The sequence below is a fragment of the Helcococcus sp. SA-HE-C1 genome (assembly GCF_985670335.1).
This window is the reverse complement of record NZ_OZ484652.1, coordinates 633,016-748,358: the sequence shown is the minus strand read 5'-3', so window position 1 is coordinate 748,358 and position 115,343 is coordinate 633,016. Positions and strand designations below refer to the sequence as shown.

The following is a 115,343-nucleotide window of genomic DNA, read 5'->3' as shown; positions in this document are numbered from 1 at the left end:
CTAGACAAGGAGTACTTTTACTAAATAATGTATTAACCGTTAAAGAATCGTGTCCAAACTCATTTTCAAAAACGATATGGAGTAGTTTTACTGACAAAATCATCCACGAAGTTTCTAAAAAAGGTGACATAATTTTCCTACTTTGGGGAAACAATAGTCAATCCAAAATCCCAATTATTGAAAAAGGAAATTATATTCTAAAAACAACACATCCGTCACCATTGTCTGCTTATAGAGGATTTAATGGATGTGGACACTTTTCAGAAGTAAATAAAATTTTATCTAGTTTAGGAAAAAAAGAGATAGATTGGAGTACATTATGAAAGTATATGTTGAAGAAAGTAATGACTTAAGACTTGACCAATATTTATCTGAATACTTTGAAGATATTTCTAGATCAAAATTAACAAAATTAATTAAAAATAATGATGTTACAGTTAATGGTAAAATTGAAAAACCTAGCTATATAGTTAAAGAAAATGATCTATTAAATATAAATTTAGACGCCTTAAAGTTAAAACCAATTAAAGCAGAGAATTTAGATATAGAAATAGTATATCAAGATGATGATATTGCAATAATAAATAAGCCGTGTGGGATTATTTCTCATCCTACCAACACAATTAGAACAAATACTGTGGTAAATTTTTTACTTTCAAAATTTAAGGATTTTTCGTATCTAAATGGTGATGAAAGACCGGGAATTGTTCACAGACTAGACAAAGATACAAGTGGTCTAATGATTATTGCTCTAAGTGATAACGCAATGATAAAATTAAAAGAAATATTTAAGCAAAGATTGGTATCTAAAAAATATAGAACTGTAGTTTTTCATAGATTTAATAACATTCAAGGAACAATTAATGAACCTATAGGAAGATCTATAAAGAATAGAAAACTAATGGAGGTAAACAATACAGGTAAAGAGGCAAAAACCACATACAGAGTGATTGAACAAAATAAAGAATTTTCATATTTAGATGTTGAGCTTCACACTGGACGTACTCATCAGATTAGGGTTCATATGTCATATATAAATCATCCTATTTTAGGTGATGCAGACTATTGCAATATATCAAGTAAATTTAATTTGAACTGTCAACTATTACAAGCATATTCTCTAGAATTTAATCATCCCATATCAAATAAAAAAATTAAAATTGAAATTCCTATGTACCCTGAATTTGAAAAATACCATAATATCATTTTTAGGGAGGATAAATGACTACAAAAGTAAAAACTTTAAATTATGCAAATTTAGAAACTAATATAATTGAAGTTGAAAGTAAAATAACTAGGGGTATTAATAAATTTAATATCTCTGGTTATACAAATAGAAGCATAAAAGAATCAAAAGATAAAATTCTTCTTTCTCTTAAATCTAATAATATCAAAATACCATATGGTAGAATCACTACCAATCTACTACCAGCAAGTCAAAAAAAGTATGGGGATCACTTTGATCTACCAATTGCGATATCAATCATTTCAAATATCTTTGAATTTCAAAATATTGATGAATATTTAATTTGTGGTGAAATTGGAATCGATGGAAAATTAATACCAATTAAAAATCCACTTCGTGTAATTAAATGTGCCATAGACAACAATCTTAAAAAAATAATTATGCCATATGGAAATTATGATTACTTAGAAATTTTTGATAAAATTAGCATCTTTCCTGCAAGAAATATATCAGAAGTTGTATCACATTTAAGAAACATTAACATAATATCAAATAAATTCAAATATAAAAAAATAAATACTGAATATGAATTTGATCTAAATGATGTGATTTCATTAGAATCGGTAATAAGAGCTTTAATTATTGCTATAACAGGAAAACATAATATTATAATAAAAGGTCCTATTGGTACTGGTAAAACAATTTCAATAAAGGCTATAAATTCGATACTAAACACATTGCACCCATATAAACAAATTCTTTTATCAGATATTTATACTAGATTTTATGATAAAAACAAATTTATAGAAAAATCTCAAATAATTTATCCAGCAACAAATGTAAATTCTAAAAGCTTATTTGGATCAAAAAATCAATTAGGAGAAATTTCTTTAGCAAACTTTGGATATATATGTTTAGACGAAATTAATCTTTTTTCAAAGTTGATACTTGATAAATTTAAGATTATGATGGACAATGACGTAGCTTTTAGAAATAATAGATGTAAATATTATCAATATCCCGTTGACTATTCTATAATAGCTACAATGAATCCTTGTCCATGTGGGAATTTTGGAACAAATAAAAAATGTACCTGCAGTATTTCAGAGATAAATAAATTTAATAAAAAAATTGATAAATCATTTTTAGATAGATTTGCTATTAAAATTACAATAAATGAATTTAATTTTAATTCTAGAAAACAATATAATATTGATGAAATTAAAGAAAACATAAATAATGCTATTGATATACAACAAAAAAGATATAAAAATATTGAAATGAGTAATGGACTATTAAATTCAAAAGAAATAAAAAAATATATTTATATAGATTATACGTTAAAACCATCTATCGAAAAAGCTATAAAAAAATATAATCTTTCAAAGAGGAGCTTTGATAATATAATAAAAGTTGCTAGAACAATTGCTGATTTAGAAAATAGGGAAAATATAATAGATATTGATATTATGGAAGCTTTAAGATATCAGACTTAAATAAATCGACAATATATATATTTTATAAATATTATGATTAAATTGATAAAAAGTGGTTATATATAAATGTATCATTGCAATGATATATTATAAACCAAACTATAGTAAAAAAACTATAGTAAAAAAGGAGAAAAAATGAATAATAAATTTAATTTTATTGGATTAATTTCAAGACTATTAGTATCTATGATAGTAGTTGGATTAACAAACATATTAGTACCAGGAATGTCAAATAAAGGTGGATTTGGAAACCTAATTCTAATTTCAATAGCAATAGCAGTAATAGAGCACTTATTAGCTACATTTGTAGGTCTTTCAAAGTCAGCAAGAGGAGCATCCGGATTTTTAGTAATGGCATTGATTTTATATCTATCAGGTCAAATTATTGATGGTTATAAAGTTACTGTATTAGGTGCTTTAATTGGTGGTGTTGTATATGGACTTGTTGAATCATTTATTCCAGGTGAAAAATTAAACTCATAAACTAATTATTAATAGAGTTTAAATTTTCTATAAATAACTAAAAAAATATTTTATAAACTAAAGAAATAAAGAAAATAGTCCCCTTAAAGTTTGCATCTAGAGCAACTTTAAGGGGACTATTAAATTTATATATAATTTTTTATCTTATACATAAATAAAAATTTTTAATTTAACTTTATTGAACTAAAATTTTATTTAAGAAATCTTTATTATTGAATATAATCTTCTATGTTATATAATTATATTGATAACAAATATTATAATTTGCGAAAACTATTTTTCCTATAAATAAATGTAATCAATTAATTAAAAATACTTAGATTGTTAGAGATTTATTTGTATGTTAAAATTAATATAAGAGGTGACAAATGAATAATAAAATTTTTATAACAGGACATAAAAATCCTGATACAGATTCTATAGCATCGTCTATAGTCTATGCTGATTTAAAAAGTAAAATTGATAAAAAAAACGAATATATACCTGTTAGATTAGGTGAATTAAATTTAGAATCAAAATGGGTTTTGGATAGATGGAAACAAAAAGAACCAAGACTTGTAAGTACATTAAAACTTAAAGTCGAAGACTTAAATTTACCTAAGCCACAGAGTATTAACAAAGAGATATCCATTTATCAAGCAGCTAATTATTTACAGCCGAAAAATGTATCTTTTCTGACAGTTGTTGATCAAAATAATAAGATTGAAGGCATTGTAACCTTATCAAATTTAACAAAATCTTATATGGATGTTTGGGATGATATTATACTTGGTAAATCTAATACAAGTATCGAAAATATAGTTGAGACAATTGCAGGTGAGATTGTTTATCTTCCAGAAAACCCAAATAAATGGGACGGAAGAATGTTGGTTTATGCTTCAGATGTAGATGAAAAAGGTCATGTATCTAAAGGAGATATATTAATTGTTGGGAATAGATATGATGCTCAATTAGAAGCTGTAAAAAGAAAAGCAGGAGCGCTTATCGTTTCTTCAGGACATACTCCAGAAGACGAAATAGTTGAACTTGCAAAAAAAAATAATGTAACGGTGCTAACCACAAAATATAATTCTTTTATGACTGCTAGACTTATACCACAAGCAGTTCCAGTAGATTTTGTTATGACAAAAAATGATCTAATCACTTTTACACAAGATGATTTTCTTGATGAAGTATCTCAAAAGGTTAGAAATACTAGAATACGTAATTTCCCTATTGTTAACCATTTAAATGAAGTTGTTGGTCAATTAAATCGAAATGATTTAATTTCTGACAAAAAGAAGAAATTAATTTTAGTGGATCATAATGAAGCGAATCAATCTATTGATGATAGAGATAGTGTTGAAATTATGGAAATTATAGATTATCATAGAGTTGCAAATATAAATACAAGTGGCCAATCTATTTTAGAAATGAACCGGTTGGGTGTACTTCAACTATATTGGCAATGATGTATAAAGAACATGATATTATGCCATCTAAAGAAATGGCAGGATTAATGGCATCAGCTATAATTTCAGATACACTTTTATTTAGATCTCCAACTACAACAGATGTAGATAAAAAAATATTGAAAGAACTCGCTGATATCATAGATATAGATTTACAAGAATATGCTTCTGAAATGTTTGCAGCAGGAACATCTCTAGAAGGAGTTAGTGCAAAAACATTAATTTTAACGGATTCAAAAAATTTTATAATATCTGATTATAAAGTAAGAGTTTCACAAGCTTTTACTACAAATTTACCATATCTAGAAAATATGAAATCAGACTTAATAAGTACAATGCTATCAATTAAAGAAAGTGAAGGTACAGACTTTTTAGCACTATTTATAACAGATATATTTAATGAAAAATCATTAGTATTTACTATTGGAGAATTTAATAAACAACTCGCTAAAGAATTTGGTAAAGTATATGACGATAATGGATATATTGTTGAAGGATTATTATCAAGAAAAAAACAATTCATACCAGCTTTAACGAGAAGTATTAAAAATATTGAGAGGGGATAATATGCAAGAAATTAAATATAGGGAAGATTTATCAGAATCTATACATTTGTTTAATGAAGGTAAAAACTATGAATCTTATGAATTTATGGGCGTACAAAAGATTGAAATAAATGATGAAACCTATATGAGTTTTACTGTATGGGCACCTCATGCAAGAGAAGTTTTTTTAGTTGGAGATTTTAACTATTGGGATAAGTTTAATTTACGATTAAGTAATATTCATAATTCTGGAATTTGGAATATATGTATAAAAAATTTTAATGAGTATGATAATTATAAATATAGAATTATTTCTCATAATCATCAAGAAATTTATAAATCTGATCCGTATGCTTTTTTTTCAGAATATAGACCAAATACCGCTAGTAAAATTTTTGATATAAAAGGGTATGAGTGGAATGATGAAAAGTATCTTAGTGAAAGATTTACAAAAGATCATTTACATGAGCCACTTTCAATATATGAATTACATCTAGGTTCATGGATGCGACATCCAGATAATAGATATTATACATATCTTGAGTTGGCAGAAGTTTTACCAAGATATATTAAAGATATGGGATATACACATGTAGAAATAATGCCATTAACAGAATATCCATATGATGGATTATGGGGATATCAAGTAACAGGATATTTTTCAATAACTTCAAGATTTGGTACTCCAAAAGAATTTATGAAATTAGTAGATGAATTACACAAAAATGATATTGGTGTGATACTAGATTGGGTGCCTGTTCACTTTACGAGAGATGCACATGGATTAAGTAAATTTGATGGTACAGCTATATTTGAAAAAGATGATGAATATAGAGCTAGTGTAGAAGGTTGGGGAACATTATATTTTGACTTTGGAAAGCAACAAGTTAAAAACTTTCTAATATCATCAGCACTATTTTTATTAAAATATTTTCATATAGACGGATTAAGAGTAGATGCAGTTTCTGCTATGCTTTACTTAAACTACGGTGATAAAAATTTAGTAAATGATGATGGTAGTTATGAAAATTACGAAGCAATAAGCTTTATAAAAGAATTAAATTCAGTAGTGCATTTATTCCATTCAGACATCTTAATGATTGCTGAAGAATCAACAGCCTTTCCAAAAATAACTCATAAAATTGAACATGGAGGATTAGGTTTTGACTTTAAATGGAATATGGGATGGATGCATGATACTTTAGATTATTTTGAATTAAATCCTTATAATAGAAAAGATTATCATAATCTCTTAACATTTTCCATAATGTATTGTTTCAACGAAAACTATATACTTCCATTTTCTCATGATGAAGTTGTACATTTAAAGAAGCCTATGATTAGAAAAATGGTTGGAGATTATGATACACAATTTAAGGCTTTAAGAGCTTTGTATGCATATCAGTATGCACAACCTGGTAAAAAACTTAACTTCATGGGTAATGAAATTGGAACATTTGAAGAATGGAATGAAAATCAAGAATTATCCTGGTCAGTCTTAAATTATGACAATCATGTATATTTAAAAAATTTCGTTAAAAAATTAAATCATTTATATAAGACTGAAAAATCACTTCATCAGATTGATGATTCATATGATGGTTTTGAATGGATACAACATGAAAATAATAATGAGAACATACTAGCATTTGAAAGAATAGATAGAGATGGAAATTCTGTTTTATGTTTATTCAATTTTGCTCCTGTATATAGACATAAATATAGATTCGGCGTTAGAAATAAAGGAATGTATAAAGTTTTAATAAATTCAGCACATAAGAGATTTGGAGGACAGGTTTCTAGAAATACACCTCTCTACTCTAAGGATATAGCAGCTGACGGAAAAGAATACTCAATAACAGTAAATTTAGAACCTTATCAAGCAATTTTTGTAAAATTAAATAAATAGAATAGAGGGGGAATATGTCAGCTAAAAATGAAATGGTAGCAATGCTTTTAGCAGGTGGACAAGGAAGTAGATTAAAAGCATTAACAAGCCAAACAGCAAAACCTGCTGTACCTTTTGGAGGGAAATACAAGATTATAGATTTTGCAATTTCAAATGCAGCAAATTCAGGAATAAATCATATCGGGATATTAACTCAATACAAACATTTTTATTTAAATGAACATCTAGGATTGGGACAAGCGTGGGATTATGATAGATTAAAAGGTGGATTAAAACTTTTATCACCCTATTATACTGAAGAAGGTGGTAGATGGTATAAAGGAACAGCTAATGCAATTTATGAAAATATAGATTACTTAGATATTATTAATCCCGAGTATGTTTTAATATTATCAGGCGATCATATTTATAAAATGAATTATGACAAAATGTTAAATGTTCATAAAAAAAATAAAGCAGACGTTACTATTGCTGTTATGGAAGTTCCATGGGAAGAAGCCTCTAGATTCGGTATTATGAATACAGATGAAACTAATAATATTATAGAATTTGAAGAAAAACCTGATAATCCAAAAAGCAATCTTGCATCAATGGGAATTTATATTTTTGATTGGAAAGTTTTAAGAAAATCTTTAATTGAAGACTATGATAGAGAAGGTTCAACATATGATTTTGGAAAGGATATAATACCTGCACTATTAAATGAAAATAAAAAAATGGTAGTATATAGATTCGAAGGATATTGGAAAGATGTAGGAACAGTAAGATCTTACTGGGAAGCTAATTTAGATTTAATCAAAGACGACAATGAATTAAACGTCTATGATACAAGTTGGAGAATTAATACTACATCTAAAAATTTACCTCCTCAATATATTGGAGAAAGTGCAAAAGTTGTAAATACATTGGTAAATGAAGCGTGTCAAGTACATGGATATGTAGAAAACTCTGTGTTATTTGATAAAGTTACAATTGAAAAAGGGGCAAAAGTATTTAATTCAGTACTTTTACCAGGGGCTACTGTAAGAAAAAATGCAGAAATATATAATTGTGTATTTACTGAAGAGATGGAAGTTGAAGAAGGATTTAAATTAGGTAATGAAACCGATGATATTGTGTATTTAGTATCACAAGAAGGAATTATAGAAGGGTAGGAATATATGAACAATTTGATGGGAATGATTAAATCAGCATTCGACACTAGCCCATATGGTGCGTTACTTAATAACCGACCTGATTACATGTTACCTTTTGGTGCTAGATATAGGGTAATAGATATTGTATTATCCAACTTTTGTGCTCATAATATTTCAAAGGTACTATTACATGGGGGGCAAAATATTAGATCTACATTAAATCATGTTGGTAATGGAAGACATTGGGAAATGGACAAAAGAACAGATGGATTAGTAATTACGGCACCTTCAAAAGATGAACTAACAAGCAGAAATAGAAGAATTTCATCTTATTATAATTCACTAACTTTTTTTGAACAAACATCAAAAACAGATATTTATATTGTAAATCCTATGGTTTTATCCCAGGTAAATATTAGTGAGGCATATGAACAGTTTAAGAAAAATAATTACGATGTAATGTTTCTATATAAGAAACAGGAAGATCCAAGTGGAAGATACTTAAATGCTAGAAAAATAAATTTCGATGAAAATGGAGAAGTTTTAAACATAGGATTAAATTTAGGTACAGAAGAAGTATTTAATTTATTTATGGATTATATTATTATAAAAAAAGATGTATTTAAGAAAATAATTACTGACTCGTATGAAAAAGATAATGCATCAACATTATCTGAATCAGCATTAAATCATAAAAATGAATTAAAGATTGGAACATATAAGGTCGTGTCACATTTGGAATATATTAAAGATTTAAATTCATTTTATAATGCAAACCTTAATTTATTAAATGAGAGAATATATAGCGATTTATTTTTATTGAAATCAGGAATTTTAACTAAAAACAAAGATGAACCTTCTACACTTTATGCAAGAGGCAGTGAAGTGAGTAATTGTGTAGTAGCCAACGGATGTATAATAGAAGGGCAAATAAAGGATTCGGTTATATTTAGAGGTGTTAAAGTAGGGAAAAATGCCATAGTTAAGAATTCAGTTATTTTTCAAGGAACTGTTATAGAAGATGGAGCTATTGTTGTAAATTCTGTAGTAGATAAATATGCAATAATTAAAGAGGGAGTTTTTGTACAAGGTACAAAAAATAATCCATACGTAGTAAAGAAAAATCAAGTATTGGAGAAATAGATGAATATTTTATATGTAACTAGCGAAGCTACACCTTTTATTAAGACCGGTGGATTAGCTGATGTTGCTGGTTCTCTTCCAAAAGCATTAAAACAAAAGGGAGAAGATATTAGAGTTGTTTTGCCTTTATATTCTCAAATATCAGATGAGTATAAAAGTAAAATGGAATACATTGGATATTACTATGTAGATATAGCATGGATGCATAGATACTGCGGTATATTTAAATGTGAGCATGACGGTGTAATATTTTATTTTCTAGATAATGAACAATATTTTAATAGAAATAGTTTATATGGAGAATATGATGATGCTGAAAGGTTTATATTTTATTCGAAAGCTGTAGTTATATTACCAAAATTTTTAGATTTTAAGTGTGATGTAATACACGCAAATGATTGGCATTCAGGATTAGTACCTATTTATGTAAATGATTTTAGAATTGGTGATGATTTTTATAAAGATACTCGTACACTATTTACAATCCATAATATAAAGTATCAAGGAATATTTGATGGAAATGTATTTCACATGACTGGTCTACCATCTGGATACATGAATTATAATGATTTAGAGTTTAATAATGCAATTTCATTTATGAAAGCTGGTATAGTTCACGCAAACAAATTTAATACAGTTTCTGAAACATATTCGCAAGAAATAAAAAATAGTTTTTTTGGAGAAGGTTTAGAAGATGTTATTAAATTTCATGAATATAAACTTTCAGGTATAGTAAATGGAATAGATTACGATGTATGGAATCCTAAAACTGATAAAAATATTATTAAAAGTTATGACTCAAATTCATTCAAAAATAAAAAAGAAAGTAAGAAACTTATACAAGAAAAATACGGTTTAGAAGTACGTGAAGATGTATGTTTGATAGGTATGGTTACAAGACTTACATCAATGAAGGGAATAGATTTACTTAGATATATTTTTGAAGAATTATTGCAAGAAGATGTTCAGTTTGTTTTATTAGGTACTGGAGAATATGAATATGAAGAAATGTTTAAGTATTTTGAATATAAATATCCAGATAAAGTAGCTTCAAGAATCTATTTTAATGCGAAAGAAGCTAATATGATATACGCCGCTTCAGATTTATATATGATGCCTTCAATTGCAGAACCATGTGGGATATCGCAGCTTATTGCAATGAAATATGGTTCATTGCCAATTGTTAGAGAAACAGGTGGATTAAAAGATACTGTAGTACCTTTTAATCGATTTACAGATGAGGGTACAGGATTTACATTTGCAAATGTAAATGCACATGAATTGCTATACAAAACAAAAGAAGCAATTCAGTTATTTTATAATGAGAGAGATAAGTTTAATAAATTAATCAAAAATGCTATGAATACCAATTATGATTGGGAAAATTCATCAAAAGAATATATTGAACTTTATAGGAGATTATAGTGACAGATAAAGAATTAGAGTTAGAAAAATCAATTGAGAATAATTTATACTCACTATTTGCTAAAGACTTTGACCATGCAAGAGATATGGAAATTTTTATATCTCTTGCATATAGTATAAGAGAAAAAATTGGAAAAAAATGGTTTAACACTCTAAAAGAAAATTCAGATGAAAAAAGATTATATATATTATCATTTGAGTATACTTTTGGAGATCAGTTGATTACAAATTTAATGAAATTAGATTTATTAGAAGAAACGAAGAATATATTAAAAAAACATAATATTAAATTTGCAGATATTAAAAATCAAGATATTGAATTTCCATTAAGTTTTAGCGATTTAGGTGAAGTTTCCTCAGAATTGCTAGATCTTTTTTCTTCACTAAATAAGAATGTATATTCTTACGGGTTAAGATATAGAAAAGGTATGTTGAGACAAGAAATAGTAAATGGAGAACAAGTAGAAAAACCAGATGATTGGAAGGTTAATAAAAATCCATGGGAACATGAGAAGGGATTTTCACATATTGTCAATTTAAATGTACTTGACGTAAAAGCGATTCCATATGATTTACCAATAGTTTCAAAAGATGGTAATCATGTTAACACATTAAGATTATGGAAAAGTTTTTCGGTGAAAAATATAGATTTTGATAGCTTTTCAAAAGGAGATATTTTAAAATCATATACAGATCTTAATAGAGCAAATTCTATCGTTGAATTTTTATACCCAAATGAAAATAATATTCAAGGTAGAAAATTAAGATTTATTCAGGAATACTTTTTTGCTAGTGCTTGTATACAAGATATTTTAAAAAAATATAAAAAATATACAGATAATGATATAAAAAAATTCTATAAAAAAGTACAAATTCAAATAAATGATGTACATCCTATATTTTCTATAATAATATTTATAAAATTATTGATGGATAAATATAGAGTTAGTTTTGAATTTGCACTGGAAGTTGCAAAAAAAACATTTATATTTTTACATTTATCATTACTACCAGAATCTTTCGAAAAATGGGAATTATCTTTGATTAATGAGGTGGCACCTGAATTAGTAGATGTAATTAAGAATCTAGATTCTAATATTAAGGATATGTTAACTGACAAGGATGAAAAATATACCGAATCACTTCAAGTTATTAGAAATGGTAGTGTAGACACTGTAAATGTAGCATATTTTGTATCTAAAAATATTCTGACATTAACTAAGGATTATTCTTATTTAATTAAAAATAAATTTATGATAAATCAATATGATTACTATCATGACAAAATTAGAACGATTAATTTACAATTTGACATAGAAAAATATATAAAAGAAATTAATATTGAAGAATGTAGAACTTATGAAATTGATAAAGTAAACACAATTGAAACTGTGTTAAAAAGTAAAATAAAAAATAAATTGGCATTGCTTGATTATTTACAAATAGATAAAAAAACCATAAATGAGAGAGCGCCATTTATTATGCACCTAGGAGTTTTTCATGAATATAAACGACAAATACTTTCTATATTAGGTGTTGCATATCAGTATTATAAATTAAAAGTAAATCCAAATTTAGACATACCTGAGAGAGTATACTTTTATGCTGGAAAATCATACCCTAATTATTATGTAGCAAAGGAATGTATAAAATTTATAAATGCACTAGCAAAACAAATAAATAACGACTTATTTATTAAAGACAAGATAAAAATTATTTTTATTGAAAATTTTGATACTAGAAAATCAAATATGATATTACCGGCATGTGATATAAATCAAAAATTATACTTAACTTCTATGCAGGAAAATGAAATATTTTTATTAAAGTCTTTATTATGTTGCTCAAATGTTGTATCTACAAAAAGTTCATATAATAGCTTAGATATACCTAAGGAAGATATTGATTTTTATCTTTTCGGAAGTGATAGAGAGACTATTATGAAAGATAAAGATGATTATAAAATGCATGATTTTTTACAAAAAAATCAAGAAATAAAAAAGATGTTTAATTTTTATAGGGATTTACCAAAGAAAAGTTTTCCATATGACATAAATAATATCTATAACGCACTTTATTATTTCAATGATGAATATAAGATATTTAAGGATTTATTTGAATATATTAAAACTATGGAAAAAGCAATTAAAGATTATACGAATGAAATTAAATGGGGTAAAATAACAATAAAAAACATTGAAACAATTTTAAGTAAAAAAAAATATCAAAGTCTACATGACTATACGAATAATTTAGGAGGTTCAGATGAGTAATTTAGCAGCTGAAAACGAACAGTTAGGATTAATTTACAGTAAAGAGAAAAGTGTATTTAGAGTTTGGTCACCATCAAATAACAAAATAACTTTATGCATATACAATGATTCAAAAGTACAATTTAGAGATGAATTTGAAATGAAAAAAAATTCTAAAGATATTTTTGAATACACAATAGATGGTAACTTGGATGGTAAATTTTATACATATTTAGTAGGAGATAGTGAAATAACAAATCCTTATTCACTTTCAACGTCTGCTAATAGTAAAAGAACTGCAATTATTGATTTAGATAAAACAAATCCTGAAGGGTTTTTGGAACATGAGATTCCTTTTAATGATAAAGATAAAGCAATAATTTGTGAAACACATGTAGCAGATATAAGTATTGATAAGTCTTCAAATGCTGAGCATAGAGGTCTTTTTTTAGGAGCTTGTGAAAACGGTTTACTATATAATAATGTCAAGACGGGAATTGACCATTTTGAAGAATTAGGTATTACTCATATTCACTTGTTGCCAGTTACTGACTACCTTACAGTAGATGAAAATAAGCCATTAAAAGATTATCCTGAAAACTATAACTGGGGATACAATCAAGAATTATATAATAATATGGAAGGATCATTTTCTACACAACCAGATAATCCATATTCTAGAATTAAAGAGTTTAAGTCATTAGTTAAGGCTTATCATGAAAAGGGGATTTCTGTTGTTTTAGATGTAGTATATAATCATACATTTAGAACATTTGATTCTAATTTTAATATACTGGAACCAAATTATTATTACAGACAAAATGCCGATGGAACTTTTTCTAATGGTTCAGGATGTGGTAATGAATTAGCGTCAGAGAAACCTATGGTTAGAAAATTTATTATTGAATCTCTTTGTTATTTAGCTAAAGAATACAAAATTGATGGATACAGATTTGATCTAATGGCTTTAATAGACATTGATACAATTAAAATAGCTATGAAGAAACTTAAAGAAATCAACTCCAACTTCTTTATATATGGAGAACCATGGATGGCATTACCATCTCCTCTTGCATATGATAAACAAATTTTAATTGGTTCTCAAAAAAATCATGGATTTGCAATATTTAATCCATTTTTTAGAGATTCAATTAGAGGTGATAATGACGGAAGTCTTAAAGGATATCTTCAGGGGGAGTATCATATGAAGCCTTCTATTGAAGAAGGAATATCTGGCTCGGTAGGTATTTTTAACACAGATACAGCTTTTGCATCTCCTTTAGAAACTATAAACTATTTTAATGCACACGATAATTTGATTTTTCAAGATAAATTAATAAAATCCAATGTTAGTGAAGAAAACATGGGCGATCTGACATATATGGCATTTTCAATTTTAATGACAAGTCAAGGACTTCCATTTTTCCATTCTGGAAATTCATTTATGAGAACAAAAAAATTGGATCATAATTCCTACAGCTCTTCAAGCGATATAAATGGAATTGATTGGTCACTAAAAGAAAAGAATTATGATGTATTCTTAAAGATAAAAAACATTATTGAGTTAAGAAAAAGTCTTGGTATTTTTAATATGAAAGATAGTGACGAAGTTAAAAAGAATCTTAAATTTTATGGAGGATTGAAAAATTATATTATCTCATATACTATAAAGAGAGAAAATGAAAAATATCTTATTATACATAATGTTTCTGATAATACTGAAAATTTAGATAAAAAGATTTTTGATATTGATAATGAACTAAAAATAATTTGGAAAAATGATTTTGTTAACGAAATTGTAAATGAGATAAAAATAGAAAGATATTCTACTAACATATATAAAATATAGGAGGAAATATGGGATACAAAGATAGATATATTGATTGGTTAGAAAATGATTTTTTTGATAAGGAAACTAAGGATGAACTTTTATTATTGAAAGATAACGAGGAAGAAATTCAAGATAGATTTTATCAGGATTTAAAATTTGGTACAGCAGGATTAAGAGGTAAAATTGGTGCCGGTACAAATAGAATGAATAGATATACTGTGGCTCAGGCAACTCAAGGTCTTGCAATGACAATTATAGATCATGGGAAAGAAGCAATGGAAAGAGGTGTTGCTATTTCTCATGACGTAAGACATAAATCAAGAGAGTTTGCTGAAATCACTGCATCTGTACTTGCTGCTAATGGTATTAAAGTTTATATTTATAATGATATCACACCTACTCCTATATTATCCTACACAATTAGAAAATTAGGTACAATCTCAGGTGTTATGATTACTGCATCGCATAATCCAAGAGACTACAATGGATACAAAACATATTGGGAAGAAGGCTCACAAATATTGGATAATATTGCTAATCAAATATTAAATCACATTGATGAAATAGAAAATTTTAGTAGTATAAAAAATATGAAATTTGAAGATGCGGTAAAAGAAGGTTTGATAACAATTTTAGACGATAGAATTATTGATGAATATATTAATGATGTATTAGCATTAAGCATTGAAGATGATGCTGTTGATAAAGATATTAATATTGTATATTCTCCATTAAATGGTACTGGTAATAAGCCAATACAAAGGATACTTAAAGAAAGAGGGTTTGATAATGTTCATATAGTTGAGGAACAAAAAGACCCAAATCCAGATTTCACTACTGTTGGATATCCAAATCCTGAAGATCCGAAAGCATTTAAATATGCAGAAGAATTAGGAGAAAAAGTTGGAGCTGAATTGCTTTTAGCAACAAATCCAGATGCAGATAGAACAGCATTAGAAGTAAGAGATAAAGATGGAAAATATATATTTTTAACAGGTAATGAAATTGGTTCACTTTTAGCTTATTATATTCTATCGAGATTAGACGCTAAAGGAAAATTACCAAAAGATGGAGCTATCGTAAAATCAATAGTATCTTCAGATTTACCAGATAGAATAGCTGAAAAATATGAAATTGAAAGTTTAAGTGTATTGACTGGATTTAAGAATATTTATGCACCGGCAAATGTTTGGGATAAAACCAAAGAAAAAACATTCATATTTGGTTATGAGGAAAGTATTGGTTATTCTTATGGTGATAATGTTAGAGATAAGGATGCTGTTTCATCAGCTATGATGATAGTAGAAATGGCTGGATACTATAAATCTAAAGGAAAGAGCTTGCTTGATGTCTTAGATGACTTATATAAAGAATTTGGACATCATGGTTCTAAATTAATATCTATAGTCCTTGAAGGTTTAGATGGACAAAAATTAATCGGCAGAATAATGGAAGATTTTAGAACAAATCCAATAAATGAAATAGCAGGACAAAATTTAGTTGAAATAATAGACTACGAAAATAATGAAACCGGATTACCAAAATCTAATGTTTTAAAATATAAGTTTAGTGACGGTTCATGGTACGTAGTAAGACCATCAGGTACAGAGCCTAAGATAAAACTTTATATTTACTCAAAAGCTGAAAATAAAGAAAAATCAGACAAAATGGTAGAAGAAATGTTTGAACAAGTTCACTCAAAAATCAAATCTGTAAAATAAGTTTTTATATTATAAGGAAAATATATTATTGTTCACCTCTTTTATTATGTTATAATGTTTGTAATATAAAAGAGGTGAATTATGGAAAAATTATTGAATAGTTTAAGGGATGTATTTTTTACTAAGATAGTTGGAGACATAACTTTATATACAATTATTTCAGTTATGTTCAAATTTGTTCTTGTGTTTATAGCTTTGTACTATATACATATGATTGTAAAGATTATTATTTTAGATATAAAGTCTATTGATTATAGTAAAAAGAGAAAAATATATTATATAATTTATGGAAGAGAAAATGAAATAAAAAAAAGATATAATCTTGAGTCATTAAATAAATTTGGAAGAAGCATAACCAATGATGTAATACTAAATAGTAAATTAGTCTCTAAAGAACACGCATTAATAATTGAGACAAAGGGTATTTTTTATTTAAGTGATAATGATTCTTCAAATGGAACATATTTGAATGGAGTATTGATTGATGAAAATATAGAATTATTAGTTGGTGATGTAATAAAAATTGGTGATTTTATTATCGAATTTAGAGATGAATTAATTTATGATAAAAAGGATGATAGTGATGGATATCAACTATAAAAAATTAGAAAAATCATACAACACAGCATTAATTTTCTCTTTATTTTTAATACAAATACTAGGTATAACAATAGCTATTTTATCAAATAAATCATTGCAACCATCAACTTTATATTATACTTATGGATTTATACTTATTAGTTTAATATTTAATTTATCCATACCCAAAATTACTAAAGGTGATAAAACATTTTTATTTTTGGTAAACTTATTATATACAATTGGTTTAATTATGATGATTAGATTAAGTAATTCAATTGTAAAAAATCATGTTATTTGGTATGTATTAGGTCTAGGCGTATATCTATTTGTATATGTCTTTTTTAAGTATTTTGATAAATTTTTAAAAGATAAATTTATTCTCTTTTTCGTATTAATAATATTTACTTTTTTAGCGACCTTTGTACTTGGATATACGAGTGGGGGAGCTAAAAACTGGATTAGAATAGGTAGTTCATTTACTATACAACTTTCCGAATTTGCAAAAATACTGTTTATATTACTTATAGCTTCATACTACGGAGGAAATAATAAGTTCTCAGATAAAGTATATGGAAAATATATTTTAATAGGATGTACATATATATTTTCACTATTATTTTTTTATCAGGGAGAATTAGGAACTGCAATTATTTTTGTTGCATTAGTTTTATCTTCGATATTTATTTTTGAAGAAAGATATTTATTTATAATATTAAATATAATATTAGCTTTAATAGCTGTATATGCAGCGTCTTTAGTGTTGTCACATATAAAAGTTAGATTTAATATTTGGCTTGATCCATGGTCTGATTTTAGAAATAAAGGATATCAAATTATACAAGGTTTATTTTCAATTGCAAATGGAGGCTTTTTTGGTACAGGCATTGGTCTCGGAAATCCAAACTTAGTCCCAGTTGTAGAAACAGATTTTATTCTAGCTGCAGTAATAGAAGAAATGGGAATTTTAATGGCCGTGGTCATAATTTTGATTTATATAATTATATTTTATAAATCAATTAAAGTTTCGTTGCAATTTAAATCTCTATTTTATAGCTCTATAGCTATGTCAATTGGTCTTTTATATTCATTACAAGCTTTAATAATGTTTGGTGGAATATTGAAACTTATACCTCTTACTGGTATAACAACACCATTTTTAAGTTATGGTGGCTCATCCACTATTTCAAACTTTATATTGTTAGGTATTTTACAGTATATAACATCTAAATTAGGAGAAAATTATGAAAAATATTAAAAATAAAAAATTAATATTTTTATTAGGAACAATAACGATATTGTTTTTATTAATTATCCTTTATTTAGTATATTTTGAAATATTTAAATCAGATAAATTAAATAAACACGTACTTAATCCTAGAAATAGTGTAGATGAAACAAAAAACAAACGTGGATCGATTTTTGATTCTAATGGAGTAGAATTAGCTAGTTCAGTATTAAAAGATGAAAAGTATACAAGAAAATATAAATATGACTATTTATATTCAAATATTATTGGATATAATTCACAAAAATATGGTAAAAGTGGATTAGAATTATTTTATAATAATGAACTATTAAACATATCTAGAAATTTAGATATATTCGATAAAGTTGAAAATATTTATAAAAAAGATGAACCCTCAAATCTTCATTTAACTATTGATGATAAAATTCAATCCTATGCCTATGATGTGCTTGGAAAAAGTAAAGGTGTAGTACTAGTAGCTAATCCCAAAACGGGAGAGATTTTATCAATGGTTTCCAAACCTAGTTTTAATATTAATAAAATAGAATCAAATTGGGAAAATATTATAAAGTCAGAAGATGCAATTTTGTTAAATAGAGCTACTCAAGGTCTTTATGAACCTGGATCAGTATTTAAGGTATTAACTTCAATAGCTATATTAAGAAGTGGTATTGATCAAAATTATAACGATACTGGAAGTGCAACAATAGCTGGAAATACGGTAAGAAACGTGAATAAAAATGTGTATGGAAAGATGGATTTAGAAAAAGCCTTAAATGTATCAGCTAATACATATTTTTTTGAAAAATCACAAAAAATCTCAAATGATATTTTTTCTAGTGTAGTTAAAGATTTTGGAATTAATAAAAAATTTGATTTTCCATTACTAAGAAATAATTCAAAAATTCCATTTAAAAGTGGTTTGTCTAATATTGAGAAGGCATATGCATCTTTTGGACAAGGTAAAACATATATTAATCCTTTAGATATGCTTTTAATTGGAATGGGGATAGCAAATGATGGCGTGGTTATGAAACCGAAAATTGTCAACAAAATAGAAAATGGAAAATATAAAAAAGAAATTCCAAATGAAATACTTTCAAATTCAATAAAATCTGATGATGCAAATACAATAAAATCTTATCTTGAAAGCACTGCAAAATCAAATGGTGTAAGATTAAAAAATGGAATAAGTATTGCGGGGAAAACTGGTTCCGCTGAAACATCTGGAAATAAAAATCATTTATGGTATTTATCAATGGCACCTTCGGATAATCCAGAGTACGTAGTTTTAGTTTTGCTTGAAAATTCTGATGGACTTGCAAGTAAATTGGCAGTACCTAAATCGGTTAGCATTCTAAACTATATTTTTAGTAAATAAAATAATAAGTAGATAGAATTTTCTATCTACTTTATTATTTTTAATTAAATAAATTTATCTTTGATATTTTTCCAAAACCAATTTTTATCAAAAACTATCTTATTTATTTTTTCATCAGCTAATCTGATATCAATAAAATTAATATTATCAAATTCTTGACTAATTCCATCAATACCAAGTGCAAAATCTGTTTCTTCTCTTCTCCTAGTGATTAGTTTAATTTTAGTGTTCTTAGGTACTAACACACTTTTATCTAGAGATTTATGCAAGGCTGTTCTTATTGGTGCCAGTGGTGTAATTTGAAATGCATCAATATTTTGATAAATTATAGAACCACCTGCAGATAAGCTGTATGCTGTTGAACCTGATGGGGTAGAAAATATAACACCATCACCGGCAAAAGATTCAAGAAGCATGTCATCGACATATAAATTAAAATGTAAGACATCTGTATATTTTGTTTTTAGTACAATTTCATTTAAGCTCTTGAAAGCGTATGAAGTTTCGTCAGTATTTATTACACAATCAATTACACGTAAACTATTTGTTATGTAATCACCATTTTTAATTTTTTGAATAGTTTCAACAACATCGCTATAATCAACATCATTATAAAATCCAAGATGACCTGTATTTATACCTATAAATGGTATTTGAGAAAAATTAGAATCGTGTACAGCTTTTATAAAAGTACCATCACCGCCAATAACAATATTATAGTCAGCATTAGCATCAAATTCTTCCATTATAATAAAACCATTACTTTGAAGTTCTTTTTCTAAGACTTCTCTTATTTCTAATGTTATCGCATATAAATTAGAAAATATATTAACTTTTTTAGACATGTCGCCTCCTTTATGTTTGAAATTTTAAAAATTGAGTATATATAACTTATAAATAAAAAATGAAAATTTATTACTCTTTACATTATATCAAACATTTGCTATAATGTAACATATCCACAAAGAGTTTTATAATTAACCTACACTTATTATAAGGGCATCCGGGGTTCGTTATTTAATGCAATGCCTTAGATGGACTGCAGAGAGTATCGACAGGTAGCCCACCTTCATGAACGAAGGTGTAATTGTGGCTCTTTGTGGATTTTATTACAATCTGTAGGAGGATTTTATGTCAATTAAGGACTATTTTGTTCAAAAGCAAAGAGAATATGAAAGAAAGAAAAGACTAGAAACAGCTGAAAAAGTTGGTTTAGGACTTGTAATTGGTTCTTTAGTGGGTTCAGTAGCAGGAGTTTTATTTGCACCTAAATCTGGTAAAGAAACTAGAGAAGATATCAAAAAATTTGCTGAAGATTCAGCAGAACAAGTTAAAAATCAAGCTGATAAGCTAGGACAAGAAGTATCAAAAACCGTTGAAAGAATTAGCGATTTTGGTGAAGAAAAATTAGTTCAACTAAAAAACGTTGGCGAAGACGTTAAGGATTCAGCTAAAGATTTAAAAGACAAGGCTGAAGATAAAGCTAAAGAAGCTAAAGAAAACGTAAAAGATAAAGCTGAAGAAGTAAAAAAAGAAGGTGCTAAAAAAGTAGCAGAAACAGCTGAAAAAGTAGAAGACACAGCTGGAAAAGTAAAAAAAGAAGCTGAAAAGAAAAGTAAATAGGGGGAATAAATGTTAGCAACAAATAGCTTAACATTAAATCTAGAAGGATTATGGTTCTTCTTATCAACTTTAGCATCACTACTTGTAGTAGTGGCAGCAATAGTTGCACTTGTATTTCTAGCTAAATTATTATCATCTATAACAAAGTTAACTGATAGTTTAGGTAGAGTGGTTAATGAGAATAGAGGAAGTATCGACTCCACGATAGCCGAAGTTCCTAAGGTTACTAGAAATGTAAATGTAATATTAACAAGTGTAGATGGTTTAGTTCATGACGCAAAAAGACCTATCGTTTCTACATTAAATGACGTAAATAACGTAACAAGCCAGATAAGCAACGTAGCTACAAACTTTTCAGATACAGTAGAAGTTGTTGGATTAGCTGCAGCAGATACTGCAAATAGATTTACAAAATCAGTTACAAGCGCGACAGATTATGTTGGTTTAGCAAAAGGAATCCTATCACTTGTATTCAAAAGAAAAAGATAAAGACTTAAAAAAAGAGATTGTTTTTTAACAATCTCTTTTTTACTTGTTTTAATAATTTTTTTATGATATACTTTTTAAGGCAAATAAACACATTATTCGTTTGCATTTGTGTGCCGAAAGGTTAAATGTTTATAGGATAATGGATGCACAATAAAACACAAGGAGAAAAGATATGTCAGTTATATCAATGAAAGCCTTACTAGAGGCTGGTGTACACTTTGGACACCAAACAAGAAGATGGAACCCTAAAATGAAAAAATTCATTTTTACAGAAAGAAATGGTATTTACATTATAGATTTACAACAAACTGTAAAAAGAGTAGATGATGCATACAATGCAATTAGAGAAATTGCTAGCGAAGGTGGAAACATCCTATTCGTTGGTACAAAAAAACAAGCACAAGATGCTGTTGAATATGAAGCAAAAAGATGTGACCAATACTTTGTTTCACAAAGATGGTTAGGTGGTATGTTAACTAACTACAATACTATTAAAAAATCAATAAATAGATTAGAAGAAATTGAAGTAATGGCTGAAGATGGAACATTTGATTTATTGCCAAAAAAAGAAGTTATTAAATTAAATAGAGAATTAGAAAAATTAAACAAATACTTAGGTGGTATTAAAGATATGCCTGGTTTACCAGATGCATTATTTGTAATAAATCCAAAAAATGAAAACATCGCTATTAAAGAAGCGAGAAGAATAGGTATCCCTGTAATAGGAATTTGTGATACAAATGCAAATCCTGACGATTTAGATTTTCCGATTCCTGGTAACGATGATGCTATTAGAGCAGTGAAATTGATTACAGCAGCTATGGCAGATGCAGTAATTGAAGGAAGACAAGGTGAATCTTTAGATTCAGAAGATTTTGAATCACAAGAAGAAGTTTCTGAAGTAGAAACCGAATCTGAAACTGAAACAGAACAAGTTGATGTAAATGTAGAAGAATTAAAAGAAGATTTACAATCTGAATCTGAAGAAGAAGCAGAATAATAAAATAACAAAATTAATAGGAAGTAGTTCGCTACTTCCTTTAATAATATATGATATAATTAATATAGAATAATATTAGGAGGAAAAATGGCAATTAGTGCAACACAAGTTAAAGAATTAAGAGAATTAACCGGTGCAGGAATGATGGACTGTAAAAAAGCTTTAGAAGAAACAAATGGTGATGTAGATAAAGCTGTTGATATTTTAAGAGAAAAAGGCGCTGCAAAAGCTGTAAAAAAAGCTGGTAAAGTTGCTGCAGAAGGTATTATTAAATTAGTAATCAATGATGATAACACAAAAGCATCATTATTAGAAATTAATACACAGACAGATTTCGTTGCTAAAAATGAAAAATTTGTTGAATTATCAGAAAAAATTGCAAAACACGTATTTGATAATGATATTAAAACAGTTGAAGAATTAAATGAATCAACATTTGAAGGTGAAAATTTCCAAGAATTTATGTCAAGTCAAATTGCAAGTATTGGAGAAAATATTGTAGTAAGAAGATTGGCAACATATGATGCAAAAGAAAATGAATATATTGCTGGATACAAACACTTCAACAATACAAATGGTGTTATCTTAAAAGCGAAATTTGATAGTGATGAAACTAAAGAAGGTGCAAAGGATTTATTACAAAATATAACTATGCACATATCAGCTATGGGACCACAATATATATCACATACTGAATTAGATCCTACATTTGTTGAAAAAGAAACAGCTGCTTTAATCGGATCATTACAAGTTGAAAATGAAGAAAATGAAAGATTAGGAAAACCTTTAAAAGCAATTCCTAAATATGGGTCAAAATCACAAATTTCAGATGAAGTTTTAGAAAAAGAAACCCAAGCAATCAAGGAAGAATTAATTGCAGAAGGTAAACCTGAACACATTTTAGATAAAATATTACCAGGTAAAATTGATAGATTCTTCCAGGATAACACACAAATTGATTCTCAATATGCTTTATACAGTCAAGCATACGTATTAGATGCAGACAAGACAGTAGAACAAGCTATTGAAGATAAATCTAAAGAATTAAATGGTAAAATTGAAATTGTTAAATTTGAAAGACTTAAGGTTGGTGAAGGTATCGATAAAAAAGAAGAAAACTTTGCTGAAGAAGTTGCAAATCAAATGAAAGGTCAATAAAATTTTACTTTAACTTAGGAAGAGAACATTTTATGTTCTCTTTTAATGTATGGAGATAATATGTATATAAATAAAAGAGTATTAATCAAATTAAGTGGAGAATCTTTAGCAGGAAATCAAGGATTTGGTATGGATGAAGATGCTATAGCAAACATTGCAAAGCATATTAAAGAGGTGCATGATCTAAACGTTCAAATAGGAATTGTTGTTGGTGGTGGTAATTTTTGGCGTGGTAGAAGCAATGATGATATGGATAGAACAGTATCGGATAGTATAGGTATGCTTGGTACAGTAATGAATGCACTGAGAGTACAAGCTGCACTTGAAGCGTTAGGATTAGACACTAGAGTACAGACTGCTATACATATGAATCAGGTAGCAGAGCCATTTATTGTTAGAAGAGCCATAAGACATTTAGAAAAAAGAAGAATAGTTATATTTGCTGCAGGAACTGGATTACCATATTTCTCAACAGATACGACAGCTGCTCTAAGAGCATTAGAAATAGGTGCGGATAGTATTTTAATAGGAAAGACTGGTACAGATGCCATATATGACAAAGATCCAAATAAATTTGACGATGCAGCTAAATTTAGTAAATTAACATATAGAGAAATTCTAAATAGAAATTTAGGTGTCATGGATGCATCTGCCATATCTCTATGCGAACAAAATGGAATGCCACTTGTTGTATTTGGAATCGATGATCCAAATAATCTTGTAAGGGTAGTAAAAGGCGATAAAATAGGAACTATTGTTGGAGGATAATATGATAGATAGTTTAATAAAAGATGGAAAAAAACATTTAGAAGATCACTTAAAGGTATACAAAGAAGTTTTAACAAATATTAGAGCAGGAAGAGCAAACCCTTCATTAGTAGAAAATATTGAATTTATGTATTATGGCACATCTACGCCTATAAAAAATGCAGCTACAATTTCTGTTCCGGAAGCTAGATTACTTGTAATTCAACCATGGGATGCTAGCCAATTAAAGGAAATTGAAAAAGCAATTTTATCAGAAAATATTGGTATAACTCCATCTAATGATGGTAAAGTTATAAGATTACCATTCCCAGAACTAAATGAAGATACACGTAAAGATTTAGTAAAGGATGTTAAAGCTAAAGGTGAGCAGTCTAAAGTAGGTATAAGGAATTATCGAAGAGATTTACTTGATGAAGTAAAAAAAGCAGAAAAAAATAAAGAAATATCTGAAGATGAAAGAAGATTGTTAGAAGATGATGTTCAAAAATTAATTGATGAATACACAAAATTAATTGATGAAATAACTAGAAAAAAAGAAAAAGAACTATTAACTGTTTAATATATTAGGAAAAGATGTGGAAAATTTAGACTTAAAAAAATTAATAAAAGAATACTCATTACAACATATAGCAATAATTATGGACGGAAATGGTAGATGGGCAAAAAAAAGGAATCTAGAAAGAACTGAAGGACATAAAGTTGGTTCAGATAGAGTGATAGATATTACCAGATATTGTGATGAATTAGGTATTAAACATCTGAGTCTATATGCTTTTTCTACAGAAAATTGGTCTAGGCCTAAAAAAGAAGTTAATACTATAATGAAACTTTTAAATTTATTTATTAATAATAAGTTGGAAGAACTTCATAAAAATAACGTAAGATTATCTATAATGGGAGATATAAAAGCACTCCCATTTTTAAACAGACAATCTATAAATTATGCACTTAATAAAACTAAAAATAACACAGGTTTAGTTTTGAATATTGGATTAAATTATGGTTCTAAAAATGAAATTTGTATGGCTGTAAAAGAAATTGCCAATGATTTTAAAAAAGGTAAAATTGATATTGAGGATATTAACGAAGAGTTAATTTCAAATAATCTATACACTCGTACTTTCCCAAATCCTGATCTTTTGATTAGAACTGGTGGTGAAATTAGATTATCTAATTTCATGCTTTATCAATTGGCATATTCAGAATTATATTTTTTAGATGTTTTATGGCCTGACTTTGATAGAAGTGAATTAGATAAAGCTATAATAGACTATTTAAGAAGAGATAGAAGATTTGGTGGGTTAAATAATGAATAATTTTCTAAAAAGACTTATAACAGCTATATTTTTAGTTGTTGTGGTAATTTCCATGGTATGGTTTAATAGAATTGTTTTAATTTTTGGTTTAATTTTAATTTCAAATATAGCTATATATGAAATAAACGAAGCTTTAATTAAAATGAATCTTTCTTCTATACTTTCTGTATCATACACATTTAATACTATTTTTTTAATTGCATCATACAATTTTAATGAAAGAAATATATTTCCTATGTTCACAATATATATAATATTTTTATTTAGTATAATGGTATTAGATGAAAATGTATCTTTTAATAAAGTACTTTCAAATGTATTTATATCAGTGTATATTACATTTCCATATGCGTATTTGCTATTTTTACATAAAAGAGAATGGGTTCTGTACGCTTTTGCTGTAACAGCTGTTACAGATACATTTGCATATATTTTTGGTACGCTATTTGGAAAACATAAACTAATAGAAAGATTGTCTCCAAATAAAAGTATTGAAGGTTCAATTGGCGGAATTATAGGTGGTCTTTTATTTACGTATATATTTTTAATAATATTTAATATTGATCATAGATGGTCGATTTATATTGCAGCATTTTTTATAACAATAATTTCTCAGATTGGAGATTTATTTGCTTCATATATAAAAAGAATATCAGGAATTAAAGACTACGGTAATATATTAATGGGGCACGGGGGAATAATGGATAGGTTTGATTCATTATTACTAGTAGCACCAATTATATATATTTTAATAAGTAATTTGAGGTAAGTATGAATTTTATAACTATTTTATTGGGAATATTGCTATTTTTATTCCTTATTACAATACATGAAGCTGGGCATTTTTTTGGTGCGAAATCATCAGGAATAAAAGTAAATGAATTTTCTATTGGCATGGGTCCATCCTTAATAAAAAAACAAGGAGAAGAAACGCTTTACTCTCTTAGAGCATTGCCGGTTGGTGGTTATGTGATGATGGAGGGTGAAGAACAAGATTCCAATGACAAAAGAGCATATAATAATGCACCAGCATATAAGCGTTTTATAACTATTTTTGCTGGACCAGCTGTAAATATTATTTTTTCGATAATCATATTTTTTATAATATCCTTATTTTACGGACATGCAAGTACGGAAATTTCTTCATTAGAACCAAATAAACCTGCACAACAATCAGGGCTTCAGGTAGGAGATAAAATACTTTCGGTAAATGGAAGAAAGACAAGTTTTTTTGCAGAAGTAGCCGAACAAATAGAAAAATCAAATGGAGCAGTTAATTTACTTATAGATAGATCTGGAGAGAAAAAGGAAATAAAAGTAAAACCTGAAATTGTAAATGAAAGAAAAATTATTGGGTTTAAACCATTATTTAAGAGAGATTTTTTATCTAGTTTTGTCTATGCATTTAGTATGACTTTACATGTATCAATATTAATTTTAAAAGCTTTAGCCGGACTATTTACTGGAAAAGTAGGCTTGGACAATCTTTCTGGGCAAGTTGGTGTAATTCAACAAGTGGGACAAAGTGCTAGATTAGGTTTGCAATCATTTTTAAACTTTTCTGCAATGATTTCAATTAATCTTGGAATATTTAATTTACTTCCTATACCAGCTCTTGATGGATTTAAATTAGTATTTATAATCTTTGAAATGATTACTGGAAAAAAAGTAAATAAGACCTTTGAAGAGAGAATTACAATTACTGGATTTTTAATTCTTATGGCATTTATGTTATTTGTTACTGCCAAAGATGTTATTTCTATATTTTAGATTAGAGGAAATATGAATTTTGAAAAAATACTTAACGAACTAAATAAAACTTTTATGACGAAACTTATTTTAGATAATGTTTCGTTTTTTAAACTATCGAACTTGTTAAAGATTCACTTAATAAGTGTAAGAGATTTAGGTGACTATGATACAAAGATTAAAAATAACATTTTATTTGAATTGAAAAATTTGGATATGGATATAAAGATATATATTAAAGATATACCTAATATTATAGATGACTTAAATAAAAAATATAAAGAGATAAACTTCATATTTAATGAAAATAAATTAATTTGTAATGTAAATAATCATCATCAAATAAAATTCTATTCTGAGAAAGAATATATCATAGACTTACAAAAGAAATTAAGTTTACTAGATATTCAATTTAAATTCAATGTAAAAGAAATTGAAGATGAAATACTGATTGAGCAAAAAATATTGAAAAAAGATGAAGAAATTAGCAAAAAGATTTTAAGTTATAAAAATCAATTAAATCAAAAAACTCAAAATATTATACAAAAAAACAATTCAGATGATATGTTTACTTTTGGGAATTATAAAAAAGTACCTGAAAATTTTTCTGATCTATCAAGTTTAATCAATGATGTAAATAGAGTTAAAGTTAAGGGAACGGTATATGAATTAGAAATTTTACAATATCCAAAAGTTAATTTTGCTAAATTTGATTTGGACGATGGGTATTTTGCTATTTCTTGTAAGGTATTTATTAAGCATGATAAGATTGAATATTTCAAAAATGAATTTAAAAATGGAATGCAGGTTCAACTAACTGGAGTATACAATTATGATGATTATGAAAAATCTTCTGTCCTAAATGTAAATACCATTGAAGAAATAGTTTTACCCGAAAAAATTGATACAAGTATTGAAAAACGTATTGAATTTAATATACACACAAAATATTCCAATCTTGAATCTCTGGTTGATGTTAAAGAGTTATTTAAGAGATTAAAATCATGGGGACATGATACAGTAGGTATATCTGACTTATTTAATGTACATGCCTATCCAGAAATTTATAGCTTAGCAAAATCATCTGGTATAAAACTTAATCTTGGTTTGCAGACTAACTTTTTGGAAGACAAAATCTCAATACTAACGAACCATTATCATTTAGATGTAAATAATAAAGATTTTGTTGTATTTGACATTGAAACAACTGGTCTTTCTAACTTTACAGATAAAATTATTGAAATAGGAGCTGTAAAGATAAGAAATAAAGAAATTATTGAAGTATATCAAGAATTTGTAAATCCAAACGAATCCCTTTCAAGTTTTACAACAGAACTTACAGGCATAACAAATGAAATGGTAATTAATAAAGATACAATAGATATAGTAATGCCTAGATTTTTAAATTTCTGTGAAAATTCTATACTTGTTGCTCATAATGCTGCTTTTGATGTTGAATTTATAATAGAAAAGTGTAATATACTTAATTTAGAATTTAAGCCAATTTATATAGATACACTATTTTTAGGACGAGCATTAAATCCTTATTTAAGAAATCATAAGTTAAATACTATGGCAAAAGAATATAATGTTAGTCTATTAAATCATCATAGAGCCTCAGATGATGCAAAGGCAACATCTGAAATATTCATAAAAATGCTTGATAAAATTGAAAGTATTGAAAATGTAAATGATATAAAAACTGAATTTGATGTTGCACATCATAAGGAATATCAAGGTCTAATATATGTACAAAATAAAATTGGACTAAAAAACTTATATAAAATAGTTTCAGAATCAAATCTAAAATATTTAGGCAGAGAACAAGGGATCCCATTAAAAAGATTGGATGAACTTAGAGAAGGACTTATGATTGGAACTGGAAATTATAAAAGTAAATTATTTAATTTAGTATCTCTACAATATGACGATAAAGTGTTACTCGATGAGCTTTCATATTTCGACTTTGTAGGAATTGTTCCATTAGATTTTACCAGTCATTTAATAAAACGTGGGTATATTAGAGATGCTAAGCATCTTCAAGATATAAACAAAAAAATTATTGAATTAGCTAAAATTCAAGGAAAATTAGCAATAGCAATTGGGGATGTATATTATTTAGATAAAAAAGACTATCCATATAGAAATGTTTTAAAAAATTATCCAAGGAAAAAAGGTCTTGAGATTTCTGGGGCATTTTATTTAAAAAATACATTTGAAATGTTAGAAAATTATGAATATTTAGATGAAAAGACTAAAAAAGAAATTGTAATATATAATCCTAGAAGGTTAAACGAATTAATTGAAGATATATCACCTATAGCAGATGGTACATTTCCACCTAAAATAAAAGATGCTGAAAAAGAATTAACTGAAGAATCATACGAAATAGCAAAGTCTATTTATGGTCAAGAATTACCCGTTGAAGTTTCTGAAAGATTAGAACGAGAATTAAATTCAATTATATCTAATGGCTATGCTGCTTTATACATTATTGCAAAAAAATTAGTTAAAAAATCTAATGAAGACGGATATCTAGTAGGATCAAGAGGTTCAGTAGGCTCAAGTTTTGCTGCCACAATGGCGGAGATAACAGAAGTAAACCCTTTACCAGCACATTACATTTGTGAAACTTGTAAGTATACAAAATTCAATACAAATATAAAATATTCTTGTGGAGTAGACCTACCTATAGAAAATTGTCCTAAATGTCGTTCTGAAATGAAGAGAGATGGATTTGATATACCATTTGAAGTATTTCTTGGATTTGAAGGAGATAAAGAACCTGATATAGACCTAAATTTTGCATCTGTATATCAATCTAAAATACACAAATATACCGAATTATTATTTGGTCGTGAGAAAGTATTTAGAGCTGGAACATTAGGAACAATAGCTGATAAAACTGCACTAGGTATGGCTATGAGATTTAATGAATATTATCCAGAAGAAGAAAGTATTAAGATAGATAGGGCAAATAAAAATAGAGTAAAAAGAAAAATTACAGGTGTAAAAAGAGCGACAGGTCAACATGCTGGTGGATTAATTATTGTGCCTGAAGATAAGGATATAGAGGATTTTACACCTATTCAATATCCTGCAGACAAAAAAGATTCAGATATAATCACTACACATTTTGATTATCATGCAATTGATAAAAATCTATTAAAATTAGATCTATTAGGGCATAATGTGCCTACTATTATAAGGCTTTTATCTGATATGAGCAAAGTGGATGCAAGTAAAGTAGATTTAAGTGATAAGGATACAATGTCAATTTTTAGAAGTACTGAAAAATTAAATATAAAACATGAATACACAAATATTAATGATGGTTCTCTGGGGATACCAGAATTTGGCACACTTTTTGTAAGAGGAATGCTTAAAGATACTAAGCCAACTACTTTTGAAGAATTAATTAGAATTTCAGGATTATCTCATGGTACTGATGTGTGGCTTGGAAATGCACAAGATCTAATAAAAAAAGGAATATGCGAATTAAGAGGAGCTATATGTACTAGAGATGATATTATGAATTACTTAATATCAATGGGCGTTGATAATAAAATGTCATTTGATATAATGGAACAAGTTAGAAAAGGCAAAGGTCTAAAGGATTTTCAAGTTGAGGAAATGATAAAAAATAATGTCCCTCAATGGTATATTGATTCATGTAATAAAATAAAATATATGTTTCCTAAAGCACATGCCGTAGCATATGTAATGATGAGTTACAGAATTGCTTATTTTAAAGTGCATAAACCAGCTTATTTTTATGCCGTATATTTTAGTAATTCAATCGCTGATTTTAAGTATGAACATATTTCAAAAGGATTGACTTACTTAACTAATCATATTACTAATTTAAGAAAAGATAGTAGTTTTAAGGTTGATGATGAATTTTACACATATGAACTTGCTGAAGAAATGTATGCAAGAGATATAAAGTTTATAGATGTTGATTTATATAAATCACATCCAACTGATTTTAATGTTATTGATGATAAAACTATAATTCCTCCACTAATGGCTATAGAAAATATATCTGAAGCTATGGCTATTAGAATATCAGAAGCACGAAAGGATGGGGAATTTATATCAAAGGAAGATTTTAGTAGAAGAACAAATGTAAATAAGACGGCATTAGAAGCAATGGAAAATGCAGGAGTATTTAAGGGAATGCAAGATACTAATCAAATTGACTTTTTTAGTTTATAATGATATAAATAAACAGAAAATTGACATTAATGCTACATTATGTTAAAATTAATTTAATAGATAGATTGTTACTGGAGTGGGTTGATGCCCACTCTTTATTTATTAGAAAGGAGAGGAAGTGAATAATAAATTACTTGAAAAATTGAAAGAAATATTTACTCCTGATATTGAAAAAATGGGGTATGAACTTGTTGATATTGAATTTAGTAATGAAGACGGAGATAATTATTTAACTTTTTATATATACAATGAAAATGGAATAGGTCTTCAAGACTGTGAAAAAGTATCAAAATACATAGATCCTAAAATAGAAGAACATGACTATGTAAAAGGATCCTATTTTTTACAAGTTTCTTCTCCAGATCTAAGTAGACCTTTAAAAACGGATTCTGATTTAAAAAGAAACTTAGAACAAGAGTTGACCGTTAACCTTTATAAAAAAATTAATAACAAAAAAAACTATGAAGGTTTCTTAGTTGATTATAATGAAAAAGCAATTAAGTTATTACAATCAAATGATGAGATAATAGAACTTGATAGAAGTGATATTAGTCTAATCAAAATACTTTTAAGATTTTAGAGGAAGGATATGAGTAAAGATTTTATAAGAGCCTTAGACGAAATAGAAAAGGATAAGGGGATAAAAAAAGACAGTATAATTGAAGTTTTAGAAAAAGCGTTAATAAAAAGTTATGAAGACAATTATGGACAATCAAATGTTGAAATTGATATCGACTCAAAATCTGGTGAAATTAATGTTTATGCAATAAAGGATGTAGTAGAATCTGAAAAAGACGTTATCGATTCAAATTTACAAGTTACATTAGAAGAAGCTTTAGTATATTCAAAGAGGTCAAAAATTGGTGGTCAAGTAAAAATAAAGGTTACAACTAAAAATTTTGCTAGGGTTGCCGCACAAAAAGCAAGAAACATAGTTATACAACATATTAGAGATGCTGAAAGACATGCAATATACAAAAACTATGAAGATAAAGAAAAAGAATTGATCAATGGTATTGCCCAAAGAACAGATTTTAATAATATATATGTAGATTTAGGAAAATCAGAAGGTATACTACCTGAAAAGGAACAAGTGCCAGGGGAAATAATTAATCCAGGAGATAGGATTAAGCTTTTTGTTAAAGAAGTTAAAGAATCAAGTAAGGGTGCACAAATAATACTTTCAAGAAAAGATCCAGATTTTGTAACTAGGCTTTTTGAATTAGAGGTTCCAGAAATAGCACAGGGGATAGTCGATGTAATGTCTATTTCTAGAGAAGGTGGATTTAGAACAAAAATTGCTGTATATGCTGAAGATGAAAATATAGATCCAGTTGGAGCATGTGTAGGAATTAAAGGTTCTAGGGTAAATAGCATTGTAGAAGAAATTAATGGAGAAAAAATTGATATTATCGTTTGGAGTAAAGACATAAAGACATTTATTTCAAATTCACTATCTCCATCAGAAGTAGTAGATGTTTATATTGATAATGAAAATGAGGAAGCTATTGCTTTTGTTCCGGATAATCAATTATCACTTGCTATTGGAAAAGAAGGACAAAATGTTAGATTGGCCGCAAAACTCACAAAATGGAAAATAGATATTAAACCTGAATCAATGAAAGATGAAGTTTTAGCTGAACTAGAAAAACAGAAATCCATAAGAGAACATAGTGATTCAGAGAATATTCAAAATACAATTGAAAATGAAGATGAAGATATAGTCGAAAAAACAAAAGAAATTAATGAGTAGAAAAAATGAAAAAAAAAGTCACAAAAATTAGAAAATGTATTGTTTGTGGTGAACATTTTCAAAAAAATGAATTAATTAGAGTAGTAAAAAATAAAGATGGTGAAATAAAGATAGATAATAGTGAGAGATTAAATGGTAGGGGTGCATATATTTGTAAAAATAATGAATGTATAAAAACTACCATTATAAAGAAACTATTAAACAGACATTTAAAAACAAATGTGGATAGCGAAATATATAAGGAGCTTGAAACTATGTAGAAAGGTGGATATATGTCAAAAGTTAGAATTTATGAGTTGGCAAAAGAACTTAATTTATCAAGTAAGGAATTAATCCAGGTTTTAGCAGATGAATTTGAGCTTGATATTACCAGTCATATGGCGGTACTTGAAGGTGAAAATTTAGAGTTAATAAGAGAATATTTTATAGAATTAGAAAAATCTGAAGAAGATACAATAGATTTATACGAAGATTTTGAAGATGAAGAAGAAAAAAGAAATAAACCTAAAAAATCTGACAAAAATAAGAAGAAAAAACAAAATAAAGAAAGTAAAAAATCTAAATACAACGAATTTAAAGATGAAGATGATTCAGGAGTTGTGTATGTTGAAAATGGTATCACAATTAAAGAGTTTGCAGAGTTAATCGATAAACCCGTTACAACTATTATTGGCGATTTAATGAAAAAAGGTATTATGTCCAATATGAATCAGGCTATTTTATTAGATGATGCAGTAGAAATTGGTTTACAATACGATATTTTAGTTCAAGAAAAAGAATTTGAAGAGATTATAGATGAAAACACTATAGAAAGTCTTGATTTTGAAGATAATCCTGATGATTTAGTTAGCAGAGCACCAGTTGTGACAGTTATGGGACACGTTGATCATGGTAAAACCTCATTATTAGATAAGATGAGAAATACAACTGTAACAAAAGGTGAAGCTGGTGGGATTACACAACATATTGGAGCATCATCTATTTATGTAAATGATAAAAAAATTGTATTTTTAGATACTCCAGGACACGAAGCATTTACGCAAATGAGATCAAGAGGTGCAAATACAACTGATGTGGTTGTTCTTGTGGTAGCTGCTGATGACGGTGTTATGCCACAAACAGTAGAAGCTATAAATCATGCAAAAGCAGCAGAAGTTCCAATTATAGTAGCTATTAATAAGATGGATAAGTATGAAGCTAATCCTGAAAAAGTAAAGGCTGAATTATCAGAATATGGTTTAACACCAGAAGATTGGGGTGGTCAGACAATAATGTTACCAGTTTCAGCACATACTGGTGACGGTATTGAAGAGCTTTTAGAAATGATTTTGATGGTTGCTGAAATGGAAGAGTTAAAAGCTAATCCAAATAGGCCTGCTGTTGGTGTTGTTATAGAAGCTCAATTGGACAAAGGTAGAGGACCGGTTGCTACTGTTTTAATAAATAAAGGAACATTAAAACAAGGTGATTTTATCGTATCAGGTATTGCAAGCGGTAAGGTAAGAGCTATGTTTGATAGTAATCAAAAACAAGTCAAGAAAGCTAAACCATCTACAGCTGTACTAATTTTAGGACTTTCTGATGTTCCTGAAGCAGGAGATAAGATTTATGCTGTAAAGGATGAAAAACGTGGTAAAAAATTTGCTGAAGAGCAAAAACAAAAAGAAAAAGATGAATATATTAAACGTACATCAAAAGTAAACTTAGACAAGCTATTTGAAAAAATTTCAGATGGAGAAGCTAAAGAATTAAATATTATCGTAAAAACAGATGTTAAAGGTACTATTGATGCCGTTACCTCATCATTATTAAAGTTATCGAATGATGAAGTAAATGTGAATGTAATTCATGGCGCCGTTGGTGGAATTACAGAATCAGATGTAATGTTAGCATCAGCATCAGGAGCTGTAATTATAGGTTTTAATGTAAGACCTAATGTGGGAGCGAAAGTACAAGCAGAAGAACAAGATATTGAAATCAGAACATATAGAATTATATATGAAGCGATTGAAGATATTGAAAATGCTATAAAGGGTATGTTGGCACCTAAATTTGTAGAACAAATTATTGGCACTGCTGAAATTAGAGAAGTATTTAAGGTTCCAAATATAGGTAATATCGCTGGTATAATGGTACAAAATGGTTCAATACAAAGAAATGCTAAAGTAAGATTACTAAGAAATGATGTTGTAGTTCATGAAGGTGATATTACATCACTAAAAAGATATAAAGACGACGTAAAAGAATTAAAACAAGGGTTTGAAGGCGGTCTTGGTATCGAAAATTACAACGATATTAAAGTAGGTGATACACTAGAAGCATTTATAGATAAAGAGGTTGAGAGATAAAATGGATAAAAAGAGAATTCGTAGGATTGAATCAGAATTAACAAAAGAAATTTCTATGATGATCAGAAGTGATATTAAGGATCCAAGAATTGCTCCTATTACTTCAATTACAGAGATTAATTTAACAGATGATTTACAATCTGCAAAAATATATGTATCTGTTTTAGGTGAAGATGAAGAGAAAAAAGAAACAATTGAAGGTTTAAAAAATTCTATCGGCTTCATTAAAAGAGAACTTGGAAATAGAATGAATTTAAGACATATACCGGATATAAAATTTATTTTGGATACACAAATTGAACAAGCAATGCATATAGAAAGTCTTATAGATAAGGCAATAAAACAAGATGAAGAGGCTAGAAGTGAACGAAATGAAGAATAATTTTTTAAAATCAGTTCAGCAGTCAAATAACATTTTAATAAGTGCACACATAAATCCTGATGGAGATTCTATTGGATCTTCATTTGGATTAGCACTTGTTCTTAAGCATTTAGGTAAAAATGTAAAAATCATTAAAAATGATGATTATCCAAAATATTTAGATTTTCTTTACCGAGAAGATTTATACCTAAATAGTGATATGAATGAAATAGACTTATTTATTGCGTTAGATTCTGCGAGCATAGATAGATTAGGTGATAGCATAAAATATTTTAATAAAGCAAAGAATACGGTTTGTATAGATCATCATATTACAAATACAGGTTACGCAGAAATGAATCTAGTAATACAATCTAGCTCTACATGTGAAATTTTAGCATATATGTTAATTGAAAATAACATTTATATCCCAGAAGATGCAGCGACATATTTTTATTTAGGAATATTAACTGATACAGGAAGATTTAATTATCAGACATCAAATTCTCAGACATTAAGAGTTGCGGCTAATTTACTAGATATAAATGCTGATAAAAATTTGATTCATGATAATCTTTATGAAAGAATGGATGCAAGTACAATAATTTTTCAATCTGATATGCTTAAAAAAGCAACACATATCGGTGACAAAGTGATATTAGTAGATATAAAGAAAACAGATATAGAAAAATATGGATATACATTTGATGATGTAGAAGGAATAGTATCGCTTTTAAGAACTATCGATGGTATAGAAGTTGCATGTATAGTTAAAGAATATGAAGATGATGAGCAAAAATTAAGTTTTAGATCACATAATATTATTGATGTATCTGAAATAGCTAAGGAATTTGGTGGAGGTGGGCATATAAGAGCCTCTGGTGCTACTGTAAAAGGTACAAATGACGAAGTCTTCAAGCTAGTGCAAAAAAGATTGGAGAAACTGTATGAAGATGGGAATCTTAATAGTAAATAAGGACAAAGGATTCACATCACATGATGTAGTGTCAATTTTAAGAAAAAAACTTAACTTTAAGAAAATAGGTCATACAGGAACACTTGATCCTATGGCAACTGGTGTATTACCGATATGCATTAGTAACGCAACAAGAATAAGTGAATATATAATGAATCAAGGGAAAAGTTATGTTGCTGAGTTTAGATTTGGAGAATTAAGAGATACATACGATATTACAGGAGAAGTAATTAAAACCTCTGAAAATATAAATTTTTCCAAAGAAGAAATAAGAGAAGTATTGAATAATTTTATGGGAGAAATTGATCAAATTCCACCTATATATTCTGCAATAAAAGTAGATGGTAAAAAATTATATCAATATGCAAGAGAAAATAAAGATGTAAAAATTACATCTAGAAAAGTTAAGATATATAGATTAGAACTTTTAGACTACTCTAATGGAATTGTTAAAATAGAAGTTGAATGTTCAAAAGGAACATATATTCGCTCTTTAATACATGATATTGGTATAAAATTAAACTCCTACGCAACAATGACAAGTTTAGTCAGAACTAGAGTGGGAAATTTTAAATTAGAAGATTCAATTAATATAGATAACATACAGAAAATGACTTCATATGATTTACAAAAAAATTTTGTAGATATAGAAGATGCATTATTTAATCTCCCTAAAATCACTATTAAAGACGAGTTGTTTGATAGGCTTAGAAATGGTCAGAGAATTAATATTAATTCTATTGAAGATATTAATGGAGATATTGTGCAATATAAAGATATTTGTGTTATTGTCCAGGGAATATTTTTAGGTATTGGAAAAATAAAAGAAGATATATTGAAGATGGAGAAAGTACTTTGGCAAGAATAATAGATTTGGATAAAGAAAATAATATATTTCCTAAATCAGTAATAGGTTTAGGGAATTTTGACGGTATTCATTTAGGACATAGAAATATTATTAAAAAGGTAATTTCTATTGCAAAAAAAAAGGGAGTAAAATCCTCAGTACTTATTTTTAAGCAACATACCAATGAAGTATTTCCACATTTTCCAAGATTTTATCTATCATCACTAGAAGATAAAATAAATACATTTGATGAGCTTGGCATAGATCTTATATTTATAATTAACTTTACACTTGAGTTTGCACAATTAAATAATGAAGAATTTATGCTACATTTTATTCGAGATCGTTTGAACGCAGATACAGTTGTTTGTGGACCGGATTATACCTTTGGAAAAAAATCTTTAGGGCAAGTAAAAGATTTGGAAGAATATAAAAATAATAAAAAAATTGATTTTTACGTTCAAGACTATATTTTACATGACTATAAAAAAATATCTTCAACAACTATACGTGAATATATCGAAAATGGAGAGGTAGATAAAGTATCAAATATTTTAACTAAAAATTACTCAATTAAAGGAAAAGTAATTCATGGTTTTAAGATTGGAGCTAAAGAATTAGGTTTTCCAACAGCAAATATTGAATTGAGTTTTAAATATATTGTACCTGAGGAGGGGGTATATATTACCTACTGTTACTATAAAGATGAAAAATATTTATCCCTTACATCAATTGGTACAAACCCAACAGTAACAGATAATAGGGAAATAAAAATAGAAGTGTATATAATAAATTTTGATAAATATATATATGGGGAGAATATAAGCATTGAATTTATAAAAAAATTAAGAAATCAAATAAAGTTTGATACAAAAGATGCACTTATTAAACAAATGAATGAAGATTTGAGAGAAGCTTTAGAATATAGTGATAAATATTTGTAAAAAAGTTTTATTTATGCTATACTATTTTAGTACTTTAACTTGGTCAATGAGAACTCCGTTCATGGCTCGGTTATAGTGAAAATAATATAAAAGGAGAAATAAATGATTTCACACGAAAAAAAATTAGAATTAATTAAAGAGTTTGGTAGAAAAGAAGGGGACACTGGCTCTCCAGAAGTACAAATTGCAATCTTTTCACACAGAATAAAAGAATTAACAGAACACTTAAAGGCAAATCCGAAAGATTATGCTTCAAGAAGAGGATTATTTATGTTAATTGGTCAGAGAAAAGGTTTATTAAATTACTTAGAAAAGAAAGATATTGAAAGATATAGAGATTTAATAGAAAAATTAGGAATTAGAGTTTCATTAAAAAAATAGTAAATATTAAAACTAGAAGTTTTTCTTCTAGTTTTTTTTTATTTCCTTTCCTACCCCTAGGGGTAGGAAAGTTTTATGCTGCATTCTTCTTTCTGTATTCTATTGGTGATAAGTATCCTAATTTTTCTTTTATTCTTTCTTCGTTGTAATATTTTATAAAATCTTCTATTGTTTGTTTTAAGTGTTCATATGAGTAGAATTTTCTTCCATAATATATTTCTTGTTTTAGTATTCCAAAGAAGTTTTCCATTGGCGAGTTGTCTAAGCAGTTGCCTTTTCTGGACATAGATTGGGTGATTCCCTTTGTTTCTAGCCTTGATGTATATTGATTTTTTTGATATGCCCAGCTTTGATTTGAGTGGAATATTCTTTTTTCTTTACTTTTGTTAGTTATTTTTATGGCTTTATCTAAAGCTTTTAGGGTTGGTTTTATTGTTGGGTGTTTTGATATTTCATAGCTTAGTATTTCACTGTTGTACATATCAAGATATGTGTTTAGATAGAGTTTTTTATTTGATATGTTCCTGATTTATCTTTTTCAAAATACTTAAATTCTGTTGTGTCTGTTGTTATTTTTGTGTATGGTTTTTCTACTTTAAAATTTCTTTTTATTTTGTTGTCTGATATTTTTCCTACCGGTTCTTTGTAGGATGAATATTTTCTAGATTTTCTTAAAATATTATAAATGTTTTCAAAAAATAGAATATTTACATATAGTGAAGATATAAAAAAAATAAAATAATTGTATCTACACTATATTGCATATTAATTAGTATTTATATATGCTTATATCAGCTTTATCAACAATATTAATTTGAAAAAAAATAAAAGGAGTGTTGAATGAATATTTTAGATTTACAAAAATTACCGACAACTAAACCATCAGGATTTGAAATCAATAGTTTAAAAAGTATATGCTGCAGAGGATGTGACTCATAAATATATAATAAAATAAAAAAAGAGAGGGTATATGAAAAAAGAAATCCAATTAAAATTTAAATTAGAATATAATATTGATCCTAAAAAATCAGGATTCTATTCACAAATTCTTAGATTTTCTGAACTGTTAGAATTATATGGACTCTTTAATATATAATTTATCGCTTCATACAGGTTTATTTGAAGGGATGTCTGGTATTGCGAACACATTTCTAGATTGTTATTTTATAGTTGGAGATGTTAAATATCTAAATGTTGCAAAAAGAATGGCGAATGATATAAGTAATTCATTACATATAAATAATAAGTTTATATCAGGATATACAAGGGATGCAGAAAATCTTTCATTTTCATTTGATTATGGGTCTAGTGGAATTGCATTGTTCCTAGATAGACTTGTAAAGCAAAAAAAATATAATTTTATACCATTCTTAGATAGAGAAATGGAGTTAATTCATGAACAAAATGATAAATAAAATAATTAATAAGCACAAAAAGTTGTTTATAGGTGTTTTAGTACTAATTATAATATATTCTTTATTAAGTGTATTATCAGGTTATAGTCTTTCTTTTATGGTAAATATATTTGACAAAGATAATACTACTATTAAAGATGTATTTAAAGTGATATTTGTTATCCTATTTATAGATATAATGTCCTTAACATCATTGTATATAAAGTACTATTATCAATCAAAATTACAATCAAGACTTCGAAATGAAGTTAGGTTAGAATTGTCAAATAAAATAATACATCAGGACTACGAGAATTTTATTAAACGTGATTCTGGAACATATTTAGCATGGTTTACTAATGATATTAAAGAGATAGACAATAGATGTTTTGAAGGAGTTTTTAATATTATACATTCAATAACAAGTGTAATAGGTACTTTTATAGCTATAGCAACTTTCAATATTTGGATTTCAGTGGCTACAACAGTTTTATCTATTACAATGGTATTTCTACCAAAACTAATGAATAATACAATTCAAAAAATCGGAGAAAAACATACAAAAGAAGAAGAATCATATATTTCTAAAGTAAAATCTTTGATTGAAGGATTTCCGGATTTATATGTTAGCAATAGTGAAGATTATTTTGATGCTAGATTGAAACAATATAGCAATGTCTATGAGTTAAATTATTTTCAATTTTTAATAATCCAACTCAAAACTGCAGTCTATTCATCTGGGTTATCTTCTTTCTCCCAATTATGCTTATTGGGATTAACAATGATTTTTGTAAGCCTTGGAAAAGCTCCAATCGGATCTATCATTGCAATGGCTGGCTTAGGACAGGTATTTATGGGTGGGATTTCTGGAATAGTTAATAGTCTAATTTCTATTAAAAGTTCAAATGTTTTCTTTAAGAAATATGAAAACATTGAGAAACGTGCTTTAAACCAGAATAAATTTATAGAATTAAATGATAAATTTAAAATAGAAACAAAGGACTTATGTTTTAGTTATAACGATAATAGTGAAAAGTTAAATTTTCCAGATTTAGATATTAACAACTTTAATAAAACTCTTATAAAAGGTGCAAATGGTAGTGGTAAAAGTACACTACTTCATTTAATATTAGGATTATATAAAGTTAACTCAGGGATTGTTAACATTGATGACAATAATGTTTCTGCAATTACTAAAGAGGAAATATTTAATAAAATCGCATATATGCAGCAATCACCTAAATTATTTATTGATACCATAAGAAATAATATTAAACTTAACTTGGATGTAAATGATTCACAAATTTGGGAAGTTTTAGCAACTTTGGGATTAGTTGAATTTGTTAAAGGTCTTCCAGGACAACTAGATTATAAGATTACGGATTAAGGCAAAAATTTATCTGGTGGCCAAAAACAAAGGTTCATACTCGCTAGACATTTATTGAGAGATGTAGATACAATAGTTTTAGATGAGGCAACTTCTAACATTGATATTGAAAGTAAATTATTTTTATACGAAAAACTCTTAAATAAAAATGATAGAGGTGTGATAATGGTAGATCATTCTATAAACAAAGAAAATGAGAGCTTATTTGATGATGTAATTATAATAAAATGATATATTTTTAATAAAATGATATACTTTTATTAAAAGGAAGTTATCATGAAAAAAAATATACATAAAAATATTAGAAATCTAAGAAAAGAAAAAGGATATAGTCAGGAAAAACTTGCAGAGTATGCAGATGTAAGTACTGGAGCGGTATCAAAATGGGAATCTGGAGAAACTACTCCGGATATTACTAATCTAATAAAATTATCTCAAATATTTGGAGTGTCTGTTGATTTTTTAATTGGATATGTACTAGAATCAAATGGAACGTATTATTTTTTAAGAACAATTAAGGAAGCTTTGAAAAATAAAGATTTTATTGATAAACAGGATATTATTAAAAATGGACTAAAATATTATCCAAATAATTTAGAAATAGTATATAGATCTGCTTTATTTTACATTTATTTTGGAATTTATGAAGAACAAAATGAAGAGATTAAAAAAGGAATTGAATTACTATATAAATCATTATATTTATTGGATTACAGTGAAAATTTTAAGGTATCAAAACAACAAATCATAGTGGAACTTGCTAATGCTTATAGTTCTATAAACGAGGTAGATAAATCTATATCTTTATTAAAAGATAATAATGATGACAATGTGCATGATATTTTAATTGGAGTTTATTTATCTTTAAGAAAGAATACCTCCTATGAAGCCTTAGAATATTTGTCTAGGTCTTATATAAAAAATATAACAGATACAATGATAATTATTGATGGTGTAGTAGAAACCTTAAAAAAATTAAAAAACTATAAAGAGGCATATAATTTATTGCTTTGGTATGAAAAATTTATAGATAGTATAAAGTCTGAAGATGATAAATTTTTTAAAAGTATAAAAATTATAACTATAGCTAATCAAGCTATAGTTAGATTAGCTTTGCATTCTAACTATGATTCAAATACTTCTGAAAAACTTATAAAAAAATGTAAAGATTTATACAACGAAAGTGTATCTACGTATGGGAATGAAACATCATTTAAATACTATTTTGGTAATGCACCAATAGATATATTTGGTGACGATGATTTGAATATGCAAATTAAAAGAATCGAACTTGAAGGATATACTGATGAATTTAGAAAAACTTGGAAATCAATCCATAAAAATTAAATAAGTAGTTAACCATTTTGAAAAACAAAATGTCTGGGTTCTTTGTCAAATAGTGTTGATGGAGAATTAAAGTAGCAATTATTTCAGAGTTAGAGTAACAAAATTCTAACTCTGTTTTTGGATTAAATATTTGTATTTATATACCTATCATTATAAGAAATAATTCTATTGCTCTAATTTTTAGAACTGGAAACGGAAGTGGAATGGCAGAAAAAATCTAAAAACGTACTTAAATCTTCCGTTTTTTTGTATAATCGCAGGATGGGAATAAAATTGTGACAAGTCACAATTTTACGTCATGACACGACAAGCACGAACGAAGTGAAGTGTGAGTCGATGTCTGCCTTCCTCATCGAATGAAGAAAAACGCGACCGAAGCATTTTTAGAATGAGATGTGAATGGGAATAGAAATTTCTGGTGTCGAGGATATTATGTAGACACAGTAGGACGTAATGAAAAGAAAATAAAAGAATATATATAGAATCAGCTAAAAGAAGATTATTATGCTGATCAAATAAGTATTAAAGAATACTATGACCCGTTTACGGGTGAGTCAGTAAACAAAAACAAATAGAAAACTGCTTTAGCAGTAGTTGGGATAGTGGTGCATCTGATAGAATACTCGGAGCCCCCCAATAGGCGCTGTGCAAACTACCAGCTAAGCTGGTAGTTTTGATTATACAAACATTGATATTAGTTATAAATAAAATCAGAGTTTATAATAGATACTTTATTGTTTTTATGTCATTTACCTAAATCTTTTTATATGATATTATATTATAAAGAAAATAAGTAAATGGAAAATAAAATATTATAGCAGGTGCTATATAGGAGAACAAATGATAAAAAATTATAAATACAAATCTAATTTTACTGAATTTGAAGTTGAAATTGGTAGAATGGCAAAACAGGCTAGTGCTTCATGTACTATTAAAGCTGGAGATTCCATGCTACTTGTTACAGTGGTAGGATCTAAAGAACCAAGAGAAGGAATTAGTTTTTTTCCACTATCTTGTGAATTTCAGGAAAAAATGTATGCAGTAGGTAGAATTCCTGGAGGATATATAAAAAGAGAAGGGAAACCATCAGATGAAGCAACACTTAATGCTAGAATGATGGATAGACCACTTAGACCTCTTTTTCCAGAGGGTTATAAAAATGATGTTCAAATCATGGCTACTGTTTTATCAGCAGATGAAAATTATGATGTTGGTATATTAGGTATGATAGGATCATCTATAGTTTTAGGACTTTCAGATATACCATTTAATGGGCCAACCGGTTCTGTTTCAGTTGGATACATTGATGGTAAGTACGTAATAAACCCTAATCAAAAACAAAAGGAAAGAAATGAATTAGAGTTAACATTATCTGGTACGAAAGATGCGATTATGATGGTTGAAGCAGGTGCTAAAGAACTTACAGAAGATGAAATGCTAGATGCAATATTATTTGGACATGAAGAAATAAAAAAAATATGTGATTTTATTCAAGAAATAATTAATGATAATAATGTTGTAAAACAAGAATTCGTCAATGAAAATGTAAATATCGAGTTAAAATCATCAATTTCCGATAAGTATTATGAAAAAATCAAGGAAGCACTCCAATCACACGAAAAAGAAACTAGAGATAAAGATATTCAACGTGTTGGAGATGAAATTTTAACTGAATTTACTAATGAAGAAGACGAAGATTATGTTGAAAAAATTAAGGAAGTTAATTGTATTTTTGAAGATCTAAAAAAAGAGATAGTTCGAAAATTAATTTCCATTGACAAGATTAGACCAGATGGCAGGAAGATGCATGAAATAAGACAACTATCTGCAGAAGTTGCTTTAGTACCTAAGGTGCATGGTTCAGGTTTATTTACAAGAGGTCAGACTCAAGTGTTAAATATCGCTACATTGGGTTCTCCTGGAGATGTTCAATACATTGATGGCTTGACTGATGAAGAAGTGAAAAAGGGATATATACATCACTATAACTTTCCTGGTTTTTCCGTTGGTGAAATAAGTAGAATGAGAGCACCAGGTAGGAGAGAAATTGGACATGGTAGACTTGCAGAAAGGGCATTAGAACCAGTATTACCTTCAAAAGAAGATTTTCCATATGTGATTCGACTAGTATCAGAAGTTTTAGAGTCAAATGGTTCTTCATCTATGGCTTCAGTTTGTGGTTCAACATTATCCATGATGGATGCTGGTGTGCCAATAAAGGCTCCAGTTGCCGGTATAGCAATGGGATTGATAAAAGAAGGAAATGATTTCTCTATACTAACAGATATTCAAGGTATGGAAGATCATTTAGGTGATATGGACTTCAAGGTTGCTGGTACAAGAGATGGTATAACTGCATTGCAAATGGATATTAAAATTGATGGGATTAATAGAGAAATATTAAAAGAAGCTTTGTCTGATGCTAAAGATGCAAGAATTAGAATTCTTGACGTGATGCATAAAACTATTGAAAAACCTAGAAGATGATGTCGCACCAAACGCACCAAGAATATTTACTATTCAAATTAAGCCTGAGAAGGTAAGGGAAGTTATTGGATTTGGTGGTAAGACTATAAATAAAATTATTGATGAAACAGGTGTTAAAATTGACATTACTGATGAAGGACTTATAACCGTCACCGCTCCAGATGCTATTAATGGTAAAAGAGCAATCGAAATTATAGAAGGAATAGTCGAAGAACCTGAAATAGGTGATGTATATCTAGGTAAGGTAATAAAAATTATGAATTTTGGATGCTTCGTTTCATTTGGAACAAATTCAGAAGGTCTTGTTCATATTTCAAAGCTATCTAAAAAGAGAATTGACAAAGTTGAAGACGTGGTTAAAGAAGGGGATGAAATTTTAGTAAAAGTTCTAGAAATTGACGACAGAGGAAGAATCAGTCTAGCTAAACAAGACATATAATATAAAAATTCACTATAAAAATATAGTGAATTTTTTATTTAAAGAATATAAAATATTTTATTATAAAATCTTAAAGTTATTTATTTTTTATGATTTAAATGAGATTTTTGTATAGAAAATATTTTTTACTATCTATACTTTAATTACAAAAATTCGCTAATATGTGTTATAATTATAATTGAGTTATTGGAGGATATATGGCAAGAAAAAGAAAAAATATTAAAAAGAAAAACGATAATATACTAACTAAAATATTTATTGCTTTAATAGTATTTGTCTTTTTAGTATCTACTATTATTTTTAAAAGTAGTATGGGATTTATTGGCGAATATTTAAGTAAAGGCATTTTTATACTTTTTGGATTGACAGCTTATATCTATCCAATTTTTGCAATATTTCTATTTTTTGCTTTATTAAATAAAGACTTCATTGAAAAAAATAAAAAGAAAATTTTTATAGGATTTTTATTACTTATAAATCTTTCCATTTTATTAGCAAGTTTTTATATAAAAGTAGATACATTTAGCAATGTTGTTAATGACTCATTCAATCAGGCTATCATGTATACTGGAGGAGGTGTTATCTTCAGTAGTATTTATTTTTTAATAAATAAACTTATAGCTGATATTGGACTTTATATATTATCTATAGTGATAGTATTTGTTTCATATTTCTATTTTTTTGATAAATCTATAATTGAATTTTTTAAAAATTTTTCTAAATTATTTCAGAGTTTTATTTCTAATATTTTTAGTAAAAAAAATCATACAAATAACGGGAATAATAAAGTAGATGAGAAGAATAAAAAAATAAATACTAAGACAGATCTTACTATAGATAAAAATGAAAGTAAAAGTATATATGATATTGAGACGAACAATGAAAAATTGGAACCTAAAATTTCATATTACAATAATTTTAATGATTTAAAATCTACGAATACAGGTATTGATTTTAATCAAATAGGAATTGTTTATGATGACAATTATCAATATTCAAAACCACCTTTAGATTTATTAAATGATATAGATGAATCATCAGGTGATGATGAAAGTTTATTGCTAAAAAATGCAAATACAATAGTTGAAACTCTTAATAGTTTTGGTATTTCATCTGAGATTGTAAACATAAATAATGGTCCTACAGTTACCTCATATGAGGTAAAACCACAATCTGGTATTAAGGTAAGTAAGATAGTCAATTTATCAAACAATTTATCTATGGCCCTTGCTTCTCCTGGTATTAGAATAGAAGCTCCAATCCCAGGTAAACCTTATGTAGGGATTGAAGTTCCAAACATTAATAAAGATATAGTAACTTTTAAATCTTTAGTTTCTACTGAAGAATTTATAAAAGAGGATGATGATATTAAGGTCGCTATTGGTAAGGATTTATTTGGAAATCCTATATATGCAAATATTAATGCCATGCCGCATTTATTGATTGCTGGAGCTACCGGTTCAGGTAAATCTGTGCTTATGAATATCATTATTATGAGTATTATATATAAATATTCTCCAAGTGAAGTAGAGTTTATTATGATCGATCCTAAAATGGTTGAATTAAAGATTTACTCAGAAATACCACACTTAAAGGGAAGAAAAGTAGTAACAAAAGCTACTGAAGCAACAGCCTCTTTACATGAAGCGGTAAAGGAAATGACATCTAGATTTGAAACTTTCTCTAAAAATGGCTGCAGAGATATCAAAGCTTATAATGCAAAAGTTGAAGAAGATGACAATGATCTGGAAAAAATGCCTTATTTGGTTGTGATTATCGATGAACTTTCTGATTTGATGATGGAAGCTTCAAAAGATGTAGAGCATTATATAACACGTTTAGCCCAAATGGGTAGAGCAAGTGGTGTTCACTTAATAATAGCTACACAAAGACCTAGTGTAAATGTTATTACAGGTGTTATCAAGGCAAATATTCCATCTAGGATTGCATTCCAGGTTGCTTCTAATGTAGATTCCAGAACAATTATAGATGTTTCAGGTGCGGAAAAGTTATTAGGTAAGGGAGATATGCTTTATTATCCAAGTTCATTACCAAAACCTAGACGTGCACAAGGAGCATTTGTTACAGATAAAGAAGTTGAAAGAGTGCTAGAATTTATTAAAGATAAAAATGAAACTATTAAGGTAGAAAGTAGTTTTAATGAAGAAATTGAAAAACAAGTAAAACCAGTAGATCCAATGGAAGAAGTTGATGAATTATTTGATGAAGCTGTTGAATTTGTAATAAATGAAAATCAAGCATCTATCTCTGCTATACAGAGAAGATTTAGAGTCGGATATGCAAGAGCTGGCAGAATAATTGATCAAATGACCTTAAGGGGAATAGTAAGTGAACAAGACGGAAGTAAGCCAAGAAATGTATTAAAAAATTTAAACGAAATTTATAATAATGAAGATGAGGAAATAAATGCTGAAGATGAATATAGCAAATAAATTAACAATGGTGAGACTTTTGATGGTTCCAATTTTTGTGATTATCTATAACTATTTCGGTGTTGTTAATCTAACTACTGCAATAGTATTTTCATTGATTTCTGCAACAGATTTTCTTGATGGATATTTAGCGAGATCAAGAAATTTAGTCACAACATTTGGAAAATTTATGGATCCATTAGTTGATAAAGTATTGACACAATCTGGATTTATTTTATTGGCTGGTAGTGGAATGATTCCATCTTGGACTGTTATAGTAATGATTTTTAGAGAATTATTAATTGACGGTTTAAGAATTTTAGCAGCATCCAATAGTGTTACTATTTCTGCATCAATATATGGAAAATTAAAAACAATTAGTCAAATGATTACAATTATAATATTTTTAATCAGTGGTGTATTTTCAATAAACAAATTAGTTTTAGATGTTTTATTATACATTTCTATATTCTTAACGCTATTATCTGGTTATGACTATTTAGTAAAAAGTATAAAAATTTTGGATTTAGAGAATATATAGGAGGTGTATTATTAGTAATAAAGAATTAGATAAAGACAAGAAAAAGGCATTAGATTGAACATTATCTCATATAGAAAAAGCATATGGAAAAGGTTCAATAATGGTTCTTGGAGAAAATAAAAGAAGAAATGATATTGATGCTATCCCAACAGGTGCAATAAACCTTGATATAGCATTAGGTATAGGTGGAATACCAAGGGGTAGAATTGTAGAGATTTATGGTCCTGAATCATCAGGTAAAACAACCCTATCTTTACATTGTGTTGCCGAAGCTCAAAAAATAGGAGGTATAGCTGCATTTATAGACGCAGAACATGCACTTGATGTGAATTATGCAAAAAATTTAGGTGTTGATGTACAAAATCTCGTATTATCACAACCTGATACAGGTGAACAAGCTTTAGCTATAACTGAGTCACTTGTTAGATCAAATGCTGTAGATATAATCGTTGTTGACTCTGTTGCTGCATTAGTTCCTAGAGCAGAAATTGAAGGTGATATGGGGGATAGTCACGTTGGTCTATTAGCAAGACTAATGTCACAAGCTATGAGAAAATTAACAAGTGCAATTGCAAAATCTAATTGTACCGTAATTTTTTTGAATCAATTACGACAAAAAATTGGTGTAATGTTTGGTAATCCAGAAACAACAACTGGTGGTATAGCATTAAAATTTTACTCAAGTGTCAGATTAGATATAAGAAGAAAAGAGCAAATCAAAAATGGTGATGATGTAATTGGAAATAGCACTCAAGTAAGAATTGTTAAAAATAAGGTAGCACCACCATTTAAGGTAGCAACATTTGATATAATGTATGGAACAGGTATATCAAAAGTTGGTACTATGCTAGACACAGGCGTTGAAATGGGTATTATAGATAAAGCTGGATACTGGTACAGTTATGGAGATGAAAGATTAGGTCAAGGTAGAGAAAATGTTAAAGAATATTTAACAAATAATCAGAATATTTATGATGAAATTGAGAAAAAGATTAGAGAAAAAATAAAAGTTAATAATTCTAATAATTCTGATGCTGAAGAAAGCGAAGAAGAACAGAATTAATAACCAGATAATAAGGAGTGTAAAATGGATATGTTATACATTGCACTAGCCTTATTAGTGGGAGTTGCTATTGGTTATATTGTTGTTTCAGTTGTTAAATCCAATGCTGATAAAAAGAGGATTAATTCTGCCGAAAATATTTCAAGAAGAATTATTGAAGAAGCAAATATGGATGCTGAAACAGCAAAAAAAGAGGCTATACTGACAGCTAAAGAAGAAATCTATAAATTGAAACAAAATATAGAAAATGAAGAAAAGAATAGACGTAACGAATTAAACAAACACGAACAAAGGTTAGTGAAAAAAGAAGATAATCTTGATAAAAAAATTGATAAATTAGATAAGAAAAACGAAAAAATTAATAACAAATTAAAAGATATAGAAAAAAAAGAAAATGAAGTTGCTGAAAGACTTGCTATAGTAGATGAAGTTATTGAACAACAATCTCTAGAACTTGAAAAAATCGCATCTTTAACTAATGAAGAAGCTAAAGATATAATTCTTCAAAAGGCAAATGAAGATGCTGAACATCAGCGAGCTTTAATCTTACGAGAGTATGAGGCTCGAATTAGAGAAGATCAAAATAAAATTTCAAGAGAAGTGATTACTACAGCCATACAAAGGTATGCATCTGATATTGTAACTGAGACATCAGTCACTGTAGTAGAATTGCCAAGCGATGATATGAAGGGACGAATAATTGGTAAAGAGGGTAGAAATATCAAAGCCTTTGAATTACTTACCGGTGTAGATTTAATTATAGACGATACGCCAGAAGCAATAGTTTTATCATGTTATGATCCTCGTAGAAGAGAAATTGCTAAAATAACACTTGAGAAACTTATGCTAGATGGAAGGATTCATCCAGCTAGAATAGAAGAAATGTATGAAAAAGCTCAAGAAGAAATTGATATAAGGATAAAAGAATTGGGTGAAGAAGCTTGTGAAAAAGCAAGAGTACATGGATTGCATCCTGAATTAGTTAAAGTTTTAGGTAAATTAAACTTTAGAACTTCATATGGACAAAATATGTTGTGGCACTCTGTTGAAGTCGCTAATATTGCAGGTATGTTAGCAAAAGAATTAGGATTGAATGACAGAATAGCTAGACGTGGTGGACTTTTACATGATATTGGTAAAGCTTTGGATCATGAAATTGAAGGAACTCATGTCGAAATTGGTGTGAATTTAGCAAGAAGATATAAAGTAAAGGAAGATATAGTAAATTGTATTGAAGCACATCATTTTGATGTACCATTTAATACTTTAGAAGCAATGATAGTTCAATCTGCAGATGCCATTTCCGCTTCAAGACCTGGAGCAAGAAGAGAAGCATTAGAAGCATACATTCAAAGGTTAACGAATCTTGAAAATATTGCAAATTCTTATGATGGAATCAAGAAAGCTTATGCAATCCAGGCTGGTAGAGAATTGAGAATAATGGTAAATCCAGAAAATATTTCTGATGATAAATTAACGTTATTATCTGATGAAATTGCTAGACAAATTGAATCAGAACTGGAATATCCTGGAAAAATTAAAGTGCATACTATTAGAGAAACTAAATCTATCTCTTATGCTAAATAAATAAATTAAGGTTAGATATTTAGGGATATCTAACTTTTAATTTTATAAATACTATACTAATAACAATGATTTTAATTAAAATATTTGGAGGAAAATATGGGAAAATATAATGAAGCAAAAAAATTATTAGAATTTATTGGTGGTAAGGAAAATATAGAATTGGCAACTTATTGTGTTACTAGAATGAGATTTGTATTAAAGGATATGAATAAAGTTGATTCAAAAAGTATTGAAAAAATTTCATCCGTGAAAGGAACATTTTTTCAAGATGGTAAATTTCAAGTAATTATTGGAGACCAAGTTGAAGATTTCTATAGTGAATTTTCAGAAATAGCAAAATTGTAATTGTAAAAACAATATAATAAGTTAAGTATATAATTATATGTCTAACCAAAAAAACAGCGCTTATAATTCAAATTAAAGCGTTGTTTTTTTGGTTTTGATGAAAAAAAGTTATTGTAAGATTAATTTGATATAATTTGTTATTTTATTTTACATTAATATCGTCTATATAAAATATTTTACTAAAAAATAATGATTTTATTTGTTATACACATTTTGTCACAAAATTATCATTTTGCGACAAAATATATTTATCATCTAATTCGATTTTAATTTGTCCTAGTACAAATTTTTCTATATCATTAATAATTTTATTCCTCAAAAACATTTTCAAACACTGCCCCTTTTTCTATTGGTCTTTTATTTCTTGATTTTCTTTCTTGTTCATTAAGTTTTTTTTCAATTGTCTTTTTTGATTTTGTAATTATTTAATGCTTCCTTCTTTCTTTTCAATCTGTTCTTCAATACTTAATTTTTTACTTTTCATAATATGTTCTTTCTTAAAATAAAAAACGACTAGATTTTTATTTCTAATCGTCCTTTGTTTAAATATTATAGTTTGCTATATTACATTTTAATTTTAAGTTTTCTATATATCTTTTCATGTATTCCCAATCTTGAGAATTATCACTTTTTACTGGTAATTTTATTTTAGTTTTCTTTGCAATACTCCAATGCCTTGAATATCCTAAGTCTAGTATATTTTTTTAATTCTACTGTTTTTCTATTTTAGTTATATCATATCTTTTTTGATTTTCATATATATATGATTGTTGTATACCACGCATATAAACTTGTCTATCATGAATTTTATCAGTTAATGCATTTTTAAGAAGATATTTAATTTCTAAAGTATTTACCGGTGATCTTTCCATCGCACTTAAATAATCATTTTTATCTACTAAAGACCAATCAATACATTTTTCTAAATTTTTTTTAAGAATTAAATCTAACCAAATTCTTGTTGATCTTCCATTCCCTTCTTTAAAAGGATGTGCTATATTCATTTCAGCGTATTTACTAATAATATTATCAAAACTATCTTCTGGCATTTTTTCTATGGTTGATAAATTATTTTCTAAAAATAGTAAAGGTGCAAATCTAAAATTACCTTTTGCCAAATTAACAGTTCTTGTTTGCCCAGCAAAATCAAAAACATCTTGGAAAAGATAATAATGGATTTGTTGTAATCCTTTATATGTTCCTACTTCAAATTTATCAATAAGTTTTTTATCCCATAATTCTAATGCTCTTTTTTTGCTTTTTAATTCTTCATCAACCATATTGTAATGCCCTTTCTTGTTATTTTTTATCATATATAACTTTATTATTATAATATCATGTTCTATCTTTCTAATTCAAATTCTTCTCTATTTATTTTCTTGATAATATAATTATTATCAAGTGGTAATTGATTAAATCCTAAATTTTTATAATGATCAATTTTTTCATTACTTATATACGTTTGATTTTTTGGTACAATAACAGTTTCAAAAGATAGTATTTATTCCCAATCAATATATTTATCTTTTAATATATTATGATCGATAGATTTTATACCATAAGAAAATCCACCATATACTTTTATATCATCTATTTCATAAATTACTTCTTTCTAACTTATGTTCGTTTTGAACATAAGTTATTATCTATTAATTTGTCTTTGTTTTTTTGTTACAAAATATAAAGCTACTACTGAAATTACAAGTGTTGATATTACTGCAAATATTCCTGTATCTCCTGTATTTGGATTATAAGGTGTATCTGGAACTGGTAATACTTTAACTGTTTGTCCTTTATCATTAATATCTTTATGATCTATTAATAAATTTCCTTCTAAATCATGTACTTCTTCAAATACTACAAGTTCTTTTCCATCTAATCCCTTTGTATCAATTTCAAATTCAATATTTACTGATCCATTTTGTGATTGTGGCATGAACCTTACTTCTTTCTTTTCTGTCATTGTTTTTCCATTTTCTTTTAATACTACATATCCAATTAATTTGTATTCTTTTCCTACTATTAAATCTTTATAGTCAAATCTATCTATTAATTTATATGTCTTTCCTTCTTCTACTTCTTTTGTTCCATTTTCCCATTCTGCATAGGTTTTTCCCTTTGGATCAGTTACTTTGATAGTTTGACTTTCATCATTTATATCTTCATGACTTGCTATTACTTCTCCATTGTAAAGTAATTTTTCAAATGCAACTAAATCTTTTCCTCTTACTTGACTTAAATCAATTTCAACTGTTACTTCAACTACTCCAGTTTCTTTTTCTGCTATAAATCTTGTTTCGACTACTACTTCTTTTCCATTTATTAATAAAGGCTTGTTAATTTCTTTATCCATTACTTTTAATTTAGCAACATATTCATTTCCTATTACTAAATTTTCATAGTAAACTTTATCAACTAATTTTACTACTCCTACTGGATCAAATACTTTTTTACCTGATTTTATTTCAGCAAATGTAGTCTTGATTTTAGGATTCTTTACTTTAACAGTTTGATCTTCATCATTTATATCTGCATGAGAATATAATAATCTACCTTCTCTATATAAATCTTCAAATACTACTATTGTTTTTCCTCTTAAAATATCAGCATTTATTGTAAAAATTAATTCAACTTCACCATTTCTTGTTTTAGGAATAAATGTTTTTTCTGCTCTAACTTCTTTACCATTTTTATCAAGAATTGGTTTATTAGTTTCCTTGTCCATTAATACACCTTTAACATTGTATTCTTTTCCAATAATAAAATCTTTATATTTTACAATGTCTTTAATTTGAATTATATTGATTGGATTTACAGTCTTTCTACCTGTTTCGTTATCTACTGCTGTTGTTCTAATTTCAGGAATTTTTTCATTTTCATGTTCTACTTCTACTACATCACCATGATTTTTGTTTGATAAATTAAGATCTATATTTTTATCATCTTTGATATAGCCTTTTGGTGCTTTTACTTCTTCTAAGTAGTATTTTCCTTTTGGCAATCCTTTAACTACAATCTTACCTAATTTATCAGTTATATATTCTCCAACTTCTGTTTTTCCTTTAATTTCATCTACTGCAACTAATTTATATTTTGCTCCAACAACTGGAATTTCTTTGTTAGATCCCATTTCTGTTTTAACAATTACTACTGATACTTTTTGTAGTTCATTTTCTATTTCAGCTGCTTCAACTTTATTTTCTTTTTCTTTTGTATCTTCAAACTTAAACCCTGTTTCATGTTTCTTATTATCTAATACATATTTTCCATCAACTGATAATTCTTTAATGTAGAATTTACCATCAATAGGTAAACTATTGAATTTTCCTTTAATTACATATTCAGCTTCCTTAGTTTCTTCTACTCCTACTTGTACCTTTTCTTGAACCTTTGTTTTTATAACTTCTAATTTTGATATATTCCCTTTAGATTCAATTTCTTCAATTTTTTCTTTAGCTTTAGCTTCTTCATTAAACTTAAATACTTCAGCTAATTCTTTCGTTGTTTTTTGTTCATATCCTTTAACAATATTTTCTTGTGATACAAGTTTTTCTATTTTGTAATCTTTAATATCTTCTTTTAATCTATCAACTGCTTCTTCTAGTGCTTCATGTCCTTTTTCTTTTGTATCATATTCTTGTGATACCACTTCTTTTGTGCTTGGAATTGTATAAGTTAGCTTAAATATTATATTTTCTACTTTTTCAATAATTGGTTTATCTTTATTATCTACTTTTGTTTCAATAAATTCAGATTCAACTATTTCATATACTGGTTTTTCAACCTTCTTTTCTCCATTTAATTCTTTTGCTTCAACTTCTACTTTATCAAGCATTGAATCTTTTGGAATTGTTACACCATTTTCTTTGTAATCTTCTTTTAAGAAAATACCAAATTCAGCTTTTGGATTAGTTGTAAAGTATGGATCATTTTCAAATTTCTTTGTAAATTCAAATTCGATATTCTTTCTTTCATTGAATTTCATTTCTGTTACAGAATGTACTCTTACATTTTGTGATTGGGGAGTAAATTCTATATCATACTCTCTTGTATCTAATACATATTTATCTGGTACACTTATTTCTTTAAGTGTGTATTTTCCAAGTGGAACTTCTTTACTTGTTATTGATGTTTCTGAATTAGTAGTTATTGTATCTACTAATTCTCCTTTTTTATGAAGGATTGTAACTTTATCGCCTGATATAATATCTTCTTTGGCTCTTAATTCCCACTTAGTACCTTCTAAATATCCATCCTTAAATTCTAATTTTGTAACACCATCTTTTACACTAAATCCTTTTAATATTGGTGCTGTTTTTTCAAGTGTTAATCTACCCTTTTGTGGGGTATTTCTTTTTTCAATTACAAATATCTTTGTTAGTTGTGCTGGTTTATCTCCATCATCTTCTATTTTAAATTGTAATGCTTCTCCTTGTTGATTTAAATAATAGCCTTTTGGTGCTTTTATTTCTTCTAAAATGTATTTTCCTACTTGTATTTTTTCAGGTAGTTGAACCATACCTTTATCATTTGTTTCAAATTCTGAAATTTCTTTTGTTTCTTGGTATCTTAATGTTTGTACTACTTTTTCGCCCTTACTTCCATCTTCATTTGCTTTGTATAGTTCAAACTTAACTCCAGCTTGTGGAATTGTATTTCCAGTTTCTTCATCTTTTTTGAATATTTGTAACCATTTTTCATTAGCGTAGTTTTCTAAATTGTATTGGTATTCAGTCCAATCACCTTTTATTTCTACCTTAAATGGTTCTATATTTATAAAGCCATGATTTCTACTTGCTTGTTTTACTATATATATTCCCTTTGGTAACCATTTACTTGTTCCTCTACCAAATTTATCTGTTACAAAACTATCTACTTTTTCATCATTTAAGTTGTATATATCAAATCTGATACCTTCTTCTGGTATTCTTCCACCAGATTGTGAAGAATTATCTTTTCCATTTTCTCCATCTTGGTGTTTAGTTACAGATATTCTTCCCATTTCAACTAATTCATTTGTAATAACTGTTGGATTTTCACTTGTTATTTGATTAAATTCTTTATCTTTTACATTTTCAATTTTTCTATAATCATCACCATTTGCATTTGCTTTATTTAATATATTTAATTCATCAATTTTTGAATTTAACATATCAATTAATGTCTTTGAGTTTGTTGTAGTTTGAGTTACTTTAGTTGTATATTCTCCACCTAAATTATCTTCTACCCCTTCTACTCTTACTGCAACTGGGTTTAGTGTATATCCTAATGAATTTTCAACTTCAACTACATCATACACTCCAAGTGGCAAGTCTTTAACACTTACTACACCATCTTTATTTGTAACTACTTCTTTTACAATAGTTCCTGCTTTTATATCAGTATATTTAGATTCAACTAAAACTACTTTATATTTTGCCCCTTCAAGCGTTGCATTTCCTTGTGATGAAGTTGTAACTACATCTTCTTTTTTAAGTGTAAAATTCATTAATTGGGATTTATTTTCATGAGTTGGTGCATTAAATACTAATTGTTCATCAAGTCGAGTACCTTCTCTTAATTGTTTTATATAAAGGGTATCATCTAATTTATATCCTTTTGGTGCTTTGGTTTCTTGTATTGTATATGTTCCTATAAATCCTGCTTCTACACCATTTTCATCTTTTGGAATTTCATCTCCACCTATCTTAAATTGATCTTTAAATTGTAAAAATCCATTATCATTTGTCTTAAATTTCCATGTATATTTTGGTGTTAAACCTTCTACATTATCTGTTAATTCTTGATAATACTTAATTTCAAATACTGCATTAGCTATACCTTTACCATTTTCGTCTGTCTTTTTAAGCATTAATGATAATGGGTCTGTCTTTGGTTCATCTTTTACAGTAAATGTTACTGGTTCATCTACTACTTCAATTTTTATAATACCATCTTCATTTTCACCTGATTCTCTATCTAGCTTATATCCCTTTGGTGCTTTTTGTTCTCTAATGTAATAGATTCCTTTTTCTAAGGTTATTGAGTTTGTTTCACCAATTGCATTTGTTGTAAATGTTCCAATTCTATCTTGATCTTCTGTTGCATTCTCTTCATTTGCATAAAGTCCATATTCTGCTCCTTCTAGAGAGTAGTTTGGATTATTTAATGTATAGTTTGGTTTTGATGATTCTTTTTTAATTCTAAATTCTATTTCATTTGGAACTGGTGTAAAATCAAATCTTGCCATTTTTTGCCCATCATATTTTGAATCTGTATATACATATCCTGTAGCACCCTTAAATTTATATGAATTAGGGTTTGCTTTATATTCATTATCAAATTTATTTGCAATTGATTCAAATAAATAGCCTTTGTAGCTTATTTGACCTAATACATGCCAAGTTAAGGCTTGAATAGCGTGTTTTCCTAAATTCTCATTTTTTGCCCAAGCAAATGCTGATAACAATTTTTTATTTGTTATGGGATAATCTCTAGAATAGTTAGACCTAGTTGAAAGTTTATCATTTCTATCATTTTTTACCTTTGCTAAGTTTGTACCTGCTTCAATACATATCACGTCATTAAATACAATATCGTTATATGTCCCCCACTTGCAAACTTAAAGTCTTGTGTACTCTCAACTTGTCCTTTACGAACAATATTTGATAGACCATTTGGAGATCTAGGAGTATATATTACTTTACCAGTATAACTGGTTTCATTTCCCCTAAAATCTTCAATTACATAAAGACTTGCTGCGTTTGATACGTGAGTTGTAAATATCCCGCTTACATTTCCAATTAGTATTAAAAAAGCCATTAATACACTTGATATTTTTTTTATTTTTATCTTCATTTTTCCTTCCTTTGTTTTGTTTTAGTTTCTTTAGGTGTTTCAACCATGATTAAAAATTAAATTTTGATATGATAACTTTTAATTTTTTTTATTTAAACACCCCCTTTCTTTTATTTTTTTAAACAAAAAAAGAGAGAAAATTTTTATTTTTTCTCTCACCAAATTTATTATATTAAATTTTTTTTGTTTTATACTCTCAATATTTGTTACAATTATTTAATATTTTGAGCTTATCTATTCCCTATGTCCTTTTTCTTCTACACCTTTTAGTTTCATACCATCTCCCTTTAAAACGTAAAAAAGAGAGAATTTTACTTCTCTCTCTTTCTAACTTCTGTTCATTTTAAACTAAAGTTATATTTTATTATGATTTACTAATAGATATTATTGCAAATACGGAAATTGCACCATATAATATCATTCTAACTATGGGAATATATATTAATTTTATTAATATTAGTGATAAAAAAATATTTACAACAACAAAAATTAATAATAAAAAAACTTCTTCATTTAATATTGAAAAGTTAGAAAACAATCTTTTCAATATTTTTATAATAAAAAAGTAAAACGATATAAATAAAATCATTAATGTAAAAACGAAAAATAAAAGTATATCATATAAATTACTGAGAAATATTTCATAATAAGAGACTGTGTAAAATTTTGTGTATAGAAACCTCCTGATTAGGGTAAAGAAAAACTAATTAGGAGGAATTTTTATGCCAAGAAAAAGACCAGAAACAAGACTAAATAAAATAACTAAAATGTTACTAGAAGAATATCAACCAGAAACTGCTCAGGATTTACAAAATGCACTTAAAGACCTTTTAGGTGATGCAATGGAACAAATGCTTAAATCTGAACTTGATGAGCATCTAGACTATGAATATGGACAAGTTCCACTATCACTAAACACTAGAAATGGATCAAGTAAAAAGACTGTTAAATCTTCATATGGAAATATAGATCTTAATATTCCAAGAGATAGATATGCTTCATTTGAACCACAAGTACTTAAAAAATATGAAAAAGACATATCAAATATAGAGAATCAAATAATATCAATGTATGCAAAAGGTATGACTACTAGAGACATATCAGCTCATATTAAAGAAATTTATGGTTTTGGATTATCAGAAACTATGGTAAGTAAAATAACTAACAAGATACTTCCAACAATAGAAGAGTGGTAAAACAGACCACTAGATAAAGTCTATCCAATGGTGTTTTTAGATGCAATCCACTATCATGTTAGAGAAAATAATATTGTAGTTAAAAAAGCTGTTTACATAGCTTTAGGATACAATTTAGAAGGCTTTAAGGAAATACTTGGTATGTGGGTTGGAGAAAATGAATCAAGTAAATATTGGCTTTTAGTATTAAATCAATTAAAAGAACGTGGGCTAGAAGATGTATTAATCTTCTCAACAGACAATCTAGCAGGATTTACTCAAGCAATAGAAGCAGTCTATCCAAAAGCAGAAATACAAAAATGTATAATACATCAAATAAGAAACTCTACTAAATATGTATCATACAAAGATATTAGAGAGTTGATGAAGGACTTAAAGTCAATATACAAAGCACCTACAGAAGATTTAGCACTAACCAATTTAGATGTATTTGAAGATAAGTGGGGTAAGAAATATCCTACATGTGTATCTTCATGGAGAAATAATTGGGCTGAATTATCAACATATTTTAAGTATCCTGAAGATATTAGAAAGATGATATACACAACAAATGCTATGGAAAACTTTAATAGACAGTTAAGAAAAGTAACTAAAAATAAAGCAATATTTCCAAATGATTATGCATTACAAAAAAGTCTTTATCTAGCTATGGCAGATGCTTCAGCTAAGTGGACTAGTAGAATAAGAGGTTGGGATAAGGTGTTATCACAATTATCAATATATTTTGAAGGGAGGATATAATAAAAAAAAATAGAAAGCAATAGTAAAAAATATCTGCAAATTTTTAACAAAATTTGACAGTGTATTAATAATGTGTAAAATTAAGTTAAGCTTCATTTCTTAAGAAATGAATATCTATTGATACAAAAAATGTATCAACCCATACCCTTTTATATCAGGATTTAGGTTGATACACAAAATTATTTACAGACCCCATAATAACCTAATCCTGAATCTATTAAACTAAATAAATATTTATTATAATCCTTTAAGCAAAAAATGAAAATTATTTCTAGCAATAGAAAAATTATCCAAATACTATATTTAAAAATGTTTTCTTGAAGTTCTTTTTTTATTTCTCTTATCATTAAATTTATTTCTTCTTTCATCTTGTATTTTTTCAATTAATAATATTTCTTTCTTTATTTCGCTTATATCTTTTATAAAACTAATTAGACTAAATATAACAAGAATTGAAATAAAGCCATAAATTATTATCGTTAAATATAATATTCCTATAGATAACTCTTTATCTGTTAAAATAAGTCCCTTGTTTAATATAAAATATATTAGATTAAATACTTTTGTTGTTAAACCTGATATTATTCCTACTAATAATACAATCATTATTAGCCGTAAAATGTTATTTTTATATTCATACAAAGACTGCAACTCAATATATTTTAATTTAATATTATCGTCAGATAATTTAGTATAATATTCTTGCTTTTTATTATACTTTAACATTAATTTTTTATCTTTTTCTTCAATAGAAAAATATTTTAATACTTTATTTATCATATTTATCTTTCCCTTTAATCTAATTCTATCATATTTGAAATTTTTTATATACAAAATACCGATAATTTTAGTTCTCTTTCAATAAAAAAGAGATAGAACTCTCTATCTCTTTTCTAACTTTTGTTCATTTTGAACAAAAGTTATCTTCTAAAATTTATTAATGTTTCCATTCCCATACTTCATCTGATACTTTAACTTCTTCTTTTACTATTTTAGTTTTATAGCCAATGATTTTATCTGTTACAACTACTTCAGTTTCTGCTGTCCCCCAGTTTCCTAAGATCTCATTATCAGTCATATAATCACTAGCTTCCTTAGCTGAATAAAAATACTTTGTTTCTCCAGTCGAGCCATTATGAACAAACCATCTTGCCCTACCCCTTTCTCTATATATTGGTCTATCTAAATCATTTACTTTTTTTTCTACTGTCTTATATTCTGCATTTTGTACTTTTACATATCTTTCTATTATCTTATCTTGTGCTTGTCTTGTAACTGTATTTGATACTACTTTACCATCTTCTTTTACAATAGTTCTTTCTCCACTTCTTCCTTCTTGATATACTCTTGATTTTCCACCTGTATAAGCATATTTATCTATTGTATCAAATGATATTGACTGTGTTTCAGTTGTTCTAACTACTTCTTTTTTTGTTTCTTTTGGTTTACTTGGTTGAGTTGGTTTTGTTTCACTTGGTTTACTTGGTGATGGCTTTGTCGCCTTATTTTTTTCTACAGTTTTTGTATCTTCTTGTTGTATAGATACTGATGTATTGTTTTTAACTGTTTTTTCTTGTGTTTCTTTTTCTTTTGATTGTTCTACTTTTTTGTCAGTTTCTTTATTTGTTTCTTTTATCACTTTTGTATCTAATGGCTTTATATTTTCTTTTTTAGCAACTTCTATTTTTGTCATATTTGCAGTTACTTTTTCTAATATTTTTTTACCATTTGTTTTTATTAAGCTTTTATCGCCTTTTTCTAGAGCTTCTTTTGTTTGTTCTAATATATTTTCTAGCTGTTTTTTTGTAACTTTGTCATTTTCTATATGTTTTGATTTTGCATTTACTAATATTTTTTTACCATTTGTTTTTAATTTGAAATTTTCTTTTATCTCATTTATTGAACCGTCTTCATTTATTGTTGGTATCAAGTTTATATTATATTCTTTGTTTTCTAACAAATCTTTTGAGATTATATATTCGTCTTTTTCTTTGCCTTTTGTTACATTCATTACTGTGTATTGGTCTTTTTTATCCTTTGTTTCTGTTATTTTTGCTATTACATTTGTTGATTTGTTTATATCATAGTTTTTTAGGGTTGTTGTGATTTCTATTTTTGAAGTTTTCTCTAATTTTGTTTCTACAGTAGCTTCAGCTTCTGTTTCTTTTAAGGTTTCTTTTTTGTCGTTACAAGCTACAAGTAAAATACTTAGTATTAGAATTAATGTTAATGCTATTTTATTTTTCATTTATTTTCCCTTTCTTTATTTTTATTTTCTCTAGGTATTTCAACTATGATTAAAAATTAAATTTTAGTATGATAGGTTATTATATATACCAAATTAAATAGCTCTTAAAAACTCATAGAGTGGCTTATATGCCTTTAACATCTTATAGGCTAGGTTTTTGTATGTCTAATATATTTAAAAAGCGTATAGCCCCTTTTTAAGGCTTATAAAACACTATTCACTATCCTTACAAGTTTTATCTGATTAAATTTTTTTATCTCCCACTACTTTCTATTTTTGTTTAATTTATATTTTTCTTGATTATCTCTTACAAATTCATATGCTGTTGTTATTTCTACGAATTTCTTTTGTGCATTTTCGTTTTTGTTTTGGTCTGGGTGATATACTTTTGATAATTGCATATACTTTCTTTTTAACTCTGCTTCTTCACAATCAACATCTACTCCTAAAATTTCACAATAGCTTATATATTTTTCTTCTAAAGAATTATTTTTTGATTGTTCAGTATTTTTAGAAGAATTTGAATTATAAGATTTATTATATGTCTTTCTTCTATCTGTATACCTACCAGACAATACTTTTACAAAATTATCTTCCTCTAAAAACCATTCAAATGTGATTATAAAACTTGTTTTATACCCTTTTAAGAAACTTGATTTATTTATTTTTCTTATTGCTGAAATTAGATTTTCTTTTCCGAATTTATGCTCTAATTTATTTAATTTGTAATGTGTATTTGTACCTGTTTCTATAATTACTATTTTAGGTATCTCTTCAATGTTATTCCACTCATGCATATATTCCATTATATTTGGAAGATTAGTTTTTTCATAATTATTTTCGTGAGATGATTCTTTTTTTATGAATTTAGAATATATGTTTAATTCATTAAATTCAAATAATCCAAAAAACCATAAATCATCATCTTTATCAAAAATATCATCAAAAATTCTTTCAGCTAATCCCACAATTACTTTAGATCTAATTAAATATAGTAATATACCAGATATGATTACTGCAAGAATAAATACTATCCAGTTTAACCTATCCTTAGGTTTGTATGAATCATATATTAAATAAGATGTTAATCCAAATACTATAAAACTTGTGTATATTAAATATAATATCTTACATTTTCTTTTTATTAAAAATAATATTAGTAAATAAATAATAATTAAAAGTAAATACACACCTATTTGAATTATTGTTGGTGCTTGAATGTATTGTGCTATCAAGTGTTTATTTAACATTAAAAACATAGATATTTCAAAAAATGTAATAAAAGCACTAAATAAAATTATAAATAATATACCAAATGTGATTATAAGACTTATCATAAATACTACCCTCTTATTTTGTTCATTTTGAACAAAGTTATTATTTAATAATATTTTAACATATTTATCTTTCAATTTCAGATAATTCTTTTATATTTGTTTTATTTTTTATACTCAAATCTTTAAAATCAGAAACTTCATGTCTATTTGGATCAATATCAGCTCTATCTACAACCCCATCGTTATCAATATCTTTATCTTTTTCAAAAGTTTCTATTTTATCTTCTGTTAGTTTTGTTGACTGTGATCCATGATGAATAGTTTGTTGATTTTTATATGGATTAATTGCTCTATAATTTTGATTAGTTGCCCATATTCTGTTAGGGTCTATACAAAAAACTTCCACTCCGTTAATAGACAGTCTTGTTGCTTGCTGGAAAAATCCACCTGATAATCTGATATATCCATTTAGGTATTTTACTCTTAAATTTCCACTTGGTGCAATTCCAGCAAATGCACTTGACATTCCTGTAAATAATAACATGAATGCAAGTAATATACTTGACATTTTCTTGATTAAATTTTTTTTCATTAATTTTCCTCCTCTTGAGTTTCAAATTGTCTTTTTTTTTACAGTTTATGATAGATTACTTTTTTCATTTTATTACTTCTTCCTTTTTTTTAGGTGTTTCAATTTTATTTTTCACTAATGCATTTTAGCAAAAAATTTTATCATTAATAGATAAATAAATATTCTATACATTTTTTCTCCTTTAAAATTAAAAAAGAGAGAATTATACTTCTCTCTCACCCATTAATTTATTTTCCCCTAAATTAATAATATCAAATTGTTATAATTAAATACTGTTATTATTATTACGACTATTTAATATTTTACTTTTTTATATTGTTCTAAACTCTTTTCTTTATCTAAATTTATTTTGTTTTTAAATTTTTTATAAGCTATCGATTGTTCTTCTTCATATTTAAATTTTACTGTATCTTTTTCTACTTTTTTAGATTTTTTAATTTTAAAAATTCTTTTTTATCTATTTCAAATTCTATTTGATTATCTAAATCTACTATATAAAACTCCACAAAAGGATAATTGTCAATAAAAATCAAGCTTATTATAAGATTAGTAAACCAAAATATCGCTACAGTTAACATTGAGTACATCATGATAGTAACACTTGGTTTAAATACAATATTTAATAACATTACTATTGAGGTAACTATAACACTTATGAGTTCAGATACTCCATTAGCAGTAGAAAAAACTAGATAATTTTCATATGTCAATTCTACCCTTCCAATGTCTTTAATATTATTCATATATAGATATTTCTTCCTTTCTTCATTATAATTACCTTTAAAACATAAAGAGAGAGAACTTTATTTTTCTCTCTTTATGTATGTATTTAAGTGTATTTGATAATGAAATCAAAAATTATTTTCTTATTAACAGGCTAATTATACATTCTTTACTTGTAAAAATTTTTTTCATTAAGTTCATAATACCTTTTTTTATTATCTTTTAAATATTTTGTATTATCAAAAGGAACTTCGTACGAGTGCTCTTTTTGTAAATAATTAAAACTTATAATTGCTTTATTACCTTTATCATCTGATTTAAAATTTTTAATATCACACCATGAATGACAATTAAATTTATATTTCATTGATGTGCTAATTTCTTTAATATGAATTCCATCAGAATTAAAATATAAAATAAAAGTTCTGCTAGAACTATAAATTCCCCATAAATTACTTATGAGTATTTTTAGTAAGGATTTTGATGTTGAATTATATTTTAAAACTATTAAATAGTCTCTATCTGTACTAAAATCATTTTTTACAGCTGTTCTTACTTCTTCATTTTTATTAGATAATATTCCCATTTTTTCTCCTGTCAAATATCACAACATTAATTAATTTAATTTTAATAATTATTTATCCCCAAAATGTACATTTTACTCCTGAGTAAGCTAAACTTGCAATCAATGTACCAACATTTGCTTTTATACCGAATCTTAACATTTGTTTTCCAATTAATTCTGCTGCTTTTCCCCATGCTTTGTCTTGAATGTAAGCCGCCACATCGCCACTTTCTAATAATTGATAAAAGTCCATTCCAGGAATCATTCCTACTAATTCACCTTTCATACAGTCAATAAAAGCAGATTTTACCGCATATTTTTTAGTATAATTATCAGAACCAATTTTGTATATTTTTTTTATACCTTTTTCAATATTATTAGATTTTTCTACTCCATATTTTTGTATCAGTAAATATTTATTAATTAATAATTCACCATTTTCATAACTACTTGCTGTTTCAAAAATAAACTTAATTTCTTCTTCTATATTTTTAATATACTCTGAATAATTAGAATTTTCAACTTCTCTTTTAGCATGTATCACACTACTATTACTTGTAAATACTGTTAGAACTATTACTAATGATAAAAATATAGCGACTATTTTATTAATTTTTTTTTGACATATAATCTCCTTTATATATTTATATTTTTTTATAACGTTATCTTTGTTATAATTATAACAACTCATCTTTTATTTTGCAAGTTAAAAAATTTATTCTTTTCCTTTAAAATAAAAAAAGAGAGAATTGCTTCTCTCTATAATTGTAACTTTTGTTTATTTTGAACTTAAGTTATATCCTATTTATTATATATATTTGAATCGTATATCAACATACTAATTAATTTATTAACATCATATTCTGATGAATAATCTACATATAAATAATTATTTAATCCATATAAAACATCATTTAAATTTATATCATCTAACTTTATAGGAATAAATTTCTTTGTATTGTTTATTACATCGTTAAATATAGTTGTTAATTCATGTTTTTGATATAAAGCGTTTTTTGTATGTTGACTTAAAAATAAAAGAGCCATTTCACAATTCTTCATTGCATCCTGTATTATTTCAGTAAGATTTTCTCCAAAATCTATTTCAACTTGATCAATCCAAATTGATAAACCAATACTAGTTAATTTTTCAATAAAAGGTATAACGGTTTCTTTATCTTTATGAGAGTATGATATAAATATTTTTCTATTATCTATTGGTATTTTATAACCCAATTTTTCAAAAACACTTATACTTGGAATTTGATAATAACTTTGAATTTATAAGTTTATTTGTTCTTTGCCCATCTCTTTGCTTAATCCTATACTATTCCAAGATTTTGACGCCATTTGTTTAATATATTCAAACATGTTTTTACCATAAGTTAATTGTTTTAATTTGTATTTATTAATAATATTTATTATCTCGACATTACTTGTTTCAATATATAAAAAAGATTGTAAATTATAAGGAATATTATTAATAAATAAGAAAACAACTCCTTCTTCTTCAATATTTTTATTAATTTCATAAATTGCATCAACATATTTTTCTCTATAACCGTATGGAATATCAATATTATATATATTTTTCATGTCTACACCTCTTTCAGTTAAAATTATATCATAATTATAAAGGTAATAGTATTCCAGGTTAATATCAAATTCTGAAAAATAATATATACACAAATTGCTAATTATCATTTCTAATAATTTAGTATCCATATATATTAGTAAATTACTTTTAATAATTGAATAATTTGTAGAATATATTAATGAAGATTTTATATATAGTATGTTTCTATCATTAGTAAGTTTATATAAAATATTTAATATCTTTCTTAATTTTTCTTCCATTTACACACCTCTTTAAAATTAAAAAGAGAGAATTTTACTTCTCTCTCATTAATACTTTTGTTCATTTTGTATTTTTTCAATTAATAATATTTCTTTTTTTATTTCTCTTATATCTTTTATAAAACTAATTAGACTAAATATAATAAGAATTGAAATAAAACCATAAATTATTATCGTTAAATATAATATTCCTATAGATAACTCTTTATCTGTTAAAGTAAGTCCCTTGTTTAATATAAAATATATTAGATTAAATACTTTTGTTGTTAAACCTGATATTATTCCTACTAATAATACAATCAGTATTAGACGTAGAATGTTATTTTTATATTCATACAAAGACTGCAACTCAATATATTTTAATTTAATATTATCGTCAGATAATTTAGTATAATATTCTTGCTTTTTATTATACTTAACATTAATTTTTTATCTTTTTCTTCAATAGAAAAATATTTTAATACTTTATTTACATATTTATCTTTCCCTTTAATCTAATTCTATCATATTAATCTAATTCTATCATATTTGAAATTTTTTATATACAAAATACCGATAATTTTAGTTCTCTTTCAATAAAAAAAGATAGATCTCTCTATCTCTTTTCTAACTTTTGTTCATTTTGAACAAAAGTTATCTTCTAAAATTTATTAATGTTTCCATTCCCATACTTCATCTGATACTTTAACTTCTTCTTTTACTATTTTAGTTTCATAACCAATGATTTCATCTGTTACAACTATTTCAGTTTCGGCTGTACCCCATGAAGATAATTGTCCTTTATCTCCATTTCTAGAATATTCTCCGTGAGCTTCTTCTGCTGAGTAAAAATACTTAGTTTCACCTGTGAAATCATTTTTTACAAACCATCTTGCTCTACCTCTTTCTCTATATACTGGTTTATCTAAATCATCTACTTCTTTTTTTACTGTCTTATATTTTGCACTTTGTACTTTTACATATCTTTCTATTATCTTATCTTGTGCTTGTGTTGTAATTGTATTTGATACTACTTTACCATCTTCTTTTACAATAGTTCTTACTCCACTTCTTCCTTCTTGATATACTCTTGATTTTCCACCTGTATAAGCATATTTATCTATTGTATCAAATGATATTGACTGTGTTTCAGTTGTTCTAACTACTTCTTTCTTTGTTTCTTTTGGCTTACTTGATGATGGCTTTGTCACCTTATTTTCTTTTGTTTTTTCTGTCTTTGTATTTTGTTTTGGTGTTTGTGGTTTACTTGAAACAGATTTTTCTTTTTGTGTTCCTTTTTCTATAGGCTTAGAATCTTTTTTATTTGTTTCTTTTCTTGTTTCTTGAACTGCTTTTACATCTACAACTTTAATATCGTCTTTTTTAGCTATTTCTGTGTTTTTAACATTTGTATTTACTAAAGCTAACACTTTCTTTCCATTTTCATTTATTAAAGTTTCATCACCATTTTGTACTGCTACAGTTGTCTTTTTGATAATATCTTCTAATTGTGTTTTTGTTACATCTTCTTTTTTTATAAATTTTGAATTTACTTTTTCCGTAAAGTTTTTAGATGAGGTATTTATTTTGAAATCATTTTTAATTTCATTTATTGATCCATCTTTGTTTATTGATGGTATTAATGAAATCACATATTATTTGTTCATTAATAAATCTTTTGATAAAATAAATTGATCTTTTTCTTTACCTTTTTTTATATCCATTACTGAAAATGTATCTTCTTTTTCTTTCGTATCAGTTATTTTTGCAATGATTTTACTTGATTTATTTATATCGTAATTTTCTAACTTAGCTTCTAATTCAAGTTTTGAAAATTCTTCTTTTTCTTTTGTTTCTGTTTCATCAATTGTTTGTAAATTAACTTCTTTTTGTGTCTCTTTAGATTTTTCTTTATTATTACTACAACATGACACTAACGACAATGTTAATATTGCTATTGATAATAATTTTATGTTTTTTTTCATAATCTAGCCCTTTCTATTTTGTTCAGAATGAACAAAAGTCATATTTTATTGTTAGGACCTAACCTTGATTTTGTCTTTATATAATAAGTAATTTGTATCAATAGTAAAATTAAAGATATGATAAAAATTAGAATAAAGAAAAGTGCATCTGCTTCTATTATTCCTTCATCACTTAAAGAGCCTCCAAGAATTAGCAATCCGGCTAATGAAGATGAGCATAAAACTGTGCTAAATATGGAGTTTTTAATATTTATATTTTTTGTTACATTATAAGTCATAAGTAATACAATAATAAAAATAGGAATAGTAATCCAAAAGAAATACATTTGATTCTGTTTTTGTACTAAGTTCACTACCATATAACTTTCAAACATATAAATATCCTACCTTTCTAATTACATCTTCCTTGAACAAACCCCCAATATCCTTTGTCAGCTTTCCATGGTTCAATATTCCATGGAGTTTTAATTCCTCTTACAAAATCTACATGACAAGCATATTGATTATACATACTCATAAATTTAGTTTTATTAGTTTCTTGTCTACACATAGGATGATATTGAAAAAATCTATCGCTTCCTGCCAACTTAACTCTTTGTTAGTAAAAATGGAGACTTAGGAGTTAAACTTAGTGACATCTTACCATCTCTTGAAATCCAAGATATTGAATTAAAATAAGTAAAACTAAAAATTGAAGCTCTAAAATTATTAACTAAAAGTAGAATCGTAATTAGTATCAGAAAATTTATTTTCAACATTATCATAAACATTGTTTGCCATAGCCACATTAGTTACATTAAATAGTAATAAGGAAGCTAAAATTAATATAAGAGCATTTTTTTTCATATTCTACCCTTTCTTAAGGCTTATAAAATTTTATTCTTATCTATCTTTAATAATGCATTATTTATTAATATCATTATACTACTTTATGATTTCGTTTTCAAGTATTAACCCAAGTCCTCTAATATAGTTCGTCGACTGGTATTTTAGATACTATATTATTGCATTCATAACAATAATAATAAACACTTGTTAATTTATGTTCTGCGTGATTATATATTTCAGCATTTGGACAACTATCATCTACTTCGCCTTTATTATTAAAGATATTAATGCAAGTTCCAGAATATTTTTCTATTGTGTAGAAATTATTTTTATTTTCATATTTTTACATTTTAATTTCATTTTTCCTCTTTCTTTATTATTGAACTTTTTCACTATGCTTAAAAGGTCGTTTCGCTACATTTTTTTATAATCGTGCTTACGCACATTCATTTAAGTGTTAAAATTACAAAAAAGAGAAAATTTTACTTTTCTCTTTTTTGTATTCACTTTTGTTCATTTTGAACAAAAGCTATATTTCCATATTTATAGATTTCGGGATTATTCTAAAATAATCAAGATTAAAAAAGGCTCTATCGGACAATCTAAACTGCTTCAAAATCCTATATAAGTTTTTAGAATATCTAGACATTAAACTAAAAAATTTTTACAATTTGACTTGTCTATAACGTAATTCAAGATAAGCGTTAATTAAATAATAATATATTTCTTAATACCTCTAGATATAATCACTTTACCATTTTCTTTAATTATAACAACTTCAATATGATTTTGTTGATTTACTTCTCTCAATATCTCTTGCTCACTCTTTCCAAACAATCTAGTTGTCCAAATTTCACAATCAACGGACCTTTTTGAAAGTATTGAGATACTTTGTATATCTGTTTTAGTTGGATATCCTGTAAGAGGATCAAATATATGGTGATATAATTTACCATTTTCTTCAAATTTTCTTTCATATACTCCAGATGTTACAATAGACATATTATTAACTGCAAGCATCAATACATGATTTCCTCTTTTTAATTTTGGATTTTGTATACCAATTCTCCAATTGCCATCTATATTATGTGTTGGAGATCCATATGTAAGAACATTACCACCCATATTTATCAAGGCACATTTTACATCTTGATTTTTAATATATTCCATTATTTTGTCAGAGATATATCCTTTTGCTATAGCTCCAGAATCAATTTCCATTCCTTTATCTTTTAGATATATTGTTAAATTTTTTTTATCTAGAATAATTTTATTTGGATCAGTGATAGGAAGAAGTGATTTCACTTCATTATCAGATAATACTTTAGGGGTATCAAATCCTATGCCCCAGGCTTTTACTAATGGGCCTATACTTATATTTAATTTGCTATCTTCTTGTAAACTGTGATATTTACCAATTTCAATCAATTCAAATAGTTCAAAATCAACTTTAACAGGTTTAATACCGGCATGATTGTTAATTTCCATTAATTTTGATTTTTGATTATTTGCACTGAATATAAGATTGTATTTATAAAGTAAGTCTATACAATTATCCAAAATTTTTTCCGCATTCATAGACTCAATTTTTATATTTATTGTCGTTCCATATAATTTTATGGTTTTTGTTTTTATTCCCATTTCTAATTCCTATTTATTATTTATATAATCGTTTTTATTGAGGCAATAAACGGCAAATTTCTATATTTTTCAGCATAATCTATGCCATATCCAACTATAAATTTATCTGGAATTTCAAATCCAACATAATCAACGTTCACATCAACTACTCTTCGTGATGGCTTGTTAAGTAGTGTTGCAATCTTAACAGTTTTTGCACCCCTAGATTGAAAATTATTTATTAAATAATTTAATGTATAACCTGTATCAATAATATCTTCAACTAATATTACATGTTTATTCTCAATGTTTGAATCTAAATCTTTAATTATTCTAACATTTCCCTTAGATTCTGTACTCATACCGTAACTAGAAACAGAACATAAACTCTAATTGAACAGGAATCTCAATTTCTCTACATAAATCTGATAAAAATATTGACGCTCCCTTTAGTATTCCTATTAATACAACATCTTCCTGAAAATCTTTATAGTCATTAGTTATTATAGAGGCCATTTCAGATACTTTTTGTATTATTTCTTCTTTTGTAATTTCAATGTTTTCAATCTCATTTAGTTTTGATATATCGTGCATTTTATCTCCTTAAATTATCTTATAAATTTAAATATACCATAGCTTAAAGTGGATATAATAATTGCTGCTACCATATTTCCCAATGCGATAGATAAAATAGATTTTTTCTTATCTAAATTTAATAAATGTGCTAATAGTGACCCCGACCATGCTCCAGTTCCTGGTAATGGAATACCAACAAATAGAATTAAACCAATATATCCAAATTTCTCAATTTGTTCTCTTTTACTTAAAGTTTTAACATTAATTTTTGTTATTAGTCTATCCATAAATTGAATATGTCTCAAAATATCGAACACATAACCTATTAAGTATATAATTAATATCGCTGGTATAGTGCTACCTATTAAAGAAATTATTATTGCAGTTTTAATAGGTAATCCCATAGCTACCCCGATGGGTATAGCTCCTCTTAACTCAATAAATGGAATCATAGATACTATTGCTACAGTTAATTCCGGTGAAAAAAATGTTCTAAAAAACTGTGTGATATTATTAATAATTGAACTCATCTTAACTCCTTTTTATAATCTAAATTACATTATATCATAAATGTTGTATAATATATATGAACGGAGGAATTTATGAATAAGGACATTCCGATATTTGTACAGGATTTTTTAAACTACAACAAAACCATAAAAGGTTTATCTGAAAATACAATAAATGAATATTATTATGATATAAGATTATACTTAAAATATATGGTATTTAGATTGAACGTATTGGATCACAATATTGAAAATATTGATGAAATTGAAAATATCGACATAAAAAAAATGAGAGCAAAAGATTTAAAGGGAATATCAATTATAGATGTTCATTCATATATTTCATATAGAGATAATGCTCGAGATAACTCTTCTACTACAAGGGCAAGAAAAGTTTCCTCACTAAGAACTTTTTATAAATATCTTACTACAATTTCCAAAGAATTAGATGAAAATCCAACACTTGAATTGGAAACGCCCAAAAGAAAAAGAAGAAATCCAATTTATTTAACTTTAGACGAATCTAAAATACTTTTACAAACTATTGCAAAAGAAAAAAATATGTTTACTAGAACAAGAGATTTTGCTATTGTATTAATGTTTTTAACTACGGGAATTAGACTTTCTGAATTAGCCGGTCTTAATATTTCAAATATTAAAGAAAAGGAATTTAATGTAATAGGAAAAGGTAATAAAGAGAGACTAGTTTATATGACAGATGCTTGTAAATACGCAATAGATGAATATTTAAGTATTAGACCTGATGTAGAAGATGAGAAGGCATTATTTCTAAGTAATAGAAAAAATCGTATAAGCAATAGAGCTATTCAACATATGATTGATAAGTATTTAGTTAAAGCCGGATTTGATGTAACCAGATATTCTACACATAAATTAAGACATACAGCTGCAACTCTTATGTATAGAGAAGGTGTGGATATTAGAACATTACAAAAAGTTTTAGGGCATACATCAGTTGCTACAACTCAAATTTACACACATGTAGTTGATGACAATTTAAGAAAAGCAATAGATGTAAACCCACTTAATGATATTAAAATGGATAAAAATGATGATTAAATATTTTCTCTAAATAATGAAATAACCTTACCAAGTATTGTAAAATTGTCAGGTATTATTGGTTCCATTGTTGAATTTTCTGGAATTAACATTATCTGACCATTTTTATTATATAATCTTTTACAGGTAGCGTCATCATCAATAAGTGCGATAATTATATCTCCGTGATCTGCAATATTTGTTTTTTTTACGAGTACTTTATCACCATTTAATATGCCAGCTTCGATTATGGATTCTCCATCGATTTCTAAAATAAATAATTCTCCTTGTTTTGAATAATAACTGGGAATAGGGAAATAAAATTCTATATTTTCTATAGCAGTAATTGGAGTTCCTGCTGACACCTTTCCTACAATAGGAATATCTATAGTTTCTTCTTTTCCAATTATTGTATTTCCTAATTTATCTTTTAATAGTTCAATTGATTTGCTAGTTGACTCATTCTTATTTATATATCCAAATTTTTCTAAAATTTTTAAATCATTTGAAACAGTAGATGTCGATTTAATATCTGCACCTGCACACATTTCTCTAACTGAAGGCGGAAACTGATTAGTTGTGATATATTCTACTAAGAAATTAAATAATTTCTCTTGTCTTTCATTAAGCATAATATCCTCTTTTCAATAATTTCTAAATATATTATAACAAAATAAAAAAAATAAAACAAATGTTCTTTTTTTCTTGACATCGAACAAATGTTCTGTTATATTATATGTAGAACAAATGTTTGTGGAGGGGAAATGAAATTTAGAATTAAAGATCAAGGAAAATTTAATAGATTTATATTTATAACTGTAATATTGTTTACAGTAGTAATCTATGCATTTATAACAGCAAACAGCTCAAGCATCACAGAAAGTAAATCAAATAAAGAAGTCGTTATAGTAAAATATGGTGATACACTTTGGAGTATTGCTTCTAAAGTAAATTCCGGAAGAGACATAAGAGAAGTTATATATGATATACAAAATATAAACGGTATAAAATCAGCATCAATTAAACCAGGCGATAAAATCTATATACCATTATATTAAAATAATATAATTTACATTTTATATTATCCTTTCCCCCACTAATATAGTATAATAGAAACTATATTAGCGGGGGTTTTTATGAACTTAAAAGATTTTAATAAAATTCTTGTAATAATTTCTACTAGTGCTAGAAAATATAAGAAAATAAAGAAAAGAGTTAAAGATAAATTGTTTGAAAATGTAGAAAAACATAGAATCATTATTAAATTAACTGAAAATATTGAATCAAATAGATTGTATACAATAAATTTTGTACAAAATAATACTAATTCTTTAATAATTTCTATCGGAGGAGACGGTTCAATAAGTGAGGTAACAGAGGCAATTTATAAATATGGGAATAATAAAATATATTTTGCTTTTATCCCTAATGGTACTGGAAATGATTTTTCTAGGGCAATTTATCCTAATATGAATCAAAATGATATTATTGATAGAATGGATAAATTAAAAATCAAAAAAATAGATCTAATTAAAATTAATGATAAAACATCAATTAACGTAGCTGCTTTTGGTTTTGAAAGTGTTGTGTTAGAAAATTCAATTAAATTTAAGAAAAAATTTCCTATTTTAGCTCGATTTTCCTTTCTTGCCGGAATATTTATGTCTCTAAAAAAATTAAAACCTATTAAATATAAGTATACTTTAAAATATTCTGATGGTTCTATAAACACAGGACAAAATAGTTGTATAATGAATGCTATTTGCAATTCAAAATATTATGGTCGAGGCTTTTTACCTGCCCCTGACGCAAGTATCACTGATTCAATAATTGATTTTAACTATATAGACTATGTTGGAATATTTAAATTGATAAGTCTAATTGGAGTTTATAAAACAAAACAGCATATGAATTTTGATATTAGTCATAATCTCAAACTTATAAGTGGAAAAATAGTTACAATCAATAATGAAGAATTAATAGGCAATATAGATGGCAATTTATATAAATTTAAGGAAATGAAATTTGAAATATTACCAAAAGTATTATCTTTAGTAATTTTTGGTTAAGTATGTAATAAAAAAAGCAATATCTTGATTTTACAAAATATATCAAGATATTGCTTTTTATTTAGTTTTATATTAAAAATTGTAATCCAATCCTATATCTTTAATTATTTTCTCTATTATATCAAAGTTACTATTATACATGGTGATATTTATCCATTCCGTAAATTCATTTCTTCTAAACCATGTTAATTGACGCTTAGCATAATTCCTAGAATTTTTTTTTAGTAATTCAATCATTTTATTAATATTAATATCACCATTTAAATACGATACAACTTCCTTATATCCTATCGCTTTCATAGATTGAGAATTTATATTTACACCATTTTCTAATAGATATTTAACTTCGTTTATGAGACCATTGTTAATCATAGAATCAACGCGTTTATTTATTCTATCATATAGTTTTTCTCTATCATCATTTAATACATAAAGATGATATTTATATTTATTATTATTTTTTTCTCGACTATAGTCTATAAGTATTTTCTTTTCTTCATATACCTCTATAGCACGGATTATCTTCTTTTTATCTAATACCCCTAAATGTGCATAATGATTTTTATCAATTGAATACAATCTTTCTAATAATTTATTGGGATCATTAGTATATATTTCTTCAAGTTCATTTCTAAGTTCCTTGTTCGGTTTAACACCTAAAAAATCATAGTTATAGGTCAAGGAATCTATATATAATCCTGTTCCCCCAACAATTATAGGTATTTTATTTTCCTTATTGAGCTTTTCTATTATTTGAAGAGCATCATTTTGAAATTCTTGTACAGAATAATTTTCATACGGATTTTTAATATCAATTAAATGGTGTTTGATTCCGTCCATTTCTTCTTTTTTAATTTTTGCCGTGCCTATATCCAAATTTTTATATATTTGCATGGAATCGGCTGAAATTATTTCGGTATTTAATCTTTTTGCTAATTGTATTCCCAATCTAGTTTTACCGACAGCCGTAGGACCAGCTATTATAATTACATCTTTCATATTAAGCCTTTAAGATTTTTTCAAATTGTTCTTTACTAATATTATAAATAATCGTATTTCCATTTGGATTTGTATAAGGATTAACTGTATTATTTAATTCTCTATACAAGTATATTGCTTCTTTTTCATTTATATTTTTTATTTTATTTATAGCTAAAGAAACAGATTTTCTAATAAAATGTCTAAGATCATCATGTTTATTTACATCATCTATCAATATTCTAAAATCCTTCTCTGTCTTTGGTTCCCCCAGATAATAAGGAATTGATCTTATTATAATTTTATCCTCACCAAATACATCAGCATTATAACCCACTTCTTCAAATTTTTCTTTATTTTGATTAAATTGTTCAATTTCTTTTTTCGTTAAATTAACTATGATAGGTTCTAATAAATCCTGACTAAATATAGATATTTTTTTTTCTAAATTTTTAAAAATTATTCTAGTATTCGCCCTATCAATATCAATAACTTGTATACTCGAATCTTTAGTATCCTCGAATAAAATAAATTTATTAAAAAGCACTGTCTTAAATATATATCTATCCATATCAAATGAGATTTGCTGGCTGAGAGTTTCTAAATTATATTGATTTTTTCCTTCATATACAGATGAATCATCTATAATATCATGATATATTTTTTTATATTCATCTTCTTGATTATATAAATGATTAAGCTGTATACCTTCGTTTTTATCTTCTTTTTTTAAAGAATATTCTATTATATTTTCATCATTTACGATTAATGGCTCTTTATATGCATCTAATATTCTTTTATAACCCTCTCCCTCATTTAATTTATGAAAACTTATTTTAGTATCGATTCTATTTTTAGACTCTACTTTTTTTTCTGTTTGTGTGTCATATAAAAAATCAATAGTAGTATTTGTAATTAAATTATATAATTCTTCAGAAAATGAAAATTTTACTTTTTGTTTATTTGGATGAATATTTACATCAATTAAATTTGGATCTACAAAAATATTTAATTCAAATACTGGAAATCTACCACTTGGAATTAAATTATTATATGCTTTTTCAATGGAAGAAGTTATTTCATCATTTTCAATATATCTTCCATTTACAAAAATAAATTGCATAGATCTATTTCCTTTGTAATATCTATTGTTAGAAATAGTACCATTTATCTTATAATTATCTGATGTTGCTTTAATTTCACCCGAATTTTTAACAAACTCTCTACCAAATAATATCTCAAAATTGATCAATTTACTATTATTTTTATTTGTGCTAAACATTTCTTTATTATTTTTTATATATGTGATTGAAATATCTGTATGTCCAATTGCATATGTGTACATCAATTGAGTTATTTTATTTTCTTCAGTTATATCGCTTGATAAAAATTTATACCTTGCCGGTACATACTTAAAAAGATCCGAGACTTCTATGGATGTTCCTGTATTTGTACCAATACTTTTAGATTCTAATTTAAATCCATTTTCATAAATTACTTGTGTACCAACTTTTTCATTTTTTGTTTTAGTAATAATTTTGACATTAGATACAGAAATTATAGAGGCTAAAGCTTCCCCTCTAAATCCCATAGAAAAAATTTTATACAAATCGTCAAAACTTTCAATTTTAGATGTTGCGTGTCTAGTAAAAGCCAAATCAATTTCATCTGATTTTATACCACTTCCATTATCTGAGACTTTTATACGTGATTTACCACCATTCTCAATTTCAACTATTATATCATCGGCCCCTGCATCTATTGAATTTTCTACTAATTCTTTAATGATAGAAACAGGTCTTTCAACAACTTCTCCTGCTGCAATTTTTTGTATCGTGTCATCATTTAATATTCTAATCATCTAATAAATCCTTAGCCTTTTTCTGAAATTTGCTTAAAATATCAAGTGCAAAAATCGGAGTCATATTATTTACATCTAATTCCACTAATTCTTTTAATATAATATCTGTCTTAATATTTTTAGAATTGTTAGAATCAAATGATAATTGTGTACTTTCCTCTATTTTATAATCATTTAATGAATTTAATATTGTATTTGCTCTAAATATTATTTCATCTGGTAATCCTGATAATTTTGCAACCTCGATACCGTAAGATTTGTCTGCCTTTCCACTTACAATTTTCCTTAAAAATATCATCTCATCATTCTCTTCCTCAATAAGTATTTTTAAGTTTTCCACATTAGAAAGTGTTTCTTCTAAATCGGTTAGTTCATGGTAATGTGTTGCAAAAAGTGTTTTACAATTAATTTTTTTACTGATATATTCAATTATTGATTTTGCAATACTGTAACCATCATTTGTGCTGGTTCCCCTTCCTACTTCATCAAGTATAACAAAGCTATTTTTAGTTGCATTTTCAACTATATTTGACATTTCTTTCATTTCAACCATAAAAGTTGAGTCACCTTTCGCAAGATTATCTGATGCACCAATTCTAGTAAAAATTGCATCTGAAATAGATATATCACACGATGATGCCGGAACAAAGAATCCGATTTGGGACATTAAAAGTATTAGAGATACTTGTCTCATATATGTAGATTTTCCTGCCATATTGGGTCCCGTTATGATTTGTATTGTTGTATTGTCCTTGCCTATACTAGTATTGTTTGAAATAAATTGATGACGTCCTAGAGATGCTTCGACTACAGGATGTCTACCATCAATAATTGATATATAATTTTCGTTGTTAAAAATTGGTCGAGTATAATTATATGAACTTGCAACATTAGCGAATGAATTTAAAGCATCAATACTTGAAATAGTATCGGTACTTTGCTTTATTCTAGCTGCATTTTCAGCTATTGTATCTCTTATTTTACAGAAAATTTTATATTCTAAATCCATGGTATTATTTTCTGAATTTAATATTTTATCTGCTATTAAATTTAATTCATCAGTTATATACCTTTCAGCATTCTTTAATGTTTGCCTTCTAATATAATTATCAGGAGCTTTATCAATTACAGATTTTGTAAGTTCAATATAATATCCCGTATTTTTATTAAAAGATATTTTTAACTTATTTAGACCTGTTCTCTCTCTTTCTAACTTTTCGTAATCAATTAATTCCTTATTACCTTCAATTGCGGATTTTCTTAATTTATCCAATTCTAAATCATATCCACTTTTTATAATACCACCTTCAGTAATTGTATTTGCCCCATCTTCTTTTATAGATTTATCGATAAGTGTATATATATCCTCTAATGAATCAAATTTATTGATATATTTTTCAAAAATTTTAGCATTAGATTTTTTTAGAAGCTCTAAAAATTTCGGTAAGTATTCTAATGAATTCTTTAATATAATTAAATCTTTTGTATTAGCACTTTGAAATGAAATTTTTGAGAGTATTCTCTCCAAATCATATATATTTGATAAAATATCTGATAATTCATTTCTCACCGATGTATTTGTAAAAAGATAATCTACAATGTCAAGTCGACTATTAATAATTTTTTTACTAATCAGAGGAAATTCTAACCACGAATTTATTTTTCTTGACCCCATAGATGTATTAGCTTTATCTAAAATATAATAAAGCGTATTTTTTTCTGAATTATCATTTAAATTTTTATGAATTTCTAAATTTTCTCTCGTATTTGCATCTATCTTCATAAAACTTTCTGATTCAATATATTTAATTAAATCTAAATGATTTAAATTTTCCTGTCTATATAGATAAATATAATCAAGTAACATAGATGAAGCTAATACTGAAAATATTTTATTTTTGTAAAAATTTTCATCGTAAAATCTAACTTTTCTTTTTAATAAATAATTAGCTTCTTTAGCATTTAAGATTGCATCTATTTTAGTTATATAAATTTTATTTGATGCAATATAGTCATTAAAAGATTTAAATTGAATTTCTTTATTTATCAATATTTCTCTAGGATTTATCTTAACTAAAAAATCAATTAAATCTCTTTCTGTATTTATAGAATTAATGGTTTCAGTGGTATAAAACTCCCCTGTTGTAATATCGATATAAGAAACACCATATGAATTATTGTCTAAATATATAGAGGTTAAAAAATTATTGTTTTTCGACTGTCCCTCTAAACTCAATAAGGTACCTGGAGATACAATCTTTACAACTGCTCTTTCTACTATACCTTTCGCATGTTTCGGATCTTCAATTTGTTCAGCAATAGCTATCTTATAGCCTTTTTCTACCAGTCTATTCATATAAGTTAGCGAAGAATGATGTGGTATGCCGGCAATAGGTGCCCTTTCATCTAAACCACAATCTTTACCTGTTAAAACTAGTTCTAATTCCTTTGAAACAGTAATAGCGTCTTCAAAAAAAACTTCATAAAAGTCTCCTAAACGATAGAAGAGTACTTTATCTTGGTTATCTTCCTTTATTTTGGCATACTGTTTCATCATAGGGGTCAATTTTTCTTTATCTATATCCTTAAGCTTCATATCTTTCTCAATTCTCCTTACTACTATATCTGTTAATAATATATATACCTAATATAACCAATAATAGTCCAAAAATAATCCAAATATTGATCTGCTCTTTTAATAATACAGCACTTAAAAATGTACCAAAAAATGGTATAAATAAACGCATAAAAGAAATTTCACTTGCTTTATATTGTCTCAAAATTAAATACCATAGTGTAAAGGCTACAGATGAAATTATCCCGCCATAAAATATTAATAAAAAAGATTCTATTGTATATACAAGCTTATGTTCCATTCCAACATAACCAATAATAATTAATGGTATGGATTCGTATAAAAATTGCCCACATGATTTTGCAAAAGCAGAAATATTTTTAGTATTTTTTTTAACAAGTATTGTTCCTAAAGCCATTGTAAATGATGATATCGATAAAAACCCCTCTCCTATTAAGCTAAAATCAAATATTAACTCCTTATTAATATTTGACAAAACAATTCCAGATAGACCAAGAAAAATGGCTATAAGTTTATATTTGTTAAATCTCTCACTTGGTAATAAAAAATGTGAGAGTATTATAATTATAAATGTAGATGAAGACGATATAATAGATGCTTGCATACCTGTTGTATTTCCTGTACCAATATAAAATAAAAAATATCCTAAAGATACTACTAATATCGATAATTTTAATAAATATGGAAACTCTGTTTTTAATTGATGTATATTTTTTCTATCGATAAAATACATAATTAATAAAATAATGAGTCCCGCTATGAGAAATCTTATTCCTGCTACAAAAATCATAGAAAAGTAATCGTTAGAACTTATTCCCATTAATTTATATGTTGTCTTTATGGTAGGAAAAGCTGAGCCCCATAAAAACATACAAAATATTGATATCAAATATACTATTTTTTTATTCTTAAAATCTATTTTCATTTTTTCTCCAATTAAAAAAGAGGGGTATTAATCCCTCTTGTATTTTATTCTATAAATTTAAATCATCTAATAATTCACCAAGATTTGAACCAAATGAGTTATCGTCATTGCTTTCATTCTTGTTATGTGATTTACTATCTTTTTTTCTATTATTTGATGATGAGGCTGGTCTTGAAGATTCATTATTTTCTCTTGAAGATTGTGCTGGTTCTAATAATGCTCTTCTACTTAAAGAAATTCTTTGATTTTCAGCATCAATTTCTAAAATTTTAACCTCTAATTTGTCACCAACATTTAATACATCAGAAGGCTTTTGTACGTGTTCGTTGCTGATTTGTGATACGTGAACTAATCCTTCAACACCCTCATCTAATTTTAGAAATGCACCAAAGTCTAATAAGTTAACTACTTCACCTTCTACTACATCACCAACCTTATTATTGTTCGCAAATGCATCAAACGGTTTTTCAGTTAATTGTTTTAATCCTAAAGAAACTCTATTTTTATCTCTATTTGCTTTTAGTATCTTAACTTCAACTTCTTGCCCTACTTCTAAAACGTCTGATGGTTTTTCAATTCTATCCCATGAAATATCAGAAATGTGAATTAATCCATCTACACCACCTAGGTCTACAAAAGCACCAAAGTCTACCATTTCTACTACCTTCCCTGTAACAATAGCATCTTGTTCTAATGTTGCCCAAATATCATCAAGTTTTTCTTCTTTTAATACTTTACTTGATAGTACAACTCTTTTTTTCTTTTCATCAATACTTAATACTTTAGCATCTAAGTCTTGATCAACGTACTGTTTGAAGTTCTTTACAAAGTAAGTAGTGATTTGAGATGCAGGAATAAATCCATTGATTCCCATTACTTTAACTACTAATCCACCAGAGTTTATTCCTTTAACAGAAGCTTTTACCACTTCTTCGTTTTCATATGCTTCTAATAGTTTCTTCCAGTTTTTTAGTCCTTCTACTCTGCTTGTAGATAAAGCAACATTTCCTTCTCCATCATCTAATTTGATAACAAAAACATCAATTTCTTCACCAACTGAGAATGCTTCTAAAATATTTTTAGCTTCTTCATCAGACATTTCTTCTTTTTTAATAATACCATCTGCACGATATCTGATATCTACAAAAACTTCGTCCTCTTTAACATTGATTACTGTACCCTTTACTATATCCTTAGGATAAATTTTCACCATGCTTTCTTCTACTTGCTCCATAAATTCTTCGTTACTAATATTGTCCATTATAATTGACTTCCTCCTAAATTTCCCATATGGTTGTAACCATATATTTAAACTTATTTTATATCATAATATGTATATTTGCAACTTTTTTACGCAATTTTCATTAAAATAATATATTTTAGCTTTATAATATAAAAATATTGTTTTTTTTTATATTATTTGTTAAAAATAGAATCATATATTTCATCCATAATGTCTTTATATAACTCTTTTTTATTTTTATTTTCAAATTTATCAATTTTGATTATATCTTTATAAATAAATTCAATATTTCCAAATGGTTTGTATTCTCCTTTTATTTGAATAGGTAATATATCTGCATTTGCTTTTACTGCAATCATTGCTATGCCATCTATAAATCTTTCTCTAGATGTTTGCCCTTGTTTAATTCTTGTGCCTTCAGGAAAAATACCTAAAATCTTATCATCCTTCAACACTTTTATAGATTGTCTTATAGCATCAATATCATTGTTTCCTCTATCAACGGGAAAAGTTCCAAATTTTGGTAGTATCCAAGATAAAAATTTATTGTCAAATAATTCTTTCTTAGCCATAAAATGAATCATTTCAGGGTTTATTAGTTCAAATAAAATTGGATTTAAATTACTTATATGATTACCACAAATAATTAATCGTTTATTTTTTTCAATTTTTGGCCTATTTTTAACCTTAAATAAAAATATAAGCTTAAATATAGGATAAAGAATTAATTTTATGATTTTATAAAACATTTTTTTCCTCACAACATTTTTTCATGTTTCTCACTACTTCATCAATAGTCATATTTGAACTGTCTATTAAAATAGCATCATCAGCAATTTTTAGTGGACTAATATCTCTATTACTGTCTTTATAATCTCTTTTATTAATATCATCTAATACTTCTTTATAAGATATATTATTGTTGGACATTTGATCCAATCTTCTTTGTGCTCTAACCTCAGGACTAGCATCTAAATAAAATTTGATATCGGCATCTTTTAATACATGCGAACCAATATCTCTTCCGTCTAAAATTATGTTTGATTTTGATGCGATTTCTCTTTGTAATTTAACTAAATGTTCTCTAACAGACTTATATGAAGATAATAATGATACGTTTTGAGTTACTTTATCACTTCTTATCTCTCTTGATACATCTTTTCCATTTAAGTAAAACCTTCCATCTCTTAATTGAATATCAATGTTTTTAATTTTATTTTTTATTAAATTTTCATTTTTAATATCAATATTATTTGAAAGATAATAGTATGTAAATAGTCTATACATTGCTCCAGTATCTAAATAATCAAAGTTTATTTCTTTCGCAAATAATTTTGAAATTGTACTCTTTCCTGCTCCTGCAGGGCCATCAATCGCTATAGATTTATACATAAAATCTCCTATAAATTTTTTAAGTACTTAATCTCTTTATCAGTTAATTTTCTATATTCACCAATTTTAAGACTATCAAGATTTATTTTTCCTATGGATATTCTATTTAAATCTATAACTTCATATCCTAGTTTTTTAAACATTCTTCTGATTTGTCTATTTTTACCTTCATTTATTTTTATAGATATTTTTTTATTGTCAATCTTTTTAATTATAGATGGATTAGTTATATATCCACCAATATCTACTCCGGTTTCTAATTTTTGAATATCATCATATAAAATATTTTTATCTAAAGTTACGATATATTCTTTGTGTATTTCTTTTCTTGGATGGATTACATTATTATATATATCACCGTCATTTGTAATGATTATAATTCCTCGACTATCTTTATCTAAACGCCCGATAGAAAATAGCCTGGTATCAATGTTAATTAAATCGAAAATTAATTTATCATTAAAGGCACTTTTATTTGTACAGGTATATCCTATAGGTTTATTTAATAAAAAATAATATTTTTTGTCTATTAAATTTATAGGATTATCATTATATGTAACTATATCATTTTTAATATCAACTTTATATGCTAAATCGTTCATTATTTCGCCATTGACTTTAATTTGGTTATTTATTATTAAATCCTCAGCATTTCTTCTTGAGCAAATACCACAATGTGCAATATATTTATTAATTCTCATCTTCACTATCCAGTAATTTTTCTATATTATCTAAACCTTCAATATTTGGTAATTCATTCAATGATGAAATATTAAAAGCTCTTAAAAATTCCACAGTAGTACCATATAAGATTGGTTTTCCTACCGCATCTAATTTTCCAACTTCTTCTATTAATTGCTTAGATTTCAATGTCTCTACAGAACTAGATGATTTTACACCTCTAATACTATCTATTTCTATTCTTGTTATAGGCTGGTTATACGCTATAATAGCTAGTACTTCCATAGTAGAATTGTTTAATTTTCTATTGCTTGTTTTTACCAATTTAGAAATATATTTGTTATGCTCAATTCTAGTAGACATTTGTAGATTGTCGTCATATGTATTAATGATGATACCTCGCCTATAATGTTCTATTTCTTTTTGCATTTCCTTAATTATTTCTCTCAGTTCTTTCTTATTTATTCCTAAAATATTTACTAATTCATTGATGTGCAAAGGCTCACCCCAGGCAAATAAAATAGATTCTATAATTGATTTTATTTCTCTCTTATTCATCTTTGCCCCCGTCTTCTCTTATATTTATTAATATTTCTAATGTCTCATTATCCTGTGAGATAATTAAATTTTTAGTTTTAGCTAATTCTAATATTGATAAAAATATTATTACTGCTTCTGATTTTGATTCAACTTTTCTTAAAGTATTAGTAATATTAATAAAACGTTCCTTAATTAGCTTTATTTTAATATCAGCGTTATACTTTTCAAGTGAATATTCTTCTCTATTTAAGATTTCATCAACCTTAAAATCATTATCTTCAAAAAGCTTATTAATTATAATTTCCATATAATATTTTAATTTTTCAACATCATATGTAATATTACTTTCTTTTTTTTCTTGAAATTCTGATAAATCCTCTTGAAATTTAAAAAATTTGAGCATTCCTTCGTCTTCTAAAATACGTAAATTAGGAATTATAGATTTTATAATCTTATACTTGTTTAATTTTTCAATAAGTTCTTCTTGAGATATAACTTCATCTTCATCATCATGTTCAATAGTATCTTTTAATAATGATCTAGTTTTTAGATATAACAATTGTGTTGCAATTAAAATAAAATCAGATGTTTCATCTGCTGGTATATCTAAAGTTTTTAATGACTCAATATACTTATTTGTGATTTCAGAAATTTGTATATCATATATATCATATTTTGAGCTTTTTATTAAATCGAGCAATAAGTCAAATGGACCATAAAATTCGCCCGTCTTAACATTTATCATAGTAACCCCATAAAATTAACAATATCAATTAAGAACTTAAATGTTAAATTAACAAGTGGTATTAATAATTTATCAATAATCCCAGAGAAAAGTAATATTATCAGAATAATTGAAGAATATCTTTCATATTTGTACATAAAATTAGTAAATTTTATAGGCAATAAGCTAGCTAAAATTTTTGACCCATCTAATGGCGGTATTGGAATCAAGTTGAAAATAGCAAAAATAACACCATAGGATAATAAAGCTTTTAGTAAATTTACTAAAATTATATTTTTTGCGAATGTTAATAATATAACTGAAATAAAAGCTGTCAGTAAATTTACAATAATACCTGCTATTGAAACTGTAAACATTCCCAATCTATAATTCTTAAATTTATTAGGATTTATCGGAACTGGCTTAGCCCATCCAAATTTAAATATTAGCATAGATAATGTACCTAAAGGATCAAGATGTTTTAATGGATTAGGTGATAATCGTCCTAAATTTTTTGCTGTATCATCACCATTCAACAATGCAACATATCCATGTGCTATTTCATGTGTTACCAATGTAAATATAATAGCAATAGCTGTAATAATAATATTTTCTAAATTAGGAATCATAAATTAAACCTTCTAGCCACATATAAAATTCCCATTACTGATTTTGCATCTATTATTTCAAAATTTTCTACCATTTCTATAGCTTTAACAAGGGGCATTTTTTCAACTTCTAAAAATTCTGTGTCATCAAGTTCTAATTTACTTTCTTCTAAATCGGTAGCTAAAAATATAGAAAAAATTTCATCTGTAAATCCGGGGGAAGCGTACGCTTCCAATATTAGTTCCATATTATTTGGTTTAATCCCAATTTCCTCTTGTGCCTCTCTAATTGCCGCATCTGAAAGATTTTCATTACTTTCAACTAAACCTGCTGGTATTTCATAAATAACTTTTTCAATAGATTTTCTAAATTGTTTAACCAAGTAAATTTCTTTATCTTCAGTTAAAGCAACTATTCCAACTCCTCTATCATGCTCAACTATCTCTCTTTTAGCATAAGATCTATTAGGTAGCTCAACAGTGTCCACCCTAACCTTTATAATTTTTCCTTCGTAAATCTTTTCAGTCTTAATCGTCTCTTCCGATTTAATATTATCCATTTATCCCCCTTAATAACTCTTTCGCTGATATAATACTATTCTCAGTTATATTAGAACCAGATATAAGTCTTGCAATTTCTAATTCTCTCTCATCCATATTTAATTTTTTTACAGATGAAATAGTTTGTTCGTCAGCAATATTCTTAGTAATTAAATAATGATGCTTAGCTTTGCTAGAAATTTGTGGAAGATGTGAGATAACAATTAGTTGAACTTTACTTGAGATATCTTTTAGTTTATCACCTACTATATCAGCTGTTTTTCCACTTATTCCAGCATCTATTTCATCAAATATAATTGTATTAATATCATCCTTCTCAATAAAAACAGATTTTAAAGCTAACATAAATCTTGAAATTTCACCACCCGATGAAACTTGATTTAGACTTTTAAGTTCTTGCCCCTTGTTCGTTGAAATGAGAAAATCTACATCATCTCTTCCGTTATTTTTAATCTTCTCTAATTTTGAAATTGAAATCTTAAAATTAATATGTTGCATATTCATTTGATATAATTCTTTTATTATATCAATCTCTAAATTTTTTATTATATCTTTTCTGAGTTTTGTTAACTTTTCTGCATAATTATCATTTTCATTTTCTAGCCTTAAAATTTGTTTTGAAATTTCCGATTTTCTATTATGAATATCTATAATAAGATCATAGCGATTCTTTATATCACTTAAAAAAGAAAGTATATCTTCTTCACTTCTACCGTATTTAAGTTTTAATACTTGAAAGTCTGAAAACATATCCTCTATAACTTGAACTCTCTCTTCATCTATTTCTAAGGTGAAGCTATAATTTTCAATTTTATTTCCTAAATCCCTTATTAATTCTCTAATATTTAATACATCAGATGTAATCTCACTTAAATCATTATCTAATTTTTGCAAATCAAGTATATAATTATACGCATTTGATGATAAATCAAAAAGAGAATCAAATTTATTTCCATTTTTGATAATTTCTAATAAATTATCAGTACCTCTTATTAACTCAGATTGATTGGTAAGCTTCTTATACTCTTTGTTCAATTTTTCTTCGTTATAATTATCGAAGTCAAACTTTTCAATTTCATTAATTTGATATTTTAATAAATCTTTTTCTCTTTCTATTTCATCATCAGACAAATTTAATTCGCCAATTTCTTTATTCAATTTATCTATTTCTTTTAAATTTTTGGATATTTTATGTTTTAATTCTATTGTATTATTGTTAAATTTATCGATTAAATCAATATAATTTGATTTATTTAAAATAATTAATTGGGAATGCTGTCCATGAATATCAAACAGCATATCTCCTAATTCTGAAAGTAATTTTACATTACATGCACTATTATTTATTTTGCTAATAGAACTATTATACGAAAATGTTCTTGAAATTATTACATTTTCGTTTAACTCATATCCGTGATCACTTAAAAAAGTGTTTATATTATCATTTGTAGTAAATACAGCTTCTATTATCGTCTTATCTCCAAAATTACTCAAATAATCTTTATTAAATCTTTCACCTTTAATGAAAGAAATAGCTTTTAAAATAAGAGATTTACCAGAACCTGTCTCACCCGTTAAAACATTCAAGCCTTCTTCAAAATCGATATTTAATTCTTTTATTATTGCAAAATTCTTTACATGCAAATTAATTAACATTAATAAATTAAACCTTCTATTTTAGCTTTTAATTCTCCCATATCAGCATTTTCATGAACTTGAACTAAAATGGTATCTGCACCTGCAATTATGCCTGCAACTTCTGGAAATTTTTGATTTGTTAAATATAGTGAAGTTACTGCTGCTGCGTATGATACTGTATTAATAATAATCTGTCCTCTATTTGCTTTAATAGATAAAACAGATAATCTAAATATCTTAGATAATCTTTCATTTAAGGTATCGTGCATTGTTTCTAAAACAGTATATTTATATATACCATCTTTTGTTTGAACCTTAGTTATTCTTAATTCCTTAATATCTCTTGATATTGTAGCTTGTGTTGCAACAATTCCCATATTCTTTAATAATTCTGTTAATTGTTCTTGTGTTTCTACTTCATTTTCTTCAATTAGTGTTAGTATAATTCTTTGTCTGTCATATTTTCTCATTTTTTACCTCTCTAATAATTTCTTTTTATTAATTTTCTAATTAAGTCTATTAAAAATTCAGAGTCCTCATATTTACTTAAAAATTCTATTGAACTTTCTGAATATCTTTCTATTTCACTCAATGTCTTTTCTTTTCCATAAAAGTTAATTAAAGTTTTCTTATCAATTTTTTTATCTTCTTCTATATCTAAAATATCATCTTGTAATTGAAAAGCCATACCAATATTAAAACCTAATTCACTAAATTTTTCAATATCTTCCTCTGATAGATTAGATAGTATTGCTGGTACAGTAGTTGCACACATAATTAACTTACAAGTTTTATTTGTGTACATATCTATTAATGCATCTTCTGTATCTAGATTATTATTAATATCAAGTATTTGTCCACGTATCATACCATCTATACCAGAAGCATTTGAAATATATTTTGCTGACTTAGCATATTCTAATGATAAATTTTTAGTTATTAATTCTAAAAGTATTTCATGGGCATAATTTAATAAGCTATCTCCAGCTAAAATAGCATTCGCCTCTCCAAATTTATAGTGAGTCGTTTTTCTTCCACGACGATAATTATCATTATCCATAGAAGGTAAATCATCATGAACTAACGAGTAATTGTGTATCAATTCAAGTGCAATCGCAAAATTATAGATATCATCATTTATATCCTTGTTTAACATTTTATATACTTCAAGTAAAATAATTGGACGAATTCTTTTTCCCTCTTTAATGGAATATGATAAAATATCATTTGAGATTTTGTTTCTAAATATATTTTTTAATCTTTTATTAAAATTAATTCTTTTGTCATCAAACATTTGATTCTCTACAATCTATAATCTTTTGTTTTGATTCATCTAGATACTTATTAAGTTTAATATATATATGATTACTTTTTTCATATAATTTAATAGCATCTTGAAGTTTAATATTTTCATCTTCTAGTTTATTAGCTATTTCGTTGTATTCATTTAATAACTCTTCATAGCTTTGCATTTTCTTCACTCTCCACAAAAATTTTATATTTAAAATTATCATTAAATAAGTAATAGTAGTTATTGATTTTTACATCTTTTAATTCTACACGTCTATTAAATACATCTTTTATATAAACGCTACTCTTTCTAATTTTTAAGTTTATATTATATTCAATTTTTTTATTTAATTCAAGTATAGCTCTTTCACTAAAATTAAATTTAGTATAAACAGAATTATAAATATCATTTTTTAGTGTATCTAATTTATATTTTACATTATTTATAATTTTTTCCGGACTAGCTAAATGTATTTTATAATTTATCTCATTTAAACTTGTATTCAACTTTATAAAGTAATTATTTATACTTTTATCAATCATGATTTTAGTAGTGTGTATTTGATCTTTTGATAAAGTATATTTAGAAACAATATATTCTGCTAATTTTGTCGGGGTTGAAAAGTATTTGTCACTAGTCAACTCAGCTATAGAAATATCTATTTCATGACCAATAGCTGATACTATTGGTGTTTTTAAGTTAAAAATAACATTAGCTATTTTTTCATCATTAAAAACTGATAAATCTTCACTTGATCCTCCACCTCTCGTCAAAACTATTAAATCTAGAGATTTACTATCTAGTTTTTTTAAGGCATTAATAATTTCATTACTTGCGTTTTTACCTTGAACTAAAGTATTTTCTAAATATATATTTGCATGATACGAATTATCTCTTAATATTCTTAAAAAATCATAATATGCCGCTGATTCTTTTCCAGTAATAAGTCCAATATTTAATGCAAATCTAGGTATTTCTTTTTTATATTTTTTATCAAAGAATCCAATTTTTTCGAGTTTATTTTTAAGCTCAATAATTTTCTTTAACTCTTCACCTTCTCCATAAAAAGATATTTCTTTTATCTTAATTTGATATTTACTTTGATTTGCATATATATTTATCGAACCTTTTACAATTACTTTATCACCTTCGTTAAAATTGAAATCATTATTAAAAAATACACATGAAATTAAATCGTCTCCATCTTTTAATGAAAAATAAGTGAATTTATTAATCGTTAGATTTACAATTTCACCCTCTACTAGTAAATTTTGTAAATATATATCTGAAAGTATTTCGTGTTTAATGTAACTTGTTAACTGACTTACAGTGATAGCTTTTTTCATACTATTCCATTTCTTTTGCTATAGATGACAATACGCCATTTATAAATTTATATCTTCCTTCACTTGAATATTCTTTAGCTATTTCAACAGCTTCATTTATAGATACTGATGTAGGTACTTTTTTTTCAATATAAAATTCATTGATTGAAACTCTTAATATAGCTTTATCAATAGCTGATATAGTATCAAATTTTATTTGTGTAATATACTTGTTAGCAATAGAATCAATCTTTTCAATATTATTTAAAATTGATTTTACTGAATCTTGTATAAATCCATTGTCGCTAATTTCTAAATTTTCTAAGGTCTTATTTAAATCACTTACATCATTAAAGCTATGTTGAAAAATTATTTTTACAATCCATTTTCTTTGTTCACTTCTATTCATCATTAAACTCTTGATAAATATTCGCCAGATCTTGTATCAACTTTCAATACATCGCCAATTTCGATAAATAGTGGTACCTGTAAAGAATATCCTGTTTCTAGAGTAGCCGGTTTAGTTGCTCCCTGTGCTGTATCCCCCTTAAAACCTGGTTCTGTTTCAGTAACTTCTAATTCAACAAAATTTGGGGCCTCTATTGAAAATGGCTTATCGCTAATAAATTTGATGTTTGCCATTTCATTTTCTTTAACAAATTGTGATGCTTCTTCAAATATAACTTTATCCATAGGTTTTTGTTCAAAAGTTTCAGGATCCATAAAATAGTATAATAATCCGTCATTATAAAGATACTGCATTTCTTTTGTTTCTACTATAACTTGATTAAATTTTTCATTTGGGTTAATAGTCACCTCTTTTGAAGAACCATTATGAATATTTCTGATTTTTGTTCTAATAAACGCTGGTCCTTTTCCAGGTTTAACATGTTGAAAATCTAAAACTTCATATGTGTCATTATCATATTCAAAAGTGATTCCTTTTCTTAATTCATTTGCTCCTATCATATTTCCTCCATACCAATTTTCTATCTTATGTAATTATAACATAATATACTTTATATTTTAATATATACAATATTATATTATTACATTTATTGTAAAAAAAGAAGTAATTTTATTATTTTTTATCTATCAAATATAAAAAACTCGGTTTCCCGAGTCTTTTATATCTGATTATAATATTTATATATTATTTTTTATTTTTTTTCTTTCTTAAGCCTACAATACCCGCTATTGACATCGCTAGTGATCCTAATGCTAATGCTATACCTGCATCACCTGTTTTAGGATTTTGAGATTTTCCTTGTGATGGTTTTTGTTTTTCTGGAGCTGGTTTCATATTATCCTTATTCTTTTTGTTAGTAGCTGATGGTTGAAGTTTTGTCCAAGGTATATTTTTCTTGTCTTCTTTTGCAATATTTGCTTTATAGATGTCATAAATTTCTTTTAAGATTTCATTAATTTCATCAATAGATTTTGCCTCATCAATTTTTTTCTTAAAAGTATTTCCTTGTGCTTTTGTTATATTTTTTGCATCAATATTGCTATCTACTATTTTCTTAGATTCTTCTTTTCCTTTTGATAATGTTTTTTCTGCTACATATTTTTGATGTATTTCTGATAAAATCTTATTTATACTATCTTTAGTTGGTGCATTATCAATTTTTGTCTTAAATACTTTTCCTTCAGCTTCTGTTATATTTTGTGCATCAATATTGCTATCTACTATTTTCTTAGCTTTTTCTTTTGCATCTGATAATGTTTTTTCTGATAATTGATTTGCTACATATTTTTGGTGTATTTCTGATAATACTTTATTTATTTCATCTTTAGTTAAAGCATCTTCAATTCTATTATTAAAATCATCTCTTTGAGCTTTTGTAATATTGTTTGCTTCAAAATTTTGCTCTATAATATAATTTGCTTTAACTCTTGCATCTTGCAATTCTTTTAATTCTTTTTCTAATGCTTCTTTTTCAAGTTTTCTGGCTTGATATAATGCTTCATTAATCTCATCTATTGTTTGAGCCTTTGTTACATCTTTTATTGCTTCTTCTCTTACATTATTAGTTAATCCTTTTTTATTGCCAAGTTCTGCAACTGCTCTTGATTTTGCTGATTCTAAATTATCAGAAAGGTCTTGTTTTTCCTTTTTCATTTCTGATAAAGTTTTTTCTATATATTCAATATATTCCTCTATTGTTTTATTTCTTTCTTTTAACCTATTTATTTTAGAGCCAAAATCATCTATTTCTTTCAGCTTTTCTTCTAATTCTTTAATTTCTTCGTTATTTTTTCCAAGTGATTTATTGGCATTTTCAAGTTCTTTTTCCCAAATCATAATTACTGTTTCGCGCGGTTTTACTTTTTTTAATCTTTCGTCTTCTAACTTTGCAAAAAGGTCTTCCTTTTCTTCTCTTAATTTGAGTAAAGTTTTTTCTATATTCGTAATACTTGCGTTTATTTTTTCATTTCTGTCTTTTAATCTATCCAGTTTAGATTTAAATTCACGTCTTTCCTCAATTGTTGCATCGTTTATTATTTTATTTGTTAAATTTATAATTTCTTTTTTATTTTTTTCAATGGTATCTTTTTGAGTTTTAACTTCTTGTTCCCATTTTTCAATCTCTTTTACACGTGGTTCTACTTGTTTTAAATTTTCCGATTTTAATTTTTCAGAAAGTTCTTCCTTTTCTTTTTTTACTTTAGGTAAAGTTTCTTCTATATTTTTAATAGTTTCTTCTATATTTTTACTTTTTTCTTTTAATATATCTATTTGAGAACTAAGATTAGCCTTATCTTTATTACCTTTTTCTAATTGTTCTTCTAATTTCAAAATATTTTCTTTATTTCTTTTAATAATATTTTTACGGCTTTCAAGTTCTTTTTCCCATGTATTAATATGTGAATCAAGCTCTCTTACTGTTTTTGAAGCATATGAAATTTTAGTAGCATCAAAAGCATAACTTCCGCTTAATAACATTCCGGCAGAAAGAGCTATTGCTAATACTTTCTTTTTCTTCATAATTTTCTCCTTGTGTATTTTTAGATTTCGACGTTAGTCATCCGATATTTTACAATATTTTTTTAAATTTTACAATATTTTTTTTGAAAATTTTTTGATAAATTCTAAAAAATTATAATTAAATTATTATGTCATAATCAAAACTACCAGCTAGGCTGGTAGTTTTGATTATGACATTTGAGCATTTTAACATTATTTAAATTTGTTAGGATATATATCACAATAATTATTAAAATTTAATATATGTGCCATCTACAAATTCTATATTTTAGTTAATTATTTTCTTATTTGATATTTTATTATTTAAATAATAACACTTGATATTTTACTATCAATAAAATTATCAAAAAATAAATTTGAAAATATTTCCAAGTAGCCAAAATACACCTATACTATTCAAGAATAAAGATAGCGTAAGAAAACATATTAATACTATATTTTTGTAAATAATCCATCGTTAAACTATCTTTATTCAATAACTGAAATATTATTAATTGTATCTATCCTAAAAATACTAATTTTCTTTTCATTATTTTTATACGTATATTCTAGTTTTATCCATTCTTCATCGGATTCTAATATTATACCTTCAATTTCCATTTTACCTACAAGTGTTAATGCTTCTTCTGTATTTACTTTGCATTTATTATTCAATAATCCTTGAATCACTTTAGACATCTCTTTTTCCCCCTGATTTTTTATATTAAATTTTTTTAATAATTTATTTGATTTATCAATTTTTTCATCCAACGAGAAGTATAACACCACCAGTGCTAACAAAATTATGAAATCCATACTTTTACCTCCATTATTTTTTTTAATACACACTTTTTAAAAAAGTGAGACATGGTTTTGAAGTTTGCAGGTTTCATTTTCTTTTCAAAAATTTCTATCCTTCATCTCTTAAATAAATTTATTTTTTTGATTTATTATAAGTAAAGAGAAGTTCTTAAAATAAAAAATCATAAAATTAAGCTAAGGTCTAATTTTTTATATATATTATTGCAATTTACTTTGAATAATTACTGAAATTATTGTATTTGACTTCTCAATGTCTTTTTGTTTTGCATAAGACTTATTAGCTTAACTTTTCTTTTCTTGTTCAATATAAATCTCTTTTCTCGCTCTTTTCTCCTGCTGATAAAATTTATGTAGATAAATGCGCTTAAAATATTTCTCAAAGCTAAGTCTGTACTTTTGTTGTATCTTTGCTGCATTAAGTAAGAAAGTATTATTACATCGGCTTATATCCCGTGTTCTTTCTTCTAATTTTCCACTTTTTTATGAAGTCTTACTCTAACTATTCTTGTCGAAACACCTGCAAATATTACAGCGATTTCATAACAGAAACATATTTGTTACTCTATTCCCATTCTTCTTTCCCAAACGTACGATATATTCCAAATCATTCAAAATACTAGATTCTATTTTTTAGAATATTACTAATTCATCTAATTACAGGACGTTTTCAGATTTTTAGTCCCGTCCCAGTCCCAGTACCGGAGAACTTTTAATAATACTTATCTTAATTACTGTATTTTTCAATTATATCGTTATATCTTTGAGTATTTTCATCAATTATATTATCTTTTTCTAGATATATATCGTTAATCTTCTGATAAATACTTTTATAAATTATCTTATGAGCTTCATTTTCAATAAGCATATCATCAAACTCTTCTAAATCAAAATCATCCTCATCTATACATTTTTCTATAAGTTTTATTAAATCATCACCTGTTATGTCTGAAATTGGTTTCCAGTTATCTGAACTACTCAATCTAAAGTATACATTTCTATTTTCAATTTTTGTATAATTCATATGTGCCCTCCCTTTCTTTGTATGCATCTTCACCTGCTTCCAGCGAATCCATCAAAATTTCATAAGTTTCAACAGTATCATCTTCATTCTCAGCACATGCTAAAGTTTTTGATGCTATATTTCCACTATATATTTTGAAATTGAAATCTCCATTAGACACCACTCTCTTAGTATACAATATATAATCTGGTTTTATTGACAATCCTATTGCATTATTATGAGTAGCTAAAATAACTGGAATTTTTTTCGAAATATCTTTTATCAGTATATTAACTTCTTCATTTAAGAATCTATTATCAAATGAAGATTCTGGCTCATCAATAAGAAGAATATCATAATCGTTAGATGATTTTATTTCATTGAGTAAATTATATTCAGTTCTTTCTCCACCTGATGCTGATAACTTAAGTTCATTAATTATATCAAACTTTACATTAACATAATATTTCCAATAATCCACCTTTGGAATATTTACTTCACTTAATTTTTGTAGATATTTGTAACCATCATTATATGAAGACTTAAATATATCAGCTAAGGCAATTTGCCTATTTGTATGTTTTTGTATTTCGGTAACCTTTTTATAACATCCTGTTTTCATTATTAAAGTAAACTTCCCAATTTTATCTAATTCAATTGTTCGCTCTTTCTTTACCAATTCACAAATATCATTAAATTTTTCTATTTTACTTTGTAAACTTAAATATTCTTTTAAATCTACATCTATGATTTTGTTAGATACAGTTTTAATTTCTAAGTTCGGTTTAACAGCTTCAATTATTTCATTTGCTTTTTGTCTTATTATATTTTCTCTACATCTGCTTTTAGCTAATTTAGATAGTTCTATCACTAGATTTTTAGATATCAATTATATTTAAGTGGCTTTCAATTATGTTTTTGTATTCTATATTTATAATTAAATTTTCAATGCTATTAGTCAATTTATCTAATGATTTAATTTCTTTTATGGGGTATACATTCTGGGTATAGAGCTTTGATTTTGAAAAAATATCTCTTCTTTCTTTTTCATTTGCAAATTTCAATAAAGACTCTACATAGTCATCTACATTCTTCTTTATTTTTTTTATATCAATATTAGATATTTCTTCTATTAGGTTTTTAAAATCTATAAACCTTTTTTCTCCTTGAATACTATTTTCGTTGCTTAAACGAACATCGAATTTATTATTATCCAAATTTTGTTTATCCAATAATGAGAACTGTCTAATATACTTTACATTTTCATTGGTACTTTCAACTTTATTTAAAAAATAAGATTTTCCACTTGATCTAGCTCCTAACAATACATTTAAACCTGTTGAAACTTGAAAGGATTCATTATTTATCGGAAATAAAGAATTAGACTCATCAATCGTTAACTTAACTTTATTTTTATCTGAAAAAGCTAATTTAATTGATTTAAGAGAATCATTATCTATATCTAAATAAATTCTTCCTCTCTTTTTTATATCCAGATTATTGCTAATTCTAATATCACTAAACCAAACTGGGACATGGTCCTTATTGATCTTATATTCCCTTAAAAAATCTTTTATGCTAGATACCTCTACTGCATCTATATATTTATTCAATTCCTTGATAATTTGAATAGGCACTTTTGGCTTTTTGGGATTATGCGGAATCAATAGGTATTTTTCTAAATCTCCAAATATTTCCACTAATTCATTTTTGTCAATACGGTCACTTGGACTTCCAATTCTTTCCTCAACCTTTTTACATTTTTTTGAAAATTCTTCTAATTCTTCATTTTCACTTAACAGTAGCAAATGTCCACCTTCAAAATTAATCTCTATTCCTGGAAGAACTTTGACATCTAATCTATCACAAATTTGATTAAATTGCTCAATATCAAATAAATTATGATTCGTAATTCCGATTATATCTAATTTCATTGAATCGACATATCTAATTAAAGATTCCATCGAAAATGTAAATTGACTATCACTAATTGATTTGACAGTATGAATATGCAGGTCTACAGCTTTCATAAACTAACTCCCCCTTATAATTTCTCTCTAATATATTATCTCGTGTATTTTAATACTTCTTTTGTAGTTTCAAGTTTTCTATCTGAGTATTTTACGACATCTTTTATCACTAACTTTTTAATAGCTTGTGTTAAATTCTCCATATAGTTAAAATCAATTTCTCCATTCGGGTCTATAGGAAGTTTAATATATTTATTCTTAACTACATTCCATCCACCTAATTTATTTTTATATGAATATATTGGTAGATTAGTAACTTTATTAATGCAAGATACTGAAAATAAATAACCATTAGGACTTAATTCTATTTCTTTATTTTTCCATTTAATAGCGTAAGCATCTGATAGTACAGAAAACTCCCTTGATTGGTAATATGACCTATATACATCGCTATTAGAAGGTATAGAAATTACATTTTTTAACACAGTAGCATTTGTTTCAGGTGCATAATAATTTAGACCCTGATTTATAAAACTTGAAGTCAAAAGAGGAAGTATATAATTATCTTTAGGCTCTTTTGGAAGTTCTTTTGCCTTATAAGGTAATTTTTTTGTTTTTATCCTCTCAAATAAATCTCCCATTTTAAATTCATGCCACTTAACTTTCTCTAAATTATCAATTGCATTTATTTCTTCATCATTTAGTTTATAATCTTTTAATCCTGCAACATTTAGATAAGCTTCCAGCTCGGCGACACGCTGAGCTTCCAGCTCGGCGACGAAAGATTCCATAAAATCAAAGTCTATTTCCCAATTTTTAGTTGGTAGTTTAATTTTAAAATTTTTAATTTTATTCCAAGAACACATATTTTGGTATCCGAATAGCTTAGGTAAAAAGCTAAAAGCACTTGTAATTGCTATCCCTATCTTATTATTGATTTCAGACTTTGGGATGATTGAAAATACACGAGCATGAGTCACGATTTTATATTTAAATTGCCTAAAAAAAGCATAACCAAACATATCAATCGTAATTGTATTTTTCTCGAAAATCTTTGCTTCTACATCAGATTTTCCTAATATACCATTATTTGATAATCCTGCAGTTATTACATACTCTCCCTTACCATTAATATGATTCTTCTGTATATCGAAATCTCCAGATTCACCATCAAATAAATCTCCAATCCTATATTCACCCCACTCAACATTTTGCAGTTTTTCGTTGAGTAGGGCATCTATTTTTTTAGGGATTCGTCCTCACTTTTATTTTTCATAAGGTTTGATACTTCCCAAGCCAGAAAGTCAGCTACTGTCTTTTTGAAATTGTCAAGGCTTGGTCTAGTATCTATTGGAGCTGATTGGTTCCAATCTGCCCCATCTTTTGGATTTATTGTTCCTTCGTAGTATTCTTCTTCTTTTAAGATATTTAATTTTGACTTACCAAATCTAACTAAATCTACCACTTCTTGGTATCTTTCCTTAGCTCTATCTGTATCCCTTAGGTTATTAGTGGCTTTTTTCCTATTACTCCTAGCATATCCATCATTAGAAAAATCTATAAATTTAACAATTTCATCTTTTTTATGAGCTTCTCCAACTCTAAATACATATATATTGGTTTGAACACTCGATTTACCTATAAACAAATCTATTGGCATCTTTATACTTGCTAGTAGCGTATTATTTTCCAATATTTTCTTATTATATTCTTTAGCCTTTCCACTACCTGCTGAATTCTGAATAATAATCGCAGCATATCCCTTATTCATCATAGATAGGGCTTTTTCAACAAAAATCATTCCACAACCATCAGCTGAATATGGTGGATTTAAGACAAAGGCAGTAGCTGGAAAGTCTTCATCAGTCTTACCAAATCCATATCTACCATCAAAATCCATAATTGAGTCTTGGTTTATAATATTTGAAGAACCATCTCCCATAAGAATCATATTAAGTATTGCTAACATGTAAATATTTGGTAAAAGCTCTATACCTAAAAGCTGTTCTGCCTTAATTTGAACAATTTTTCTCTCTAATTCTAAAGGTGATTTTATCTTTTCTTTAGCATCAATCATCATTTCATTCATCGCCGCAACTAATAGCCCCGCTGAGCCAGTTGCAAAATCCCATACATAAGAATCTTTGTCTACTCTTGCAAGTTTAATAAGTAGATTTGCAACATATGATGGTGTTAGAACAACATCATTTAATTTATCTTGAGTAAATCCAAGCCAAGAATACATTTCATTGAATAGCTTCCCTGTAAAGTCTGTAGTTAAACCTATCTTATAATAAATACCTAGATCATCTACTATTTTTGAGAAAATTCTCTTTAATTGACTTTCTCCACTATAAGGTTTATTTATATTGTCAGATAATAAGGTGTTTTTTAATGTTCTAACAATAAGATTTTGTTTTTTCTCTGGTAAATTTTTATTTTTAAGAAATGCTTCTATTTTTCTTACAATAATTTCTCCATCAGTGTTACCATCTTCTGTTGATGATTCTAAGTCTGATTTTTCTAACGGACGAACTTTGCCAGGTATGCCAAGTGTTGCCATAATTGATGCAGATACTAGATAAACCCTATCATTTTCGCTTAATCCTTTTTCTTCTTTATAGATATCGTTGTTTAGCTTTGTTAAAGATGTTTCTATTTCCTTTTCTCTTTTTAATCTTAACTTATCCAATTCTTCATTAGATAAAGATAATTCGTTGACCTTTTTTATAAAATTATTAAAATTATCTTCTCTAAGAAATGACAAATCGGTGTACTCATCAACTTTTTGACCTATACCTAAGTTTTCTTTAGATACATAATATACTCCTATAGAATGTTCTATTGATCCGTTTGCTTTCTTATAGCCTGTTACACCTATAGAAATTACATCAGTATAAGAGGTGTAGTGCAAAATTGCATTTGCGTAATGAACAGCCCCATTAACTGCATAGGAATTAATATTTTTATAGTTTGGTGTATTTTTAGTAGTTATGTTATCTACATTTCCATCTTTACTTAGTTTAACTAATTTATCCTTATATCCCTTATATTCAATTAAAATTGGATAATAGTTTAAGGCTTCATCTTGTAATAATAATTTAGCATCGGGTCTATTTCCACCAGCTCCACCACTTTTAGAAGCATATTCATTTAATGCCTTATCAATCTAGCACACAACATATCTTTGATATAGTTTCCAAATCAATTCTTTTAACTTTATTATTACAATAAAAATTAAGTTACGTCCTTTGAAGGTTTGCTTATTTTTCTAATTTGTTTTTGCTTATATTTTTTCTTTTAAAACTTGGTCTATCTTAAAAATAATTTTCCCAAAGTTTTGCATAAAATTCTCTCCCTTGTAATTTTAAAAACGGCATTTTAATTAATTATATTTTATCATATTTTTAAAACTTCTTACAGGTCTAATATATTTTAAGGAAATAATTCTATTTACTTCTGTTTAACAACAAGGAATGTATATCCCATATTTCTTTTAATAATTTTCTATTTTTTCTCTCATATAATCAATATCTTTCTTGTAAATGACACCAGTTGTATTAGTAGCTTTTGCAATCTGGTTTATATTGTTTGTTACATTTGAAAGTAACCATTAGAGATTTATAAATGGTTCTAGGTCTACAATATAAATTTCTTTTTCTAATACACATTTCATAAGAAAGTGGGACATTTTTTTACAATTAGCGAATTTCATTTTCTTTTCAAAAAATTTTTTTCTTTATCTGTTAAATATATTTTTAATTGATTTTTAAATTTATATTATACTAAAAGTCGCTTTTAAGTGTGTAACCTATAAAATAAAAAAGACCATAACACTTAAGCTATGATCTAATTTTTTGTCCTCATGTAAACCACTTGGAATTATTATTCAATTTATTCTTTTTAACAAATGTTCCCATTTTAATCCCAGTTACAGTCTTTCGTCTTATATAACCGTTGATTTTCCGAGACTTTATAAATTTTACAATTATTCCCATTCACATCTCATTCTAAAAAACTCTCCTTACTCGGTCGAATTTTTCTTCATTCGATGACGAAGCACCAGACATCGACTCGCACTTCACTTTGTTCGTGCTTGTCGTATCGTGACGTAAAATTGTGATTTGTCACAATTTTACTCCCACTCAATAGTTGCAGGTGGCTTACTTGTCACGTCATACACGATTCTATTAATATTTCCAACTTCATTTATTATTCTAGTAGATATCTTGTCTAAAACATCATAAGGTATTCTACACCAGTCAGCTGTCATAAAATCTGTTGTGGAAACTGCTCTTAGTGCTAATGTGTAGTCATAAGTTCTGAAGTCTCCCATAACACCAACTGTTCTCGTATTTGTTAATACCGCAAAGTACTGATTAGCATCCTTAAATTTTGCTTTTTCCAGTTCTTCTCTAAATATATAGTCTGCATCTCTAAGTACTTCTAGTTTTTCTCTTGTAACTTCTCCTATAATCCTTATTGCTAATCCTGGCCCTGGAAAGGGTTGTCTGTTTACAAGGTAGTGTGGTAATCCTATTTCAGTTCCGAGTTTTCTAACTTCATCCTTAAATAGCATTTTTAATGGCTCTACTATACCTTTGAAGTCTATTACCTTAGGAAGTCCACCTACGTTGTGATGTGATTTAATTACAGCGGAATCTCCGAATCCCGATTCTATTATATCTGGATAAATCGTACCTTGTGCTAGAAAATCAACCGATTTAATATCTCTACCAACTTCTTCAAAAACTTTAATAAATTCATCTCCAATAATTTTTCTTTTTTCTTCTGGATCAGTTACATCTTTAAGTCTATTTAGGAATCTTTCCTCAGCATTCACTCTAATAAAGTGCATACCTGAATCCTTAAATGCTGTTTCTACTTCATCGCCCTCATTTTTTCTCATCAATCCATGATCAACGAAAATACAGGTTAAATTATCCCCTATTGCCTTTGAAAGTAATCCAGCCACAACGGATGAATCAACACCTCCTGATAGTGCTAATAATACTTTTCCATTTCCTACAATATTTCTAATGTCTTGAATAGCTTGTTTTGCGTAATTGGACATTGTCCAAATTTTGTTTTCTTTACAAATATTTACTACAAAATTTTCAAGCATTTTTTCACCTTGAAGAGTATGATTTACTTCTGGATGATATTGAAAGGCGTATATTTTTCTTTCAATATTTTGCATTGCTGCTATTTTACAATTATCTGTAGAGCCAATTATTTCAAATCCTTTCGGTATTTCTACAACTTGATCTATATGACTCATCCATATTTGGGTAGGGTTTGAAATTTTCTCAAATATTTTATTTTCTTCAATATTTAATAATGTTTTTCCAAATTCTTTTTGAGATGCAGCTTCTACTTTTCCATCTAATGTGTGTGCTATCAATTGCATACCATAGCATAATCCTAATATTGGTATTCCAAGTTCAAAAATTTCTTTTTCTATTTTGGGAGATTTTTCGTCATAGACTGAGTTTGGTCCTCCCGTAAAGATAATACCTGAAGGTCTAGATTCTTTTACTTTATTTAAAGCTTTACTATATGGTACGACTTCACAATAGACATTTAATTCTCTTACTCTTCTAGCAATTAGCTGGTTGTATTGTCCTCCAAAATCTACTATTAATATCATTTTTTCTCCTATTTAGAATAATTTGGTGATTCTTTTGTAATGTTGATATCATGTGGGTGAGATTCTATTAAAGATGCAGAGGTTATTGTTACATATTTACTATCTTCTTGCAGTTGTTTGATAGTTGGACATCCAACATATCCCATTCCCGCTCTTAATCCTCCTAAAAGCTGAAATATCACGTCTGAAACTGAACCTTTATATGGTACTCTCCCTTCTACACCTTCTGGCACAAGTTTTTTATTTTCAGATTGAAAATATCTGTCTGAAGATCCTGATTTCATAGCGGGGATTGATCCCATTCCTCTATAAACCTTATATCTTCTTCCATCAAAAATTTCTTCTTCACCTGGAGATTCTGTACATCCAGCAAACATAGAGCCCATCATAACCGTACTACCGCCTGATGCTAATGCTTTTACAATATCTCCAGAGTATTTAATACCACCATCGGCAATTACTGGTACATCATATTTTTTTGCAACTTCATATACATCCATTATTGCTGTAATTTGTGGTACACCTATACCTGCAATAACTCTAGTTGTACAAATAGAACCTGGACCAATACCAACTTTTATTGCATCTGCACCAGCTTTGATTAATTCTTCTGCTGCTTCTGATGTTGCAATATTACCAGCAATGATTTGTACATCTTGATATTTTTCTTTTGCTTTTCTAACTGTATCAATAACGTTTTTGCTATGACCATGAGCTGTATCAATAACTATGACATCAACCTTCACTTTTACTAAAGCATCTATTCTTTCCATTATGTCTGAAGTTACACCAACTGCAGCACCACAAAGCAATCTACCATTTTCATCTTTAGCAGAATTTGGGTATGATATTCTCTTTTCGATATCTTTTATTGTTATTAAACCTTTTAATTTGTAGTTAGAATCAACAATTGGTAGTTTTTCAATTTTATTTTTTCTTAAAATTTCACGTGCATCTTCAAATTTTACACCTTCTTTAGCGGTGATTAGATTATCCTTTGTCATAGATTCTTCAATTTTTTTTGAAAAATCTGTTTCAAATCTAATATCTCTATTTGTTATGATTCCAATTAGTACACCTTTGTTATCAATAATTGGAACACCTGAAATTCTATAATGCCCCATCAATTCATTTGCATCTTTTAAGGTATCATCTTTTGAAAGATAAAAAGGATTTGTTATTATACCGTGCTCTGATCTTTTAACTCTGTCTACTAATTTTGCTTGATCTTCAATACTCATATTTTTATGTATTATACCTATTCCACCTTCTCTAGCCATAGCTATTGCCATATCTGACTCAGTAACAGTATCCATTCCTGCTGAAATCAATGGAATATTGAGATTTATTTTCTTTGTTAACCTTGTTTTCAAATCTACATTACTTGGTGTAACTTCTGAATATGCCGGTACAAGCAATATATCATCAAAAGTTAAGCTATCCTTATAAAATTTCATAACACCCCCTATTTTTATTATTTATAATTATAGCAATCATTTTAATATAGTCAAATTAAATTAGAAAACTAGCTTTACAATTTTACTTACAAGCTAGTTTTCTATTTTATTTAGATTTTCTTAGTTCAAATAGATACTAAAGCTCAAGTTATAAATAAAAAAGGAAATCCAATAAAAGGACTTTTCGCAGCCGGAGAAGTAACAGGTGGTGTTCATGGTGGAAATAGATCGGACGGAAATTCGGTAACAGATATCATTTTGTTTGGTGGTATAGCTGGAGAGTCAGCAGTTGAATATTTAGACAAATAGAATTACTTAGCATAAATTTTCTAATATATTTTCATAAAATATTATTCAAGATATTATTCAAAATATTATTCAAAATATTATTCAAAATATTATTCAAAATATTATATAAAAAACCTCTTGATAAAATAATCAAGAGCTTTTTGTAAAATAGTATCAGGATATAATATAATGCTTGAAGACTATTATTTTCTCTTTCTAGATTGTTAGATTATTCAATAAATTTTTCAGGTAATATTTATCATTATTGTTTGACTCTATACACTTTTATTCATTTTAACTTCTACTGGTATTATGTGATTCCCAATCTATTTTGATTCTGAAAATAAATATAATACTAGATTAATTTATACAATATTGTAAACTTAACTTATTCCAAATTCTTAGAAACATTAATTTATTTTATATACTCAATGTATACTCAACTATGGTTATATCATTTTCTCTATATATTCTTATACCATATTGTTCCCCACACAATAATTTAATTCTCTGTTGAACATTACTCATACCTATTCCACCGAGAACAGTTTTTATTCTGTTTTGATTATCTGTTTCAAAGTCAATTCCATTATTTTCAACTTTAACTATCAGAACTTCATCAATTATATATGACGAAATTTTAATAAATGAATTTTCTTTTTTGGCCTGATTCCATGATAAATGGCATTTTCAATAATTGGTTGAAAAATTAATTTTGGAACTACTATATCAAGTGTATTTTTGTCTATATTGAGAATATATTCAAATTTATCATCATAGCGAATTTTTTGAATATCCATATAATTTTTTACATGGTCCAATTCTTTTGATAACATTATGAAATCCTGATTTATGCTCAATGTACTTCTTAAAATCATCCCTAAAGATTTTGTAACCTCTATAGCTTTTTCATTTTCCTCAAATTCTATAAGCCACAATATAGTATCAAGTGTATTATATATAAAATGCGGATTAATTTGGCTTTGTAAAGCTTTAAGTTCAAATATTCTCTTAGAATTTTCTTTTTCTTCTATATTTTTCATAAGTTCTTTAATTTTATCTAATAGCAAATTGTATTCTGTTTTTAATGTATAAATTTCAATGGAATCATTTTCTTCTAATTTAATTTTAGAAAATTTTTGATCAACTTTTTTCATTTCTTCTACCAAATTTGTTAAGGGTTTACTAATCCATTTAGAAACAAAAACTGATAATGCAATAGTTAAAAATAAAATTACTAGTGATGAAGTAATGATATTTACTATTAATTTATTTTGAAGTTCAATTATTTGTTCAGTCGATGATACACCAACGAGAAGCCAATCAGTATTTGAAATATATATATTCGAAGCAATGAAATCATTTTCTATAGGTTTCATTCTATTCTTTATTATTTTTAAATATTTTTCATTTTCTACTAACGAATTAGTATCCATTTGTTTAGAGTCAAAAAGTAATTTTTCTTCTGATGTAGTTATAAATGCATAACCATTTTCTCCAAAATTAATTGATGAGACATAGTCTTCGATAAACTTATATGAAAGATCTATCACGACATAACCTTGTACTTCTTTATTCTTTTCTATTTTATGACTTATTGAGATAACTCTTTCGGTCTTATTCATTGAAAAACCTTTATGATTTTCAGTTGTAACCATAGCCATATTATTTGATTTTTTTAGATTTTGATACCATTCTAAATTATTCATATCTTTAGAAGTTTCTAAATCTATAGGTGTAGTGGATACCAATTTTCCTTTTTTTGAAATTATAATTATTCTTTTAATTAATGAATCATTATTTTTAGTTAAATCTATTATATTTCTTATCATTTCATCTTTAGAATCATTAATATTTACAATTTCTTGTGTCATAGACAGTAAACTTGAAATCCCTTTTATTTTTTCAAGATATGAAGAAATATATATTCCTGCATTTTTTAGTTGTTGTTTAGTTTGCTCTAACTTACTATCTCTTAAAATATTAACAGAATATTGATAGTTCCTATACGATAAAATTATAGTTAATAAAATAGAAATTATAAAAAAGTAAACACTAATTTTTGTACTAAATTTTTTAAAAACTTTACTCATTTTTAAATCCTTGTTTAAATTGCTTAGGTGTTATATTGTAAAATTTTTTGAACTTTGTAACAAAATAGTTTATATCTTCTATTCCAATACTTTCTGATATTTCATAATTTTTCATATCAGTGGAAAGAAGTAAAATTTTTGCTTTTTCCATTCTAACTTTATTAATATAGTCTTGAAATGTTAAACCATATATTTGCTTAAATAATACACTAAGATAATTACTATTATAACCTATATCTTCAGCCATTTTATTTAATGATAGATTTACATTAAATATATTTTTATCTAAATAATCCTTTATCAAATTGTTTTCATCATTTATCTTTATATTATTTTTAAAATCAGATATGTTCTTTATGGAAATTTCTTTTCTTGCATAGTCAATTTTATCCGTAGCATTTTTGAGTATATATTCTATATCTTTTTTTGAAACAGGTTTTAATATATAGTCATCTACTTTCGCTCTAATAGCATATTGTGCATATTCAAAATAATCATATCCTGTTATAATCACAATATATATATTTGGATTTTTCTCTTTTATTAATTTTGCTGCTGTTAATCCATCAATTTCAGGCATATTTATATCCATTAAAATTATATCTGGAGATTGATTTTCTGCAATTTCTATTACTTGTTTTCCATCTTCTGCATCAAATACTTCTGTAATTTTTAATTTATGAAAATCTACCAGTTTTTTTATACCTTTTCTAATGATTGATTCATCATCAGCTATTAATAATTTATACATTTTTACCTACTTTACGATATGTGTTAAATAACCATATCCTTCTTTTTCCATATCTTGCAAAGGAACAAATCTTATAGATGCACTGTTAATACAAAATCTTAATCCACCTAATTCCTTTGGACCATCATTAAATACGTGCCCTAAATGTGAGTTTCCTGATCTACTTCTAACCTCTGTCCTAATCATATTATAACTCGAATCTTTATGATAAGTAACTACTTCTTTTGAAATTGGTTTTGTAAATAATGGCCAACCACATCCAGAATCAAATTTATCACTTGAACTAAATAGCGGCTCCCCTGTTGCAACATCAACATAAATTCCTTTTTCTTTATTATCCCAATACTCATTTGAAAATGCATGTTCTGTATCATTTTTCTGTGTAACTTTATATTGAATATCCGTTAATTTCTTTTTCAATTCTTCATCAGAAGGTTTTGGATACTTTGATTTATCAATGATAACTTCATTAGCTTTTGATAAATCAATGTGACAATAACCATTAGGATTTTTCTTTAGATAATCTTGATGATATTCTTCAGCCTTATAGAAATTTTCTATTTTAGAAACTTCTACAACAATTTTATCCTTATATTTTTCTTGTTCTTTTTTTAATCTGTCTTCTATTATTTTTCTTTCGTTTTCATCAGCAAAGTATACACCCGTTCTATATTGAGTTCCTCTATCATTTCCTTGCTTGTTTAAACTTGTAGGGTCAACAACTAATAGATAATAGTTAAGTATTTTTTCTAAAGAGATTTTTTCTGGATCATAATCAACTTTTACGGTTTCTGCATGTCCTGTATTTTTATATAACACATCTTCATAAGATGGATTTTCACTATTTCCATTTGCATATCCACTCTCAGCATTAGCAATCCCATAAATTTTTTCCATATATGCTTCTATTCCCCAGAAACAACCACCTGCTAAATAAATAGTTTTTAATTTAGTTCTTGAATAATCTACTCCATCGTTAGGATTTTTATTTACTATTTTTTTTTGTTCTTTATTAATAATATCATCTATTTTTTTACTTATGTCATCTTTATTTTTCATACTTTCATCCTTATTGTTTAATTTGTTGGTACATGCCGTAATAATAAAAATAAAAACTAAAACAACTAATAAAAACATTCTTTTCATTTTTACCCCTTTAAGTTATTTTACCTCTTTAAATATTTCATTTAATGTTTGCTTATTTAATTGTCCTGGAACAACTTTAACTAATACACCATCGGAACCAATTATTGCATTTGTTGGAGTTGATCTCACACCATAATCTTTTATAAATTTACCAGATTCATCTAATAATACTTTTATATTTTTATAATTTAGACTCTTAAACCACTTTATAAAATCTTCTTTATTCTTCTCTCCAAGATGCCCCGGAGATACTACTGTTACTATTTCATAATCTTTCGTATTTTTTGACATTTCATCTATTTCTGATAATCCTGCTAAACATAGTGAACACCATGAAGCCCAATATTTTATATACACTTTTTTGCCTTTTTGAGCACTTAATTTATACATGTTTCCATTAATATCTGGCAAATTAAAGTCTGGTGCCATATCACCTTGATTCATCATCTTCCCCTTCATTTCATCTTTTGTATCTGATTTCATTTTATCCATCTTATCTTCCATTTTAGTTTCATTTTTGCTATTCATCATATCCTTATTATTTTTTGTACCTGTTGAACAAGCTGTTATAGTTAGTGATAATGCCATTAATCCTGATAATATTCTCTTTTTCATATTTTCCTCCTTCTATATATTCTAACTAAATAGATTATTAAAAAATGCTGTTAAATTTGCTAATTGATTACTCATTAGTACGATGCCCATTAATGCTACTAAAAAGCCTCCAATCCTCTTGATTGTAATTAAATGTTTTTCAAAAAATTTAAATTTATTCATAAATGCACTTGATGCGACTGCCATTATTAAAAATGGAATCATTAGACCTATTGAATAAATTAACATTAGAAAAGCTCCATAAAATTGTTGCCCACTACTTGCAGATGTCACTAAAACTGCCGCTAAAATTCGCCTAACACATGGTGTCCATCCTAAACTAAATGATATTCCCATTAGATATGTTCCCAATGCTTTTTTCTTATTATTTTTGAATCTTATTCCCTTAAATGAATTCATTTTTTCAAAATGAATAATATCCATTTGATGTATCCCTAATAAAAATACTAAAAATCCCGCAATTGTTAATATCCACCTGTTATTAAGCACTCTGCCTACTATACCTGCTCCAAATCCAAGTATTACAAAGCTAGTAGAAAGCCCGAGTACAAACGATATAGTTTTTATTATTGCTCCCTTATTTATTTCAAGATTTCCTATTTTTATCTTTTTGTACTCACCAGACTTATCCGTCATAAATCCCACATATACTGGAATTAAAGGAAATGTACATGGTGCAAAAAATGATAAAAAACCTGCAATAAATACTGAACTTATTAATATTTCATTTTGTATCATATCTCCCCCCTTAAATATTTTCTTTGTAGCTTTATTATATACTCACTTTTTCTAATATAGAATAGAATATAATTTTTAAAAACTTGAAAATTATTAGGAATTATTTAAGATATTTAATTTAAAAATCGAGTAGGAGCTAACATGTAGCCCCTCTCACACCACTGTACGTGCCGTTCGGCATACAGCGGTTTAATTCAAATAATAATCCAAACAACTTTGAAGTCCTCGCTTTGCGAGGATTTCTTTGTTTATGTGATGTAGTCCTGTGGTTTTGGCAACCGCTTGATAGTGGTCTCCAAATCCTACTGACTGTTTTGCCATCCACATCGGAACGCCTAACTTTCGAAGTCCCCATAGGCGTTTCCCACTTGTCTTCCACTGCTTCCATATGACTATTCTCATTCTTGTTCTAAGTCGTTCATCTATCTTTCTAAGGACCGTCTTCATATCTCCTAGTCTAAAATAGTTTATCCACCCTCTAATTACTTGGTTCAGTCTGTTGATTCTATAGGTCATTGGTACTGACCAACTCCTCTTTGTCAACTGTTTCAACTTTCTTTGAAACCTTCGGATTGATTCTTTGTGTGGTCTTGCTTTCCATCCTGCTTTGTCTTTCCAAAAACCATATCCTAAATATTTTAGTTTTCTTGGTTTTGTGACTTTGGATTTTGTTGCATTTACTTTTAGTCCTAGTTTCTTTTCTATCCACTTTGTTACTGTTGCCATTACTCTGTTAGCTGCTGCGCTACTTCCTACGGCTATTATGCAGTCGTCTGCATATCTTACAAAGTGTAGTCCTCTTGCTTCTAGTTCTTTGTCTAATTCGTTTAGCATTATGTTACTTAGAAGGGGCGATAGATTTCCTCCTTGTGGTGTTCCCTTGGGTGTTTCTTCATAATTTCCTTTTATCATTACTCCCGCATTAAGATATTTCCTAATTAAGGATTCTGTGTTTGGGTCATTTATGAGGTTATGAACCAAGGTCATGAGTTTGTCTTGCGGGACGTTATCAAAGAATTTCTCTAGGTCTATGTCTACAATATAGCTGTATCCGTCGTTAAAGTATTCAAGAAGTTTCACTATCGCTTGTTGTGCTTTGCGATTTGGTCTAAAACCGTAACTTTTATCACTAAAGTGTGGTTCTGCTATTGGTGTTAGAACTTGTGCAATTGCTTGTTCTATTACTCTGTCTACTACTGTTGGTATTCCTAGATTGCGTACACCTCCATTTGGTTTTGGTATTTCTACCCTTCTGACCGGTTTTGGTTTATACTTTCTTCTTCGAATTTTGTCTCTAATTTCTACCCAGTTGTTTTTGAGATGTTGGTCTATTTCTTCGGTGGATATTCCATCTATTCCTCCTGCTCCTTTGTTTGCTTTCACTTTGTTTAATGCTGCAAACATGTTTTCTCTACTGAGTATTTGTTCTAGCAGTTCTGACATTTGGATTGTCTCCTTTCTTTGTTATGCTCTGTATCCTCTTACTCCTAACTCCTGTGAAAATTTTCCGCCGTTACGTCTTTGGTACGATTTTCTCGTCGGATATGGATACAGACTTTTGCAAGTCCATTTGACTTTGAATTATTCAGCCCTTCGCTCCACCTCTATTACAAAGGCTTCAATACTACTATGGCTTTTGCTGACTTCTCACTATTCGTTGTTACTACTTATTCGCTAGTGAGACCTCACGGGATAAGCCATCAATCTTTCCTTGTCTACCTGCCTAATCTACTTGCATGGTTTACGGTTGCCTTTTGGACTTCACGACTTTTGGTCCGCTTGTCCACCGTGCAAGCCTTAGTATTAGGTTTCTGTTCGTCAGGCTACAATTTTGCTATCCCTTCTTCTCGCCTGCATCTCACGGTGCAAACCTTGGGAATTACTGTGAGGTTCGTTGGCAACTACGCCCTTAGTGGACTTTCACCACAGATTGATGACATGCCCGTCATACCAAAAAAACAAGTACATTTTAAGTACTTGTGTAATAAATATAATCTTTTCATAGATTTTCACTATTTAATTAAATTAAACATAATTGACTATTATTTTCCTCTAGATAGCTATGGGAATATGATATTTTT

106 protein-coding genes and 8 pseudogenes (2 of these 114 only partly in view) are annotated in these 115,343 nt (G+C 26.8%); 51 read left to right on the top strand and 63 right to left on the bottom strand.

The window, feature by feature from the left end; all coding sequences use genetic code 11:
• The 16 genes from AC4KN9_RS03905 to AC4KN9_RS03830 form a co-directional block, all read left to right on the top strand.
• Positions 1–323, top strand: the 3' end of a protein-coding gene (locus AC4KN9_RS03905; RefSeq protein ID WP_491017341.1) for a uracil-DNA glycosylase. The gene continues 331 nt to the left of window position 1, outside the view; 323 of the gene's 654 nt are visible here — the last part of the coding sequence; the start codon falls outside the window, past its left edge; it ends in the stop codon at positions 321–323.
• Entirely contained in the window at positions 320–1,225 is a 906-nt protein-coding gene (locus tag AC4KN9_RS03900; protein ID WP_491017340.1) for an RluA family pseudouridine synthase, read from the top strand. The genes AC4KN9_RS03905 and AC4KN9_RS03900 overlap by 4 nt, the downstream gene beginning before the upstream one ends.
• A complete protein-coding gene (locus AC4KN9_RS03895; protein WP_491017339.1) occupies positions 1,222–2,682 on the top strand; it encodes an ATP-binding protein in 1,461 nt (486 codons plus the stop codon). Before AC4KN9_RS03900 ends, AC4KN9_RS03895 begins: the two co-directional genes overlap by 4 nt.
• 135 nt (positions 2,683–2,817) lie before the next feature.
• Positions 2,818–3,165 (top strand): phage holin family protein, encoded by a 348-nt coding sequence (locus AC4KN9_RS03890; protein WP_491017338.1) that lies wholly within the window; start codon positions 2,818–2,820, stop codon positions 3,163–3,165.
• Positions 3,166–3,533: 368 nt separating this feature from the next.
• Positions 3,534–4,616: a putative manganese-dependent inorganic diphosphatase gene (locus AC4KN9_RS03885; protein WP_491017337.1), complete on the top strand. Its 1,083-nt coding sequence runs from the start codon at positions 3,534–3,536 to the stop codon at positions 4,614–4,616.
• A complete protein-coding gene (locus AC4KN9_RS03880; RefSeq protein ID WP_491017933.1) occupies positions 4,613–5,182 on the top strand; it encodes a DHH family phosphoesterase in 570 nt (189 codons plus the stop codon). Before AC4KN9_RS03885 ends, AC4KN9_RS03880 begins: the two co-directional genes overlap by 4 nt.
• A 1-nt stretch (position 5,183) precedes the next feature.
• Positions 5,184–7,070, top strand: a complete 1,887-nt coding sequence (gene glgB / locus AC4KN9_RS03875; RefSeq protein WP_491017336.1) for a 1,4-alpha-glucan branching protein GlgB — start codon at positions 5,184–5,186, stop codon at positions 7,068–7,070.
• A 14-nt stretch (positions 7,071–7,084) separates the two neighbouring features.
• Positions 7,085–8,224, top strand: a complete 1,140-nt coding sequence (locus AC4KN9_RS03870) for a glucose-1-phosphate adenylyltransferase (protein ID WP_491017335.1) — start codon at positions 7,085–7,087, stop codon at positions 8,222–8,224.
• 6 nt (positions 8,225–8,230) lie between these two features.
• The gene (gene glgD, locus AC4KN9_RS03865; protein ID WP_491017334.1) at positions 8,231–9,349 is read left to right on the top strand and encodes a glucose-1-phosphate adenylyltransferase subunit GlgD; all 1,119 of its coding nucleotides are present in this window, start codon (positions 8,231–8,233) and stop codon (positions 9,347–9,349) included.
• Positions 9,350–10,774, top strand: coding sequence for a glycogen synthase GlgA (gene glgA / locus AC4KN9_RS03860; protein WP_491017333.1), 1,425 nt, complete (start codon positions 9,350–9,352; stop codon positions 10,772–10,774).
• Positions 10,774–13,047, top strand: coding sequence for a glycogen/starch/alpha-glucan phosphorylase (locus AC4KN9_RS03855; protein WP_491017332.1), 2,274 nt, complete (start codon positions 10,774–10,776; stop codon positions 13,045–13,047). Before glgA ends, AC4KN9_RS03855 begins: the two co-directional genes overlap by 1 nt.
• Positions 13,040–14,875, top strand: a complete 1,836-nt coding sequence (pulA, locus tag AC4KN9_RS03850) for a type I pullulanase (RefSeq protein WP_491017331.1) — start codon at positions 13,040–13,042, stop codon at positions 14,873–14,875. The genes AC4KN9_RS03855 and pulA overlap by 8 nt, the downstream gene beginning before the upstream one ends.
• Before the next feature lie 8 nt (positions 14,876–14,883).
• Complete coding sequence (locus tag AC4KN9_RS03845; RefSeq protein ID WP_491017330.1) at positions 14,884–16,578, top strand: phospho-sugar mutase; 1,695 nt, start codon at positions 14,884–14,886, stop codon at positions 16,576–16,578.
• An 81-nt stretch (positions 16,579–16,659) separates the two neighbouring features.
• Complete coding sequence (locus AC4KN9_RS03840; RefSeq protein ID WP_491017329.1) at positions 16,660–17,178, top strand: FHA domain-containing protein; 519 nt, start codon at positions 16,660–16,662, stop codon at positions 17,176–17,178.
• Positions 17,162–18,415 (top strand): FtsW/RodA/SpoVE family cell cycle protein, encoded by a 1,254-nt coding sequence (locus tag AC4KN9_RS03835; protein WP_491017328.1) that lies wholly within the window; start codon positions 17,162–17,164, stop codon positions 18,413–18,415. The genes AC4KN9_RS03840 and AC4KN9_RS03835 overlap by 17 nt, the downstream gene beginning before the upstream one ends.
• Positions 18,402–19,787: a penicillin-binding transpeptidase domain-containing protein gene (locus AC4KN9_RS03830; RefSeq protein ID WP_491017327.1), complete on the top strand. Its 1,386-nt coding sequence runs from the start codon at positions 18,402–18,404 to the stop codon at positions 19,785–19,787. Before AC4KN9_RS03835 ends, AC4KN9_RS03830 begins: the two co-directional genes overlap by 14 nt.
• Before the next feature lie 44 nt (positions 19,788–19,831).
• Here AC4KN9_RS03830 and AC4KN9_RS03825 read toward each other — a convergent pair whose 3' ends face one another.
• On the bottom strand, positions 19,832–20,632 hold the full coding sequence (locus AC4KN9_RS03825; protein ID WP_491017326.1) for an NAD(+)/NADH kinase: 801 nt from the start codon (positions 20,630–20,632) through the stop codon (positions 19,832–19,834).
• 286 nt (positions 20,633–20,918) lie between these two features.
• On the opposite strand from AC4KN9_RS03825, the gene AC4KN9_RS03820 reads away from it, so the two are divergent.
• The 19 genes from AC4KN9_RS03820 (at position 20,919) to rpsO (ending at position 39,718) form a co-directional block, all read left to right on the top strand.
• Positions 20,919–21,410 (top strand): YtxH domain-containing protein, encoded by a 492-nt coding sequence (locus AC4KN9_RS03820; protein WP_491017325.1) that lies wholly within the window; start codon positions 20,919–20,921, stop codon positions 21,408–21,410.
• Positions 21,411–21,419: 9 nt separating this feature from the next.
• Positions 21,420–21,899, top strand: a complete 480-nt coding sequence (locus AC4KN9_RS03815) for a hypothetical protein (RefSeq protein ID WP_491017324.1) — start codon at positions 21,420–21,422, stop codon at positions 21,897–21,899.
• 172 nt (positions 21,900–22,071) lie between these two features.
• The gene (gene rpsB, locus AC4KN9_RS03810) at positions 22,072–22,899 is read left to right on the top strand and encodes a 30S ribosomal protein S2 (RefSeq protein ID WP_491017323.1); all 828 of its coding nucleotides are present in this window, start codon (positions 22,072–22,074) and stop codon (positions 22,897–22,899) included.
• Between the two features lie 87 nt (positions 22,900–22,986).
• On the top strand, positions 22,987–24,057 hold the full coding sequence (tsf, locus tag AC4KN9_RS03805; protein ID WP_491017322.1) for a translation elongation factor Ts: 1,071 nt from the start codon (positions 22,987–22,989) through the stop codon (positions 24,055–24,057).
• 60 nt (positions 24,058–24,117) lie between these two features.
• Positions 24,118–24,825, top strand: a complete 708-nt coding sequence (gene pyrH / locus AC4KN9_RS03800; protein ID WP_491017321.1) for a UMP kinase — start codon at positions 24,118–24,120, stop codon at positions 24,823–24,825.
• Position 24,826: 1 nt separating this feature from the next.
• Positions 24,827–25,384: a ribosome recycling factor gene (frr, locus tag AC4KN9_RS03795; RefSeq protein WP_491017320.1), complete on the top strand. Its 558-nt coding sequence runs from the start codon at positions 24,827–24,829 to the stop codon at positions 25,382–25,384.
• 16 nt (positions 25,385–25,400) lie between these two features.
• The gene (gene uppS / locus AC4KN9_RS03790; RefSeq protein WP_491017319.1) at positions 25,401–26,141 is read left to right on the top strand and encodes an undecaprenyl pyrophosphate synthase; all 741 of its coding nucleotides are present in this window, start codon (positions 25,401–25,403) and stop codon (positions 26,139–26,141) included.
• Positions 26,134–26,910 carry a phosphatidate cytidylyltransferase gene (locus tag AC4KN9_RS03785; protein WP_491017318.1) on the top strand — a complete coding sequence of 259 codons (777 nt, stop codon included), beginning with the start codon at positions 26,134–26,136 and terminating at the stop codon, positions 26,908–26,910. Before uppS ends, AC4KN9_RS03785 begins: the two co-directional genes overlap by 8 nt.
• A gap of 2 nt (positions 26,911–26,912) precedes the next feature.
• Positions 26,913–27,911, top strand: a complete 999-nt coding sequence (gene rseP / locus AC4KN9_RS03780) for an RIP metalloprotease RseP (protein WP_491017317.1) — start codon at positions 26,913–26,915, stop codon at positions 27,909–27,911.
• Positions 27,912–27,923: 12 nt separating this feature from the next.
• On the top strand, positions 27,924–32,108 hold the full coding sequence (locus AC4KN9_RS03775) for a PolC-type DNA polymerase III (RefSeq protein WP_491017316.1): 4,185 nt from the start codon (positions 27,924–27,926) through the stop codon (positions 32,106–32,108).
• A 118-nt stretch (positions 32,109–32,226) separates the two neighbouring features.
• On the top strand, positions 32,227–32,688 hold the full coding sequence (gene rimP / locus AC4KN9_RS03770) for a ribosome maturation factor RimP (RefSeq protein ID WP_491017315.1): 462 nt from the start codon (positions 32,227–32,229) through the stop codon (positions 32,686–32,688).
• A gap of 9 nt (positions 32,689–32,697) precedes the next feature.
• Positions 32,698–33,861 carry a transcription termination factor NusA gene (nusA, locus tag AC4KN9_RS03765; protein WP_491017314.1) on the top strand — a complete coding sequence of 388 codons (1,164 nt, stop codon included), beginning with the start codon at positions 32,698–32,700 and terminating at the stop codon, positions 33,859–33,861.
• 5 nt (positions 33,862–33,866) lie between these two features.
• On the top strand, positions 33,867–34,121 hold the full coding sequence (gene rnpM / locus AC4KN9_RS03760; protein ID WP_491017313.1) for an RNase P modulator RnpM: 255 nt from the start codon (positions 33,867–33,869) through the stop codon (positions 34,119–34,121).
• A 12-nt stretch (positions 34,122–34,133) separates the two neighbouring features.
• The gene (gene infB / locus AC4KN9_RS03755; RefSeq protein WP_491017312.1) at positions 34,134–36,209 is read left to right on the top strand and encodes a translation initiation factor IF-2; all 2,076 of its coding nucleotides are present in this window, start codon (positions 34,134–34,136) and stop codon (positions 36,207–36,209) included.
• Between the two features lies 1 nt (position 36,210).
• A complete protein-coding gene (gene rbfA / locus AC4KN9_RS03750; RefSeq protein WP_491017311.1) occupies positions 36,211–36,591 on the top strand; it encodes a 30S ribosome-binding factor RbfA in 381 nt (126 codons plus the stop codon).
• On the top strand, positions 36,581–37,546 hold the full coding sequence (locus AC4KN9_RS03745) for a DHH family phosphoesterase (RefSeq protein ID WP_491017310.1): 966 nt from the start codon (positions 36,581–36,583) through the stop codon (positions 37,544–37,546). The genes rbfA and AC4KN9_RS03745 overlap by 11 nt, the downstream gene beginning before the upstream one ends.
• Complete coding sequence (gene truB, locus AC4KN9_RS03740) at positions 37,518–38,414, top strand: tRNA pseudouridine(55) synthase TruB (protein ID WP_491017309.1); 897 nt, start codon at positions 37,518–37,520, stop codon at positions 38,412–38,414. Before AC4KN9_RS03745 ends, truB begins: the two co-directional genes overlap by 29 nt.
• Positions 38,402–39,337 (top strand): bifunctional riboflavin kinase/FAD synthetase, encoded by a 936-nt coding sequence (locus AC4KN9_RS03735; protein WP_491017308.1) that lies wholly within the window; start codon positions 38,402–38,404, stop codon positions 39,335–39,337. Before truB ends, AC4KN9_RS03735 begins: the two co-directional genes overlap by 13 nt.
• A gap of 102 nt (positions 39,338–39,439) precedes the next feature.
• Positions 39,440–39,718 carry a 30S ribosomal protein S15 gene (rpsO, locus tag AC4KN9_RS03730; protein WP_491017307.1) on the top strand — a complete coding sequence of 93 codons (279 nt, stop codon included), beginning with the start codon at positions 39,440–39,442 and terminating at the stop codon, positions 39,716–39,718.
• A 73-nt stretch (positions 39,719–39,791) separates the two neighbouring features.
• Here rpsO and AC4KN9_RS03725 read toward each other — a convergent pair whose 3' ends face one another.
• The gene (locus AC4KN9_RS03725; protein ID WP_491017932.1) at positions 39,792–40,238 is read right to left on the bottom strand and encodes an IS3 family transposase; all 447 of its coding nucleotides are present in this window, start codon (positions 40,236–40,238) and stop codon (positions 39,792–39,794) included.
• 450 nt (positions 40,239–40,688) lie between these two features.
• Between AC4KN9_RS03725 and AC4KN9_RS03720 the strand changes: the two genes are divergently transcribed.
• From AC4KN9_RS03720 to AC4KN9_RS03670, 11 genes and pseudogenes are all read left to right on the top strand, one after another.
• On the top strand, positions 40,689–40,814 hold the full coding sequence (locus AC4KN9_RS03720; RefSeq protein WP_491017306.1) for a hypothetical protein: 126 nt from the start codon (positions 40,689–40,691) through the stop codon (positions 40,812–40,814).
• Positions 40,795–41,133, top strand: coding sequence for a hypothetical protein (locus tag AC4KN9_RS03715; protein WP_491017305.1), 339 nt, complete (start codon positions 40,795–40,797; stop codon positions 41,131–41,133). Before AC4KN9_RS03720 ends, AC4KN9_RS03715 begins: the two co-directional genes overlap by 20 nt.
• Positions 41,114–42,730 (top strand): annotated as a pseudogene (locus AC4KN9_RS03710) (ATP-binding cassette domain-containing protein). The gene AC4KN9_RS03715 and the pseudogene AC4KN9_RS03710 overlap by 20 nt, the downstream one beginning before the upstream one ends.
• A 45-nt stretch (positions 42,731–42,775) precedes the next feature.
• Positions 42,776–43,846 carry a helix-turn-helix domain-containing protein gene (locus tag AC4KN9_RS03705; RefSeq protein WP_491017304.1) on the top strand — a complete coding sequence of 357 codons (1,071 nt, stop codon included), beginning with the start codon at positions 42,776–42,778 and terminating at the stop codon, positions 43,844–43,846.
• A 401-nt stretch (positions 43,847–44,247) separates the two neighbouring features.
• Positions 44,248–44,421, top strand: a pseudogene (locus tag AC4KN9_RS03700) (IS200/IS605 family transposase); the annotation flags it as partial.
• 265 nt (positions 44,422–44,686) lie between these two features.
• A pseudogene (pnp, locus tag AC4KN9_RS03695) lies at positions 44,687–46,772 on the top strand (polyribonucleotide nucleotidyltransferase).
• A gap of 197 nt (positions 46,773–46,969) precedes the next feature.
• Positions 46,970–49,225, top strand: coding sequence for an FtsK/SpoIIIE family DNA translocase (locus AC4KN9_RS03690; RefSeq protein ID WP_491017303.1), 2,256 nt, complete (start codon positions 46,970–46,972; stop codon positions 49,223–49,225).
• Positions 49,209–49,745: a CDP-diacylglycerol--glycerol-3-phosphate 3-phosphatidyltransferase gene (gene pgsA / locus AC4KN9_RS03685; RefSeq protein WP_491017931.1), complete on the top strand. Its 537-nt coding sequence runs from the start codon at positions 49,209–49,211 to the stop codon at positions 49,743–49,745. Before AC4KN9_RS03690 ends, pgsA begins: the two co-directional genes overlap by 17 nt.
• A gap of 100 nt (positions 49,746–49,845) precedes the next feature.
• Positions 49,846–50,808 (top strand): recombinase RecA, encoded by a 963-nt coding sequence (gene recA, locus AC4KN9_RS03680; RefSeq protein ID WP_491017302.1) that lies wholly within the window; start codon positions 49,846–49,848, stop codon positions 50,806–50,808.
• A 24-nt stretch (positions 50,809–50,832) separates the two neighbouring features.
• On the top strand, positions 50,833–52,395 hold the full coding sequence (rny, locus tag AC4KN9_RS03675) for a ribonuclease Y (RefSeq protein WP_491017301.1): 1,563 nt from the start codon (positions 50,833–50,835) through the stop codon (positions 52,393–52,395).
• 96 nt (positions 52,396–52,491) lie between these two features.
• Positions 52,492–52,740: a PTS sugar transporter subunit IIB gene (locus AC4KN9_RS03670; RefSeq protein WP_491017300.1), complete on the top strand. Its 249-nt coding sequence runs from the start codon at positions 52,492–52,494 to the stop codon at positions 52,738–52,740.
• A 710-nt stretch (positions 52,741–53,450) separates the two neighbouring features.
• Here the strand turns inward: AC4KN9_RS03670 and fic are convergent.
• From fic to AC4KN9_RS03655, 3 genes are all read right to left on the bottom strand, one after another.
• Entirely contained in the window at positions 53,451–54,053 is a 603-nt protein-coding gene (gene fic, locus AC4KN9_RS03665; RefSeq protein WP_491017299.1) for a protein adenylyltransferase Fic, read from the bottom strand.
• Between the two features lie 329 nt (positions 54,054–54,382).
• Complete coding sequence (locus tag AC4KN9_RS03660; RefSeq protein WP_491017298.1) at positions 54,383–59,299, bottom strand: VaFE repeat-containing surface-anchored protein; 4,917 nt, start codon at positions 59,297–59,299, stop codon at positions 54,383–54,385.
• Positions 59,296–59,577, bottom strand: coding sequence for a hypothetical protein (locus AC4KN9_RS03655; protein WP_491017297.1), 282 nt, complete (start codon positions 59,575–59,577; stop codon positions 59,296–59,298). The genes AC4KN9_RS03660 and AC4KN9_RS03655 overlap by 4 nt, the downstream gene beginning before the upstream one ends.
• Before the next feature lie 767 nt (positions 59,578–60,344).
• On the opposite strand from AC4KN9_RS03655, the pseudogene AC4KN9_RS03650 reads away from it, so the two are divergent.
• A pseudogene (locus AC4KN9_RS03650) lies at positions 60,345–61,514 on the top strand (IS256 family transposase).
• Between the two features lie 303 nt (positions 61,515–61,817).
• Here the strand turns inward: AC4KN9_RS03650 and AC4KN9_RS03645 are convergent.
• The 19 genes from AC4KN9_RS03645 to AC4KN9_RS03555 form a co-directional block, all read right to left on the bottom strand.
• Positions 61,818–62,294 carry a hypothetical protein gene (locus tag AC4KN9_RS03645; RefSeq protein ID WP_491017296.1) on the bottom strand — a complete coding sequence of 159 codons (477 nt, stop codon included), beginning with the start codon at positions 62,292–62,294 and terminating at the stop codon, positions 61,818–61,820.
• Positions 62,295–62,451: 157 nt separating this feature from the next.
• Entirely contained in the window at positions 62,452–63,762 is a 1,311-nt protein-coding gene (locus tag AC4KN9_RS03640) for a hypothetical protein (protein ID WP_491017295.1), read from the bottom strand.
• 263 nt (positions 63,763–64,025) lie between these two features.
• Entirely contained in the window at positions 64,026–65,099 is a 1,074-nt protein-coding gene (locus AC4KN9_RS03635) for a DnaJ domain-containing protein (RefSeq protein WP_491017294.1), read from the bottom strand.
• A gap of 64 nt (positions 65,100–65,163) precedes the next feature.
• Positions 65,164–65,631: a hypothetical protein gene (locus AC4KN9_RS03630; RefSeq protein ID WP_491017293.1), complete on the bottom strand. Its 468-nt coding sequence runs from the start codon at positions 65,629–65,631 to the stop codon at positions 65,164–65,166.
• 416 nt (positions 65,632–66,047) lie between these two features.
• Positions 66,048–66,374 carry a hypothetical protein gene (locus AC4KN9_RS03625; protein WP_491017292.1) on the bottom strand — a complete coding sequence of 109 codons (327 nt, stop codon included), beginning with the start codon at positions 66,372–66,374 and terminating at the stop codon, positions 66,048–66,050.
• Positions 66,375–66,523: 149 nt separating this feature from the next.
• The gene (locus AC4KN9_RS03620; protein WP_491017291.1) at positions 66,524–66,940 is read right to left on the bottom strand and encodes a hypothetical protein; all 417 of its coding nucleotides are present in this window, start codon (positions 66,938–66,940) and stop codon (positions 66,524–66,526) included.
• A 52-nt stretch (positions 66,941–66,992) separates the two neighbouring features.
• Positions 66,993–67,610, bottom strand: coding sequence for a hypothetical protein (locus AC4KN9_RS03615; protein WP_491017290.1), 618 nt, complete (start codon positions 67,608–67,610; stop codon positions 66,993–66,995).
• 110 nt (positions 67,611–67,720) lie between these two features.
• Entirely contained in the window at positions 67,721–68,155 is a 435-nt protein-coding gene (locus AC4KN9_RS03610; protein WP_491017289.1) for a toll/interleukin-1 receptor domain-containing protein, read from the bottom strand.
• Positions 68,156–68,200: 45 nt separating this feature from the next.
• Positions 68,201–68,776, bottom strand: coding sequence for a hypothetical protein (locus AC4KN9_RS03605; RefSeq protein WP_491017288.1), 576 nt, complete (start codon positions 68,774–68,776; stop codon positions 68,201–68,203).
• Between the two features lie 48 nt (positions 68,777–68,824).
• Entirely contained in the window at positions 68,825–69,115 is a 291-nt protein-coding gene (locus AC4KN9_RS03600; protein ID WP_491017287.1) for a hypothetical protein, read from the bottom strand.
• 311 nt (positions 69,116–69,426) lie between these two features.
• Positions 69,427–70,407, bottom strand: coding sequence for a hypothetical protein (locus AC4KN9_RS03595; protein WP_491017286.1), 981 nt, complete (start codon positions 70,405–70,407; stop codon positions 69,427–69,429).
• Positions 70,408–70,410: 3 nt separating this feature from the next.
• Positions 70,411–70,740 carry a hypothetical protein gene (locus tag AC4KN9_RS03590; RefSeq protein WP_491017285.1) on the bottom strand — a complete coding sequence of 110 codons (330 nt, stop codon included), beginning with the start codon at positions 70,738–70,740 and terminating at the stop codon, positions 70,411–70,413.
• Positions 70,741–70,778: 38 nt separating this feature from the next.
• Positions 70,779–71,114 carry a hypothetical protein gene (locus tag AC4KN9_RS03585; protein WP_491017284.1) on the bottom strand — a complete coding sequence of 112 codons (336 nt, stop codon included), beginning with the start codon at positions 71,112–71,114 and terminating at the stop codon, positions 70,779–70,781.
• A gap of 17 nt (positions 71,115–71,131) precedes the next feature.
• The gene (locus AC4KN9_RS03580; protein WP_491017283.1) at positions 71,132–71,326 is read right to left on the bottom strand and encodes a DUF2599 domain-containing protein; all 195 of its coding nucleotides are present in this window, start codon (positions 71,324–71,326) and stop codon (positions 71,132–71,134) included.
• A 122-nt stretch (positions 71,327–71,448) separates the two neighbouring features.
• Entirely contained in the window at positions 71,449–71,586 is a 138-nt protein-coding gene (locus AC4KN9_RS03575) for a hypothetical protein (RefSeq protein ID WP_491017282.1), read from the bottom strand.
• A gap of 690 nt (positions 71,587–72,276) precedes the next feature.
• On the bottom strand, positions 72,277–73,209 hold the full coding sequence (locus tag AC4KN9_RS03570) for an FAD:protein FMN transferase (protein WP_491017281.1): 933 nt from the start codon (positions 73,207–73,209) through the stop codon (positions 72,277–72,279).
• A 20-nt stretch (positions 73,210–73,229) separates the two neighbouring features.
• Positions 73,230–73,550, bottom strand: coding sequence for a phosphoribosyltransferase (locus AC4KN9_RS03565; RefSeq protein WP_491017280.1), 321 nt, complete (start codon positions 73,548–73,550; stop codon positions 73,230–73,232).
• A gap of 7 nt (positions 73,551–73,557) precedes the next feature.
• A complete protein-coding gene (locus tag AC4KN9_RS03560; RefSeq protein ID WP_491017279.1) occupies positions 73,558–73,782 on the bottom strand; it encodes a phosphoribosyltransferase family protein in 225 nt (74 codons plus the stop codon).
• A 14-nt stretch (positions 73,783–73,796) separates the two neighbouring features.
• Positions 73,797–74,294, bottom strand: a complete 498-nt coding sequence (locus AC4KN9_RS03555; RefSeq protein ID WP_491017278.1) for a COG2426 family protein — start codon at positions 74,292–74,294, stop codon at positions 73,797–73,799.
• 72 nt (positions 74,295–74,366) lie between these two features.
• Here AC4KN9_RS03555 and AC4KN9_RS03550 point away from each other — a divergent pair, with 72 nt between their 5' ends.
• Positions 74,367–75,353, top strand: a complete 987-nt coding sequence (locus AC4KN9_RS03550) for a tyrosine recombinase XerC (RefSeq protein WP_491017277.1) — start codon at positions 74,367–74,369, stop codon at positions 75,351–75,353.
• On the opposite strand, the gene lexA is transcribed toward AC4KN9_RS03550, so the two are convergent.
• Positions 75,350–75,964 carry a transcriptional repressor LexA gene (lexA, locus tag AC4KN9_RS03545; protein WP_491017276.1) on the bottom strand — a complete coding sequence of 205 codons (615 nt, stop codon included), beginning with the start codon at positions 75,962–75,964 and terminating at the stop codon, positions 75,350–75,352. The genes AC4KN9_RS03550 and lexA overlap by 4 nt on opposite strands.
• A gap of 132 nt (positions 75,965–76,096) precedes the next feature.
• Between lexA and yneA the strand changes: the two genes are divergently transcribed.
• Both yneA and AC4KN9_RS03535 read left to right on the top strand, forming a co-directional pair.
• Positions 76,097–76,390 (top strand): cell division suppressor protein YneA, encoded by a 294-nt coding sequence (yneA, locus tag AC4KN9_RS03540; protein WP_491017275.1) that lies wholly within the window; start codon positions 76,097–76,099, stop codon positions 76,388–76,390.
• 78 nt (positions 76,391–76,468) lie between these two features.
• Entirely contained in the window at positions 76,469–77,401 is a 933-nt protein-coding gene (locus tag AC4KN9_RS03535; RefSeq protein ID WP_491017274.1) for a diacylglycerol/lipid kinase family protein, read from the top strand.
• 72 nt (positions 77,402–77,473) lie between these two features.
• Here AC4KN9_RS03535 and miaA read toward each other — a convergent pair whose 3' ends face one another.
• From miaA to guaB, 31 genes and pseudogenes are all read right to left on the bottom strand, one after another.
• Positions 77,474–78,400 carry a tRNA (adenosine(37)-N6)-dimethylallyltransferase MiaA gene (gene miaA, locus AC4KN9_RS03530; RefSeq protein ID WP_491017273.1) on the bottom strand — a complete coding sequence of 309 codons (927 nt, stop codon included), beginning with the start codon at positions 78,398–78,400 and terminating at the stop codon, positions 77,474–77,476.
• A 1-nt stretch (position 78,401) separates the two neighbouring features.
• Entirely contained in the window at positions 78,402–80,240 is a 1,839-nt protein-coding gene (gene mutL / locus AC4KN9_RS03525) for a DNA mismatch repair endonuclease MutL (RefSeq protein WP_491017272.1), read from the bottom strand.
• The gene (gene mutS, locus AC4KN9_RS03520; RefSeq protein WP_491017271.1) at positions 80,233–82,836 is read right to left on the bottom strand and encodes a DNA mismatch repair protein MutS; all 2,604 of its coding nucleotides are present in this window, start codon (positions 82,834–82,836) and stop codon (positions 80,233–80,235) included. Before mutS ends, mutL begins: the two co-directional genes overlap by 8 nt.
• A 7-nt stretch (positions 82,837–82,843) precedes the next feature.
• A complete protein-coding gene (locus tag AC4KN9_RS03515) occupies positions 82,844–83,761 on the bottom strand; it encodes a DMT family transporter (protein ID WP_491017270.1) in 918 nt (305 codons plus the stop codon).
• Positions 83,762–83,810: 49 nt separating this feature from the next.
• A pseudogene (rpsA, locus tag AC4KN9_RS03510) lies at positions 83,811–85,025 on the bottom strand (30S ribosomal protein S1); the annotation flags it as partial.
• A gap of 152 nt (positions 85,026–85,177) precedes the next feature.
• On the bottom strand, positions 85,178–85,753 hold the full coding sequence (locus AC4KN9_RS03505) for a lysophospholipid acyltransferase family protein (RefSeq protein WP_491017269.1): 576 nt from the start codon (positions 85,751–85,753) through the stop codon (positions 85,178–85,180).
• Positions 85,743–86,396 (bottom strand): (d)CMP kinase, encoded by a 654-nt coding sequence (cmk, locus tag AC4KN9_RS03500; RefSeq protein ID WP_491017268.1) that lies wholly within the window; start codon positions 86,394–86,396, stop codon positions 85,743–85,745. Before cmk ends, AC4KN9_RS03505 begins: the two co-directional genes overlap by 11 nt.
• Positions 86,397–86,404: 8 nt before the next feature.
• Positions 86,405–87,097, bottom strand: a complete 693-nt coding sequence (locus AC4KN9_RS03495; protein ID WP_491017267.1) for a pseudouridine synthase — start codon at positions 87,095–87,097, stop codon at positions 86,405–86,407.
• Positions 87,087–87,635: an SMC-Scp complex subunit ScpB gene (gene scpB, locus AC4KN9_RS03490; protein WP_491017266.1), complete on the bottom strand. Its 549-nt coding sequence runs from the start codon at positions 87,633–87,635 to the stop codon at positions 87,087–87,089. The genes AC4KN9_RS03495 and scpB overlap by 11 nt, the downstream gene beginning before the upstream one ends.
• On the bottom strand, positions 87,628–88,362 hold the full coding sequence (locus tag AC4KN9_RS03485) for a segregation and condensation protein A (protein WP_491017265.1): 735 nt from the start codon (positions 88,360–88,362) through the stop codon (positions 87,628–87,630). Before AC4KN9_RS03485 ends, scpB begins: the two co-directional genes overlap by 8 nt.
• Positions 88,359–88,970, bottom strand: a complete 612-nt coding sequence (locus tag AC4KN9_RS03480) for a site-2 protease family protein (RefSeq protein WP_491017264.1) — start codon at positions 88,968–88,970, stop codon at positions 88,359–88,361. The genes AC4KN9_RS03485 and AC4KN9_RS03480 overlap by 4 nt, the downstream gene beginning before the upstream one ends.
• Complete coding sequence (locus AC4KN9_RS03475; protein ID WP_491017263.1) at positions 88,967–89,509, bottom strand: NUDIX hydrolase; 543 nt, start codon at positions 89,507–89,509, stop codon at positions 88,967–88,969. The genes AC4KN9_RS03480 and AC4KN9_RS03475 overlap by 4 nt, the downstream gene beginning before the upstream one ends.
• On the bottom strand, positions 89,502–91,166 hold the full coding sequence (gene recN, locus AC4KN9_RS03470; RefSeq protein ID WP_491017262.1) for a DNA repair protein RecN: 1,665 nt from the start codon (positions 91,164–91,166) through the stop codon (positions 89,502–89,504). The genes AC4KN9_RS03475 and recN overlap by 8 nt, the downstream gene beginning before the upstream one ends.
• Positions 91,166–91,618: an arginine repressor gene (locus AC4KN9_RS03465; RefSeq protein WP_491017261.1), complete on the bottom strand. Its 453-nt coding sequence runs from the start codon at positions 91,616–91,618 to the stop codon at positions 91,166–91,168. Before AC4KN9_RS03465 ends, recN begins: the two co-directional genes overlap by 1 nt.
• A gap of 11 nt (positions 91,619–91,629) precedes the next feature.
• Positions 91,630–92,442, bottom strand: a complete 813-nt coding sequence (locus AC4KN9_RS03460; RefSeq protein WP_491017260.1) for a polyprenyl synthetase family protein — start codon at positions 92,440–92,442, stop codon at positions 91,630–91,632.
• Complete coding sequence (xseB, locus tag AC4KN9_RS03455; protein WP_491017930.1) at positions 92,435–92,620, bottom strand: exodeoxyribonuclease VII small subunit; 186 nt, start codon at positions 92,618–92,620, stop codon at positions 92,435–92,437. Before xseB ends, AC4KN9_RS03460 begins: the two co-directional genes overlap by 8 nt.
• Positions 92,607–93,785 carry an exodeoxyribonuclease VII large subunit gene (gene xseA / locus AC4KN9_RS03450; RefSeq protein ID WP_491017259.1) on the bottom strand — a complete coding sequence of 393 codons (1,179 nt, stop codon included), beginning with the start codon at positions 93,783–93,785 and terminating at the stop codon, positions 92,607–92,609. The genes xseB and xseA overlap by 14 nt, the downstream gene beginning before the upstream one ends.
• 1 nt (position 93,786) lies before the next feature.
• A complete protein-coding gene (gene nusB / locus AC4KN9_RS03445; RefSeq protein ID WP_491017258.1) occupies positions 93,787–94,173 on the bottom strand; it encodes a transcription antitermination factor NusB in 387 nt (128 codons plus the stop codon).
• A gap of 2 nt (positions 94,174–94,175) precedes the next feature.
• The gene (gene efp / locus AC4KN9_RS03440) at positions 94,176–94,733 is read right to left on the bottom strand and encodes an elongation factor P (protein WP_491017257.1); all 558 of its coding nucleotides are present in this window, start codon (positions 94,731–94,733) and stop codon (positions 94,176–94,178) included.
• Positions 94,734–94,917: 184 nt separating this feature from the next.
• Positions 94,918–96,753 (bottom strand): NPXTG-anchored protein, encoded by a 1,836-nt coding sequence (locus AC4KN9_RS03435; protein ID WP_491017256.1) that lies wholly within the window; start codon positions 96,751–96,753, stop codon positions 94,918–94,920.
• Positions 96,754–97,221: 468 nt separating this feature from the next.
• Complete coding sequence (locus AC4KN9_RS03430) at positions 97,222–97,548, bottom strand: hypothetical protein (protein ID WP_491017255.1); 327 nt, start codon at positions 97,546–97,548, stop codon at positions 97,222–97,224.
• A gap of 17 nt (positions 97,549–97,565) precedes the next feature.
• Positions 97,566–97,646, bottom strand: a pseudogene (locus AC4KN9_RS03425) (plasmid mobilization protein); the annotation flags it as partial.
• A gap of 193 nt (positions 97,647–97,839) precedes the next feature.
• A pseudogene (locus AC4KN9_RS03420) lies at positions 97,840–97,953 on the bottom strand (PrgI family protein); the annotation flags it as partial.
• 325 nt (positions 97,954–98,278) lie between these two features.
• Positions 98,279–98,575 carry a hypothetical protein gene (locus AC4KN9_RS03415; protein WP_491017254.1) on the bottom strand — a complete coding sequence of 99 codons (297 nt, stop codon included), beginning with the start codon at positions 98,573–98,575 and terminating at the stop codon, positions 98,279–98,281.
• Positions 98,556–99,425 (bottom strand): P-loop NTPase family protein, encoded by an 870-nt coding sequence (locus AC4KN9_RS03410; protein WP_491017253.1) that lies wholly within the window; start codon positions 99,423–99,425, stop codon positions 98,556–98,558. The genes AC4KN9_RS03415 and AC4KN9_RS03410 overlap by 20 nt, the downstream gene beginning before the upstream one ends.
• A 7-nt stretch (positions 99,426–99,432) precedes the next feature.
• Positions 99,433–100,584, bottom strand: coding sequence for a PHP domain-containing protein (locus tag AC4KN9_RS03405; protein WP_491017252.1), 1,152 nt, complete (start codon positions 100,582–100,584; stop codon positions 99,433–99,435).
• 35 nt (positions 100,585–100,619) lie between these two features.
• Entirely contained in the window at positions 100,620–101,741 is a 1,122-nt protein-coding gene (locus tag AC4KN9_RS03400; protein ID WP_491017929.1) for a restriction endonuclease subunit S, read from the bottom strand.
• A 20-nt stretch (positions 101,742–101,761) separates the two neighbouring features.
• Positions 101,762–103,438: an HsdM family class I SAM-dependent methyltransferase gene (locus AC4KN9_RS03395; RefSeq protein WP_491017251.1), complete on the bottom strand. Its 1,677-nt coding sequence runs from the start codon at positions 103,436–103,438 to the stop codon at positions 101,762–101,764.
• A gap of 535 nt (positions 103,439–103,973) precedes the next feature.
• Positions 103,974–104,280: pseudogene (locus AC4KN9_RS03390) on the bottom strand (plasmid mobilization protein).
• Positions 104,281–104,659: 379 nt separating this feature from the next.
• A complete protein-coding gene (guaA, locus tag AC4KN9_RS03385) occupies positions 104,660–106,186 on the bottom strand; it encodes a glutamine-hydrolyzing GMP synthase (protein ID WP_491017928.1) in 1,527 nt (508 codons plus the stop codon).
• Positions 106,183–107,631, bottom strand: coding sequence for an IMP dehydrogenase (gene guaB / locus AC4KN9_RS03380; RefSeq protein WP_491017250.1), 1,449 nt, complete (start codon positions 107,629–107,631; stop codon positions 106,183–106,185). The genes guaA and guaB overlap by 4 nt, the downstream gene beginning before the upstream one ends.
• A 114-nt stretch (positions 107,632–107,745) precedes the next feature.
• On the opposite strand from guaB, the gene AC4KN9_RS03375 reads away from it, so the two are divergent.
• A complete protein-coding gene (locus AC4KN9_RS03375; protein ID WP_491017927.1) occupies positions 107,746–107,940 on the top strand; it encodes an FAD-binding protein in 195 nt (64 codons plus the stop codon).
• A gap of 602 nt (positions 107,941–108,542) precedes the next feature.
• On the opposite strand, the gene AC4KN9_RS03370 is transcribed toward AC4KN9_RS03375, so the two are convergent.
• The 7 genes from AC4KN9_RS03370 to thyA form a co-directional block, all read right to left on the bottom strand.
• Entirely contained in the window at positions 108,543–110,012 is a 1,470-nt protein-coding gene (locus AC4KN9_RS03370; protein WP_491017249.1) for a sensor histidine kinase, read from the bottom strand.
• Positions 110,005–110,763: a response regulator transcription factor gene (locus AC4KN9_RS03365; protein WP_491017248.1), complete on the bottom strand. Its 759-nt coding sequence runs from the start codon at positions 110,761–110,763 to the stop codon at positions 110,005–110,007. Before AC4KN9_RS03365 ends, AC4KN9_RS03370 begins: the two co-directional genes overlap by 8 nt.
• Before the next feature lie 6 nt (positions 110,764–110,769).
• Positions 110,770–111,909, bottom strand: a complete 1,140-nt coding sequence (gene msrAB / locus AC4KN9_RS03360) for a bifunctional peptide-methionine (S)-S-oxide reductase MsrA/peptide-methionine (R)-S-oxide reductase MsrB (protein WP_491017247.1) — start codon at positions 111,907–111,909, stop codon at positions 110,770–110,772.
• Between the two features lie 15 nt (positions 111,910–111,924).
• Positions 111,925–112,524, bottom strand: coding sequence for a redoxin family protein (locus tag AC4KN9_RS03355; RefSeq protein WP_491017246.1), 600 nt, complete (start codon positions 112,522–112,524; stop codon positions 111,925–111,927).
• A 21-nt stretch (positions 112,525–112,545) separates the two neighbouring features.
• Positions 112,546–113,262, bottom strand: coding sequence for a cytochrome c biogenesis CcdA family protein (locus AC4KN9_RS03350; RefSeq protein WP_491017245.1), 717 nt, complete (start codon positions 113,260–113,262; stop codon positions 112,546–112,548).
• 189 nt (positions 113,263–113,451) lie between these two features.
• On the bottom strand, positions 113,452–114,705 hold the full coding sequence (gene ltrA, locus AC4KN9_RS03345; RefSeq protein ID WP_491017244.1) for a group II intron reverse transcriptase/maturase: 1,254 nt from the start codon (positions 114,703–114,705) through the stop codon (positions 113,452–113,454).
• A gap of 609 nt (positions 114,706–115,314) precedes the next feature.
• Positions 115,315–115,343 carry the 3' portion of a thymidylate synthase gene (thyA, locus tag AC4KN9_RS03340; RefSeq protein ID WP_491017243.1) on the bottom strand. The gene runs 844 nt beyond the window's last position, so only the last 29 of its 873 coding nucleotides appear in the window; its start codon lies beyond the right edge, outside the window; the stop codon is at positions 115,315–115,317.

Coding starts and splice junctions, on each gene's coding strand:
- AC4KN9_RS03900 (WP_491017340.1), top strand. CDS start 320: ATGAAAGTATATGTTGAAGAAAGTAATGACTTAAGACTTGACCAATAT.
- AC4KN9_RS03895 (WP_491017339.1), top strand. CDS start 1,222: ATGACTACAAAAGTAAAAACTTTAAATTATGCAAATTTAGAAACTAAT.
- AC4KN9_RS03890 (WP_491017338.1), top strand. CDS start 2,818: ATGAATAATAAATTTAATTTTATTGGATTAATTTCAAGACTATTAGTA.
- AC4KN9_RS03885 (WP_491017337.1), top strand. CDS start 3,534: ATGAATAATAAAATTTTTATAACAGGACATAAAAATCCTGATACAGAT.
- AC4KN9_RS03880 (WP_491017933.1), top strand. CDS start 4,613: ATGATGTATAAAGAACATGATATTATGCCATCTAAAGAAATGGCAGGA.
- glgB (WP_491017336.1), top strand. CDS start 5,184: ATGCAAGAAATTAAATATAGGGAAGATTTATCAGAATCTATACATTTG.
- AC4KN9_RS03870 (WP_491017335.1), top strand. CDS start 7,085: ATGTCAGCTAAAAATGAAATGGTAGCAATGCTTTTAGCAGGTGGACAA.
- glgD (WP_491017334.1), top strand. CDS start 8,231: ATGAACAATTTGATGGGAATGATTAAATCAGCATTCGACACTAGCCCA.
- glgA (WP_491017333.1), top strand. CDS start 9,350: ATGAATATTTTATATGTAACTAGCGAAGCTACACCTTTTATTAAGACC.
- pulA (WP_491017331.1), top strand. CDS start 13,040: ATGAGTAATTTAGCAGCTGAAAACGAACAGTTAGGATTAATTTACAGT.
- AC4KN9_RS03845 (WP_491017330.1), top strand. CDS start 14,884: ATGGGATACAAAGATAGATATATTGATTGGTTAGAAAATGATTTTTTT.
- AC4KN9_RS03840 (WP_491017329.1), top strand. CDS start 16,660: ATGGAAAAATTATTGAATAGTTTAAGGGATGTATTTTTTACTAAGATA.
- AC4KN9_RS03835 (WP_491017328.1), top strand. CDS start 17,162: ATGGATATCAACTATAAAAAATTAGAAAAATCATACAACACAGCATTA.
- AC4KN9_RS03830 (WP_491017327.1), top strand. CDS start 18,402: ATGAAAAATATTAAAAATAAAAAATTAATATTTTTATTAGGAACAATA.
- AC4KN9_RS03825 (WP_491017326.1), bottom strand. CDS start 20,632: ATGTCTAAAAAAGTTAATATATTTTCTAATTTATATGCGATAACATTA.
- AC4KN9_RS03820 (WP_491017325.1), top strand. CDS start 20,919: ATGTCAATTAAGGACTATTTTGTTCAAAAGCAAAGAGAATATGAAAGA.
- AC4KN9_RS03815 (WP_491017324.1), top strand. CDS start 21,420: ATGTTAGCAACAAATAGCTTAACATTAAATCTAGAAGGATTATGGTTC.
- rpsB (WP_491017323.1), top strand. CDS start 22,072: ATGTCAGTTATATCAATGAAAGCCTTACTAGAGGCTGGTGTACACTTT.
- tsf (WP_491017322.1), top strand. CDS start 22,987: ATGGCAATTAGTGCAACACAAGTTAAAGAATTAAGAGAATTAACCGGT.
- pyrH (WP_491017321.1), top strand. CDS start 24,118: ATGTATATAAATAAAAGAGTATTAATCAAATTAAGTGGAGAATCTTTA.
- frr (WP_491017320.1), top strand. CDS start 24,827: ATGATAGATAGTTTAATAAAAGATGGAAAAAAACATTTAGAAGATCAC.
- AC4KN9_RS03785 (WP_491017318.1), top strand. CDS start 26,134: ATGAATAATTTTCTAAAAAGACTTATAACAGCTATATTTTTAGTTGTT.
- rseP (WP_491017317.1), top strand. CDS start 26,913: ATGAATTTTATAACTATTTTATTGGGAATATTGCTATTTTTATTCCTT.
- AC4KN9_RS03775 (WP_491017316.1), top strand. CDS start 27,924: ATGAATTTTGAAAAAATACTTAACGAACTAAATAAAACTTTTATGACG.
- nusA (WP_491017314.1), top strand. CDS start 32,698: ATGAGTAAAGATTTTATAAGAGCCTTAGACGAAATAGAAAAGGATAAG.
- rnpM (WP_491017313.1), top strand. CDS start 33,867: ATGAAAAAAAAAGTCACAAAAATTAGAAAATGTATTGTTTGTGGTGAA.
- infB (WP_491017312.1), top strand. CDS start 34,134: ATGTCAAAAGTTAGAATTTATGAGTTGGCAAAAGAACTTAATTTATCA.
- rbfA (WP_491017311.1), top strand. CDS start 36,211: ATGGATAAAAAGAGAATTCGTAGGATTGAATCAGAATTAACAAAAGAA.
- AC4KN9_RS03745 (WP_491017310.1), top strand. CDS start 36,581: ATGAAGAATAATTTTTTAAAATCAGTTCAGCAGTCAAATAACATTTTA.
- truB (WP_491017309.1), top strand. CDS start 37,518: ATGAAGATGGGAATCTTAATAGTAAATAAGGACAAAGGATTCACATCA.
- rpsO (WP_491017307.1), top strand. CDS start 39,440: ATGATTTCACACGAAAAAAAATTAGAATTAATTAAAGAGTTTGGTAGA.
- AC4KN9_RS03720 (WP_491017306.1), top strand. CDS start 40,689: ATGAAAAAAGAAATCCAATTAAAATTTAAATTAGAATATAATATTGAT.
- AC4KN9_RS03715 (WP_491017305.1), top strand. CDS start 40,795: ATGGACTCTTTAATATATAATTTATCGCTTCATACAGGTTTATTTGAA.
- AC4KN9_RS03705 (WP_491017304.1), top strand. CDS start 42,776: ATGAAAAAAAATATACATAAAAATATTAGAAATCTAAGAAAAGAAAAA.
- AC4KN9_RS03690 (WP_491017303.1), top strand. CDS start 46,970: ATGGCAAGAAAAAGAAAAAATATTAAAAAGAAAAACGATAATATACTA.
- pgsA (WP_491017931.1), top strand. CDS start 49,209: ATGAATATAGCAAATAAATTAACAATGGTGAGACTTTTGATGGTTCCA.
- recA (WP_491017302.1), top strand. CDS start 49,846: ATGGTTCTTGGAGAAAATAAAAGAAGAAATGATATTGATGCTATCCCA.
- rny (WP_491017301.1), top strand. CDS start 50,833: ATGGATATGTTATACATTGCACTAGCCTTATTAGTGGGAGTTGCTATT.
- AC4KN9_RS03670 (WP_491017300.1), top strand. CDS start 52,492: ATGGGAAAATATAATGAAGCAAAAAAATTATTAGAATTTATTGGTGGT.
- fic (WP_491017299.1), bottom strand. CDS start 54,053: ATGATAAAAAATAACAAGAAAGGGCATTACAATATGGTTGATGAAGAA.
- AC4KN9_RS03655 (WP_491017297.1), bottom strand. CDS start 59,577: ATGAAGATAAAAATAAAAAAAATATCAAGTGTATTAATGGCTTTTTTA.
- AC4KN9_RS03645 (WP_491017296.1), bottom strand. CDS start 62,294: ATGATAAATAAAGTATTAAAATATTTTTCTATTGAAGAAAAAGATAAA.
- AC4KN9_RS03640 (WP_491017295.1), bottom strand. CDS start 63,762: ATGAAAAATAAAATAGCATTAACATTAATTCTAATACTAAGTATTTTA.
- AC4KN9_RS03635 (WP_491017294.1), bottom strand. CDS start 65,099: ATGATAAGTCTTATAATCACATTTGGTATATTATTTATAATTTTATTT.
- AC4KN9_RS03630 (WP_491017293.1), bottom strand. CDS start 65,631: ATGAAAAAAAATTTAATCAAGAAAATGTCAAGTATATTACTTGCATTC.
- AC4KN9_RS03625 (WP_491017292.1), bottom strand. CDS start 66,374: ATGAATAATATTAAAGACATTGGAAGGGTAGAATTGACATATGAAAAT.
- AC4KN9_RS03620 (WP_491017291.1), bottom strand. CDS start 66,940: ATGGGAATATTATCTAATAAAAATGAAGAAGTAAGAACAGCTGTAAAA.
- AC4KN9_RS03615 (WP_491017290.1), bottom strand. CDS start 67,610: ATGAGTTGTTATAATTATAACAAAGATAACGTTATAAAAAAATATAAA.
- AC4KN9_RS03605 (WP_491017288.1), bottom strand. CDS start 68,776: ATGGAAGAAAAATTAAGAAAGATATTAAATATTTTATATAAACTTACT.
- AC4KN9_RS03590 (WP_491017285.1), bottom strand. CDS start 70,740: ATGAAAAAAAACATAAAATTATTATCAATAGCAATATTAACATTGTCG.
- AC4KN9_RS03585 (WP_491017284.1), bottom strand. CDS start 71,114: ATGTTTGAAAGTTATATGGTAGTGAACTTAGTACAAAAACAGAATCAA.
- AC4KN9_RS03575 (WP_491017282.1), bottom strand. CDS start 71,586: ATGAAAAAAAATGCTCTTATATTAATTTTAGCTTCCTTATTACTATTT.
- AC4KN9_RS03570 (WP_491017281.1), bottom strand. CDS start 73,209: ATGGGAATAAAAACAAAAACCATAAAATTATATGGAACGACAATAAAT.
- AC4KN9_RS03565 (WP_491017280.1), bottom strand. CDS start 73,550: ATGAGTACAGAATCTAAGGGAAATGTTAGAATAATTAAAGATTTAGAT.
- AC4KN9_RS03560 (WP_491017279.1), bottom strand. CDS start 73,782: ATGCACGATATATCAAAACTAAATGAGATTGAAAACATTGAAATTACA.
- AC4KN9_RS03555 (WP_491017278.1), bottom strand. CDS start 74,294: ATGAGTTCAATTATTAATAATATCACACAGTTTTTTAGAACATTTTTT.
- AC4KN9_RS03550 (WP_491017277.1), top strand. CDS start 74,367: ATGAATAAGGACATTCCGATATTTGTACAGGATTTTTTAAACTACAAC.
- lexA (WP_491017276.1), bottom strand. CDS start 75,964: ATGCTTAATGAAAGACAAGAGAAATTATTTAATTTCTTAGTAGAATAT.
- yneA (WP_491017275.1), top strand. CDS start 76,097: ATGAAATTTAGAATTAAAGATCAAGGAAAATTTAATAGATTTATATTT.
- AC4KN9_RS03535 (WP_491017274.1), top strand. CDS start 76,469: ATGAACTTAAAAGATTTTAATAAAATTCTTGTAATAATTTCTACTAGT.
- miaA (WP_491017273.1), bottom strand. CDS start 78,400: ATGAAAGATGTAATTATAATAGCTGGTCCTACGGCTGTCGGTAAAACT.
- mutL (WP_491017272.1), bottom strand. CDS start 80,240: ATGATTAGAATATTAAATGATGACACGATACAAAAAATTGCAGCAGGA.
- mutS (WP_491017271.1), bottom strand. CDS start 82,836: ATGAAGCTTAAGGATATAGATAAAGAAAAATTGACCCCTATGATGAAA.
- AC4KN9_RS03515 (WP_491017270.1), bottom strand. CDS start 83,761: ATGAAAATAGATTTTAAGAATAAAAAAATAGTATATTTGATATCAATA.
- AC4KN9_RS03505 (WP_491017269.1), bottom strand. CDS start 85,753: ATGTTTTATAAAATCATAAAATTAATTCTTTATCCTATATTTAAGCTT.
- cmk (WP_491017268.1), bottom strand. CDS start 86,396: ATGTATAAATCTATAGCGATTGATGGCCCTGCAGGAGCAGGAAAGAGT.
- AC4KN9_RS03495 (WP_491017267.1), bottom strand. CDS start 87,097: ATGAGAATTAATAAATATATTGCACATTGTGGTATTTGCTCAAGAAGA.
- scpB (WP_491017266.1), bottom strand. CDS start 87,635: ATGAATAAGAGAGAAATAAAATCAATTATAGAATCTATTTTATTTGCC.
- AC4KN9_RS03485 (WP_491017265.1), bottom strand. CDS start 88,362: ATGATAAATGTTAAGACGGGCGAATTTTATGGTCCATTTGACTTATTG.
- AC4KN9_RS03480 (WP_491017264.1), bottom strand. CDS start 88,970: ATGATTCCTAATTTAGAAAATATTATTATTACAGCTATTGCTATTATA.
- AC4KN9_RS03475 (WP_491017263.1), bottom strand. CDS start 89,509: ATGGATAATATTAAATCGGAAGAGACGATTAAGACTGAAAAGATTTAC.
- recN (WP_491017262.1), bottom strand. CDS start 91,166: ATGTTAATTAATTTGCATGTAAAGAATTTTGCAATAATAAAAGAATTA.
- AC4KN9_RS03465 (WP_491017261.1), bottom strand. CDS start 91,618: ATGAGAAAATATGACAGACAAAGAATTATACTAACACTAATTGAAGAA.
- AC4KN9_RS03460 (WP_491017260.1), bottom strand. CDS start 92,442: ATGTTTGATGACAAAAGAATTAATTTTAATAAAAGATTAAAAAATATA.
- xseB (WP_491017930.1), bottom strand. CDS start 92,620: ATGCAAAGCTATGAAGAGTTATTAAATGAATACAACGAAATAGCTAAT.
- xseA (WP_491017259.1), bottom strand. CDS start 93,785: ATGAAAAAAGCTATCACTGTAAGTCAGTTAACAAGTTACATTAAACAC.
- nusB (WP_491017258.1), bottom strand. CDS start 94,173: ATGAATAGAAGTGAACAAAGAAAATGGATTGTAAAAATAATTTTTCAA.
- efp (WP_491017257.1), bottom strand. CDS start 94,733: ATGATAGGAGCAAATGAATTAAGAAAAGGAATCACTTTTGAATATGAT.
- AC4KN9_RS03435 (WP_491017256.1), bottom strand. CDS start 96,753: ATGAAGAAAAAGAAAGTATTAGCAATAGCTCTTTCTGCCGGAATGTTA.
- AC4KN9_RS03430 (WP_491017255.1), bottom strand. CDS start 97,548: ATGGATTTCATAATTTTGTTAGCACTGGTGGTGTTATACTTCTCGTTG.
- AC4KN9_RS03415 (WP_491017254.1), bottom strand. CDS start 98,575: ATGAATTATACAAAAATTGAAAATAGAAATGTATACTTTAGATTGAGT.
- AC4KN9_RS03405 (WP_491017252.1), bottom strand. CDS start 100,584: ATGAAAGCTGTAGACCTGCATATTCATACTGTCAAATCAATTAGTGAT.
- guaB (WP_491017250.1), bottom strand. CDS start 107,631: ATGAAATTTTATAAGGATAGCTTAACTTTTGATGATATATTGCTTGTA.
- AC4KN9_RS03370 (WP_491017249.1), bottom strand. CDS start 110,012: ATGAGTAAAGTTTTTAAAAAATTTAGTACAAAAATTAGTGTTTACTTT.
- AC4KN9_RS03365 (WP_491017248.1), bottom strand. CDS start 110,763: ATGTATAAATTATTAATAGCTGATGATGAATCAATCATTAGAAAAGGT.
- msrAB (WP_491017247.1), bottom strand. CDS start 111,909: ATGAAAAGAATGTTTTTATTAGTTGTTTTAGTTTTTATTTTTATTATT.
- AC4KN9_RS03355 (WP_491017246.1), bottom strand. CDS start 112,524: ATGAAAAAGAGAATATTATCAGGATTAATGGCATTATCACTAACTATA.
- AC4KN9_RS03350 (WP_491017245.1), bottom strand. CDS start 113,262: ATGATACAAAATGAAATATTAATAAGTTCAGTATTTATTGCAGGTTTT.
- ltrA (WP_491017244.1), bottom strand. CDS start 114,705: ATGTCAGAACTGCTAGAACAAATACTCAGTAGAGAAAACATGTTTGCA.